Annotated in this window: 126 protein-coding genes, 2 tRNA genes and 1 pseudogene (2 of these 129 only partly in view); 48 read left to right on the top strand and 81 right to left on the bottom strand. The window is 62.9% G+C overall.

Annotation, left to right across the window (positions count from 1 at the left end; all coding sequences use genetic code 11):
* Positions 1-1,010, bottom strand: the 5' portion of a protein-coding gene (locus tag QM712_RS07735) for a carboxyl transferase domain-containing protein (RefSeq protein WP_415022480.1). 595 nt of this gene lie to the left of the window's left edge; 1,010 of the gene's 1,605 nt are visible here — the first part of the coding sequence; it begins with the start codon at positions 1,008-1,010; its stop codon lies beyond the left edge, outside the window.
* 82 nt (positions 1,011-1,092) lie between these two features.
* Positions 1,093-2,265 carry an isovaleryl-CoA dehydrogenase gene (locus tag QM712_RS07730; RefSeq protein ID WP_415022479.1) on the bottom strand — a complete coding sequence of 391 codons (1,173 nt, stop codon included), beginning with the start codon at positions 2,263-2,265 and terminating at the stop codon, positions 1,093-1,095.
* Positions 2,266-2,369: 104 nt separating this feature from the next.
* On the opposite strand from QM712_RS07730, the gene QM712_RS07725 reads away from it, so the two are divergent.
* Complete coding sequence (locus QM712_RS07725; RefSeq protein WP_415022478.1) at positions 2,370-3,398, top strand: AraC family transcriptional regulator; 1,029 nt, start codon at positions 2,370-2,372, stop codon at positions 3,396-3,398.
* 101 nt (positions 3,399-3,499) lie between these two features.
* Here the strand turns inward: QM712_RS07725 and QM712_RS07720 are convergent, their stop codons facing one another.
* Positions 3,500-3,799 (bottom strand): DUF3551 domain-containing protein, encoded by a 300-nt coding sequence (locus QM712_RS07720; protein ID WP_415022477.1) that lies wholly within the window; start codon positions 3,797-3,799, stop codon positions 3,500-3,502.
* A gap of 316 nt (positions 3,800-4,115) precedes the next feature.
* On the opposite strand from QM712_RS07720, the gene QM712_RS07715 reads away from it, so the two are divergent.
* Both QM712_RS07715 and QM712_RS07710 read left to right on the top strand, forming a co-directional pair.
* Positions 4,116-5,858 carry a caspase family protein gene (locus QM712_RS07715; RefSeq protein WP_415022476.1) on the top strand — a complete coding sequence of 581 codons (1,743 nt, stop codon included), beginning with the start codon at positions 4,116-4,118 and terminating at the stop codon, positions 5,856-5,858.
* Between the two features lie 46 nt (positions 5,859-5,904).
* Entirely contained in the window at positions 5,905-6,441 is a 537-nt protein-coding gene (locus tag QM712_RS07710; protein WP_415022475.1) for a hypothetical protein, read from the top strand.
* Between the two features lie 19 nt (positions 6,442-6,460).
* On the opposite strand, the gene QM712_RS07705 is transcribed toward QM712_RS07710, so the two are convergent.
* On the bottom strand, positions 6,461-6,949 hold the full coding sequence (locus tag QM712_RS07705; protein ID WP_415022474.1) for an Lrp/AsnC family transcriptional regulator: 489 nt from the start codon (positions 6,947-6,949) through the stop codon (positions 6,461-6,463).
* 129 nt (positions 6,950-7,078) lie between these two features.
* Positions 7,079-7,384, bottom strand: coding sequence for an ETC complex I subunit (locus QM712_RS07700; protein WP_415022473.1), 306 nt, complete (start codon positions 7,382-7,384; stop codon positions 7,079-7,081).
* A 255-nt stretch (positions 7,385-7,639) separates the two neighbouring features.
* Here QM712_RS07700 and QM712_RS07695 point away from each other — a divergent pair, with 255 nt between their 5' ends.
* On the top strand, positions 7,640-8,809 hold the full coding sequence (locus QM712_RS07695) for an OpgC domain-containing protein (protein WP_415022472.1): 1,170 nt from the start codon (positions 7,640-7,642) through the stop codon (positions 8,807-8,809).
* Positions 8,810-8,844: 35 nt separating this feature from the next.
* Here QM712_RS07695 and QM712_RS07690 read toward each other — a convergent pair whose 3' ends face one another.
* On the bottom strand, positions 8,845-9,036 hold the full coding sequence (locus QM712_RS07690; RefSeq protein ID WP_415022471.1) for a hypothetical protein: 192 nt from the start codon (positions 9,034-9,036) through the stop codon (positions 8,845-8,847).
* Positions 9,037-9,889: 853 nt separating this feature from the next.
* On the opposite strand from QM712_RS07690, the gene QM712_RS07685 reads away from it, so the two are divergent.
* The 4 genes from QM712_RS07685 to QM712_RS07670 all read left to right on the top strand — a co-directional run bounded on the left by QM712_RS07685 (position 9,890) and on the right by QM712_RS07670 (position 12,674).
* Positions 9,890-10,372: a hypothetical protein gene (locus QM712_RS07685; RefSeq protein WP_415022470.1), complete on the top strand. Its 483-nt coding sequence runs from the start codon at positions 9,890-9,892 to the stop codon at positions 10,370-10,372.
* A 110-nt stretch (positions 10,373-10,482) separates the two neighbouring features.
* Positions 10,483-10,644 carry an RNA-binding protein gene (locus QM712_RS07680; RefSeq protein WP_415022469.1) on the top strand — a complete coding sequence of 54 codons (162 nt, stop codon included), beginning with the start codon at positions 10,483-10,485 and terminating at the stop codon, positions 10,642-10,644.
* Positions 10,645-10,909: 265 nt separating this feature from the next.
* Complete coding sequence (locus tag QM712_RS07675) at positions 10,910-11,050, top strand: hypothetical protein (protein ID WP_415022468.1); 141 nt, start codon at positions 10,910-10,912, stop codon at positions 11,048-11,050.
* A 358-nt stretch (positions 11,051-11,408) separates the two neighbouring features.
* Positions 11,409-12,674: a tyrosine-type recombinase/integrase gene (locus QM712_RS07670; RefSeq protein WP_415022467.1), complete on the top strand. Its 1,266-nt coding sequence runs from the start codon at positions 11,409-11,411 to the stop codon at positions 12,672-12,674.
* 552 nt (positions 12,675-13,226) lie between these two features.
* On the opposite strand, the gene QM712_RS07665 is transcribed toward QM712_RS07670, so the two are convergent.
* Entirely contained in the window at positions 13,227-13,472 is a 246-nt protein-coding gene (locus tag QM712_RS07665; RefSeq protein WP_415022466.1) for a hypothetical protein, read from the bottom strand.
* 303 nt (positions 13,473-13,775) lie between these two features.
* Positions 13,776-14,222, bottom strand: coding sequence for a hypothetical protein (locus QM712_RS07660; protein ID WP_415022465.1), 447 nt, complete (start codon positions 14,220-14,222; stop codon positions 13,776-13,778).
* Positions 14,223-14,634: 412 nt separating this feature from the next.
* On the opposite strand from QM712_RS07660, the gene QM712_RS07655 reads away from it, so the two are divergent.
* From QM712_RS07655 to QM712_RS07645, 3 genes are all read left to right on the top strand, one after another.
* A complete protein-coding gene (locus QM712_RS07655; RefSeq protein WP_415022464.1) occupies positions 14,635-15,096 on the top strand; it encodes a helix-turn-helix domain-containing protein in 462 nt (153 codons plus the stop codon).
* 1,291 nt (positions 15,097-16,387) lie between these two features.
* Positions 16,388-18,187, top strand: a complete 1,800-nt coding sequence (locus QM712_RS07650) for a caspase family protein (RefSeq protein WP_415022463.1) — start codon at positions 16,388-16,390, stop codon at positions 18,185-18,187.
* Positions 18,188-18,713: 526 nt separating this feature from the next.
* The gene (locus QM712_RS07645) at positions 18,714-19,052 is read left to right on the top strand and encodes a hypothetical protein (RefSeq protein ID WP_415022462.1); all 339 of its coding nucleotides are present in this window, start codon (positions 18,714-18,716) and stop codon (positions 19,050-19,052) included.
* 277 nt (positions 19,053-19,329) lie between these two features.
* Here the strand turns inward: QM712_RS07645 and QM712_RS07640 are convergent, their stop codons facing one another.
* The 7 genes from QM712_RS07640 to QM712_RS07610 all read right to left on the bottom strand — a co-directional run bounded on the left by QM712_RS07640 (position 19,330) and on the right by QM712_RS07610 (position 23,149).
* Positions 19,330-20,004 carry a hypothetical protein gene (locus QM712_RS07640; RefSeq protein WP_415022461.1) on the bottom strand — a complete coding sequence of 225 codons (675 nt, stop codon included), beginning with the start codon at positions 20,002-20,004 and terminating at the stop codon, positions 19,330-19,332.
* A complete protein-coding gene (locus QM712_RS07635) occupies positions 20,004-20,498 on the bottom strand; it encodes a hypothetical protein (protein ID WP_415022460.1) in 495 nt (164 codons plus the stop codon). Before QM712_RS07635 ends, QM712_RS07640 begins: the two co-directional genes overlap by 1 nt.
* A gap of 449 nt (positions 20,499-20,947) precedes the next feature.
* Entirely contained in the window at positions 20,948-21,154 is a 207-nt protein-coding gene (locus tag QM712_RS07630; RefSeq protein WP_415022459.1) for a hypothetical protein, read from the bottom strand.
* 12 nt (positions 21,155-21,166) lie between these two features.
* Positions 21,167-21,391, bottom strand: a complete 225-nt coding sequence (locus tag QM712_RS07625; protein WP_415022458.1) for a hypothetical protein — start codon at positions 21,389-21,391, stop codon at positions 21,167-21,169.
* Positions 21,388-21,897 (bottom strand): HK97 family phage prohead protease, encoded by a 510-nt coding sequence (locus QM712_RS07620; protein ID WP_415022457.1) that lies wholly within the window; start codon positions 21,895-21,897, stop codon positions 21,388-21,390. The genes QM712_RS07625 and QM712_RS07620 overlap by 4 nt, the downstream gene beginning before the upstream one ends.
* 164 nt (positions 21,898-22,061) lie before the next feature.
* Positions 22,062-22,619: a hypothetical protein gene (locus tag QM712_RS07615; RefSeq protein ID WP_415022456.1), complete on the bottom strand. Its 558-nt coding sequence runs from the start codon at positions 22,617-22,619 to the stop codon at positions 22,062-22,064.
* Positions 22,619-23,149 carry a hypothetical protein gene (locus tag QM712_RS07610; RefSeq protein ID WP_415022455.1) on the bottom strand — a complete coding sequence of 177 codons (531 nt, stop codon included), beginning with the start codon at positions 23,147-23,149 and terminating at the stop codon, positions 22,619-22,621. The genes QM712_RS07615 and QM712_RS07610 overlap by 1 nt, the downstream gene beginning before the upstream one ends.
* Before the next feature lie 334 nt (positions 23,150-23,483).
* On the opposite strand from QM712_RS07610, the gene QM712_RS07605 reads away from it, so the two are divergent.
* Positions 23,484-23,942 (top strand): hypothetical protein, encoded by a 459-nt coding sequence (locus tag QM712_RS07605; protein ID WP_415022454.1) that lies wholly within the window; start codon positions 23,484-23,486, stop codon positions 23,940-23,942.
* A gap of 52 nt (positions 23,943-23,994) precedes the next feature.
* On the opposite strand, the gene QM712_RS07600 is transcribed toward QM712_RS07605, so the two are convergent.
* The 10 genes from QM712_RS07600 to QM712_RS07555 all read right to left on the bottom strand — a co-directional run bounded on the left by QM712_RS07600 (position 23,995) and on the right by QM712_RS07555 (position 30,795).
* Complete coding sequence (locus QM712_RS07600) at positions 23,995-24,780, bottom strand: hypothetical protein (RefSeq protein WP_415022453.1); 786 nt, start codon at positions 24,778-24,780, stop codon at positions 23,995-23,997.
* Positions 24,781-25,053: 273 nt separating this feature from the next.
* Complete coding sequence (locus QM712_RS07595) at positions 25,054-26,538, bottom strand: AAA family ATPase (RefSeq protein WP_415022452.1); 1,485 nt, start codon at positions 26,536-26,538, stop codon at positions 25,054-25,056.
* Positions 26,519-26,764 carry a hypothetical protein gene (locus QM712_RS07590; protein WP_415022451.1) on the bottom strand — a complete coding sequence of 82 codons (246 nt, stop codon included), beginning with the start codon at positions 26,762-26,764 and terminating at the stop codon, positions 26,519-26,521. Before QM712_RS07590 ends, QM712_RS07595 begins: the two co-directional genes overlap by 20 nt.
* 426 nt (positions 26,765-27,190) lie before the next feature.
* A complete protein-coding gene (locus QM712_RS07585) occupies positions 27,191-27,511 on the bottom strand; it encodes a DUF3102 domain-containing protein (RefSeq protein ID WP_415022450.1) in 321 nt (106 codons plus the stop codon).
* Positions 27,512-27,537: 26 nt separating this feature from the next.
* A complete protein-coding gene (locus QM712_RS07580; RefSeq protein ID WP_415022449.1) occupies positions 27,538-27,774 on the bottom strand; it encodes a helix-turn-helix transcriptional regulator in 237 nt (78 codons plus the stop codon).
* A 275-nt stretch (positions 27,775-28,049) separates the two neighbouring features.
* Positions 28,050-28,126: transfer RNA gene (locus QM712_RS07575), tRNA-Pro, on the bottom strand.
* Positions 28,127-28,200: 74 nt separating this feature from the next.
* Positions 28,201-28,686 (bottom strand): DUF192 domain-containing protein, encoded by a 486-nt coding sequence (locus QM712_RS07570; protein ID WP_415022448.1) that lies wholly within the window; start codon positions 28,684-28,686, stop codon positions 28,201-28,203.
* Between the two features lie 144 nt (positions 28,687-28,830).
* Positions 28,831-29,496: a cold-shock protein gene (locus tag QM712_RS07565; RefSeq protein WP_415022447.1), complete on the bottom strand. Its 666-nt coding sequence runs from the start codon at positions 29,494-29,496 to the stop codon at positions 28,831-28,833.
* Positions 29,497-29,695: 199 nt separating this feature from the next.
* Positions 29,696-30,457, bottom strand: coding sequence for an SIR2 family NAD-dependent protein deacylase (locus tag QM712_RS07560; protein ID WP_415022446.1), 762 nt, complete (start codon positions 30,455-30,457; stop codon positions 29,696-29,698).
* A gap of 95 nt (positions 30,458-30,552) precedes the next feature.
* Positions 30,553-30,795, bottom strand: coding sequence for a hypothetical protein (locus tag QM712_RS07555; protein ID WP_415022445.1), 243 nt, complete (start codon positions 30,793-30,795; stop codon positions 30,553-30,555).
* 245 nt (positions 30,796-31,040) lie between these two features.
* On the opposite strand from QM712_RS07555, the gene QM712_RS07550 reads away from it, so the two are divergent.
* Positions 31,041-31,205, top strand: coding sequence for a hypothetical protein (locus QM712_RS07550; protein ID WP_415022444.1), 165 nt, complete (start codon positions 31,041-31,043; stop codon positions 31,203-31,205).
* 70 nt (positions 31,206-31,275) lie between these two features.
* Here the strand turns inward: QM712_RS07550 and QM712_RS07545 are convergent, their stop codons facing one another.
* On the bottom strand, positions 31,276-31,545 hold the full coding sequence (locus QM712_RS07545; RefSeq protein WP_415022443.1) for a hypothetical protein: 270 nt from the start codon (positions 31,543-31,545) through the stop codon (positions 31,276-31,278).
* A gap of 169 nt (positions 31,546-31,714) precedes the next feature.
* Here QM712_RS07545 and QM712_RS07540 point away from each other — a divergent pair, with 169 nt between their 5' ends.
* Positions 31,715-32,047 carry a hypothetical protein gene (locus tag QM712_RS07540; protein WP_415022442.1) on the top strand — a complete coding sequence of 111 codons (333 nt, stop codon included), beginning with the start codon at positions 31,715-31,717 and terminating at the stop codon, positions 32,045-32,047.
* A gap of 93 nt (positions 32,048-32,140) precedes the next feature.
* Complete coding sequence (locus QM712_RS07535) at positions 32,141-32,266, top strand: hypothetical protein (protein ID WP_415022441.1); 126 nt, start codon at positions 32,141-32,143, stop codon at positions 32,264-32,266.
* A 96-nt stretch (positions 32,267-32,362) separates the two neighbouring features.
* Here QM712_RS07535 and QM712_RS07530 read toward each other — a convergent pair whose 3' ends face one another.
* The 3 genes from QM712_RS07530 to QM712_RS07520 form a co-directional block, all read right to left on the bottom strand.
* Positions 32,363-32,560, bottom strand: coding sequence for a hypothetical protein (locus QM712_RS07530; protein ID WP_415022440.1), 198 nt, complete (start codon positions 32,558-32,560; stop codon positions 32,363-32,365).
* A 163-nt stretch (positions 32,561-32,723) separates the two neighbouring features.
* Positions 32,724-33,074, bottom strand: a complete 351-nt coding sequence (locus QM712_RS07525) for a GrlR family regulatory protein (RefSeq protein ID WP_415022439.1) — start codon at positions 33,072-33,074, stop codon at positions 32,724-32,726.
* Positions 33,075-33,272: 198 nt separating this feature from the next.
* Complete coding sequence (locus QM712_RS07520) at positions 33,273-33,407, bottom strand: hypothetical protein (protein ID WP_415022438.1); 135 nt, start codon at positions 33,405-33,407, stop codon at positions 33,273-33,275.
* A gap of 160 nt (positions 33,408-33,567) precedes the next feature.
* Between QM712_RS07520 and QM712_RS07515 the strand changes: the two genes are divergently transcribed.
* Complete coding sequence (locus tag QM712_RS07515; protein WP_415022437.1) at positions 33,568-33,822, top strand: hypothetical protein; 255 nt, start codon at positions 33,568-33,570, stop codon at positions 33,820-33,822.
* Between the two features lie 132 nt (positions 33,823-33,954).
* Here the strand turns inward: QM712_RS07515 and QM712_RS07510 are convergent, their stop codons facing one another.
* Both QM712_RS07510 and QM712_RS07505 read right to left on the bottom strand, forming a co-directional pair.
* Complete coding sequence (locus QM712_RS07510) at positions 33,955-34,092, bottom strand: hypothetical protein (RefSeq protein WP_212483880.1); 138 nt, start codon at positions 34,090-34,092, stop codon at positions 33,955-33,957.
* A 368-nt stretch (positions 34,093-34,460) separates the two neighbouring features.
* Entirely contained in the window at positions 34,461-34,757 is a 297-nt protein-coding gene (locus QM712_RS07505; RefSeq protein WP_007591377.1) for an HU family DNA-binding protein, read from the bottom strand.
* Positions 34,758-35,185: 428 nt separating this feature from the next.
* On the opposite strand from QM712_RS07505, the gene QM712_RS07500 reads away from it, so the two are divergent.
* On the top strand, positions 35,186-35,488 hold the full coding sequence (locus tag QM712_RS07500; protein ID WP_415022436.1) for a hypothetical protein: 303 nt from the start codon (positions 35,186-35,188) through the stop codon (positions 35,486-35,488).
* A 103-nt stretch (positions 35,489-35,591) separates the two neighbouring features.
* Here QM712_RS07500 and QM712_RS07495 read toward each other — a convergent pair whose 3' ends face one another.
* Complete coding sequence (locus tag QM712_RS07495) at positions 35,592-36,017, bottom strand: GFA family protein (RefSeq protein ID WP_415022435.1); 426 nt, start codon at positions 36,015-36,017, stop codon at positions 35,592-35,594.
* A gap of 268 nt (positions 36,018-36,285) precedes the next feature.
* On the opposite strand from QM712_RS07495, the gene QM712_RS07490 reads away from it, so the two are divergent.
* Positions 36,286-37,275, top strand: a complete 990-nt coding sequence (locus tag QM712_RS07490; RefSeq protein WP_415022434.1) for an MBL fold metallo-hydrolase — start codon at positions 36,286-36,288, stop codon at positions 37,273-37,275.
* 83 nt (positions 37,276-37,358) lie between these two features.
* Here the strand turns inward: QM712_RS07490 and QM712_RS07485 are convergent, their stop codons facing one another.
* Positions 37,359-37,694 (bottom strand): GYD domain-containing protein, encoded by a 336-nt coding sequence (locus QM712_RS07485; protein ID WP_415022433.1) that lies wholly within the window; start codon positions 37,692-37,694, stop codon positions 37,359-37,361.
* 402 nt (positions 37,695-38,096) lie between these two features.
* Here QM712_RS07485 and QM712_RS07480 point away from each other — a divergent pair, with 402 nt between their 5' ends.
* Positions 38,097-38,309, top strand: a complete 213-nt coding sequence (locus QM712_RS07480) for a hypothetical protein (RefSeq protein WP_415022432.1) — start codon at positions 38,097-38,099, stop codon at positions 38,307-38,309.
* A gap of 4 nt (positions 38,310-38,313) precedes the next feature.
* Here QM712_RS07480 and QM712_RS07475 read toward each other — a convergent pair whose 3' ends face one another.
* Positions 38,314-38,508, bottom strand: a complete 195-nt coding sequence (locus QM712_RS07475; RefSeq protein ID WP_415022431.1) for a hypothetical protein — start codon at positions 38,506-38,508, stop codon at positions 38,314-38,316.
* Between the two features lie 96 nt (positions 38,509-38,604).
* Here QM712_RS07475 and QM712_RS07470 point away from each other — a divergent pair, with 96 nt between their 5' ends.
* Complete coding sequence (locus QM712_RS07470) at positions 38,605-39,057, top strand: VOC family protein (protein WP_415022430.1); 453 nt, start codon at positions 38,605-38,607, stop codon at positions 39,055-39,057.
* Positions 39,058-39,345: 288 nt separating this feature from the next.
* The gene (locus tag QM712_RS07465; protein ID WP_415022429.1) at positions 39,346-39,990 is read left to right on the top strand and encodes a glutathione S-transferase family protein; all 645 of its coding nucleotides are present in this window, start codon (positions 39,346-39,348) and stop codon (positions 39,988-39,990) included.
* Positions 39,991-40,135: 145 nt separating this feature from the next.
* Here the strand turns inward: QM712_RS07465 and QM712_RS07460 are convergent, their stop codons facing one another.
* The 3 genes from QM712_RS07460 to QM712_RS07450 are packed head-to-tail and all read right to left on the bottom strand — an operon-like array spanning position 40,136 to position 40,866.
* Positions 40,136-40,303, bottom strand: coding sequence for a hypothetical protein (locus QM712_RS07460; protein ID WP_415022428.1), 168 nt, complete (start codon positions 40,301-40,303; stop codon positions 40,136-40,138).
* A gap of 6 nt (positions 40,304-40,309) precedes the next feature.
* On the bottom strand, positions 40,310-40,555 hold the full coding sequence (locus QM712_RS07455; protein WP_415022567.1) for a hypothetical protein: 246 nt from the start codon (positions 40,553-40,555) through the stop codon (positions 40,310-40,312).
* 56 nt (positions 40,556-40,611) lie between these two features.
* Entirely contained in the window at positions 40,612-40,866 is a 255-nt protein-coding gene (locus tag QM712_RS07450; RefSeq protein WP_415022427.1) for a PilZ domain-containing protein, read from the bottom strand.
* 224 nt (positions 40,867-41,090) lie between these two features.
* Between QM712_RS07450 and QM712_RS07445 the strand changes: the two genes are divergently transcribed.
* From QM712_RS07445 to QM712_RS07430, 4 genes are all read left to right on the top strand, one after another.
* Positions 41,091-41,165: transfer RNA gene (locus tag QM712_RS07445), tRNA-Glu, on the top strand.
* Between the two features lie 401 nt (positions 41,166-41,566).
* Positions 41,567-42,316: a hypothetical protein gene (locus QM712_RS07440; RefSeq protein WP_415022426.1), complete on the top strand. Its 750-nt coding sequence runs from the start codon at positions 41,567-41,569 to the stop codon at positions 42,314-42,316.
* On the top strand, positions 42,316-42,924 hold the full coding sequence (locus QM712_RS07435) for a HEAT repeat domain-containing protein (RefSeq protein ID WP_415022425.1): 609 nt from the start codon (positions 42,316-42,318) through the stop codon (positions 42,922-42,924). The genes QM712_RS07440 and QM712_RS07435 overlap by 1 nt, the downstream gene beginning before the upstream one ends.
* Before the next feature lie 2 nt (positions 42,925-42,926).
* The gene (locus tag QM712_RS07430; RefSeq protein ID WP_415022424.1) at positions 42,927-43,487 is read left to right on the top strand and encodes a hypothetical protein; all 561 of its coding nucleotides are present in this window, start codon (positions 42,927-42,929) and stop codon (positions 43,485-43,487) included.
* A gap of 116 nt (positions 43,488-43,603) precedes the next feature.
* On the opposite strand, the gene QM712_RS07425 is transcribed toward QM712_RS07430, so the two are convergent.
* The gene (locus QM712_RS07425; protein ID WP_415022423.1) at positions 43,604-44,047 is read right to left on the bottom strand and encodes a hypothetical protein; all 444 of its coding nucleotides are present in this window, start codon (positions 44,045-44,047) and stop codon (positions 43,604-43,606) included.
* A 174-nt stretch (positions 44,048-44,221) separates the two neighbouring features.
* On the opposite strand from QM712_RS07425, the gene QM712_RS07420 reads away from it, so the two are divergent.
* Positions 44,222-44,635, top strand: coding sequence for a hypothetical protein (locus tag QM712_RS07420; RefSeq protein WP_415022422.1), 414 nt, complete (start codon positions 44,222-44,224; stop codon positions 44,633-44,635).
* A gap of 35 nt (positions 44,636-44,670) precedes the next feature.
* Here the strand turns inward: QM712_RS07420 and QM712_RS07415 are convergent, their stop codons facing one another.
* The 3 genes from QM712_RS07415 to QM712_RS07405 form a co-directional block, all read right to left on the bottom strand.
* Positions 44,671-45,018, bottom strand: a complete 348-nt coding sequence (locus QM712_RS07415) for a hypothetical protein (protein WP_415022566.1) — start codon at positions 45,016-45,018, stop codon at positions 44,671-44,673.
* A gap of 80 nt (positions 45,019-45,098) precedes the next feature.
* Positions 45,099-45,821, bottom strand: a complete 723-nt coding sequence (locus tag QM712_RS07410; protein WP_415022421.1) for a hypothetical protein — start codon at positions 45,819-45,821, stop codon at positions 45,099-45,101.
* A 423-nt stretch (positions 45,822-46,244) separates the two neighbouring features.
* Positions 46,245-46,583, bottom strand: a complete 339-nt coding sequence (locus QM712_RS07405; RefSeq protein WP_415022420.1) for a hypothetical protein — start codon at positions 46,581-46,583, stop codon at positions 46,245-46,247.
* Positions 46,584-47,186: 603 nt separating this feature from the next.
* Here QM712_RS07405 and QM712_RS07400 point away from each other — a divergent pair.
* Positions 47,187-47,552, top strand: a complete 366-nt coding sequence (locus QM712_RS07400; RefSeq protein ID WP_415022419.1) for a hypothetical protein — start codon at positions 47,187-47,189, stop codon at positions 47,550-47,552.
* 73 nt (positions 47,553-47,625) lie between these two features.
* The gene (locus QM712_RS07395; protein WP_415022418.1) at positions 47,626-48,366 is read left to right on the top strand and encodes a hypothetical protein; all 741 of its coding nucleotides are present in this window, start codon (positions 47,626-47,628) and stop codon (positions 48,364-48,366) included.
* Positions 48,367-48,441: 75 nt separating this feature from the next.
* Here the strand turns inward: QM712_RS07395 and QM712_RS07390 are convergent, their stop codons facing one another.
* The 12 genes from QM712_RS07390 to QM712_RS07335 all read right to left on the bottom strand — a co-directional run bounded on the left by QM712_RS07390 (position 48,442) and on the right by QM712_RS07335 (position 60,050).
* Positions 48,442-48,816 carry a hypothetical protein gene (locus tag QM712_RS07390; RefSeq protein WP_415022417.1) on the bottom strand — a complete coding sequence of 125 codons (375 nt, stop codon included), beginning with the start codon at positions 48,814-48,816 and terminating at the stop codon, positions 48,442-48,444.
* Between the two features lie 99 nt (positions 48,817-48,915).
* Complete coding sequence (locus QM712_RS07385; protein ID WP_415022416.1) at positions 48,916-49,233, bottom strand: hypothetical protein; 318 nt, start codon at positions 49,231-49,233, stop codon at positions 48,916-48,918.
* The gene (locus QM712_RS07380; RefSeq protein ID WP_415022415.1) at positions 49,223-52,393 is read right to left on the bottom strand and encodes a phage tail length tape measure family protein; all 3,171 of its coding nucleotides are present in this window, start codon (positions 52,391-52,393) and stop codon (positions 49,223-49,225) included. The genes QM712_RS07385 and QM712_RS07380 overlap by 11 nt, the downstream gene beginning before the upstream one ends.
* A gap of 12 nt (positions 52,394-52,405) precedes the next feature.
* Positions 52,406-53,656, bottom strand: coding sequence for a phage major capsid protein (locus QM712_RS07375; RefSeq protein WP_415022414.1), 1,251 nt, complete (start codon positions 53,654-53,656; stop codon positions 52,406-52,408).
* On the bottom strand, positions 53,653-54,537 hold the full coding sequence (locus QM712_RS07370) for a head maturation protease, ClpP-related (RefSeq protein WP_415022413.1): 885 nt from the start codon (positions 54,535-54,537) through the stop codon (positions 53,653-53,655). Before QM712_RS07370 ends, QM712_RS07375 begins: the two co-directional genes overlap by 4 nt.
* 180 nt (positions 54,538-54,717) lie before the next feature.
* A complete protein-coding gene (locus QM712_RS07365; protein WP_415022412.1) occupies positions 54,718-55,389 on the bottom strand; it encodes a hypothetical protein in 672 nt (223 codons plus the stop codon).
* Positions 55,390-55,449: 60 nt separating this feature from the next.
* A complete protein-coding gene (locus QM712_RS07360; protein WP_415022411.1) occupies positions 55,450-55,980 on the bottom strand; it encodes a hypothetical protein in 531 nt (176 codons plus the stop codon).
* Positions 55,977-56,795 carry a DUF1376 domain-containing protein gene (locus QM712_RS07355; RefSeq protein WP_415022410.1) on the bottom strand — a complete coding sequence of 273 codons (819 nt, stop codon included), beginning with the start codon at positions 56,793-56,795 and terminating at the stop codon, positions 55,977-55,979. Before QM712_RS07355 ends, QM712_RS07360 begins: the two co-directional genes overlap by 4 nt.
* A 6-nt stretch (positions 56,796-56,801) precedes the next feature.
* Positions 56,802-57,038, bottom strand: a complete 237-nt coding sequence (locus QM712_RS07350) for a hypothetical protein (protein WP_415022409.1) — start codon at positions 57,036-57,038, stop codon at positions 56,802-56,804.
* Between the two features lie 81 nt (positions 57,039-57,119).
* Positions 57,120-57,527, bottom strand: coding sequence for a hypothetical protein (locus QM712_RS07345; protein WP_415022408.1), 408 nt, complete (start codon positions 57,525-57,527; stop codon positions 57,120-57,122).
* Positions 57,524-58,795 carry a tyrosine-type recombinase/integrase gene (locus tag QM712_RS07340; RefSeq protein ID WP_415022565.1) on the bottom strand — a complete coding sequence of 424 codons (1,272 nt, stop codon included), beginning with the start codon at positions 58,793-58,795 and terminating at the stop codon, positions 57,524-57,526. The genes QM712_RS07345 and QM712_RS07340 overlap by 4 nt, the downstream gene beginning before the upstream one ends.
* A gap of 226 nt (positions 58,796-59,021) precedes the next feature.
* The gene (locus QM712_RS07335) at positions 59,022-60,050 is read right to left on the bottom strand and encodes an acyltransferase family protein (RefSeq protein WP_415022407.1); all 1,029 of its coding nucleotides are present in this window, start codon (positions 60,048-60,050) and stop codon (positions 59,022-59,024) included.
* Positions 60,051-60,281: 231 nt separating this feature from the next.
* On the opposite strand from QM712_RS07335, the gene QM712_RS07330 reads away from it, so the two are divergent.
* From QM712_RS07330 to QM712_RS07310, 5 genes are all read left to right on the top strand, one after another.
* The gene (locus tag QM712_RS07330) at positions 60,282-60,488 is read left to right on the top strand and encodes a hypothetical protein (protein ID WP_415022406.1); all 207 of its coding nucleotides are present in this window, start codon (positions 60,282-60,284) and stop codon (positions 60,486-60,488) included.
* A 131-nt stretch (positions 60,489-60,619) separates the two neighbouring features.
* Positions 60,620-60,859: a hypothetical protein gene (locus QM712_RS07325; protein ID WP_415022405.1), complete on the top strand. Its 240-nt coding sequence runs from the start codon at positions 60,620-60,622 to the stop codon at positions 60,857-60,859.
* A gap of 580 nt (positions 60,860-61,439) precedes the next feature.
* The gene (locus QM712_RS07320; RefSeq protein WP_415022404.1) at positions 61,440-62,480 is read left to right on the top strand and encodes a PrsW family glutamic-type intramembrane protease; all 1,041 of its coding nucleotides are present in this window, start codon (positions 61,440-61,442) and stop codon (positions 62,478-62,480) included.
* Positions 62,481-62,552: 72 nt separating this feature from the next.
* Positions 62,553-63,131, top strand: a complete 579-nt coding sequence (locus QM712_RS07315; RefSeq protein ID WP_415022403.1) for an HdeD family acid-resistance protein — start codon at positions 62,553-62,555, stop codon at positions 63,129-63,131.
* Positions 63,132-63,366: 235 nt separating this feature from the next.
* A complete protein-coding gene (locus QM712_RS07310; protein ID WP_415022402.1) occupies positions 63,367-64,452 on the top strand; it encodes a 3-deoxy-7-phosphoheptulonate synthase in 1,086 nt (361 codons plus the stop codon).
* A 58-nt stretch (positions 64,453-64,510) separates the two neighbouring features.
* Here the strand turns inward: QM712_RS07310 and QM712_RS07305 are convergent, their stop codons facing one another.
* From QM712_RS07305 to epmA, 3 genes are read right to left on the bottom strand one after another with little or no spacing between them, the layout of a single operon-like run.
* Positions 64,511-64,777 carry a hypothetical protein gene (locus QM712_RS07305; RefSeq protein WP_415022401.1) on the bottom strand — a complete coding sequence of 89 codons (267 nt, stop codon included), beginning with the start codon at positions 64,775-64,777 and terminating at the stop codon, positions 64,511-64,513.
* Positions 64,778-64,828: 51 nt separating this feature from the next.
* The gene (locus QM712_RS07300; protein WP_415022400.1) at positions 64,829-65,923 is read right to left on the bottom strand and encodes a lysine-2,3-aminomutase-like protein; all 1,095 of its coding nucleotides are present in this window, start codon (positions 65,921-65,923) and stop codon (positions 64,829-64,831) included.
* Complete coding sequence (gene epmA / locus QM712_RS07295) at positions 65,920-66,972, bottom strand: EF-P lysine aminoacylase EpmA (protein ID WP_415022399.1); 1,053 nt, start codon at positions 66,970-66,972, stop codon at positions 65,920-65,922. The genes QM712_RS07300 and epmA overlap by 4 nt, the downstream gene beginning before the upstream one ends.
* A gap of 162 nt (positions 66,973-67,134) precedes the next feature.
* Between epmA and efp the strand changes: the two genes are divergently transcribed.
* The 4 genes and pseudogenes from efp to QM712_RS07275 form a co-directional block, all read left to right on the top strand.
* Positions 67,135-67,701 (top strand): elongation factor P, encoded by a 567-nt coding sequence (gene efp / locus QM712_RS07290; protein WP_415022398.1) that lies wholly within the window; start codon positions 67,135-67,137, stop codon positions 67,699-67,701.
* A gap of 17 nt (positions 67,702-67,718) precedes the next feature.
* Positions 67,719-69,335 (top strand): M23 family peptidase, encoded by a 1,617-nt coding sequence (locus tag QM712_RS07285; protein ID WP_415022397.1) that lies wholly within the window; start codon positions 67,719-67,721, stop codon positions 69,333-69,335.
* A 143-nt stretch (positions 69,336-69,478) separates the two neighbouring features.
* Positions 69,479-70,564, top strand: a complete 1,086-nt coding sequence (locus QM712_RS07280) for an alpha/beta hydrolase family protein (protein WP_415022564.1) — start codon at positions 69,479-69,481, stop codon at positions 70,562-70,564.
* Positions 70,537-70,662 (top strand): annotated as a pseudogene (locus QM712_RS07275) (IS5/IS1182 family transposase); the annotation flags it as partial. The gene QM712_RS07280 and the pseudogene QM712_RS07275, both read left to right, overlap by 28 nt.
* On the opposite strand, the gene QM712_RS07270 reads toward QM712_RS07275, so the two are convergent.
* Both QM712_RS07270 and QM712_RS07265 read right to left on the bottom strand, forming a co-directional pair.
* Positions 70,659-71,162, bottom strand: coding sequence for a cupin domain-containing protein (locus QM712_RS07270; RefSeq protein ID WP_415022396.1), 504 nt, complete (start codon positions 71,160-71,162; stop codon positions 70,659-70,661). The pseudogene QM712_RS07275 and the gene QM712_RS07270 overlap by 4 nt on opposite strands.
* A 21-nt stretch (positions 71,163-71,183) precedes the next feature.
* A complete protein-coding gene (locus QM712_RS07265; protein ID WP_415022563.1) occupies positions 71,184-71,663 on the bottom strand; it encodes a carboxymuconolactone decarboxylase family protein in 480 nt (159 codons plus the stop codon).
* A gap of 54 nt (positions 71,664-71,717) precedes the next feature.
* Here QM712_RS07265 and QM712_RS07260 point away from each other — a divergent pair, with 54 nt between their 5' ends.
* A complete protein-coding gene (locus tag QM712_RS07260; protein ID WP_415022395.1) occupies positions 71,718-72,263 on the top strand; it encodes a MarR family winged helix-turn-helix transcriptional regulator in 546 nt (181 codons plus the stop codon).
* A 45-nt stretch (positions 72,264-72,308) separates the two neighbouring features.
* Here QM712_RS07260 and QM712_RS07255 read toward each other — a convergent pair whose 3' ends face one another.
* Together QM712_RS07255 and QM712_RS07250 are read right to left on the bottom strand one after the other, a co-directional pair.
* The gene (locus QM712_RS07255; RefSeq protein WP_415022394.1) at positions 72,309-72,560 is read right to left on the bottom strand and encodes a hypothetical protein; all 252 of its coding nucleotides are present in this window, start codon (positions 72,558-72,560) and stop codon (positions 72,309-72,311) included.
* Between the two features lie 72 nt (positions 72,561-72,632).
* Positions 72,633-72,887 carry a hypothetical protein gene (locus QM712_RS07250; protein WP_415022393.1) on the bottom strand — a complete coding sequence of 85 codons (255 nt, stop codon included), beginning with the start codon at positions 72,885-72,887 and terminating at the stop codon, positions 72,633-72,635.
* A gap of 126 nt (positions 72,888-73,013) precedes the next feature.
* Here QM712_RS07250 and QM712_RS07245 point away from each other — a divergent pair, with 126 nt between their 5' ends.
* Complete coding sequence (locus QM712_RS07245; RefSeq protein WP_415022392.1) at positions 73,014-74,243, top strand: lytic murein transglycosylase; 1,230 nt, start codon at positions 73,014-73,016, stop codon at positions 74,241-74,243.
* Between the two features lie 133 nt (positions 74,244-74,376).
* Here QM712_RS07245 and QM712_RS07240 read toward each other — a convergent pair whose 3' ends face one another.
* The 3 genes from QM712_RS07240 to recJ form a co-directional block, all read right to left on the bottom strand.
* The gene (locus tag QM712_RS07240; protein ID WP_415022391.1) at positions 74,377-75,174 is read right to left on the bottom strand and encodes an aldolase; all 798 of its coding nucleotides are present in this window, start codon (positions 75,172-75,174) and stop codon (positions 74,377-74,379) included.
* Positions 75,175-75,280: 106 nt separating this feature from the next.
* Positions 75,281-76,090 (bottom strand): SDR family NAD(P)-dependent oxidoreductase, encoded by an 810-nt coding sequence (locus QM712_RS07235; protein ID WP_415022390.1) that lies wholly within the window; start codon positions 76,088-76,090, stop codon positions 75,281-75,283.
* Between the two features lie 46 nt (positions 76,091-76,136).
* Complete coding sequence (gene recJ / locus QM712_RS07230; RefSeq protein WP_415022389.1) at positions 76,137-77,978, bottom strand: single-stranded-DNA-specific exonuclease RecJ; 1,842 nt, start codon at positions 77,976-77,978, stop codon at positions 76,137-76,139.
* A gap of 279 nt (positions 77,979-78,257) precedes the next feature.
* Between recJ and QM712_RS07225 the strand changes: the two genes are divergently transcribed.
* On the top strand, positions 78,258-79,334 hold the full coding sequence (locus tag QM712_RS07225; protein ID WP_415022388.1) for a methyl-accepting chemotaxis protein: 1,077 nt from the start codon (positions 78,258-78,260) through the stop codon (positions 79,332-79,334).
* Between the two features lie 9 nt (positions 79,335-79,343).
* Here the strand turns inward: QM712_RS07225 and QM712_RS07220 are convergent, their stop codons facing one another.
* Positions 79,344-80,060 (bottom strand): hypothetical protein, encoded by a 717-nt coding sequence (locus QM712_RS07220; protein WP_415022387.1) that lies wholly within the window; start codon positions 80,058-80,060, stop codon positions 79,344-79,346.
* A 24-nt stretch (positions 80,061-80,084) separates the two neighbouring features.
* Here QM712_RS07220 and QM712_RS07215 point away from each other — a divergent pair, with 24 nt between their 5' ends.
* The 3 genes from QM712_RS07215 to QM712_RS07205 all read left to right on the top strand — a co-directional run bounded on the left by QM712_RS07215 (position 80,085) and on the right by QM712_RS07205 (position 84,058).
* Entirely contained in the window at positions 80,085-81,056 is a 972-nt protein-coding gene (locus tag QM712_RS07215; RefSeq protein WP_415022386.1) for an MBL fold metallo-hydrolase, read from the top strand.
* A 134-nt stretch (positions 81,057-81,190) separates the two neighbouring features.
* Positions 81,191-81,568 carry a DUF2946 family protein gene (locus QM712_RS07210; protein ID WP_415022385.1) on the top strand — a complete coding sequence of 126 codons (378 nt, stop codon included), beginning with the start codon at positions 81,191-81,193 and terminating at the stop codon, positions 81,566-81,568.
* Between the two features lie 189 nt (positions 81,569-81,757).
* The gene (locus QM712_RS07205) at positions 81,758-84,058 is read left to right on the top strand and encodes a TonB-dependent receptor (protein WP_415022384.1); all 2,301 of its coding nucleotides are present in this window, start codon (positions 81,758-81,760) and stop codon (positions 84,056-84,058) included.
* A gap of 53 nt (positions 84,059-84,111) precedes the next feature.
* Here QM712_RS07205 and QM712_RS07200 read toward each other — a convergent pair whose 3' ends face one another.
* Both QM712_RS07200 and QM712_RS07195 read right to left on the bottom strand, forming a co-directional pair.
* Positions 84,112-87,258 carry an efflux RND transporter permease subunit gene (locus tag QM712_RS07200; RefSeq protein WP_415022383.1) on the bottom strand — a complete coding sequence of 1,049 codons (3,147 nt, stop codon included), beginning with the start codon at positions 87,256-87,258 and terminating at the stop codon, positions 84,112-84,114.
* Positions 87,259-87,263: 5 nt separating this feature from the next.
* Entirely contained in the window at positions 87,264-88,472 is a 1,209-nt protein-coding gene (locus tag QM712_RS07195; RefSeq protein WP_415022382.1) for an efflux RND transporter periplasmic adaptor subunit, read from the bottom strand.
* A gap of 187 nt (positions 88,473-88,659) precedes the next feature.
* Here QM712_RS07195 and QM712_RS07190 point away from each other — a divergent pair, with 187 nt between their 5' ends.
* Positions 88,660-89,364: a TetR/AcrR family transcriptional regulator gene (locus QM712_RS07190; RefSeq protein WP_415022381.1), complete on the top strand. Its 705-nt coding sequence runs from the start codon at positions 88,660-88,662 to the stop codon at positions 89,362-89,364.
* Positions 89,365-89,397: 33 nt separating this feature from the next.
* Here QM712_RS07190 and QM712_RS07185 read toward each other — a convergent pair whose 3' ends face one another.
* A complete protein-coding gene (locus tag QM712_RS07185; protein WP_415022380.1) occupies positions 89,398-90,126 on the bottom strand; it encodes a haloacid dehalogenase type II in 729 nt (242 codons plus the stop codon).
* A gap of 199 nt (positions 90,127-90,325) precedes the next feature.
* Here QM712_RS07185 and QM712_RS07180 point away from each other — a divergent pair, with 199 nt between their 5' ends.
* Positions 90,326-91,489, top strand: coding sequence for a hypothetical protein (locus tag QM712_RS07180; protein WP_415022379.1), 1,164 nt, complete (start codon positions 90,326-90,328; stop codon positions 91,487-91,489).
* Between the two features lie 91 nt (positions 91,490-91,580).
* On the opposite strand, the gene glpX is transcribed toward QM712_RS07180, so the two are convergent.
* The 4 genes from glpX to QM712_RS07160 all read right to left on the bottom strand — a co-directional run bounded on the left by glpX (position 91,581) and on the right by QM712_RS07160 (position 95,802).
* Positions 91,581-92,582, bottom strand: a complete 1,002-nt coding sequence (glpX, locus tag QM712_RS07175) for a class II fructose-bisphosphatase (RefSeq protein ID WP_415022378.1) — start codon at positions 92,580-92,582, stop codon at positions 91,581-91,583.
* A 162-nt stretch (positions 92,583-92,744) separates the two neighbouring features.
* Positions 92,745-94,061 (bottom strand): homoserine dehydrogenase, encoded by a 1,317-nt coding sequence (locus QM712_RS07170; protein WP_415022377.1) that lies wholly within the window; start codon positions 94,059-94,061, stop codon positions 92,745-92,747.
* Between the two features lie 28 nt (positions 94,062-94,089).
* Entirely contained in the window at positions 94,090-95,310 is a 1,221-nt protein-coding gene (locus QM712_RS07165; protein WP_415022376.1) for an LL-diaminopimelate aminotransferase, read from the bottom strand.
* Between the two features lie 216 nt (positions 95,311-95,526).
* Entirely contained in the window at positions 95,527-95,802 is a 276-nt protein-coding gene (locus QM712_RS07160) for a hypothetical protein (protein WP_415022375.1), read from the bottom strand.
* A gap of 252 nt (positions 95,803-96,054) precedes the next feature.
* Here QM712_RS07160 and QM712_RS07155 point away from each other — a divergent pair, with 252 nt between their 5' ends.
* Positions 96,055-97,863 carry a PHA/PHB synthase family protein gene (locus QM712_RS07155; RefSeq protein WP_415022374.1) on the top strand — a complete coding sequence of 603 codons (1,809 nt, stop codon included), beginning with the start codon at positions 96,055-96,057 and terminating at the stop codon, positions 97,861-97,863.
* Between the two features lie 65 nt (positions 97,864-97,928).
* Entirely contained in the window at positions 97,929-98,327 is a 399-nt protein-coding gene (locus QM712_RS07150; protein ID WP_415022373.1) for an MAPEG family protein, read from the top strand.
* Between the two features lie 52 nt (positions 98,328-98,379).
* Here QM712_RS07150 and QM712_RS07145 read toward each other — a convergent pair whose 3' ends face one another.
* The 10 genes from QM712_RS07145 to QM712_RS07100 form a co-directional block, all read right to left on the bottom strand.
* The gene (locus tag QM712_RS07145) at positions 98,380-99,018 is read right to left on the bottom strand and encodes a hypothetical protein (RefSeq protein ID WP_415022372.1); all 639 of its coding nucleotides are present in this window, start codon (positions 99,016-99,018) and stop codon (positions 98,380-98,382) included.
* A gap of 69 nt (positions 99,019-99,087) precedes the next feature.
* Positions 99,088-99,411 carry a curli-like amyloid fiber formation chaperone CsgH gene (csgH, locus tag QM712_RS07140; RefSeq protein ID WP_415022371.1) on the bottom strand — a complete coding sequence of 108 codons (324 nt, stop codon included), beginning with the start codon at positions 99,409-99,411 and terminating at the stop codon, positions 99,088-99,090.
* Positions 99,412-99,583: 172 nt separating this feature from the next.
* A complete protein-coding gene (locus QM712_RS07135; protein WP_415022370.1) occupies positions 99,584-101,479 on the bottom strand; it encodes a beta strand repeat-containing protein in 1,896 nt (631 codons plus the stop codon).
* 417 nt (positions 101,480-101,896) lie between these two features.
* Positions 101,897-103,708, bottom strand: a complete 1,812-nt coding sequence (locus tag QM712_RS07130; RefSeq protein ID WP_415022369.1) for a beta strand repeat-containing protein — start codon at positions 103,706-103,708, stop codon at positions 101,897-101,899.
* A gap of 251 nt (positions 103,709-103,959) precedes the next feature.
* Entirely contained in the window at positions 103,960-104,853 is an 894-nt protein-coding gene (locus QM712_RS07125) for a CsgG/HfaB family protein (protein ID WP_415022368.1), read from the bottom strand.
* A 29-nt stretch (positions 104,854-104,882) separates the two neighbouring features.
* Entirely contained in the window at positions 104,883-105,332 is a 450-nt protein-coding gene (locus QM712_RS07120; protein ID WP_415022367.1) for a curli assembly protein CsgF, read from the bottom strand.
* Positions 105,332-105,835, bottom strand: a complete 504-nt coding sequence (locus QM712_RS07115) for a hypothetical protein (protein WP_415022366.1) — start codon at positions 105,833-105,835, stop codon at positions 105,332-105,334. The genes QM712_RS07120 and QM712_RS07115 overlap by 1 nt, the downstream gene beginning before the upstream one ends.
* Positions 105,836-105,969: 134 nt before the next feature.
* Positions 105,970-106,953, bottom strand: coding sequence for an N-acetyl-gamma-glutamyl-phosphate reductase (gene argC / locus QM712_RS07110; protein WP_415022365.1), 984 nt, complete (start codon positions 106,951-106,953; stop codon positions 105,970-105,972).
* On the bottom strand, positions 106,950-107,615 hold the full coding sequence (locus tag QM712_RS07105; protein WP_415022364.1) for an FMN-binding negative transcriptional regulator: 666 nt from the start codon (positions 107,613-107,615) through the stop codon (positions 106,950-106,952). The genes argC and QM712_RS07105 overlap by 4 nt, the downstream gene beginning before the upstream one ends.
* A 227-nt stretch (positions 107,616-107,842) precedes the next feature.
* A complete protein-coding gene (locus QM712_RS07100; protein WP_415022363.1) occupies positions 107,843-108,373 on the bottom strand; it encodes a DedA family protein in 531 nt (176 codons plus the stop codon).
* Between the two features lie 272 nt (positions 108,374-108,645).
* On the opposite strand from QM712_RS07100, the gene parE reads away from it, so the two are divergent.
* On the top strand, positions 108,646-108,709 hold the start of the coding sequence (gene parE, locus QM712_RS07095; RefSeq protein ID WP_415022362.1) for a DNA topoisomerase IV subunit B. Its footprint extends 1,982 nt past the window's final position; 64 of the gene's 2,046 nt are visible here — the first part of the coding sequence; the start codon lies at positions 108,646-108,648; the stop codon falls past the right edge of the window.

Raw genomic sequence — 108,709 nt, 5'->3', positions numbered from 1 at the left:
GGATAGCCCCAGACGTGAGCGAAGCCGCAGACCAGCGTCGTGCCGTAGAGCTTCTTGAACTCGTCGAACTCGGAGCCGTCGACGATGCGCGCGATGATGTCGCGGACATCGAACGGCTTGCGGCCGTCGACCGGCACCACGCCGTAGATTTCCTCGGCCGCGAACAGCGGATCGCGCGGCTGGTGCATGTTGAGGTTCGCGCGCGCCTGCGGCTTCAGCGTGCCGACGATGCGCCGCGCGATGCCGATCGCATGGGCATCGTTCTGCGCGTAGTGATCGGTGACGCCGGACTGGCGCGAATGCACGTCGGCGCCGCCGAGCTCTTCCGCCGTCACGACCTCGCCGGTCGCAGCCTTCACCAGCGGCGGTCCGCCGAGGAAGATCGTGCCCTGGTTCCGCACGATGATGCTCTCGTCCGACATCGCGGGCACATAGGCGCCGCCCGCGGTGCAGGAGCCCATCACGACCGCGATCTGCGGGATGCCCTGGGAGGACATCTGCGCCTGGTTGTAGAAGATGCGGCCGAAATGCCGCTCGTCCGGAAAGATCTCGTCCTGCAGCGGCAGGAAGGCGCCGCCGGAATCGACCATGTAGACGCAAGGGAGGTTGTTCTGCCGTGCGATGTCCTGCGCGCGCAGGTGCTTCTTCACGGTCATCGGATAGTATGTGCCACCCTTGATGGTGGCATCGTTGGCGACGATCACGCATTCGCGTCCCGAGATGCGGCCGACGCCGGTGACGACGCTCGCCGAATGCACGTCACCGCCATAGAGGCCGTAGGCCGCGAGCGGCGACAATTCCAGGAACGAGGTGCCGGGGTCGACCAGCAGGTCGACGCGCTCGCGCGCCAGCATCTTGCCGCGCGCGGTGTGGCGGTTGCGGGACGCCTCGCCGCCGCCACCGGCGACCTGGCTGAGCTTTTCGCGGAGATCGGCGACGAGCCCGCGCATGGCCTCGGAATTGCGCGCGAAATCCTGGGAGGATGGATCGATGCTGGAATGGAGCGGCATGGGGTCCCGCGTTTCTCGTGACGTGATGGGAGGCCGCGGACAGGGTGAACCGGTTTCGCGGCGATTGCGATTGCGTGAGGGCTCAGGCCGTCTCGGCCATCAGTTCGCGGCCGATCAGCATGCGGCGCACCTCCGAGGTACCCGCGCCGATCTCGTAGAGCTTGGCGTCGCGCCAGAGCCGTCCGGTCGGGAATTCGCTGGTATAGCCGACGCCGCCGAGCGCCTGGATCGCCTCGCCCGCCATCCATGTCGCCTTCTCGGCGGAGTACAGGATCGCGGCCGCCGCATCCTTGCGCAGCGCACGCGCGTGATTGGCGCGGTCGCAGGCGCGTCCCACGGCGTAGACATAGGCCCGCGTCGCCTGCCAGGTCGAATACATGTCGGCGAGCTTGCCCTGCATCAGCTGGAAGTCGCCGATCGGCTGCCCGAACTGCTTGCGCTCGTGCATATAGGGGACGACCGCGTCCATGCAGGCCGCCATGATCCCGAGCGGCCCGCCCGAGAGGACCGCGCGCTCGTAGTCGAGGCCGGACATCAGCACCTTGACGCCCTCGCCCGCCTTGCCGAGTACGTTCTCCTCCGGCACCTCGCACTCGTCGAAGAACAGCGGATAGGTGTTGGAGCCGCGCATGCCGAGCTTGTCGAGATGCTGGCCGTGGGTGAAGCCCTTGAAGCCCTTCTCGATCAGGAAGGCGGTCATGCCGCGCGGGCCGGCGTCCGGATCGGTCTTGGCATAGACGACGAGCACGTCGGCGTCGCCGCCGTTGGTGATCCACATCTTGGAGCCGTTGAGCACGTAGCGGTCGCCGCGCTTGTCGGCGCGCAGCTTCATCGAGACCACGTCGGAGCCGGCGCCGGGCTCGGACATCGCGAGCGCGCCGACATAGTCGCCGGAGATCAGCTTCGGCAGATAGCGCTGCCGCTGCGTGTCGTTGCCGTTGCGCCGGATCTGGTTGACGCAGAGATTGGAATGGGCGCCGTAGGACAGCCCCACGGCCGCCGAGCCGCGCGAGATCTCCTCCATGGCGACGATATGGGCGAGATAGCCCATGTTGGAGCCGCCATATTGCTCCGGCGCGGTCATGCCGAGCAGGCCGAGGTCACCGAAACGCTTCCAGAGGTCGGCCGGGAACAGATTGGCCTTCTCGACCTCAGCCGCGCGCGGGGCCACCTCCGCCTCCACGAACGCGCGCACGGTGTCGCGCAGCATGGTGATGTCTTCGCCCAGATCGAAGTCGATGCTCGGGATGTTCAAGGCGAATCCTCCATATTCTTATGGTGCGCCCGAACCTACCTCCGCCCGGGCGCCGCAGCGGTCGAAAAGGTTGCATTTTCCGCCAAGTTTGGCGAGGATTTTTCATGCCTTTCCAAGCCGCGACAGCGACGCCCCGCCGCGCCATGACCCCCGCCGCCTTCGTCCGCGGCGTGGTCGCCGCCTACGCCCGCTACGGGCGGAATCCGGGCGAGGCTCTCGCCAGGGGGCAGGTCACCGACGACCTCGTCCGGTCGCCGGACGGACGCGTGACTGCGACCCAGTTCGAAGCGCTGGCCGGCCACGCCATGCGCGAGCTCGACGACGAAGCGCTCGGCTGGTTCTCGCGGCGGCTGCCCTGGGGCACCTACGGCATGCTGTGCCGTGCCTCGATCACCGCGCCGACGCTGGAAGTCGCGCTCAAGCGCTGGTGCCGGCACCACCGCCTGCTGACCGAGGACGTGCTGTTCGAGCTTTCGGTCGGCGAGGAGACCGCGAGCATCTCCATTCGCGAGCAGCGCGACCTCGGACCTCTGCGCGAATTCTGCCTCGTCACCCTGCTCCGCTACGTGCTCGGCTTTTCCTGCTGGGCCATCGATTCCACGATCGCGCTGCGCGCGGCGGAGTTTCCGTATGGCGAGCCCGGTCACGTCTCGGTCTATCCGACCATCTTCTGCAGGACCCTGAGCTTCGATGCGGACGGCGCCCGCATCGTCTTCGACAAGCACTATCTTTCGCTGCCGCTCGTGCGCGGCGCCGCCGATCTCGACAACATGCTCAAGCGCGCGCTGCGGCTGACAGTGTTGCCCTATCGGCGAGACCGGCTGCTGGTCGAACGCGTGCGGCGCGTGCTCCGCAAGGCGCGCGGACGCATTCTCGGCGCGGCAGATGTGGCGAGCGAGCTGGCGCTCTCCACCCGCACCATGCACCGCCGCCTGCGCGAGGAAGCGACCTCGCTGCGGGATCTCAAGGAAGAAGCGAAATTCGAGCTCGCCAAGCAGGAATTGATGCGCGGCCGCACACCGATCAAGCGCATCGCGGAGATCGCCGGCTTCCGCAACGAGAAGAGTTTTTCGCGGGCGTTCCGTACCTGGACCGGCGCGAGCCCGCGCGAATTCCGCGGCCGCTACCGCTGAAGCGCCCGTCATCGCATCGTCGCGTGATTGTCATGAATTGACGGCCTCCGGGATCGCTCCCGGAGGCCGTATCGTCGCGAAACCGCTCTCGCGTTTCGGCGTTAGTTCGAGTTGGTCTGGCCGCCCGAACGAAGCCTGGTGTGCGACTTCGTCTGCTTCGGCTGGAACGCCAGGGCATCGTTGGTGCTCTTCGCGCCGCCGCTCTGCGAGCACATGCCGCCGATGCCACCGGCTGCCTGACGACAGGCTTCCATCGTCGGATAGCCGCAGCCGTGCGCGGCCTGGGCACCGTTGATGATGCAGAAATCGTCCGCCTTGGCGGCCGGCGCCGTCATCATCAGAAACGCAGAGGCGAACAGCGTCGCAGCGGAGGCGACGAACGTCTTCGAGGTCGAGGTCATGATGTCTTTTCCTAAGCTCAGTGTCCCACAAAAAAATCCTCGGCATGCGACGCACGCTAAGGTTCACACCTCGCATCTAGTCGCCGCCTCTGAGCCGACAATCGCGGATCCGCGCAATGCTGGGGTTATCAATTCACATGTCATAAATAGGTAATCTACTCACGTATTCGTTAGATGGCTGATGCCCGGTTCCTCCGGGGTTTCGCCGCGCCGCAAAACGACAGGAGATACAGGGGGATCCCGGAGATCGATGACTTGGTGAAATGCCGGGTCCGCGCTATGGTCGCGCAGTCATTTTCAGAATCCCTTTTGGCCGATGTCCGGCAGAATCCTGCTTCTCGCGATAACTCTCCTCACCTGCCTTCTTGGACCGGCGCACGCGGCGACGCGCGTCGCGCTCGTGATCGGCATGTCGAAATACCAGGAGGTCCCCAAGCTCACCAATCCGGCCAACGACGCGGACGCGATGGCGGCTTTGTTCCGGCGGGCGGGTTTTGATCTCGTCGAGGGCGAGCACGACCTTGGTATCTCCGGCCTGCGGCGCGCCGTCCGCGACTTCGCCGAGAAGGCGCGCGATGCCGAGATCGCGGTCGTCTATTACGCCGGCCATGGCATCGAGATGGACGGCAACAACTACCTGATTCCGACCGACGCGAAGCTCCTGAGCGATTTCGACGTCCAGGACGAGGCGATGTCGCTCGACCGTGTGCTCAAGGCGATCGAGCCCGCCAAGCGCCTGAAGCTCGTCATCCTCGACGCCTGCCGCGACAATCCTTTCGCCAAAACGATGAAGCGCACGATTGCCTCTCGCGCCATAGGACGAGGTCTCGCCGAAGTCGAGCCCAACAACTCCGACATGCTGATCGCTTTCGCGGCGAAGGCCGGCGCCGTCGCGAGCGATGGCGACGGCAAGAACAGCCCGTTCGCCTCTGCACTGGTCAAGCACCTGACCGAGCCCGGCCTGGACCTTCGCATCGCGTTCGGGCGCGTGCGCGACGAAGTGCTGAAGAGCACGGGAAACAGGCAGGAGCCGTTCGTCTACGGCTCGCTCGGCGGCGACACGCTGGCCCTCGTCCCCAAGACGGTGGATCCCGACGCCCAGGCCAAGGTCGAATACGAGCTTGCCGCGCAGATCGGAACGAAAGAGGCTTGGGACTCCTTTCTGGATCGTCATGCCAGCGGATATTTCGCCGACCTGGCGCGGGCCCAGAACAAGAAGATCGGCGCAGCTCAGGACAACCGCACCAAGGCCGACGATGCCAAACGCGAAGCCGAGGCCCAGGCCACGCAGAAGGCAACCGAATATCGCAAGCAGCTCGAGGAGCAGAGCGCCCGCGAAACCGAGCAAGCCAGGCAGAAGCTGTCCGAGCAATCCAAGAAGGAGCTCGAGGAACAGCGCCGTCAACTCGCCGAGCAGGCACGGCAGGAGCTTCAGCAGGCCAAACAGCAGCTCGAGCAGGCGCAGCGCCAGGCGGAAGCCGCCCGCGAGCAGCTCGAGGAAGCCAAGCGCCAAGGTGCCGCCGACGCGAAGACCCAGGTCGAGACCAAGCCGGCGGTCGAAAATCCCGGTGGGAAGGTTGCGGCTCTCACGCCCGATCAGCCGGCCGCGGCGGCGCAGAGCGCGCCCGCGTCGCCGTCGATGGATCCGTCCGATATCGCCCGTCTCCTGCAGGCCCATCTCAAGCGCGTCGGATGCAATGGCGGTTCGCTCGATGGCAATTGGGACGAAGGCTCCAGGAAGGCGCTCGACCTGTTCAATCGCAACGCCGGCACCAAATTCGACGTCAAGGTCGCAAGCCTCGACGCGCTCGATTTCGTCCGCGGCAGAACGGACCGGGTCTGCCCGCTCGTTTGCGCGAAAGGGCAGAAGCAGGATGGCGATCGCTGCATCCAGATCGCCTGCCGCGCAGGCTACGTGCTGAACGCGAGCGGTGAATGCGAAAAGAAGGCTGAGCCGGCCCCCTCGCCGCGTGTCTCATCCGGCCGCACGTCCCCGCCTCCTTCCGCGCGCGGTGGCGGCAAGTGCTTTTCCTTCGGCGGCAAGACCTACTGCGAATAAGACCTGCTGCGAATGATACTTGGATTGATATTGCAAGGAGACCGACGTGAGACTTTCCAGCGCTGCCCTGTTCATCGTTGCGATCGCGTGTTCATCGGGAGCGCAGGCCGCGCCTCAGAGCTTCTACGGCAAGACCCTGCGCGTCGCCTGGAATGAAGCTCGCAGCCAGCGCGTGCAGGGCGACGCGGCGTTCAAATCCGTCTCGATCCCCCTGTCGTTCACCGTCTATGTCAGCACCAAGGGCCAGCTCTTCAAGCGCCTGACCTCGACGACCGCGTCGGGACGCGTCTCGGGTTCAAAGGATCGCGTCGGCGAGAACAGCGCCGGCGCGGACGGCGCGGGCTCCGTCTCGTTCCAGGGAAATACCCTGATCTCGACGGCCAACAATCACGGGCTCGGCCGCAGAATTCGCATCACCTTCGATGGTGGATCGTCCTGCAGCGCCGAAGTTCTGACCGGCAAGTCGGGCGGCGGCGTCACGAACGTCCGCAGCAATGCGACCGGCAAGATGCTGGAGCTCGAGTCGGTATCGGCCGGAGCGGCCTCCTGCAGCGTTCAGGACGGCAACGCGTTTGCCAATTGAGCGAGACGCGGCGGGCCGCCTAGAGCGAAGCCGCCGCGACCTCCTGCAACGGCAAGGGGACGTCCTTCGCCACACCCAGCACCGGAAAGCTGCGCACGTTCTTCACGTTCGACATCGCCGCGAAATGCAGGAGCTGCTGGCGCATGCTCTCGACGTTCGGCGCGACGCATTTGAGGAGATAGTCGGTGTCGCCCGAAATGCGCCAGCACTGCTGGATGCGCGGGATCGCGGCGATCGAGCTCTCGAACGCCTCCAGTACCGGTTGAGCCTGGCTGCCGAGCTGGATCGAGACGAACGAGACCACCTCGTAGCCGAGCAGCCGCTCGTCGATCACGGCGCGGACGGCCCGGATGACCCCCCGGGTGAACAGGGACTTGAGCCGCCTGAGGCAGTTAGGGGCTGAAACGCCGACGCGCAGCGCCAGCTCGTTGTTGCGGACCCGCCCGTCCTGCTGCAGCTCGGACAGGATCCTCAAATCGACATTGTCGAGCTGGTCACGCCCGGCCATACCCACCTCGTGCTGGTCCAATACCCTGCACCAGCGAAGCATGCGGCGGAATCTCTGCCAAGAGGCGTGCGAACGCAGCCCGCGTCATGGCGGGCCGCTTTTCGAATGGCAGGGCTTGGAAAGCCGAACTCAGTGCGTCCAGGGCTCGCCGCGGCGGAAGGAGAAATTGTCGGAATAGGCCACCGGCCGGCGGAGCGACTCCTGGGGCTCGATCACCTGGTAAGCGATGCCCTTGCGCTCGCAATAGGCGACCGCCTCTTCCTTGGTGGGAAAGCGCAGCGTGATCTGCTGCTTCATGTCGCCGGACGAGGTCCAGCCCATCAGCGGTTCGACGGCGCGGGGCTGCTCCGGCTCGTAGTCGAGCTGCCATTCCCGGGTCTTGGACCGGCCGGATTGCATCGCGTTTTTGGCGGGCTTAAAAATGCGTGCGGTCATTGGTCGTCCGGACCTCTTGCGTCTTTTGTCGATTTCGATGCTTCACGGTAGCAATTGCTGGGAACCGCGGGGATAGTATAGAGACACCTTTCGGGAACTGAACGGTGATTCCGGCCCCCCGATAACCTCGGCCACGGGTATAGTCATTATGCTGCGCCGTGACAATTGCGTACCCGCCTTCCGCGCCGGGATACTCCCCGGCGGCACTGCCCCGCCGACGATCTTGAAGTTTCCCCTTTCGAAAGCTCCCGTCGCATGGCCTTCCTGAACATCAGTGCAACGCTTCCCGAAAAAGGCCGCGACCTGCGGTTGGACCTGTTTCGCGGCATCGCCAACTGGGCGATCTTCCTCGACCATATCCCCGACAACGTCGTCAACTGGATCACGACGCGCAACTACGGCTTTTCCGATGCCGCCGACCTGTTCGTCTTCATCTCCGGCTACACGGCCTCCTTCGTCTATGCCCGAATGATGCTGGAGCGCGGCTTCATCGTCGGCGCCACCCGGCTCACCAAGCGGGTCTGGCAGCTCTACGTCGCCCACATCATCCTCTTCGTGATCTACATCGCCTCGATCAGCTATCTGGCGCTGCGTTTCGGCGATTCCGAGATGATCAACGAGTTCAACGTCGCCGGCCTCGTCGACAACGCGACGGAAACGCTGCGTCAGGGCCTGTTCCTGCGTTTCAAGCCGCTCAATCTCGACGTGTTGCCGCTCTACATCGTGCTGATGGGGCTGTTTCCGCCGGTGCTCTGGTTCATGCTGCGCAAGCCCGACCTCACAATGGGCGTGTCCATCGTGCTGTGGCTGGCTGCGCGTCACTTCGGCTGGAATCTGACGGCCTATCCGGCCGGCCAGTGGTACTTCAATCCGTACTGCTGGCAGGTGCTGTTCGTGTTCGGCGCCTGGTGCGCGATGGGCGGTGCGCGGCGCTCGATGACGCTGATCAACTCACCGATCACGCTGTGGTTCTGTCTCGGCTATCTTCTGTTCGCGCTGGTCATGACCATGGCCGGCCGCTTCCCCGCCCTCGGCGGCATGTTCCCGGAATGGCTGTTCTCGGCGTTCAACCCGAACGACAAGACCAACCTCGCGCCCTACCGCTTCATCCACTTCGTCGTGATCGTGATCCTGGTGATCCGGTTCGTGCCGAAGGACTGGTCGGGTCTGGAGTGGAAGGTGTTCGACCCGGTCATTGTCTGCGGTCAGCAATCGCTCGCGGTGTTCTGCGTCGGCGTATTTCTGTCCTTCGTGGGCCATTTCGAACTGTCGATGAGTTCGGGCTCCGTGTTGGCGCAGATCTTCGTGAGCATCGCCGGTATCGCGATCATGACGACGGTCGCCTACTACATTTCCTGGTCGAAGCGTCAGGACAAGCCGCTGAAGCCTCCGGCACCCAAGCCCGCGGCGGCCAAGGCCACCTGACGAGACCAGCTAGGCCGGACAGCGGCGATGCGGCCTCACGCGGCCTCGTCGTCGTACTCGGTAAATCGCTTGTAGATCCAGTCGCGGCCGTCATGGCGGCGCCAGACCTTGCCGTACACGAGCTGCCCGTTGATCGAGCGCCGCGGGACAATCACCGTCCAGAGGTGCCAGATTCCGGTCCACTGCGGCTGCTGGTCGACGATTCGAAGGTGGCGATCGAAAGACATGGTCAAAAACTCGCAATATACGAAGCGCCACGACGAAATATGAGTTGGGTGAAGCAGATCGCTTGTGGAGGCCGTAGCGCCTGGATCGATCTGATCACAGTGACCGAACGTCCGGCAACAACGGCCGTTTCTTAACCTAACCAGTCAACCCTACTCGCGCGAACGTGCGAGTGCGCCGGTTGAAAGGCCGTACCGATTTTTCTAGAATGGTTGCGCAATTTGAGAATGAGCGCGGCGATTCCGGGACGCGTGACGATTTCGAACCGAAATTGAATTTTTCAGAGATTTGCCGACTGGGGCGACGATGATGAAACTTCAGTGTTCATGTCTGCGCTTGGCGGTGCGTTCGGCGCCGCCTGCTCCGGCCACTCCATCAGCAGTGCAAAATCCGCCACAGGCCGCCAACGACAACCAACTGGTCTGGCCGTTCGTGCCGTTCCCGTACGGCTGGTGCGCGCTGAACTGATCCTGACAGCGCAACGCCGCGCAAGCGGAGTATCATCGCTTGGCGGCGTTCGTTTAGTCATTGGGCGCTGAAATCCCCAACACCCTTATGTCTGCGGCGACGCTCAAAGGTTCGATGCAGCCCAGCATTTTCGAGCCGATTAACCTTTTCTATTCACTCGAAAAATCACCCAGAAGTCGCAGCGTGCGGCAAGCCACGTCCTGAGGTTTCAAGCGCGCCGCCCATCCGATCGCCGGCCGCCGCGATCAGATGCCCGCTGTCGCGTCGGCCGCGTTCTTCGTGCTGCTGCCGAGCGTGCCTTGTGCGTTGTACGTCTGTCCTGCCTGGCTGCCCTGACTGCCTTGGGCGCTCGCCGACGTCTCGACCTCGGTCGTACCGTCGGAATAGGTGATCGTCGTGGTGGTGATCCCGTTGATGGTGGTGGAGACTTCGCTGACGACGGTTTTTGCCGAACTGCCGCCGCCTCCCGCCCCTGAACTGCCCCCCGCGGAGGATGAAGCCGACGATGTGGATGACGTCGACGACGTTGCCGACGTCGATGACGTGGCCGAAGTGGTCGATGTCGACGACGTCGAGCTGGACGACGTGGAAGCGGTTGTCGGGGACGTCGTCACCGCCGCGACGGATGAACCAATTGCACTGATCGACATGAAAGCCTCGCGCCTGAAGGAAATCCCGGGCGCTGTGCCGATTGCACCTTTTGCCCTCGGTTCTTCAACGCAGGCCATGTCGAAATCAGGCGCGTCAGGATTGCGATGGCTCAACCTGGCTGCCGGGCACGTCACCGGGTCCCTGCGTCACGTGCTCGCTCAGATATCGCGGCCCCTGAAGGGGGCTGCGGTCAGGTCGACATCTGGCGTGGTTAAATAATACCTCTCTCACCATGGCCGATCGCTTCACGTCCCCGTGAAATGGCGCACGGCAGGTGAATTATCACGATCGGGCAGCGACTAATGAGAAGCACGCCGCTGGGGAACGCTTTGAACCAGATCGATACGACGGAAGAAGTCTCCGCTGCACCAGAGCCGAAAACCTCGCTTGTCGGGTTCTGCTGGCTCGGAGGCACGGCGATCGCCATGGTTGGCTGGATTTCCGCCCTCGCCTGGGTCGCCTGGCACTTCGTCGATTGGCTGTTCGCCTGAGGCCGAAGTCTCGACGGCTTCATCGCAGAGTTGCGGCCGTTCTCGGGATCGCCCGCCGGAATCCCTCCTCGCCGAAGCGCTGAACAATCAGCATCAGGCAGGCGAAGCATCGCCGGCCCGCACACCGTTAGGGTTTCGCGGTGAGGTTAATTCGACAAGCGCATTGCGCCGCATCCGCTCCCGGATTTCAATTGCATGACGCAGGCCGCCGGAATTTCGAGGCAAAGCCGGCAGCCAATTTCATCCGGGCAAGCACGCGATGATGATGGCCAAGCCAAGCATTGGAATTGGACGCTCCGCCGGGCATCTCTCGAACTGGTGCCTCAGCATTCTCTGGATGGCCGCGCTGTGCTGGATCTGCCTGAAGATCTGCACCTCGCAGCGCAGCCGGCAGCATCACGATTGAGCTTGCGCGTCGTTCGGGAATTTCGAAGCAACGAAGCGCCATATTGGCGAACATCGGAAGACGATCGCAACGATTGCCGAGGTGACAACGCGGATCGCGCGCGGCCGGCAACGATGATGCGCTGAAGATTCAACGTCGGGACTGGTCGGGGCAGCTGGATTCGAACCAACGACCTGCAGTACCCAAAACTTAGCAGGTTGTTTTCCGGTGAGTTCCAGAAGATGCCGCTAATTTCCATTCCATGTCTAATTGATTGATTATATTGGTATATTTCAGGTACGCGATTTCCGTTGCTTTCCTGCCGTTTCCGCTCAATACCTAAACCGGTGGCTACTCGGTGGCGACTCTGGGGGAAGCGATGCCAATACTGAAGTTGGGCCGTCGTGCCGTTACCGGCCTGCCCGCCGTGACCAAAACGACCATCTTTTACGATTCCGATCTGACGGGGTTTGGCGTCAAAGCCACGCCCAACGGCGCCCTGTCGTGGGTGGTTGAGTATCGGCCAGGTGAAGGCGGCAGGCGCGTCAGCAAGCGCCGCATGGTCATCGGCACGCCTGCGACGCTGTCCCCCGAGAAGGCCAGAGAAGCCGCGGAGACGCTACTAGCCAAGGTGAAACTTGGCGCGGATCCCGCGGCCGAGCGCGGAGCTGCGCGGAAGGCAGAAACCGTTGACGAATTGATCGACAGCTTTGTCAGAGATCACCTCAAACCCAAGTGTAAGGCGGGCACAATCCGTCTGAATAGCGGATACATCAAAAATCACATTCGCCCCGCCCTGGGCAAAAAGAAGGCCACCGCCGTTACGCGACCGGACGTCAATCGCCTTCACCTCAAGATCAAAGAGGCCGGACACGAGGTCGCGGCAAACCGCGTAGTATCGCTGATCGGAACAATCTACGAGTTCGGCGTCAGTGAGGGAATCCTGCCAAGGCGCACCGAGAATCCAGCCGCCGGCATCACGCCATTCGTCGAACCGCAACGGCAGCGTTACCTCACCGCCGAAGAACTGCAACGCTTAGGCGACGCAATTCGAGAGGCCGAAACAGTCGGCATTCCGTGGACGCCCGATCCCACTAAGAAAACGAAGCACGCGCCCAAGGCTGAGAACAGACCGACCAAGATTGATCAGCATGCAGCAGCGGCGATCCGTCTATTGCTCTTCACTGGCTGCCGCCTGCGGGAGATTCTTGGGCTGCGCTGGAGGGAGTACGACGCAAGTCGCGGGCTACTTTTCCTGTCCGACTCCAAGACAGGTCAGAAAACCGTTGTGCTCTCTGCACCAGCTATAGAGATATTGGACGCCCTACCCCGCATCGGCGTTTATGTGATCGCGGGCGAGAGTGCTGGAGCGAAAGACGAAACTCCGCGCGCGGACCTCAATCGGCCATGGCGCGCGGTGCGCAAGCGTGCCGGCATCGAGGATGTGAGGATCCATGACTTGCGGCACAGCTTCGCTAGCGTCGGCGCAGGCTCGGATCTCGGGTTGCCCATCATCGGTCGCCTGCTCGGCCATTCGCAGCCAAGCACGACACAACGTTACGCGCATGTGGCTGTTGATCCAGCTAAGCGCGCTGCGGACCTCATCGCCGGCAAGATCGCCGATGCAATGAACGGCCAGAAATAGAAAGCCACCTTAAACAGGAACCCTCTTGCGGTCCCCGGCTTAATATCGGTTCCTAAACGGGAAACCTCACGAGGGAACTCATGGGATCAATAAGACACCGCTTCAAACAAGCTCGCCCCCTTGAGGAGCGCCTCGCTGAAGAGGCCCAGCGTCTGCGCGAGGCAGCCAAGGACATTGCGCCTGGTATAGATCGGGAGCACTTGCTGCGGCGGGCGCGCCAGTGCGAAACCGGCTCGCACATCAGCGAGTGGCTGCGCTCGCCGGGATTGAAACCCCCGAGCTGATGCTCAGCGATGGTATGCAACACCGTGGGCGAGTCGTTTGGCAGCAAATTCACCGTAGTCGGAGTGACCGGGGATGGCACCAAAACCCAAGTGTGGGTCGCGTTGGCCAAGCCCAATCAGGCACTAACGTTGGTCCTTGCCGCAGCGCCCAGGGGCTGTATCGCCGAGGTATTGAACGTTGCCCTAACGCCGCGGCAGCAGCGTCTTTTCGAAGAGCTCGATCTCGAGCCGGGCGAGGCTCGCAGGGTCGACAGGTAAGTCGTTAGGTCTAGGACTTGCGCCGCTCACGTTCAGCGTCGTTTGCAGCATGAAGCCGTTCCGCGACGTAGTCGGAGATATCGCCGATTTCAGCGCGCAGGTCGGCCTCCGAGATGCCCTGCCCTTTGGCACCATCGATCAGACGACGGGTAAGTTCGGCCACATCCTGCGATGCGCCCACGGTCCGATATTGCTCTGCAGGATGGATACTATTCTCGACCCAGAAATCGATAAACTCTCGTGCCTTGCTGGTCACCGCCGTCCCCCGAAAGAAGCGGTGGAGGGTAGCGCTAGTCAGCAAACAGAGCAAGAAAAGCGCCCCCACTCTCGCAAGTGAGGCGCCTCGATGACGCAGCGAAGGCTGGGGCGCCAATTTACGCCACCGAACATCAACGCAAACTTCGGCCCCGCGTTCCTCAGCAAACCGCGCCCCACGTAGCGAAAGCGCCCCGCCCTTTCGGACGAGGCGCTTGCGGCGGCGAAGCGAACTCGGAGAAAACCCCACCGCCGGTGTATGCAGCCTAGCGCAATTCGGCAGCGTCGACCACTATTGCCCTGTCTAGTCGATTGAGACTATCTCAGTGCAAGGAAACAGCCGGTCACCGAATTCGCGGCTCCCAAAATGATCAAGCCTCCATTCGCTCCGATCCATCCCATGCACGCTTTCGATCCATGCGGCCAGGCCGGCAGCGCGCTGTTGGATGCGATGGGCGGCATCTTTGCGGACGTGGTCCAACGATCCGTTTAACAGGGCATCCATGTCGTTGTTGATGAAGATGGCCGCTGCCAGGGCCTCAACAGCGCTCTGCGCAGGTATAGCAGCCAGCGCGTCGGCGAAGCAGCACGCCATGACACCTGCTTGGGTCGAGCGCTCGCCGTGCCCATTGTTGTCGAGAAAATTGAGCGCATTGATCGCGCCGCGAATGTGCTCCACGAGCGCAAGGCCGATGGGCGACGTCGGGGCAAGGTTGTTGGTCCAATCGGTGGTACGAGTCGGGGCGTTCATGATGTGATGCTCTGTCAGAACGGGCTTTTCTACGGCCCTACGCAACGGGACAGCCGCTGCAGCCGGGGGGTAGAAAACGTGCCAGAGCGACACGCCGAGCGCTTTTAGGGGTCGCCCCCACTGGACAGAACGCCCGCCCCCGGCCAATATGGCAGGGTTCGGAGCCGCACCGCCAAGTGCGTCCGTTCATTCAGCCGCTATCGCTCGTCGCCAAACGAGTGATTCCTTGACCAAGGGAATGCGGCCTAGCTCTGGTCCGGGTTTTCTACGCCCACGGACACCTTCCCATGATTCGGCTTAAAGTCTACCCCTCCTAAGGGGGCGTGGTTGCGCCCTCCACAGGAACGCTGGTCGGCGAGCATTATCCCGACACGAATCGGCCTGACGCTGAGCAGTGCAGCGAGGGCGAACAATGGCCAAGCGTGTCCCCAAGATTTCTGCCGATGGGCCCATCACAATCGAAGTGCTCGAAGCCTGCCTCGACCGGCTTGCCGACATCATGGCCGAGGCGCCCCAAGGCGGCGAAGTCTATCTGCCGATTTGGGAGCGGCTTGAGCGCGAGATCGAGGCGAAGAAGGCGAGCGAGTCCACGATGGCTCGCGCACGCGTTCTAGCCGAGAGGTCGGTCGATCAAACTGCAACCGCTGAAGACGACGCCAAACCGCCGAAGAACCACGTCCCGTTGAAGGACCGCCTCGCGTTGTCGCCCGAAGAGGCCAGCGCGCTAAGCGGAATTGGGGTGACGTCCATCAAGCAGGCTACCTATAGGGGTGCGCTGGTTGCCAGGAAACACGGCAGAAACACCGTGATCCTTCCTGAGGATCTGAAGGCGTTCCTCATAGCGCTTCCGCTGATTGACAAGAGTACGGCATAGCCGAGGGCATAGTACCTCTTGGCACGACCAATTTAGGATTCGAGTATGACCGAAACGATTAGGATCACCTTCGCAATAGGCATCACGGTCTGCGTGGTCGCCGGAGCGTTTTTTGCGATTCGTTTTGTGGCTGGGTTCTAAGATCGGCACTACGCGTTGACGGGAACCCATTCTTGGGCTGGTTGCGCGTCTCCCCAGTCCTTAGTATAGCGCCACCCTCGCCTTGAGAGTTGAAACACATGATCTCGGAAGCAATCTCGATCGTTGCTGGCTCATCATGGGCTGACGAAGGCTACGATCAATCGGCACGACGGGAGCCGTATCTATCTAGCCCGGGAGATGCTGCCCACCACTATGAAGGGCGCGCTCGACAGCGTTGCTTGGGGGATGAACCAACACTGAAGCACGTCGATACTATGCTCAGGATCGCACACCGCCGTGGGGGTGACGTGACATCGTTCGTTTCCCACTGGCCTATTGTTCTCGCCAGCCGCCCTTGGTAAACGGTCGAGCGCGCCCTCTCTACGGCTTCTCTTTGCAATGCTCGATTTCGACATGTTCTCAAAGCGAGAACTGATCCTCCTAGCGATCCTCGTGTTGTTAGCGACCGCGTGCACCGTTTTCGGAACTTATTGGGCAATAGAATACTTTCTGTACGTTGGCCCGGTCTCACATCAGTAGGCTACCGTTGTGAGTTGGCCGCCTACCCTCCTATCGGCCCTGAAAGCGTTTGCAGGCCAGCCTCAATAGCCGCGATATCCTGCTCGAGCTGCACAATGGACGACCGGCAATCGAATCCCGCCCTCGCCTTCAGGTCGACGGCCAACCGCCTCCGATGCATCTTCAGATCTTCGAGCGATCGGCGGTCACCGAGTTTCGCATAGCCGTCGACAATCAGCTCAATGGCACTCGACATAACGCCCCTCAAAATAGCAATTCGGATTTCCCAATAGCTGGCAACACAGCTGAAGTAAATCCATAGGAACCTCGCGCAAGTACACTATCAAGCCGGTCCCGCAGCCGTTTGCTGCGTTGAAAGCGCATAGGAATGAAATTTCGGGACCCTCTGTGGCTTATTGTCTCGGGCTTGACTCCACGGTGGACCAAGCAAGTGGACGATGATCATGGAAGGCCCGGCAGTGATCCTGCTGTTGAGATAGTTTAGATCGCCCCCCCTTTCACAACTCTCCACGCGGCCACCTAGCGCCTCCTTGACGTGATGAACATCACATAATCGACGCTTGCCTTTTGGTAGACTCTTCGTACGCTGCGCACATATTTCGGGGCTACAATGGGCGCTCTTCGCTGGGTTACTTTATTCTTTTCTATATGGCTGATGTGCGGTTCGGCACACGCTGAACGCCGTGTCGCGCTGGTGATCGGAAATTCCGCCTATAAGAACGTGGCTAAGCTTACCAACCCCGCAAACGATGCCGCCTTAGTTGGTGGTATGTTAAAGAATGCCGGCTTCGATTGGGTCGACATCAAGACCGATCTCAAGGCTTCCGAGATGCGCAAGGCCTTGCGCGATTTCGGCGGACGAGCGCGGGAGGCGGATGTTGCTGTCATCTACTACGCTGGTCATGGCATTGAGCTGGACGGAACCAACTATCTGATTCCTACGGATGCAACTCTGGAGACCGACAGCGATGTTCTCGATGAGACCGTAGCACTTGATCGGGCGCTCTTCGCCGTCGAGCCGGCCAAGCAGTTGCGCCTGATCATCCTCGATGCGTGCCGCGACAACCCCTTCTCCAGAACGATGAGGCGCACCATGGCTTCGCGCGCGATCGGGCGCGGTCTCGCCAAGGTCGAGCCGACCAGTCCCAACACCATGATTGCCTTCGCGGCGAAGGCTGGGTCGACTGCTTCGGACGGAGACTTCAAGAACAGTCCGTTTGCGTCCTCGCTCGTTGAGCGACTGCCGACGCCTGGCCTCGACTTGCGCAAAGCCTTTGGCTTCGTCCGCGACGATGTTCTCAAGAACACAGGCTACAAGCAGGAGCCTTATGTCTACGGTTCGCTCGGCGGCGACGATGTGCCTCTCGTCGCCGGGAAGCCGGTCGTGACTGGGCCGCAGGCCAACCCGCAGGAGGCCGTACGTAGGGACTACGAGCTCGCGCTCCAGCTTGCGACGCGCGACGCCTGGGAGGCGTTCTTGACGCAATACCCCGACGGCTTCTACGCCAACCTCGCCAGGGGACAGTTGAACAAGATCGGCGCCGAAGAGGCGCGCGCTACGGCCGAGCAAAAGGCTAAAGCCGCCGAGCAGGAAAAGACAAGACTGATTGCCGAGCGTGCCCAAAAGGCCGAGCAGGAAAAGGCGACGGCAGCAGCCAGGGCCGCCGAAGAGGCGCGGATCGCGGCCGAAAAGAAAAGGGACATCGAGCAAGCAAGGGCTGAAGCGGCCGAGCAACAGCGCAAGGTGGCTGAGGCAGCAGCCGCGAAAGCGCTGGCCGAGAAGCAGGCGCAGCAGGTCACCAAGCCGACGACTGATCGGCAGATGTCGGAGGCCGAGCAAAAAGTTGCCGCTCTCTCGTCCGCGCCGGCGTCCACATTCTCGGCAGTGGATCTGACAAAGTCCGTGCAGAGCGAATTGCGCCGCGTCGGCTGCCTAGCTGCCGCCGCGGATGGTGACTGGAACGCTGGTTCGCAGCGCTCGCTGTTGCTGTTCAATAAATACGCCGGCACCCAGTTCGACGTGAAACTCGCCAGCGTCGATGCGCTCGATGCGTTGAAAGCGAAGCCGGGACGGGTCTGTCCACTCGTGTGCACTTTTGGCTTCAAGGTTGACGGCGATCAATGCGTGAAAGTCACCTGTCGCGCCGGTTACCGTGTCGGTGACGACAACGAGTGCGAGAAGATCCAGGAGAAGAAACCGGTCGCGACGCGCGAAGATTCGAGGAGGCGCGATTCGGAGCGAAAGCAATCGGACGCCGCGCCGCCCAAGCAGGAGGCCCCGGGGCAGATCTATTGCAGTTCGGCGGGGTGTCGCCCGGTGCAAAAAGGATGCCGGCTGGTGAGCGGGGCAATCCCCGGCCGGATCAGTCCAAATGTAGCAACCGGCGGCAATTACGAGGTCTGTAACTAAATACTAAGCGCCACGCCTGAAGCGGCGCTTGGCGGGGGTGGTCGCGGTCAGAAAAAGGTCTGCCAAAACGGCGACCCCTCCAAAGCAGATCGCTTCAATGAATACTTTACTCATTCATTGTTACCAGGCATGGCCGCAGCCGTCATGTCCTCCCCCCTCACACCACCCTCTTCCGAGCCCTCCTCTCCGCGATCTGGCGTCTAAGCCATGAGCCGCCCGTCTCTCGCTCCCGCCGCCAGGCCGTCCAATCCCATGACCGGCTCAGGCCGGATGGCAGCCCCGGCACGGTCGTCATACCGATGCACGACACGCTGCGTAATCCCCTTCGCGTCGATAGAGGTGAGCGGAATCTTGATCGGCAGGCAGCGGTCCGACCAACGCCAACGCGGCGTCCTGACGATTCGAGGTGATCGCAATTCGCGGAGGAACGATTCGCGTTGCATCAAGTTGCACACGCTCCCAACCTGCGCTCTAGCGCGATGACGGCCGTTCGATCCTACCGCGCGGCTTTCAGTTCGGAGCCAAAATGAACGGTCGTTTATTACTCACCGCGCTCGCAACCATCGTGGTTTGTCCCTGCATCGGACCTGCATTGGCGCAGACTCCAAATCCTGAGTTGGAAGCGTGCCGAACAACCGGACTGTTGGCCCTTCGGGAACGCAACTCGGCAATCAAAGACATAACACTCGATGTGGACGGGATGACGGTTGCGAAGGCAAACACGAAGGTCGAAGACACTCCGATCAAGACAATCATCATCGGTGACGCATATCTTGAAAAAGGGAAGAAGGACACGCGCAGAACGTTTCTGTGTCTCATCGGCGAGAAGGGGAAAGTGCTGCTGACGTTCTTCACCGACAAGTAGGCCAATGGCAACCGACAAGATAGGAACGATCGTTTCTTCGTCGGAATTATCTCTCGCCGGCTCTCTGCCGGAGATGCGGCCCCGGCGATCCCTCCCTCAGTCAGTCCTGCTGTCGCATTTAATTTTATCTAGGTGTGACGTCGGCGACATTGCGACTGGGCGCAGTCGGAATAGGCTCGCTGTCGCCGGGGCTGGATCCATAGTTCACCCATACATTTTTAACCCGGCACCGGGCCCGCAGTGGTCTGCCGATGCGGGCCTTTTTGTTGCCCGCCCTTCACGCCGCCAGCCTCGTCCCGACGACGTCACCCGGCCAACGGTGAATAATTCGCGTTGAAATGCCGGTTGCGCTGATCGTGGTCAATTGCCCATAGCCGCCTACCCAGCACGGCTGCTTGCCCGCCGCGAAGTCTCGTCGAGCGATCTCTCGCTGCTTCTGCAGCGCCGCGATAGCGTGTCCTTCTAGACTTGCCGGGGCGTTGGTCAATGCAACTCGGATTTCCTCCTCATCTGCCTCGCTGTTGCACGGGCACGGATTGAACCCACGCGGCACGTCGACCACTTGCCAGGGTCTTAGGTGCTCGCCACCGGCCTGCAACGTCGTAATCCGAAATCCAGACGGCCCATGCTGCTCCGAAATACCCGCGACAGACACCTCGAACGGACTCGCCGCTCCCATGAGGGCCAGCCGATCGTTCAACTCCTCGAGCGTCTGGCCGATGGTAGTCTTAAACTCATCAAAGCTGTTGGCCGGCATCGTCGACAGAGCGAGCCCTACCGCTTGAAACACTACGAATTGCTCAGCGCGGATCGTGGCCGCAGCGTTTAACTGCGGCAACAAGATTGCCTTGTTGCAAATCGCGGTAATAGTTTGATCCGCGGTGCTCCAGACCAAGAAATCTGAAACAATGTGCGCACCATCGGCGGCGACGATGATATTTGCTGCTGACATTAATAGGTATCCTCGAAATGAAAATTGACAAAACGCACAGCGCTAACTTGGAGTGCGCCGCCGATTGCGAGGCCCGCGCCGATTGCTGTGCCGGCCGCTCCGGGAAGCGATAACGCGCTGGCGACAGCGCCGCCTACCGGACCGGCGAACGCCGTCACCGCGACAAGCGCGACCAATCCCACGACTTGTTTCGCGGTCGAACCGCCGCCGCCACCCAGCGGATACGAGACAAACCGCACGTTATCGTTGGCCGCGATCCGGCGGCGCCAATCCCGGCGCAATACGGCCTCGCCGTTGATCTCGAGGATCGTCGGAAGTCCCTTCTTGAACTGCCAACCGTATTTCTTATCGCGGCTTGCCCATCCTACCCTCCTTAGAAAAGCCGTCACAGTCTCCCGCGGACGCGACTCAGCGCGCGCGACCTCAACACCTGGCATGACAAGGTGCACGACAGGCTGACGTTGGCGGGTGCGACGTTCAATCGAGGATGTCATCTGGCTCCTCTTCCGGCGCCCAACTAACCTTGCTTGCATCGGCAGGTGTCGCACCCATGCTGGACAGGCAAAGCCTCAGCAGACTGAGCGATTTGGTGCCCATCTCGGCACCGCTTTGGAGGCGAGCGCGCAATACTGAGGCCATGGAGACAAGACAGCGGTGCGATGCATTGAGCCATGGCAACTCTGCTGCGAAGTGGCGCCAGGCAGCGGCCTGTTGTTCAGTTAGCCACTTAGGAGGGGCGCCGATTAGATCGGAAGTCGGATCGTTGCGTTTAAAGCGGCCAGCATTGATGAGATGCCGGCCTTCAACCCGCGCCTTAGCGCTTGGTCTTCGTGGTCGAGGCATTTTTACCCTGGGGGTCTGAATTGCAGATGCGTGTGTTGTTGGGGGGCCGCCGGTCGTTGAAGGCGAAGGCAGAAGAGATGTGACCCAGCCCCCACCGGGGTCAGCCCGCGCTCACCGTCAACGCGCCGCCGTTGGAATACAACTGCCCAACCACGTGAGGATCCGCAGTCGGCAGGCCGGTGATGACTAGCTTGCCGGCCGCGTTCACCGTGAACGCCACACCGCTGAAGTTCACCGTGCCGCCGGGATCGATCGTTAGGCTATCACCACCGAGGTCGCGGTGGACCTTCGTTGCGTAATCGCTCATTTGAGAATTCCCTCACCAAACTCGCAGCACGTCCACGACACGGCCGCCATCACCGAGAACGAATTCAGCCCGGTCGCCGCTGAACATCTGAAACGGGCCGCGCCACTCCGGCCGACGTCGCGCCGCGCCGAGATCACGCGCATGGATTTGCATGGTCTTGCCGTCGTCGAGCACGACGATGCCGCGATGCCGGTGCCGATCCCACGAATGCACCATGCCGGTGCTTGTTGTTGTCATTTCAAAATTCCTCGCTTGCGTTGCGCTGCTTCAATTCGACGGCGCGCGGCTTGGTTGTTAGTGAATGCTCGACTGATTTGAGCCGACGTGTCGTTGCCGTAAGCGCCCCACAGAACAAGACTGATCTCGTAGAGCTTCGCCTCGGTGATCAGCCGCTTCGGAATGTCGCCGCTGTCGTCCCACTCCTCAACCACAGGCGTGAAGCTCACGCTCACCTCGTTGACAGTACCGTTGCCGACTGTCGCCAAGGCTTCTTGTCCCAGCGGTGCATCTGGATTCGGCGTCAATGAGTAGTACAGGCCGGCATCAGTCGAACGCAAAGTCAGTGTGCCATTGCTGATGCGCCCCAGCGGCCTTGACGGATCATGTGCCCAGAGCGCGGCAACGTCGGGATTCTGCGCAAGGTGCTTATCGAACGCTCCGCGCGCAAAGCGTTCCTCGAACAGGCCTGCAATCAACGCGGGCCGGTTCCAAGAAATGGCAAAACCAGAGATGGTGTCAGCCATTGCGTCGCATCACCCGCAATCCCTTCTGGCGTTTCGCTTGCATGATCTTGCGTGCGATCACCGCAGGCGAGTCCGAAGATTCAGTGTGGCGCTTTTCGCCAGGCAGTTTGACGCTGCGTCGGACGGGCTTTCTGTCCGCGGTATCAGACGTGCGCTCTGCACCCTTAGACATCGAACCCAGCCTCGCTGACTTCCTTCAGGAAAAAGGAGACCCGTTCGGTGAAGTGCGCCCGGACCGGCCGCAGGAACGCCAAATTGATGTCTTCGCGCTCGAGATCGTCCAACAGCGCGTCGTGATCGTTGCGAGCCGCCTCCAGTGCGCGAGCTGCATCACACACAACTGACAGCCTGCGCTGATACTCTCCACGAACCGCGTCGCACGCAGCCTTGCTGGCAACGTCGCGAGCCGCGGCGATCCGCCTTGCGAGCACTTGAAGAGCGGTCTCGGCGTCAGCGATCTCGCCCGAAACTTCGCGGCGACGCTTGCGCAGGTGCGGAGCCGAATCCTCAGGATCGCCCAACAATCGAGAAACGCCAGCGCTGTGTGGAGCCTTCGGAGCGGCGGCGATCTGGGTGTCGAGATCAGCGGCTTCCTTGTTTAGGGAAGACAGCAGTTCACTCACCTCCTGCCGCTTCGCGACCAAGCCGGCGTACTCTTGACTGGACGTCTCGAGAGTGGGAACGACGAATTCGTCGGTGGGCTTTTTCTTTAGCAATACCATCAGGCAACCTTTCCAAACAACTTATCCAAAATATCTGCGATCAACCTCACCGGCACTGTCGTCGCGGTGCGGTGTCCTGGCCGTTCCCAGCGTCCCGCGTCAGCACCGGCGATCCGAAAACGACTTACGCCGCTCTGCCGATCAATGACAATTTCCGGCCAGCCACGGACGAATTCGATGGTCGAGCGCCGCGCCTCGGAATCGCCGCCGCGAGCCCTCTCGACGAGAAGCTCAACCGCGTCGAACGCGTTTCGCGGAACTGAATCAGGCGCATCGTCGGGAATGTCGGTGCCGGCGGGCACAAGTCCGGCATATTGCGCGAGATCGTGGTCAGCCAGGCGCAACTTGGTGGTAGTTGCGACAGCTATGATCAATCGTAGCGTATCGGTGTCGGTCAATTCCGGTGGCCTAGCCGGACCGCCAGCCGGGATGGCGCCGGCCTCAGAGAGGCGGCGCCCGATATGTTTAACCCTCGCGGGATCGAAGCCGAGCGCGTCGATCGCTGCGAGCACGTCGGCAAGTTTTGCCAAAGTCGTTGCTCCTTATTCGTAAATGTCGATTGAGGGGTTAAATAAAAGCCGACGCCGGTACTTCCGCGGCAATCGGAAAAGAGCACCGGCCGAAACCGGCGCTGAAGGTGCGTCACGTCACGTAGGTGCTAATGCCCCCATGGGAGATAAAGCGGAATGAGTGGCAGATTGGGGATTGTGCCGGGTTAACGGGCTCGCCGCGCCCACGTGCCGCTTCAATCAGCGCCGAGCGGTGAGCATTCAGATCATTAAGATTGACAAAAGCATAATACACATCTATTATCCTAATATCGCTTGCTTATGTCGGAAAATTCAGAATTTAAGGGGTGCATAAATGAATAATGTGCTTGCAAACGATGTTGTTAAGGCAATTAGACAGCTATACGATCATAATCCGATCGCGCAGAAGCTTTTCGACCTCAACGCGGAACGAGAACGAGATGCATCCTCAAGCAGTCTGGATGTTATTTCCCGCAAATTGGATATCAGCCGCGGCGATGCAGTTGCCCTCGCAAGAGCATTGGAGGAAGCAGGATGTGGCGAATTTAAAGTTGGTCGCCGCGGCGCTCCATCACGCTTCGAATGGTCCTACAGCTGCATCGGATTGGGAAAGGCCGCGGCCGGTGAACCTATTGCGCTTGAGCAGGCCGAAGATCCTCAGGATGAAGACTACGACGAAGACGAAGCGCCCACCGCAGGCTCGATTACACTGACAATTCCTCAAGCCAAGGCCGCACTGGCTCGCAGCTTAGGTATCTCAGTTGACCAAATCGAAATTAAGATAAGCGCCTGAGTCAGCAACAAGAGGCCGCCATTGGAGGCGGCCTCTTTCATCTCAATCCCACTCAAGCCGCCTCTCGTTCCGCGGCATCGCGCCGAGCATATTCCGCCATCAACTTAATGATCGCGCCGTCTACCAGCTTCACGGCCATGCGCTCGCCGGTCTTGGACGACAATCCAAGCTCTTCGCCGATCTCCTCGCTTGTCAGGGTGCCCAGCGCCAACTCCAGGACGCGACAGACCTCCCGACCGAGGCGGCGTTTCATGGCGGTATGATCCATGCGCCTCGCGGCCTCAACCTGAACATCGGGCAAATCGTCAGGCATGCCATGGCCGGCGTCCATCGCCACGCGGAACGTTTCGCTGTCCTGTGCGGGGCCGCGTGGCGTGCTAAACGTCTCCTCGAGGGATCTATACTTTCCACGGACCTTGACGGCGATGATCCTACCGTGGTCGCCGTAGAGGAACCGAGTGGCTTTCTCCGGGTGCCCTTCGCGACGGTCCTTTTTATCGGCTTCCCAAGCTGCCATGATCTCGTCCGCGTCTGGGCATTCCTCGCCGATCCGGGAATCTATGCGGCTGATTTCCGGCACGTTGAATTTGCCTTGAGGCTGGTTGTCGTTGGCAGCGTTCAGGTTGCCTTCAGGCAGCGCCCCCCCCTCATCCTCGGCATACCGCTCCAGCGCCTGGATCTCACGCCAAGCGTCTGCTCGTTTTAGTCGGCCGAACGTCGGCCAGTGCTGATTTCTGAAACGGACTTCGCGGGTGTCGTCCTGCTGAGCGCGCTGCTGAGCCAGGATCGCGCGGTGCTGCTCTGGCGTGCGCGCGCAATTGTCGTTTGCGGGTGTCATTGCTGATGATCTCTCGTGACGTTTGGCCGTCTTGGTGCGGCTCTCTATGCTACTTTTTCAAAACTTGCGGCGTCGTGTGCGAGATTTGGCCGCTGGTGGTTGCCGTCGATCGCGGGAGAGTGCGAGTTACCCCCCGACCATAAAGTTCTGCCATTTTGCACGCGGACGTGCGCCCCTGGGGCGACCGGTCCCAATGGCGATGGCGGGAGGGATCGAGGCGGCCCCTACCCGTCGGCATCGTTCAGTGCACCCCGATCAGACCGATACAAGTGATCAGAGTCGGACTATCTGTTCTTCATTCTGATCACCCTTATCTAGATATTGTGTCGAGGGACTCTGATCGGTCTGATCACTCTGACCGGGGGATACAGAGTAAGTACCATATCCGTCCTTCGTGACCTCGCCGGCCTTCACCATCTTGGGCAAGAGGCTGCTCACGTTGTTCACCCTCATGCCTGTGACTTCAGCGATTTCCTTCGGCGACTGTCTGGAGCCATAGTTCCCAAGAGCCTCAATGATCTTTCGACGCTCGTCGGAGCGCTTTACATCATCTGCGTTGCCTAGAACGGACCACTTTCCGCCGTCGAACCTCAGTGCCTTCTCGATTTCCTCCACGTCACGGCCTCGTCCATATAGCTTGGGTCCGTCTGTAGTCCGGTCCAGCACCATGATTGAATCGGCGGCGCCGGTCAGGCCGTTTGTGCCCGAAATCATCTCAAGAGGGTCGCTGGCCTCCATCTTGCGAACGTGCGTCACGACCACGACGGCAAGCCGGTGCGCGCTAGCATACTGTTGCAGTGGTGATAGGGCGGCGTAGTCCGCCGCATAGGAGTCCTGATTGCGCCCCTTGGGCGGCCGTACCATGGCCAGCGTGTCCACCACGATAAGGCGCGGATCATCAGCGCGGGTGCGCCAGGCATCCAGCGCCTCAATCAACCCCTCGCCGATTTTCGGTGCCTCGGTCAGAAGCGACAGGCGGGAGAGGTCGGGCCGTTGTGATTTCAGCCTTGGCAGCACCACGCGAAGGCGATCCTGCAGGCGGCGCTGGTTGTCCTCGAGCGCGAGATAAAATGCGTCGCCCGGTTCACACCTAACACCGAGCGATAGCCCACCGCTCGCCACGGCAACTACCCAATCCAACGCCAGCCACGACTTGCCGAGCTTCGGCCGACCTCCGAGAATGGTCAGACCTTCCGCTACGTAACCAGGAATGACGTATTTGATCGGTTCGAATTCCAGACCAAGCAAGGTCTGCGCGTCGATAAATGCGGACTGCCGATTGTCGTTGGCCGCGGCCGGTTTGGATAACAGCCGCGCGCGCAGGAGCCCCGTAGCTCGCTCCAGCGTGGGCGACCCGTGCTCCGGCGGCGCAGCTCCGATATCACGAGCAATAATCGACTCGACAACGGCGCGGTCGGACTCCGGGCCCTGTATCTGGATCAGTTCAGGCTTGCCGTCGTTGAGCCGGATCAGGAACGCTGCATCTGGATCGCAGCCGTCGACGCTACTCACAATGACACAGGCAGCGCGGGCGGAAGGCTCGTCCTCCGGCCATTCGTCGGCGGGTAGCTTCCGAACGTTGGTCGGGCTGGCATTCTCCCAATCGGGCTCGCCATCTTCGCCGACCGGCGCAAGCACCACGTCTGCGGAGCAGTGCTGATGGTCAGTTAGAGTGTCATAGATGCCGAAAGTAAGATCGCGGGTCTCGTCTGCCGAAAGCAGGTTGGCGCTAGCAGATTCAGCTTGCGAGGCGTTCATGCTGCGACAGTCCTGCGACGGTGAGGGTAGCAATCTTGTTGGCGATGTCGTGGTTAAACGCACAGGTGCGGCCACGCTCATTGTCAGGACCGAACGCGCGGTACGAACCGTCCGCGGCCCGCGAAACCCGCACACCGTAAATCTTGATGCCTTCGGCCGTCTCGATATCGACGTGCGCAATGGCTCCCGCCCCCGTTCGCGCGGGGCGTAGTCCAATAATTCTCATCTCAATCCCTTTTAGAAAATGACCGGCACCATGAACGGTGCACCCAGAACCGGATGCGGCTCGAACCTGACGTCCCATTGGGGCGTTGGCTTTGGATCCTGCTGCGGCTTGCTCTTTGTGGTCGAGGCCCGATCCCGCATCGCTTCACCTCCGTTCCAATAACTACTAGTGTGGCTTTCTCGGCCCGGTACTAAATTGATGTCTGCTAAATATGGTGGTCGGTGCGGGGAAACGTAAACTGCCGCCGCACAATGCCGGGATCATCAACTTCGGCATCGCGGATTTACTGAAGCAATCTCGGCTGCGAATTGCTTGTTGCCCCGCCCTGTTTTGGGCTTCGGTAAAGTGCGAGAATTTCTCGCACTTTCTTCCTCAGCTTGCACCTGCTCCCAAATCTCCTTGCGCCGCTTGATATGCAGCGCCTCTTCAGCCGGCGACAACTCGGCGCGCTGAAGATTCTGCCGCAGCGACCCTCTCGCCGCGTGAGGATCGTTCGATAACCTCTTCGCGCACAACTTCAGGCGTTGACGGAGCGGCAAGAGCGTAGAGAGCCGTGGCGCCCAAATTGCTAATACTTGGCAATTTGTCCCCAAACCGAGTGGCCACGTTTTTGAAGTTGTCAGCAGTTTGCCGAGACATACTGAATTCTGCTTCGATCCAGGCCAGGTAATTGCCGTGACCCAAGGACGTCTGCTGCTCGATCAATTCACGTCCGACTCCGATAATCGACTCTGCCGCAAGTTGCATGCTACCACGGATGCGCTGCGCTGCGGCTAGCGCGGACGCCGCCTCAAGCCGCCTCCCCCTATGCTGGTCGCGTTAGCGTTGGCGATCCATGTTGACGTCCGGCGCCGGGAGGCAATCCAAGCGTCGAGGTCAGCTCGGTCGTACTTCACGGCCCTGCCGAGTTTAAAGAAGGCCGGTCCAGTTCCGTCGCAGCGACGTTTGGCAAGCGTTGACCGCGACAAGCCGGTCAGAGTCGAAACATCATCGATTGAAAGGAAGGTCACTGAAGACTCCCGATCGGGAGAAGTGCCAGCGCCCCGGCTAAGGCCAGTCGGCGTGTAACAATACAGTGCGCCCGGTGCCGCAAAATACTAAACCGGCCCCATCGACTTCGGCCCGCGTCTCCGAATTCCGATACGTACTAAATATGGTGGGTGAGGCTGGAAAGTCGGGCCGATTGCCGAAAATATTTCTTGGTGCACGGTCGCCGCGGTGGCTACCCGGTGGCGATTCGTTAGAAACTCGAAACTTTGGCTTGTTGCTAAGTATTTGATTTTATTGGTCGGGGCAGCTGGATTCGAACCAACGACCTGCAGTACCCAAAACTGCCGCGCTACCAGGCTGCGCTATACCCCGAATGTCCGGCGAGCCCCGTCGATACACGCTTCGGAGGACGCCAGCAAGACGGCAATACCCCCGGCCCGCGGGGCCTATTTGCTGCCGAACAGCGGATGGGCGACGCGGTCGCCGGGCCGGATGCCGTATTTCTGGGCGGTCCCCGCCGGCACTTCCAGAACGCCTCTGGCCGGGCCCTGGGACGAGATGATCTTGGTCGACAGCGGCTCGGTGTTTTCAGCGATCCGAAGGATGCGGCCGTCGGCGCGGATGAAGATCATGTCGAGCGAGATGTAGGTGTTCTTCATCCACATCGACACTTCCTGCTCGGGATCGAAGTCGAACAGCATGCCTTTGCCGTCCGCGAGCTCCTTGCGGTACATCAGGCCGGTCTGCTTCTCCTGATCGGTTGTCGCCATCTCGACAGAAAACACCTGCACGCCGTTCTTCGTGACGATCTCGAGCGGCTGGAAGCTGGCGGCGCCGGCCGGCGCGCCCGCGAGCGCAAAGGCGGCGAACACGAGGATGGCTGCGAGCCAGCTCCTGGAGAGGAACCGGACGGCCTTTCGATCAAAACTCATGGGAGGGCGTACTCATGGCCAGACAACGGCGTGGGACTGGAACCATCCTTACGCGGCGATCGTGACAAAAGCCAGATGGCGCGCGCAGCCCGGGCCGCGCGCCTCTGCTCACGATTGCGGGAGTTTCCTGACGCCTTCCGGCGATCAGTGCGACGACAGGCCCGGCGATCCGGCCTCGGGATGAATCTCGGCCGCCATCATGCCCTTGGAGCCCGGCCCATAGCGGACGAGCACATATTGTCCGGGCCGCAGCTCGGTCATGCCGAAGCGGCGCAGCGTCTCCATGTGCACGAAGATGTCCGGTGATCCCTCGCCGCAGGTGAGGAAGCCGAAGCCGCGCAGCCGGTTGAACCACTTCACCTGCGCCCGCTCCAGCCCGCTGGTCGGCGTCACCGTGACATGGGTGCGCGGCGGCAGCATCTGCGCCGGATGGATCGCGGTCGACTCGTCCATCGAGACGACGCGGAAGGCCTGATAGCCCTTCACCCGCTGGATGCATTCGACGACGATGCGCGCGCCCTCATAGGCGGTCTGGAAACCGTCCCGCCTGAGCACGGTGACATGCAGCAGCACATCCGGCCAGCCGTTGTCGGGAACGATGAAGCCGTAGCCCTTGGAGGCGTCGAACCATTTGATGACGCCCGTCACCTCGACGAGGTTGGCACCGGCTTCACCAAGCCCGCTGAAGGGGCTGAGTGCGCTGTCGTGCCCGGCGCCGCCGAGCTCGCCTGACCCCATCCGCGCCGGCGACGCACCGCCTGGCGCGGGAACTCCGATCTTCTTGGACTCAAATCCGTCCGACGACCCCATAACCCCGGACCCCACACATGCCATGCAACCCGCCTCAGCGGCGGCGTCGAATCACGCGTCTTTCGAGAACCTTCTCAGCAGGACGCGACGCGAATCTTTCGAATCAAAAGATAACACTCCCGGTTGCGAGGCATAGACAAAAAAGAGATTCGCCGGAACCTATGAACAGCTTGCACAGGCGCGAATCAAAATCGACGGATCAGTTGCCGACGAAAGGTCCGAGCGTCTCGCAGATGTCGTCACGGATCACGAGATCGGCGATGTCGTCCTGATCCGTGGGCTCGCGATTGATGATCACGAGTCGTGCGCCGCAGTTCTTCGCCATCATCGGAAAGCCCGCGGCCGGCCAGACCACGAGCGAGGAACCGATCGCGATGAAGAGATCGCAATGCTGCGACAATTCGGTCGCGCGCCGCATCTCGTCCTCCGGCATCGCCTGGCCGAAGGAGATCGTGGCGGTCTTGACCGGTTCGGCGCACACCGTGCAGTCGGGCGCGGCGCCCTCCGCGTCGAAGCGCTGCTTCACCCAGTCGAGCGCATAGGACTGCCCGCAGCCGACGCAGCGCGCATAAGTGGTATTCCCATGAAGCTCAACCACGTGGTCGGACGCGAAACCCGAGGCCTGGTGCAGATTGTCGATGTTCTGGGTGATGACGGCGGGAACCTTGCCGGCGCGGTGGAGCGCGGCCAGCGCGCGATGACCGCGGCCCGGCTTTGCGGCCGCGAAGGTCGGCTCCATCGCGAAGCGCCGCCGCCAGGACTCGTCGCGCGCCTCCTGGCTGGCGATGAATTCGTCGAACGGGATCGGGCGATTGCGGCTCCACAGGCCACCCGGCGAGCGGAAGTCCGGAATGCCGCATTCGGTCGAGATGCCGGCGCCGGTGAACGGCACGATGGTCTTCGCCGCGGCGATCATGTCGCCGAGCCGTTCGATGCCGCTGCGTAGATCTGATGCAATCATGGGCAAGCCATCCCCGTTACCGGCATCGCTCTATAGCATGCCCGGATCGGACGTCGCCCCTGACTGGGATGCCGTTTCGGCGGAGCTGCCGCGCGTCAGGCCGCGCGCGCGACCTCATCCTTGGCCGCATCGGCGATGTCGTCGCTCTTGCGCGCTCTGGGCGCGGCAGCGACCGGTGCCGCCTTCTTCGCCGGCTTGCCGTACTGGGAGAGCTTTTCGAGCTCGGCTTCGAGCTCGGCCTGCCGCGCGGCGACCTTCTCCAGAAGCTTCGCGCTCGCGCGCTCGCGCAGTTCGGCCAGCTCTTCGATGCTCAGTGAGTCCAGATCGATCTTCGCCATCACAGCCTCCCGATTTGTTTTTGGCTAGCTGCAACATGCGCAAGCGACAAGATTGCTGACTCTCTTATCCACTGTGAAGCGAGATGCGTTCGGCGCTCTCGCGCACCGCCCTTCGCTAATCACAATCCTGCAATGCCTCGTCCCCATTGACGCCCCAATCAAGGTCGCCAATGCATGTCTCGAACGCGACTCACGTGCAATGCGGCGGCAGTGCTGAGTTCTGAAGTACACAAACGGGGATGGTCATGACCGAAGACGAACAACGCAAGGAACGGGAACGCGAAGAGATCGCCGCACGTGTCGCCGCCTTCCGTGCAACCCAGGAAAAGTTCAAGCGCGAACGCGAGGAGTACTTCGTGTCGACGCTTCAGAACGCGCGCAAGTCGGAACGGCCCTCGCTCTGGCCCTGAATATCTCGCGTCATCGTCACGCGAGAAAAAAGCCCGGAGCGATGCTCCGGGCTTTTCGTTTGTTCGGGCCTTACCAGTGACGGTAATAGCGGTGGCGGTAGTAGCCGGGACCGCCGTAATAAGCGTAGGGGCCAGGCCCGTAATAGGCCGGCGCGCCGTAATAGCCGTAGCCGGGGCCATAGCCGTACGGATGGGACGCGGCGATCGCGCCCGCGGTGATCGCGCCTGCGGCGAGACCGAACGCAAGGCCCGGGCCGATGCCGCGAGCCTGCGCAGGCGCCGAGGCTGCGGTGATACCGACGGCTGCAACGGTGGCTAGGACTGCCAGAGTCTTCTTCATGACGCTTCTCCTCCTTCGCATCTGGCGAGATAACGCGGAGGGCCCGCGATGGTTGCGGGTTTTCGCGGAACCGCGGACACCAGAAAAAATTCAAAATCGATGGAACGAAATCCGTTCTCGTGTTGTTGGCCGTCGACATGCGGAGCCTCCGCCATCCGGACGAGGCAGCATGAAGACCCCGTCCGCATCCTTCGCGCTGCGGGCGGGGTTTTTCGGTCGGGCAACCGGCCACGACCAGGCTGCCGCCGGGCGGGCGTTCGAGGAGAAGACGTTGCCGATATCCGCATTGCTGGCCCGTATTCGCGGGCTCGTTCCCAGGACCAGCGATCGGCACTATGACGAGATCGTCCGCAATTTCGAGGTCGGCACCTTGCGAGCGCCGCCGACGCCGATGAGCGACCGCGAACTCGCCCGGGCCATCTCAGACTTCCTCAAAGAGGCACCGTCCACAAAGTCGGTCATGAGCCTCGGGCGCCGGCTCGATCCCTCCTCTCCGCTCTGAGCGGCGCTTGCCGTCCGCCGTCTCATCCGGCAGCGGGAACAAGCGCGCGGCAGGCACGTTGAAGCCGTCTTCGCGCAAAGGAAGAGGCCCGACATGCCTGCGTGGCTCGAAGTTCTGCTCAATCTCTCCGGCTACGCCGGCTTCGTTGCGCTCGCAACGCGCGGCAATGCTGGCCAAGACACCTCCGCCGATCATCGCATCTGCGACGACGAAGGCTAGGATGACGAAGGCCAGGATGCTGTCCAGCGAGACAGATGCGTCGGTTCACAGCGCGGCGCTCGCGCGTCCGTGCCGATGCCGCGAACCGCAGAAGCGCTAATTGGTGTAAGGCGTCTGACCGGCCGTTCGCACCAGCCTGTCGGCCTTCAAGAGCACATGCGTCTCCTCGACCTGCGGCCGCAGCGAGAAACTGATCACCACGAAAGCGAGGCAGAACAGCGTGCCGACGATGGCGACGCGCCGGTAGGTGTGCCGGTCGCCCTGATAAAAGGATGGTTCTGAAAAAGGTGTCATGACGCGGCTCTTGGCAAAGGCCCTTGGCAAGTCTTTCTGCTTGCGTGCCGACACACCTAGCCGAACCCGCTGCAACTGCAACGCGATTGGGCTTTTAACCTAACCGATTAGCGTTAGCGTTTTTTCCGAAAGCTTTCGTTAGGAACTCGCATACGCCTGCATCTCAGGTCGCGGCCAGCCATTTCAGCGTCGCGCGAAAGCTGAGGCTGCGATGGCCCGCGACCAGAACGGTGCCGAACACTTCGGCCCCCTCCTCACTGAACGTCCCGGAAAAGCCGCTCGTGACTTCCTCCCCGCCGAACAGCGGCCGGACGAACGGATCGGCGAAAGGCGAATGCTGGTTGGTGGAGAGTTCGCCCTTCCAGGTGCCCTCGCCGACCGTGTACGACCCCTGCGACCAGAAATACGGGCCGCCGCCGAGCAGCACCCCATCCCGCAGCACCAGCACGCCGCTGTCGCGGCCCTTCACGCCGTCGAGCATGTGGATGTGGATGGAATAGAGGCCGTTCTTCATGATCTGCCCGCCGTCCCTCGGCAACGATAGCGCCGGGCACGGAGAGCGTCGAGACGCAGACCTGCAGGTTCCGAGGATTTGATCGATCGCTTTTGTTCCGGCTCCGACTGCTTTTCGTTCCGGAAGAACGAATCGGAATCGCAGAAATCGATGCCGATCGATTCTTAACAACCGGTGTCGCGGAGGAGTATTCGACAATCAGTGCTGAGATTTCGCCGGCGGAGGCGGCACTTGCGGCACCGACGTCCTGCGCTTGCGCGGCCGCGGATGTCGGTCGAACCAGAACACTCTCGCGATCTCGACGACCATCTCGAGAAACCAGCACGCATCCATGTCGCTCTCCCGTCGCGCATGTCCTACTCCGGACGTCACGACAGGACTGTGCGAGGCATCACGCAGTCGCATTCGAGCGGCACGCGATCGCATCGGAGCCGGCAGGCCCCAATTGTTCTGCATCCGACTCCATTTCGTTCTCGAAGAACGAATCGAACGCGTGCAAATCAGCGCGGAGCGTTTCCTAACGATCGATGAAGAGGTGCGCCGCTACTTTCTCGCCGGCAGGAATTTCGAGACGACCGCGAACACGAGAATGATCTCGCGGCAGGGTTCGCAGCGGAAGGAGCTGGTTGAATTCGCCGTCATCGGCTTGGCGCATTGCGGACATGTCATGCTGCGCGAACGTCAACGAGCGAGGTTTGTTCCTAAGAGAGCGGCGGCGACGCGCAAGAGCACCGCGACGGCGGACTGACGGCGTGCCAACAATTCGCGCGCACCTCCTCGATCAGCTCGATCGGGTACGCGCCGTCGCGACGACACCGGCTTGACGACATGGCGCTCGACGACATCGCGCCTGCAACTCGCCGCACGTCGTCGATGCGTGTCACGCCGCCCGCTTTGCGTTGCCCTTCTCCGAGAAGCATTCGAGGATCTGGATTCGAAGTTCTTCCGCGGCGGGCCCCTCAACCTTCCTGAGTTGATTCCAGAGCCTGATCACTTCACGTTGTTTCTCGATGGTCATGAGGCACCTCCAAAAGATGACTCATAAGAACAAAATGAGAACAAAAAGTCCAGAGCTTCTCCGCACAATTTTGCGTGGCTCGACATTGAACCTGCCGGGAGTTGCCAGGACCCATGAAAATCGAGGATTCAGCGTGCGGTCATGCGGCCGCGCCGGCTGACGAACATCCTCGTCACCGCGGCGCGGTTGCCTTTTGGATTTTCAACCTTAAGTTAGAGACACGGCTGACGGCCAGGCGCTGAAATCCCATTGCCGTCGGCAAGAGAGCCCCGTGCGAGAGCGCGGGGTTTTTCTTGTGTCGTCTGGTGCCGCGTCCCGCGGCCGCCGGTGCGGCACGCGGGACATGACTGCGGTGACGGCGCGCGTCCTCAGACGGAATCCTTGGCGACCTTCAGCGGCGACGCCTTGACCGACTTGCTCGCCGGCTTTGCCGCAAACTGCATCGGCTCCTTCGTGAAGGGATTCACGCCCATCCGGGCTTCGGTCGCAGGCTTGTTCACAACCGACATCTTCACAAAACCGGGAATGACGAACTCGCCGGACTCGTTGAGCTCCTTGTAGCCGACGGTCGCCATGTACTCGATGACCGACTTCACGTCGTTCTTCGAGAGCTGCGTGCCTTCTGCAATTGCATCGATCAATTGAGTCTTCGTCATCTTCGCCATGTCTGGATTCCTTCTATGCGCGCGACAAACGCTGGTGGGGACGCGGCCGAACCCGCGCAACGCGCTTGTGATTCATGCCAACGGTCATGAGGTGACCGGGCTTAGAACGTATCGACGGCCGAAATGCAAGCCGGGAGGGCCAGGGTTCCGGATTTCCCTCATGGGGCCCCACAGCCCGCCATGGCGCCATCCTGGTTGAACCAATCTTCGGCCGGCGCGACTAACTCCTTGAAGTCCCCAAGCTTCACCCCATCAGCGAGCCCCGCTTTCCCCAGGCGGGGCTTTCTCTTTGTCCTGCAGACTAATCCTGTCCCCATTTGAAGCGTGATCTCATCGCGAAACTTGTGGCTCGGCGCATGTTGTTGACACTTCAGTAACCCAACGCCGCCAAGCTCCTTTCAGTATCGTTGCGTTGGAGTAACCCCACAGTGTTGGATTTTCACGAGCTGCGTGAACTCGCGGCAGACGTTCGCGTGTTCGTCGACATCGCCGAAGACAAGGCCGAAGCGCTGCGTGCCGTCATCGCGGCTTATGACGTGGTGCTGGCGATCTTCCCCTCGCACGAGGGCATGGGCCTCCACGTCATCAAGGGCGGCGAGATCCTCGAACGGATCGCAAAATCGCGGACCCATGCGGTCTACAGCCACACCGCCATCGCCGTTCCCGACCTCGAGCACGCCGAAGTGCTCAAATATCTGACGGCTCCCGCCGAGCAGAGGATCGCGGCCTAGCTGCAGGCCCGAGCTCGCCCGCTTCCCAACCGGGGGTGCTCAGCGCCCTCGCCCTTTCCGCAGCCGCGCTCGACGCGAACGCATCGTCGGCCGGCTGCGGTCGCTACTCGGCCGGGACGAAACGGAGCGTGCCGGCTCGACGCGTCGGCTTGCCGGTATCGTTGGTGTGATTGATGCCGTCCATCACGGGCACCTCGGTGAAATCGAATGGGCTGACGCCGTCGAGGCAGGCCACGTTCACCGCATAGAGAGTCTGGTCGGAGCGCCGCTGGTGATGTGTGTAGATACCGCAGCGCGAGCAGAAGAAGTGCTGCGCTGAACCGGTGTGGAAGCGATAGCTCGTCAGCGCATCCTCGCCCTGCAGGATATTGATCCCGCCCATCTCCGCCATCACGACGACGGCACCTCGCATCCGACAGTAGGAGCAGGTGCAGCGGCGGATCGAATTGAAGCCGTCGCTGAGCGTCGCCTCGAAGCGCACCGCGCCGCAATGGCACTGGCCGGACCGAATGTTCGTGTTGCCTGCCATGCTGCCCTTGCCTCCTGGTCAGATCTCGTCGACATCGGCGCGTGATGTGCCGATGGTGAGTAAGCCCGTACGGAAATATCTCCAAAAGCCGAACCGGACAACTCACAGGAACTCGGGACCGCAAGTCGGACGCGCGGCTTGGGCACCGCCATTGATGACGAGGCCGTGAAGGGTCGAGGGAGGCCGGTTGCAAGCCGAACGGGCTCATCTACACTTCTCCCCCGGTCTCGCCGGACGATGCGCAGCCCCGTGAATGCAGGGAGACGTCATGACCTTCGTATCTCGTCGTGAAATGCTGGCCGGCGGTGCGGCACTGGCCGCAGCATCGGGTCTGCCATGTGTCGCGCCCTCCCGCGCCGCAGCCCCGCTGGCGGGCAAGCAGGCCCCGGGTTTCTATCGCTACAAGGTCGGGGATTTCGAAGTCAGCGTCATCTCCGATGGCGCGGTCCAGTTTCCGATCGAAGGCTTCGTCACCAACGCAAGTCCCGATCAGGTCAAGGCTGCGCTGACCTCGGCGTTTCGCAGCACGGACGGCCTCACCGTTCCGTTCACGCCGATCGTCGTCAACACCGGATCGAAGCTGATCCTGATCGATACCGGGCTCGGGGATGCCGCGGTCGAGCGCACCAAGGGCAGCGCGGGCCAGTTCACGGCCAACCTGACGGCGGCGGGTCTCGATCGCAAGGACATCGATGCCGTCGTGATATCGCATTTCCACGTCGACCACGTGGACGGTCTGCTCACGGCTGACGACAAGCCGGCGTTTCCGAACGCCGAGATATTGGTGCCGGCCGCCGAACTGACATACTGGATGGACGACGGCGAAATGAGCCGGGCTCCGAAGGGGCGCATTGAAGGGCTCTTCAGGAACACGCGGCGGATCATCGGCGCGCTCGGCGGACGGGTGACACCGTTCGAGGCGGGCAAGGAGGTCGCGCCCGGCCTCACCGCCGTTGCGACGCCGGGGCATTCCGTCGGGCATACCTCCTTCGTCCTGTCGTCGGGCGCCAGAAGCGTGTTCGTCCAGGGCGACGTCGCCCATATCCCCGTGTTGTTCGTCGAAAATCCGGGTTGGCACGCCGCGATCGATCAGGACCCGGTGATGGCCGAAGCCACCCGCCGCAGGATCTACGACATGCTGGTAGCGGACAAGCTGCCGGTTCAGGGCTTCCACTATCCCTTCCCCGCGCTGGCCCACATCGAGCGGGCCACCAACGGCTATCGTGAAATTCTGGTGCCGTGGAGCACCAGCATCTAGCGCACGATCCCGAGCGAGCGCGCGAGACCGCCACCACATGCGATGAGCGGCGGCCTCGCATGTTGCCCCCTGCGCTTCGCGGATCAGTTGCCCGGCGAATTGTAGGACGAGCGCAGCCTGGCCGCGTTCTGCCGCACCTGCTTGATCTCGTCCTGCGTGAACAGGCGCGTCAGCTTCACGTTCTGCAGCGTTCCCGCCGTGACGGTGAGGCCTGAAATGGCCGGCGCCGCGCTCGGATCGGGAACGTCGAAGATCACGAGAACACCGGGGCCGTCGGCGGCGACGCTGTACATCGAGACCGGCTTTCCACCGGCCGCCTCGATGAGCTTCGTTGCCGCTTCCTGGCGATTGGTCGTGGGATTTTCCAGAATGGCGGTGAGAGCGCGTGGCGTGTATTGCCCTGTGAGACAGAAATGCATGGCGAACTCCCTTCTGAAGTCGTGAACACGCTCGCCGTGACGAAATGATCGTCACGACGGTGGGACCTGAAAAATGATGGAGTGCACAGCCCGCCGTAGGCATCAACGCCGCCAGTCATTGACGAGGCTTCGGCACGTCTCGTTGGCGGCTCGGTTCAAGGATACATCAGCGGGTGATCGGCGCAACGACCAGGTTTGCTTCGACATGTCCGGGTCCATGCCGCACTCGCCCCGCAACGTGCCGGGCATGATGCAGGCAATCACATGTGATCGGGAAGAAACGGCAGAAAGCGCTGACGATGTCGCCACCATCCAAATAGTTGCGTCGTCGCAAAACAACTATTTCTAGTGTTATCCGATCCGGCTATCCTCCGCCGGCAATTTTGGCATGGGAGGTTTTCTTTGAAGACACTTTTGATGATGTTGGCGATGTCGATTGCGGCCGCGACAGCAGCGCAGGCGAAGGACGCACTTCAAGCCACCCGCGACTGCATGGTGGCCCACGGCGCAGTTCGCAAGCCGGATGGTTCAGTCTATCTCGGCAGCGTCCCCCGCGCGCAGGCGCTGGCAATACGCGACCAGTGCCGCCGCCAATCCGGCTACAAGGGAAATTGAGAACTCAAGCCGGGACCAAAATCCCGGCTTCGATCTTGCGGGCGTTTGAGAAACTCGGGCCATTGCGGGGATCGCCTTCCTTCATCGCGTGTACACAAAACGCATAGGCCTGAAGGCACGGGGCGGCGATGAGACCGGAATCATGGGCAAATTCCATGTTACCCAAGCCGAGAACAAAGAAGAGTGAGCCTGCACGCATCGGGTGTCACTCAACGCATTATGCTGCTAAATTTGGCGCGCCCCAGTGCCTTCCGCGCACGTGAAAACCAGAAACGCTCTCAAGGAGTTCTGCAAAATGAGATACCTCCACACCATGCTGCGCGTGCGCAATCTCGACGTCGCGCTGAAGTTCTACCAGGATGCGCTGGGGCTGAAGGAAGTGCGGCGGATCGAGAACGACAAGGGACGCTTCACGCTCGTTTTCCTGTGCTCGGCCGATGATCTCGATGCTCTGAAGAAGCAGCCGCAGACGCGCGGCGCACCGCTCGTCGAACTCACCTGGAATTGGGACGAGGAGAAGTATGGCGAGGACCGCTTCTTCGGCCATCTCGCCTATGAGGTCGACGACATCTACGCGACCTGCGAGAAGCTGATGAAGGCCGGCGTCACCATCAACCGGCCGCCGCGCGACGGCAACATGGCCTTCGTCCGCTCGCCGGACCTGCACTCGATCGAGCTGTTGCAGAAGGGCGATCCGAAGGCACCGCAGGAGCCCTGGCTTTCCATGCCCAATACCGGCCATTGGTGAGGCCACGGCCGCAGGAACAAGCCCTCTGTCACGGCGTTCTCTCTCTGACGATGCGATTGGAGGAGGACGCAATGGGACGAGGAATATTGCTGTGGCTGCTCGGCGTGCCGATTCCGGTGATCATTCTGCTATGGCTGTTTTTCGGCCACTGAGGATCCGGTTATTGCTGCAGTGAAAGCTCCGCCTCCGGCGGAGCTTTTGCATGAGGGGCTTCCTGCAATCGCCCTCGCCCGGCACGCGTAATTCCGCTATCACCCGCGCAAAGCCGTACGCTGCGGGAGGAGCAACATGCCGGACACAACGCCGCGACTGACCATCTGGGGCCGCGCCAACTCGGTCAATGTGCAGAAGGTCCTGTGGTGCCTCACCGAACTCGCCCTGCCTCACGAGCGCATCGACGCGGGCATGCAGTACGGCAAGACCCGCGAGGCCGACTATCTCGCGATGAACCCCAACGCGCGCATCCCGACTCTGGTCGATGGCGATTTCGTGCTGTGGGAATCCAATTCGATCATGCGCTATCTCTGCCTCGCGCACGGGCGCGGCTCGCCGATCTATCCGGAGGCGCCGAAGAGCCGCGTCGGCGTCGACCGTTGGCTCGACTGGACGCTGTCGATGGTGCAGCCGGTCGATCGCCCGGTGTTCTGGGGCATCGTCCGCACGCCGCCGGCCGAGCGCGACATGGTCAAGATCCAGAAGGAGGCCGATGCGGCCGCCGAGGTCTGGGCAATCGCCGACCGCCTGCTCTCTTCGCGCCGGTTCATGGAAGGCGATCAATTCACCCTCGCCGACATCGCGATCGGTGCCTATGCGCGGCGCTGGCTCGGTGTCGAGGGCATCACCCGGCCCGCGCAGCCGCACCTGGCGCGCTGGCTCGCTGAACTCGGCCGACGGCCCGGATTCGCCCAGCACGTCGCCCCGCCGATGTCGTGAGCCGCTGGTGTCGCCTAACGCGCGGCGGCATCGCGATGAATCGTCGTTTCCGCGCGAGCATCGCGTCTTGCGGGCCCGCTTGACGGCTACTGTGCATGGGGTTGTTTTCGCGGTTTTTGCCTGAGCGCGCGAAGAGCGCCTTCCCCTAGCGCCAGCCGCGTTCGACCAGCACGACGCAAATGATGAGCGCGAACGTCACGGCTGCGGTGGCCAGGCGCGCAGTCCAGCTCAGGCTGCGGCCGACCCACCACAGCAGCGCGCAATACATCAGCACGGGGACGACGATGTCGGGCCGCAGCAGGTCCGGCGGCATGCGGCCTCAGCGGCGAATGGTGGTGTCGACGCTGATCGAGCCGCCGACCTTCACACAGGTGCCGGTGCTCTCGACCATGTAGAAGCCGCGGCCGTAGGAGGCGCAGGAATTGGCCTTCGCGGCGCCTGCGGTGCCCTTCAGCGGCAAGGTCTTGCCCGCCTGCGGCTGCTCGGGGGCCGGAAGGCGCAAGCCCTCGGCCGCCGCCACGGTTGTCGCTGCGAAGCAGATGGCGATGACGAGGAGCGTGCGCATGCGCACCTTGTAGCCCGGACGGGCCTCGTGCGCCATCCGTCCGGCGCCGGCTGAGGTCAGAGGAACCTGATGCCGGCGGATTTGCCTCGGCGCCAGACCACCTGGCAGCTTCGCCCGGTGCGCGCATCGCGCGAGAAGGCGACCCGGATCACGCCCGGAAGCTGGCTCGCGTCCTCGTCGAGCGTGATCTTCGCGCCGGAGTCCGAGATATCCTGGACGAGACAGTGCCGCGCCGCGAATCCGCCCTCGAGCGTGATCCAGGCGTGCTTCGACAGCAGTTTACGGGCCGCACGCTTCTTCGGCTGTGGCATGGTGACGATCTCCAGTTCCAGCGCTATCTCAGGGAACCCTAAGAAAGGGTTGAAATCGCCGGCCGATGGCCGCCGGAATGGCGCCTATCCACCGGTCGAAAAGACCGTTCCCGAACGGCTTGCCCACGGGCGCAAAGGCCACTATACGTTCGCCCGCCGCAGCCGTCGGGCACGACTCGTACGGCCGACGGCCTTGTCGCCAGAAGCGGCGGGGCCTCGCGTTTGCTCCCTTCGTCTATCGGTTAGGACGCCACCCTTTCACGGTGGAGAGAGCGGTTCGATTCCGCTAGGGAGCGCCAGCATTATCAATAACTTACAGCCCTGCCCCGCCGCCGTGTCCAATACGTGGCCAATAAATGCGTGTGGACGGCGCTGGCGTTTGCGCTGCTGGTGGTTGGATTGTGTGCGGCGACCTCGCTCAGCCCTGCCGGATCTGGAGGCGATATCGCTATCGGCAACGCGTTGACCTGTGGCGGGATGTGACAAAGCGACGACCACCCGCGCGAGCGCGACGGGCTGTTCAATTGGAGCCGCGCTGCCGCGCCACGATCACATACGAGAGGGATTGCATTCCGTCCGATCGGAAACATCTCCCAGCTTGACTGATTTCTGCATTTATTGTCACGGTGTCGTAGGCAGGTTCCTTTAGAAAATGATGCATAAGTCCCACAATTCGCCGAACTTACCGACTGAGGGAGTTATGTCGCAGGATCCGCTTGATGGCTGGCTAGCAGAAAGCTTTCGGCTTTCTTTTCTGGGCGTTCCTGGATGGAATCAGCGCGCGATCTTCAAGGACATCGCCGGCACAGACCCGACTTCAACTTCGATCCAACAAATGTCGCAGCTCCACCAAGAGGCCGCTGACATTGGTGATGTTCATCTTAACGTGGTGCAGCAGCAAAATCGCGTCGACATTCTGTTGGGGGACAAACCGTCCCAAAATACGGTCAACCCACTCATGCCCGGTTACAAGCCCTTCTTTTCGATGGGTCCATTCCGGGAAAGCTTGGAGACGTTCGACGGCCTGACAGAGAAGGCCCTTGGTCTATTCTCCAATGCAATGCGCGTCGCATACGCGATCATTCTTATTCGACCAACGTCGACCCCTCAGGAATCGATCCGCGCTTTGCACAAGCTACTACCTAAGGTACCAATAGACCCCAACAACGACTCTGAATTGGTGTTTCAAATCAATCGGCCCGTTCGTGATAGCAACGGCCTCCTGATTAACCGAATTGCAAAGTGGGAAGCTCTTCAAGTCACGGCCGTTCGCCTGAATGCTTTTGGAGGTCTTATTCCTACGCTGCCGACCCCCCCTGCTTCGGCAGCTCAAATTCAAATTGATGTAAATACAGATGCTGCAAATATAGTCCCTTTGAACAACCTATCAGAGATTGTCCGCGAGTTGCGGCAAAATGCCGTGAATCTTGCAGGAGCCGGAGAAGCGTAATGAACAATCTTGCCGGGGCGACCTATCCGCTTTCGAATTTTAGGTTGCAGACGCAGGCTGAGAACGGCACCGTCACGATCGTGCCGATCAACTCCTCGACCGCGACCGTGATTACTAATCAGGTTTTCAACCAGGCGATTTCTTCTCCATCTTACACGTTCACTACCTCCTTCGTGCAGTATCAGCAGATCTTCTCCGGCCAGTGCGACCGTGTGCATTCTTTCATCCACGGTCAGCTCGACAACGTCGACCAGTCGGATGACGACCAGAACGAGGAAGTCGTCGACTGTATAGCGCACATCATTGATCTAATAGGCGAGCCAGCTTCATGCACTGCGGTATTCGAAGCGGGTTTGCTGAAGGAAAACATGTCAGCCTTCGAGCCTCTGCTGCTGGCAATTGGATCTTCTCGCCACAGAGAAACTGAGTATCTGCGTGCTGAGGCCTTGCACGGCTACGCCAAGGACGTCGACTTCCGCGTTCGCAAAGCCGCCGTGCGAGCTCTAGGGCGCATGAAGGCCCTTCCGGCGAAGCAAGCTCTGGAACAGATCAGCCAGCAGAAGGACGCGGGTGAGACTGCGCTTCTTGCTGCGGCGATGCTGCGCTAACTGTGGCTCCGCTATTTATCCGAAAAAGTCGACGAGGCGATTGGGACGCGATCAAAGAAGATACGCCCGCTGATCTGACGTTTCCCGCTAACGTTTTGTCAGACATTCTCGACAGCGAGAATGAAATTTCGGTCTGGGAGGTCAGTGATCCTCCCAAACCGGAAGAGCTGGATAGGATCGTTGCTGCCCTACATGCACGCAATGTCAACAATCTCACAGATGTTACCTTCAGACTTATAAGCGGCTGGAGAGTTAAAACCAAACTTGGTTTAAAAATGAAGACGACCGTGGGCCTTTCGCTCGACAGTCAGCTGAACAATGCTGGTAAGCATCAAGTGATCGAGATCAATTCGGTGGGTGATGCCATCGAGCTTGCAAAGGCTTTTAAAGGGAAAGATCCGATATTCTACAGTCGAGACCAAGTCATGTATGCCATGGCCGCGGCCCTAGCATACGGACGCATTCAATCAGATGCAATTGGCCCGGGCTTGGTGAAGAAGCTATTCGATGGGCGCCACATTCAATTGTCGCTTCCGCAGTCGCAGGCAGCGACGACAACGTGAATTACGCCAAATGATATTCCTGCGCTGAACCGAACGCGGTCGCGCCAAGCCTGTCCAGACCCACGAGGCGCAGTAGCTGGCGCGTTCATCAGGGAGCTGCCGCCCTAAGCGCGGTTTCATGATTGGCGTGGCGCTCGAAGGAATATTTGGCCGAGTCGAATTACCTCGATGTTGGAGCGCACGAAGGAAGTCCCGCGCCCCTCTTTGGTGATGCACACGGCCCCGTCGTTGTCTTTTGAGATTTCAAACCCGCGCGCTCGTAGCTCGATGAGAACAGCCAGCGCCTCCTTGCTCACCTGCTCACCACTGGGAAACGGGGATAGGGCCCTCACCCATTGCGCGGCCTCGGCTCGCTCGGCCTCCAAAGCTTCATAGCTTGCTACGAAGGCCGCCTCTTCCATCAAGCTCGCAACGATGTTGGGAAGATACTTGCGATCTTCGTTCAACGCGAAGAAGGCTTCCCCCATCTTGTCCACCCAAATGGGGCCGTAAAGTATGAGCTTGGCCGCAGCCTCGCGGATTTCATCGTCGAATCTGACCAGAGCTTCCCAGCGTGTCATGCCGACCTCTTTGCCGGGACAATAGCGACCCAGAAGTGCCTTTGGGAAGGCCGGCAGTGTGAACCGTGGTCACATATGTTGTCCACACCCACGACGCACAGTGGCTCACGAGCGTTCCAGGGCCCCACCGGTTGAGTATTTGCCAGTCCGACTGATGCCCGCCATTGATGAGGAATGGGCACTAAGTCTCGCGAATACCTGTTCGGCGCAACGGTTCGCATTCTCGCGGAGCGCGCCAAGGAGGCGCGCAAGGATGCGGACAGCTTGGCCTGCCAGGCGTGGAACGCCCGAATGCTCGCCTTCCAGGGGCCCGCTCAGCCATCCCCTGCCCTCGGCGACGCCCTCAACGCCGGCTATCGCTATCTCGAGGTGAATTGCCTTGGATGCGACACGCATCAGACGGTCGCGCTCGATATTGTCAGGCGGCCGAAGACGACACCGATCCACGAGCTGGAGCGATATATGCGTTGTCGACAGTGCTCGGAGCGCAGTGGGCGCCCGTACAAGCGAAGCCATCTTGTCGCTCTGCGCTCGAACAAGATCTCGGCCTTAAACCCGCCGTCAGTTTGGTGGCCTGGCGATCGATGAGGGGGCTGCCCAGAAGCCGGAACCGTCAGCCAGATTCAGTGGCGGCCGAGATGACGTGTCATGTTGATGACGAAGCCGACCGGGGCGCCAAGCAAAACTCCAATCAGGCCATAAAAGGCCGCACCGACAATCGTCATGATCGAGCCTGACGCGGTCAATCCTCCGAAGGCTGCACCCAGTAATCCGCAACCAACCACCGACACGATCAGCGTACGATCATTGCGCGCTTCACCCCGCAGGCGCCTGAGCTCGCGCTCGCTGTGCGCATAGGGCCCGGCAGGTTCGCGGGATCCACAATTCGGGCAGCTCGCCGCAGAAAACGACACCGCCTGCCCGCAGTCATGGCATTCGATCAGCTCCGGGGCTCTTGCTCGCGCACGCATCGTCACGTTCTACCCGACCCAGGATCGCGATCAAGAGAGCAGCTGGCCCGCCAGCGTGAACCGGCGGGCCTCCGATAGCATCAGGCCGCGATCCGGTCTTGGGTCAGCGCGCGGATCATCATGTTGAGCAATTCATCCTCAAGCGACTCGCTAGGCCGCCTCTCGATGTCGCCTTGCCATTCTGCATAGAGCAGCCCTATCGCCAGCGCCTGAAGCCCGCGGACCGATTGCGGTTTCAGTTCGAGCATCTGCTCGGTGATCTCGTCGCGCTCGATCAGAAGCTCCTCAAGAGCATGCTCAAGAGGCGTGCAGCCGCTCTGCTCGATCGCGATCGCGTTGGCGGCACGATACCGGTCGAGACTTTCGATAAGTTCGGCGGCGCGGCGGCACTTGCGTCCGTCCGGTTCGGAAACGAAAAGGTGCTCATGACCAGCAACCGGCAAAACGCTCAGCCCCAGATAACTCGGATTGAGCTGTTCAAGCTCCGCCTCGGTGCCGGTGAACTGCCACGTCGCGAATTCCTTGCCTCGCAATGCGTCGATTGACTCATCGGTGCAGTAAGACGTGTTGCTATACCGATGCACGAAGTCGGCATCGAACGGTCGCCACTTCAGCGTCTGCGGCTTTTCGGGTTTGAGTGCCTCGTACCGCTCGCCGGCTTCCTTGAGCGCCTGACTTGCTGCCGCGATCTTCGGATGCAGGCTTTTGATGCGCTCGGCAAGCGCCACGAACTCGGCATCGGGGTCAACCGGCGCCGCAGCAACCGGAATACCAACAAGTGGAAGGCTAACGATAGTGTTCATGATGACCGTCCTTCTGGATAGCGTTTGCGCAGGCTTGGCGGGCTCGCCAGGCCGTTCATGGTCGGACGGTGAGCTGAGTCGAGGAAGCATGGTGGTTCGCTTTCATTTCGGCTTATCAAGGCCGCTCGCCGGCATCGGGCCGGCAGCCGGGAGTTGATAACCTGCGAAAGCGACAGGCGACGGCGCCTTTAAGGGTTGCCCCTCTGGACATAGCGCGGCCCTCCCGGCCATAATGGCCAAGTTGGAGCGCACGCCAATGCGCTGCCGTCATTCGACCGCTGCCCCCTCGCTGCCAGGCGAACGGGCGATTCCTGCTGGGGAATGCGGCCTATAGCTTTCGTCCGGGTTATCAAGCCCACGGACGAATCTGCACCTGATTTGCCCAAAAATCCACCCCCAACGGGGGCGCTAGCGTGGGCCGCCTCAGTCCTTGGGACGGCGGTTCTGGCGGTCTAGGCGCTTTTGGCGCATCGAGGCCGCGAAGCGCTCGCCTAAAGATCCTGGTACCGGCGTTACTGGCGGCGGTGCAGGCGGTTGCTCCGTCACCGGCGCATGCCGCTTCGCTCTCCAGCGGTCGATTTCCTCGAGATCGAACATCCCCGTATCGGGGTCTGCCTTTGGGAAGCCACGGGCCAAAAGTTTTGGCAAGAGTTCGTTAAACTGGGCCAGCGTGAGGTGCAGCCGGCGCGCTGCCTTTTCCGCTGGAACGTCACCGGGGTCGACGCGGAAGCGGACGTCGGACGGTTTCGGACCCTTGGTCATTCTTCCTATTGATCTCCCGCGCAAGTTGCGGAAGGCTCCGGTTCGGGGGTCTTGAGATGCGGGTGTACGCGTTTTTGGCGATCGCTATTGGACTGCTGGCGTTCGTCGCCAGTCGGCCCGCCGCGCCGCCGCAAGCGCCTGCCAAGTTCGCACAACTTCCAGCCTCCCTCCAAGTGCTCCCTAGTCCAGAACCGCGGCCGCAGCCCTCCAGGACGCCCGTGGCGAAGGCGCCGGCGCCAATGGACAACAGGCCCCAGGCGCAGCAGCCGCCGCCGCGCCAAGCCGCACCAACGCTGCCGGCACCATCGCCGACGCCAAACCAATCCAAAGCCAAGGACGCCGCAGTCGTCTTAACCGCCGCCGCGATCGCCGCACTGATCGTAGCGGAGAGCCGACGGGCCTACCACGCCCGCGGGAAACCATGTGCTTGCCCGGATGACAGCATGCGCAACGGGCGCGCCTGCGGTGGCCGAAGCGCTTACAGCCGCCCCGGTGGCGCCGCTCCGCTTTGTTATCCAACCGACGTGACGGAGGCGATGATCAAAGCTTACCGCGCGCGACAGGTGGCCGAACGATGAGAAGTCTGCCAACACGGAATTTTTCATGAGCAAGGTTTGCCCCGAGTGTCAGCACGTTTTCCAGGGTAACGGCTGGGACGGCATCGACGCGCACTGGCGCGCGAAGCACGATCACATCATGCCGTACGAAGAGGCGTGGCCTCTCATCAGAGCGGAAACCTATGCCGGTCGATCGGCTTCAAATGGCAGGTGGTATCTGGAACTCTTTGATAAGGGGGCGTCAAAAGCCAAGAGGGTTTGGACCGAGCCGACCTGGTCTGCGGTTATCCCGCACGTCAGGAGCATCAAGCAGTCAACGACTGAAAAATTGCGGATCATGGCACCGGCGGCTGCGACGGATCAGGAGCTATTTGAACTCGAGCAGTTCGGGGTAGAGCGACGGTTTCCGTGACAGGATGCCGGCGCCCGGCGGGAGGGGGCCTACAGTCCTCGGCAGACTGGTATTTCCCTGAGGAGTGTGGCGAATGATTTGGGTGCTTCTCGGAGCTATCTTCTTCGCCTTGATCGGATTGATCGTTTCTGACGCCCGACGTCTAGGGCAGCGAGATGAGAAGAATTCAGAAGCAGCGCGCGCGAACAAGATAGCCCCGATTGCGCTAGCTGTTTCAATGGTCTCGCCCATCGTCGCAGCGGGCGGCATCTATTTCGCTACCTTTTATAAACCTGTGGACATTTCGGTATTGGCAACTGTTCTGCGACGCGCCGACGTCGGGACAAATACCCTCCAGATATCTTTGGTGTTCTCAAACGCAGGAAAGCGGCCAGCTGTTATCGAGCGCGTCGTGATGGCCATGCTAAGCGGTCAATCTGCAAGCATTGACGATGCGGCCGACAGAAATCTTGCAACCGCGATATTTTCCGACGAATTCTCGCCCTTACCCGGACCAATCAAATCGAAATGGCGCAATGACGCTCTGCTTGAGGTCTACGATCCAACAGCAACCTTGCTCAACAACCAGCCTGCGGCGACAACGGCAACCATCTTGCCCGAAAGCAGCACATCCCTTTCGGTCTTGCGCTTTGCGCCTGACCCTCGAGATCGAAAGGGGGGACCGATAGTCGTGATGGTCGGCGTGCAGATCTATGACGGGATCGGCGTGCGCAAGCGCGTCATCGTCCCAATCGGTACGTCCGACGATCCAATGAAGGACGGAGGGCACCGCTATAACCCTGCTCTGGGAAGCCTTGCCAAGCTGCTGCCTTGAGCGAAGTTGAACAGTCAAATCTAGGGCAGCTCCGCCACCACGCACTCCGCGATGGGCGGCGGGGGCCGCAGCTTGTCACCCCATGATCTCGGTCAGATACATCATACCTTTAGCCGTGGTCGGGGCCGTGTACGGCCAGACGCAATTTCCCGATGCGCTGTTCGACTGCCGCTGACCCGCATAGGTCACTGCGCTCGCGGTATTCGGAAGATCGGTCACTTCGAAGGGGAACGCCGAGGATGCACCGCTGCCGACGGTCTGCGCAGCACCAATTAAGCCGGAATTGTTCGTCGTCCCTCGGCTGATCGCCGCAGTGCAGGTATAGGTTAGTGTCGAGTTGACCGACCCCTGCATCTTGACGATGACCGGGTTCGCGGCAGACGTCGGTGTGATCGATACCAGCATAGCAGCGATCGCGAGCGCGATAATCGAGAGGATGAAGAGTTTCATCTTTGCTTCAAACGCTTGTCAGTTGCCGGCCTGAACGCCGGTCCAGTTCGTAAGACTGACCGAAACGCGCCGGCGTTCGGTGGAGATAGATGGTTTGCCTCATGATGAGCACCTCGGTCTGAAGCCGGCGATTGGACCAACGACGTTGTGAAATCGGCTGAGCTCGTATGAGAGCGAGATATTCAGGCTGCCGACATAGACCGACAGTTCGTTTTCCGTGGCACCAAGCCGCCGCAAGTTGTCGAGACGTTTTGGGACGATCTCGCTATGATGCACGTCGAGCCAGATCCGCGGATCAATGCGCTTGGCCGGACTAGCCTCGATGCAGAGTTCGGCGAAGAGTCCGGCGCACTTCCTGGCGTCCAGCACGCCTTGCTCCCGGAAATCGTCAATGGTCGCTATGCGATCAGGTTCCATTGTTCAGGTATCCGCGCTGGCGCGTGTGGTAGAGGATCCGCTCGTCGACGACCTGGGTCATGGACTCCTTAACGGTGCGCGCGATCGTCGAAGCGTCGGTCGCCGACGTTCCATCCGGCACCTGGATGTGGATGTCGCCGAACGAGACCGCGGTGCCGCCGTAGGAGAAGCCTGACGCGCTTCCACCTTTGCCGCCGACCATGCTGACGCCGAGCCGACCGTCGGCCCCCCGACGCAGCGGCATCACTGCCTCGGGGCCAGCCTCACCCATCAAGCCGGTGCCGCCATTTGCCATCGGGAAGAGCGAGGGCCGGCTTACGACACCCCCGCGAGCGAACGGGATGATGTTGCCGCCGCCAAACACGTTGCCGCGCGCGCTCGGTGCCAACGGCCCGAAGAGGCTGCTGCTGGCTTCGCCGGGCAGGCCGCCGTACTGAAGGGTCGTGCCCAGGGACGATCCGCCGAAGAGACTGAAGCCGCTCTGAAGCGAGCGCATCAGCGGACCGATGATGTAAAGCTTGATGATCATCTCCTCGAGGGCGCGGATCACGGCCTTGCCGGTGTCGGCCATGGCGGTCCCGAATGCCTTCGTTCCATCGATCGCATCCGCGATGCCCGTCGTTAGGCTGCTCGATATCGTCGATGAGGCCTGGCTAAGCGCGGCGTTGGCGCGCAGCCCCGCCGCCTCGACGCTGTTGAGCGCCGTCGCGACGTCCGGGTAGATGCCCTTCAATTGCTGAGCGATCTGGACGTCATCGGGGGACAGCAGCGCGGTCTGGCTGCCGAACTTGATGTCCTGCCGGATCTGGGCCCGTGCCGCGAGGTCAGTGCGCCGGCCGAGCTCGGCATTGATCTTCTGGAGCCGTGCGTACTCGGCTTCATCGAATTCCGTACGATATTGGGAGGCTTGCTGCTGAAGTTGCTGTCTAGCCTGCAGGTTGGCCCGCATTTCAGCTTGCTGGCCGATCGATTTTCCGACGAGATCGATCTCGAGCTGAGCTGACTGGACAGCTTGGTTCGCGCTTAGTGCGCGCGCTCGAGCGGCCTCCTGGAGAGCCGTGACGGTCTGATGAATTGACAGGTTGTAAGCGTCTTGGCCGATCCGGGCCTTCTCGCTCGGATCCAAGCCGCCGGCGGTGCGGTACTGCTCGATGGCCTGGCGCTGCGCAATCGCGGCTTTCGCTGACGGCGAGAACGCCGTGACTGCGTCGTAGGAGATTGCGGAGTTGGCCTTGATCTCCTGGAAGGTGGTCCGGAAGTCATCCCGCAATTGGTTCAGGATGGCCTTGGCGCGGTCGACCTGCTGCTGGGTGAGGCCGAGCGCCTTCATCAGGATCGGATCCTCGGCCGCGGCGCCGCCGATCGAGGCAGCATCCTGGAGCGCCTGCCGAGCACCAATCTCCGGCAGTTGGGTCATGATGGTCTGCGAGACCCGTAGAGAGGCCTGCGCCGCGGCAACATTCTGCGTCGCTTGGGCTCGTTTCTCGATGAGTGCATTGATGTCGCTGAGCTGGCGCTTCAGCGTCTCGAGATCGGATCCGCCGCCGATGCTGCCGGGACTGAACGGGTTGTTATAATCCGCGATCAGCCGTTTCAGGTTGTCGCGTTGCTGTTCAAGGCTGGCATTGAGTCCCCCGGCATTTGCCAGCTTCTCGCCGACGTAATCGTAGAATCCCGAGGCCGCGTTCTTGGCTGCCGTCCACGCCTGCGACCACACTGATGTGACCTCGCTCGTCTTGGCCAAGGATCCTCGGACACCGTCCAGGAGCACCCGCTGGGCGTCGTAGAGGCGGTTCTGAGCCGTTAGGCTGGCGATCTGCCGCTGCATGCCGGCATCGAGGAAGCCGAGTCGATCGTTCAATTGGTCGGCACCGCGCACGGGATCGGCAAAGGCGCCGGCAAGCTGGCGGACAGCATCGGCGTCGGAGATGCCGAACGTTGTCGCGAAGTCCTTTCCGATCTGGACGATTGGCAGCAAGTTGTCATTTGCGATCTTGCCAGTACTCGCCAACGCGGTTGCGAGCTCTCGCGCGCCGGAAATTGATAGACCGAATGTTGATGCGCCGCTTTCAGCGATGGAATTGATTCCGCTGACCGAAGCGCCGCTGGCACGGCCGGCGCCGGAAAGACCAATTTTCACAGCATCCTGCTTGTTGAGATAAGATTGCAGCGCGGCTGTCAGCACGCCGACGGACGCCGCTACACCGAGAAACGCCGCGTTGCCGACGGTGGCGAACCCGGTGAAGAACGATGCCGCCTCCTGAAATGCGCCCTTGAGCCCGCCTGGCCCAGTCGCGGCATATGAGAGATGGTTGATCTGCTGCAGAAGCACTTGGCTCGGCGGAACGCCCATGGCGATTTGCTCCACCATGCTGCGCACGGCGTGCTGGGCCGCCATGGCCTGCGTCGATAGCGCGGCGTGAGCGTCGGCCGTTTTGCCGGCGGCAGACTGGATATCGGTGTACCGCTGGTTCAGCGTGTCGATGGCCGTAGCTTGTTCGATGCTACTGATCGCGCCAACCTTCGCGGCAGCGTTGATGCCCTCGAGCTCGGTTTCATATTTGCGGCTGAGATCGAATAGCGGGTTGTATTTCGCGCGGAGATCGTCGAGCGCTTGGCCGTACGCTGCGACGTCGGCACCCCGCGCCGCGCTGGTATCAGGTCCACCGATGCCGAATTGCGCGTTAATGCCCTGCTGGAAGTTCTGAGCTCGAATCTGGCCCTGCAGGCGCTGCGCGTTCTCCGCTGCGGCCGCCATCCGGGCGTTTACGGCGTCGACCGCCGGCGCGATGCTTACGAAACCGCGTTCTGCGAGCGCCGCGGCATCGGCGACAAGGCCGAACTTCCGATACGTGGCGTCGAGAAGGACCTCGGCACGATCGAGACCGAGTCCGCGGTCGACGGCATTGCCGATTTTGCGGATCTGGGCTTCGAACGTGGCGCCGGCGCCGTAGCCGTCGAGTAGACTGCGGCTCAACTGTGCAACGCCCGGTATTGCCTTGCCGAGAGCGGCGTCGGCCTGCGCCAATGCTGCCGCTCGGGCGCGATCGCCGGCAATCATCTTAACGTCGGCGTCGACCTTCGCGGCGGCCATCCGGGAATAGCCGCCGGCATCACCGTCGACGGTGACGCGGAGCGATGATAGTGCGACGCCTGCCACGGTTCGCTTCCGTTATGCAAACTTCAGGAGCTTAATTGCTTCGCTGTTGGCTAGGCCACCGCCGACGCGGCGATAGGCGTAGTAGAGGACCAACGGTTTTGCGGTGAACGGATCGACCAGGAGCTTAATGCCGAGCCGATCCACGATGACGTAACCGAGCTGGAAATTGCCGAACGCCACAGAGATAGAATTCGCGGCGGGATCAGGCATCGCGACGTCATCCACCGCGACAGGATAGCCGAGAAGCATATCCGGCATCCCAGCGGTGAGACCCGGCCGGAGGAGGTAGTTGCCCTGACCATCCTTCATCTTGTCGATCAGCGACAATGTGTTGCTGTTCATTAGCCACGAAGCGCCGGCGCGATATGGCGCCCTGAGCGACCAAAGGAGGTTCTTGAGTGGATCAGCGGGGTTGCTGGTTGGAAATGCACCAGCCTGGCCGGTAGCCACGGTCTGCAGCGTACCCCATGGCCGGGTGGCGTCGCTTGCCGTGCTCTGCGGGTATGATAGCAGCCCCATGGGCTTGTTAACGCCATCGCCGCCGATGAACGCGATGCCCTCGTCACGACCGAACTTGTCGTTGATCTTGCCGATGAGCCAGTTACCGAGGTCGAATTGCGACGAGTCGAGCAGCGACTGCGTGATCGGCGGCTGTGCGTACGCTTCGTTCAACGGGATTTTCAGCATCCCTATCTTTGGCGTGCTTGTTGCTGCACGTGGATCGGTTTCACCCACCCAGCCCGAACCGACCTGGTCCGGATCAATGGGCTCTTCCCACTGAACGCCTCCGGTCACGGTCTCGACTCGGCAGATCCGGCGCATCGCCGAGACGTCCCAGAGCTTCTTGGTCATCGACTTCGAGATTTCGGGCAGAACCAGATAGCCGCCGTCCGGATCCGAGCCGACAGACATCGCGCCCTGGATGTTGGCGAGTGCAGTAACCGCCCCGGTGTGGATGTTCAGCAATTCGTCCTGCTGGCGCCCCTTGGACCGGAAGAACTTCGCGACCGCATTGAGCTCCGTGCGGAGGTTGGATTCGCCCGAGGGTCTGCTTCCGGTGCCGAGCGCGGTTAGACCCGCCATGCGCTCAGTGACGCGCTCGAGTTCGGCCTCGATTGTACAGAACCGCTGCGTAACAGCCTCGTGGTGCGCACCGAACTGGGCCATCAAGGCCTCGACGCCGTTCTCGCCGGCCATTGCGAAAGCCGGAATCCGGCGGCTCGGCAACTCGATTGCGGTACGCTGGCGCGTGACGAAGTTCATGAACGTCTTCCTTTGCTGAGGTCAGCTGTCGCTCTGGCGACGGTTGCGATGAATTTTTCGATGACGGCGGCCTGGGATGAGGGGGCCGTTGACTCCGGCGCACCTGAAAGTCCGCTGTAACCGCTGTGGGTGAAAGCCTTCGCTTGGCTCCTGGACATGCCGTGTGAACGGAGCCATTGCTCGGTCTCGGTCCTTGACCCGATGTTCAGCCCCTGACGCGGAGCTTGCTTCAGACGATCAGGTACATGGGCATAGATGGAGAGATCAAAGGCCGCCTTTGGTTCGTCTCGATCTGCAATCTGTTCGTCGGCGAAACCGGCATCGATCGCCTCGCTCGCTCCGAACCAGGTTTCTTCGGCCATCCAGGTGGTAATCTGCTGAAGATCATGGCCCGTACGCTGCTGGTATGTTGCGGCAAGCGCGCCATCGATCTGAGACAGTAACCTCGCCGTATCTGTGTGGTCTTCAGTGTTTCCGATCGTGAAACTCCAAGCCCTGTGGATCATGACGAAGGCGTTGGATGCGATCGCGATCTCGTCGCCAGCCATCGCGACAATCGAAGCCGCTGAGGCGGCCAATCCGGTTACCTCGATGCGAACGTTGCCTCGATGCGCAATGAGATCGTTGTGCATCGCGATTCCGTCGAAGACATCGCCTCCGGGGCTATTGATCTTGAGGACGATGTCACCGGTGATCGAGGCGAGTTTGGCTTTGAACGCGGCCGCGCTCACGCCCCACTGGCCGATTTCATCGTACAAAACGACCTCCGTCGCGCCGCCGGCGGCATGCACGTCGAAGCCAGCACCCGCAGCACGCGCGAAGAGGCGTTGGCGCTGAGCCGAAGGTCGTTTGTCTGTCGGGAGTTTGATGCTATTGCGCATTTCGCGCGTCGTCCTTGTCGGCAAGCGATAACAGGCCTCGTGAGAGGCGGGTTTTCGGCTTGTTGCGGCGGCATCGCGCAGCGGCAGACAAGGATCTCGTCGGCGCCGGCCAGCATCGCGCGGGGCGGTAACGACGAATCACCAATACACCATTCACGATTCCGCCGGCAAGCGGATTGTCTATCTCTGCTCGATCGGTGTCGTATCGAGTTTGTCGAGCGCCAAGACCTGCGCGTCGAGCAATGTGCGCGCGTCGGTGGCTCTGGCGGCATCGATCAAGCCGATCGCCTCAACCATGCGAGCCTGCAGAGTGCCTGCCAAGTCGAGCAGATAGTTCACGGACTTGGCGTTGGCGGCTGACCTCTGCTCGATCGCGGGCCGCGTAGCTTCTGCGAGCCTAACCGCTAGCGCCAGGAAAAGCCGCGCATCATCAATGCTGGTGTCTGCCTCGTATGCTGCCCAGTTCACGATGTCGAGTACCTCGCAGATCGCGTTTAGCTTCGCGGGATCTGCCTCCTTGACGAGTTTCGCCATGGCTTCCCAATCGTGACGTAAAGCTGCCGGCAGCGGCCGCTCGGCAATCGGCGCAAACAGCATATCTGCCGGTGAGACGGGGCGGAAACGAGGAGAGTTCGGTTCAGTCATCGGCTTTTGTCCTTTCGGTTCTTCGAGAACTGGCTGTGGCACAGCTACTTTTGCGATTTTCGGCGTCATTTTCCGAAATCCAGTTTTTCGGTAATAATTCGGCGACGCCGATCTAAGCCATTGATCGGAATCGTCTTTCCCAACGAGGCGTCGTGGAATTTTTTCGGTCGTTTCGACGATTTCGGCTGGAAATTTCTGGCGTGGCAAAAAAAAATCCGCGCGTGAGATCCCACGCGGTAGGCGGCCCTAAAGGGATTTCGAACTTTTTCACCCCCTTTCGCCCGCGATACGATCCGCGACTGCGCGACGGAGCCGAGCCAGTCGCTGCGGCTCTACGAACAGATGCGCGTCTTCGATGCTTTGACGTGCGGCCGCCAAGGCCTGCAGCACCTCGGCCACGGAGGGCAAGAATTGCGAAGTATCGATCAACCGGCGGGTAGCCCAATCGAGTTGCCCAAACGATGGCGTATGAGCGGCGACCCGCTCGATCAGCACGCGGCTGAAGCCATCGCCGGCTGCCTTTGCCGTTGGGAAGGCGATGCGCAGCACGCTGAGATGATCGGCTAGTTCCTTTTTGGTTGCCGGTCGCAGGATGGCAGCCAGTTGCGTTGACAGTCCGGCGGCATCCTGAAGTGCTCGATCGACGTCGACGGCCAGCCGGCGCAACGCCGGCAACGAGTTCTCGGTGTAGAAGCGCCCGAACAGATCTTTGATGGCGTTAGCCCGTAGTTCGATGCGTTCGAGTTCGGATGGTGCCGGCAACGCTGCCTGGCTGAGATGGGTGATTTCGGCGCTCATGAGTTCGCTGCCCAGTTCTGAAAGGTGTCAACGGATTGGCGGGTATCTTCCGACTGACTAGCGGACCCGCTCGATTTAGGTCCCTGTACAAAGCGATCGTTCCAACGTTGATCTCGCAACCAATTCACGAGTCGAGGGCAGAAGGTCAGGTCCGCAGCACCAGCCCATGCGCGCTGCATCCGGTCGACGCCTTCTAGAATTTGCTCCTCAGTCGCAATCTTCTTTCGGATTGTGGCGTCGTAGATCTTCTTGGCGCCGACCTCTGAATCCTGCCGGGGGTAGCGTTCAATCACCGCCTTGAAGCCTCCTCCAATCGTTGCAGGCAACAATCCCGGCAGCGAGCCGTTAGTCTCTCCCTTCTTTTTTCTTTTTGATTTTGGTTTTGTCTCTGACTTTGATTGTGACTCTAAGATACTTGAGCTTCGCTCCGCGTTTGCCACAGCATTTGTTTCAGCATTTGCTGCACCTCGATCTAGAGATTTCAGAGACTTAGCGGCTCCGCCCTTCGCACCAGCCGCGCGTCGTTTCTCAACAATCTCGCTCTGCTTTTCGTACTCGGCACCGAGCCTTTCTTGGGTAAGACGGTCACCGGCACAGTTGAAGAGCTCCAGGATGTCCGGAGAAATCTGCTCCCAACGTCTCAGCGAAACCCCGCAGATACGAGCGAGCTTGACTGGGTCGTTCGGGAGACTGCCGCCGGCGTTCCACATTGTCGCCAACAGCACGGTGTAACCGCCGCGCTGCTCAAGCGTGAGGTGAGTGGTCGAGGATAGGAAATCCCCTACCCACAACGGCATGAATGGGAGACGCGGCATTTGATCTTACGCCGCCGTATTGCCCTTATTGGACCCAGCACCGGTGCCACTCTCGGCTTCGCGTTCGCAGCGCCAATCCGCAGCAGCTTCATTCGAAATGATCTTGCGGGATCCCACCGACATCAGTCGAGGACCCTTGCCTTGAGCGCAGAGTTTGTAAAACATCGCTCGGCTGATGCCGTGCGCGGCGCAGAACTCGTCGACCGAAAATGCGCTTTTGGTGATGGGCTTAGTGTTTTCCATGTGCGTCCCCTGAAAATGGCGATGCACACCGGTAGATTCGAAAATTCTTCAGAAAAACGGGAAAAATATCCGCAGAAACTCCTATCTGGACATTTCCAGCGCTATCCCCTCCATCTCGCTTCGATATTCAGTGTCGGCACCGATGATCTTGTCGGCCTGGTAATACATCCGCTCCACCGAGCTCTGCGCACCCGAGAACAACCCTTGGCGCTTAGCAACCAAAGCGCAGGCGCGGTTTACAGGGATCTTCTTGCCAACCCTTTCAGAGCGAATTTGCTCTGCACGAACACGCGCCCACAACATTGTCAGCACGAACGGATCCCTCTCCGTGGGGCGGCCGACTCTTTTACCAGGCGTCGCTGCAATCTGCTGAAGGGCTGCTTCGACGGATTGGAGTCCATAGTTCTTCACCAGGCGTCGCAACTTGTTGAAGTCCTCGCCTTGGATCCGCTCTCCAAGTCGGTCTCTTCTCTTCGGCGGCGCTTTCATCGTAGCGATCTGACGCTTGCATCTGCGTCACCAAACCGCGGCGCGCCGGCCCTGATCGCATCTGCGACGTAAGACGGCGCCAGATGGCCATAGTGCTTCTCGACCATGCGCGTGTCGCTGTGCCCGAGGTTCTTGGCGGCGACCAGCAGCGGCACACCGTTCATCACAGCATGGCTCGCCCAGGTGTGACGCAGTCCATGGAATCCCATCGGCGGATCGATCTTTGCCCTCTCGCAGGCATCGCGCATGGGATCTTTCTGGTGGTCCTTCTTCCACGGCTCGCCATTCTCCTTGACGAACAGGAAGGCCGTGCCTGCTCGGCCGGCGGTGATCGAGCGGAAGAACGCAACGCCATCCTCAGTGAGGTGGATATGCCGCGCTTTGCTCGACTTGGATTTCCGGATGGAAACCGTGCCGCTGTTGTGGCTGAAGTCGACGACCCTGAGCCGCGTCAGCTCGCCATACCGCGCGCCGGTCTCCACCGCGCCGCGTGCCAACTGGCGGAAGTCCAGATCGGAAGCGTTGAGCAACCGGGTCACCTCGGCGAGTTCGAGGTACCGCACGCGCGCCGCATCCACGCCCTTGAAGGGCTCGATGGCGCGCCAGGCTGCGTCGCTCGACACCTTCTCTTCCCGCCAAGCCTTGTTCAGCGCTGCCTTCAGGACGGTCAGGATGCGGTTTGCGGTGGATCGCCGGCGCCGCTGGTGCTCCTCTGGATCGTCAACCTCCTTGAAGCGCTGCTGGTCGCCCTTCCTCACCCGGATGCGCGCGCCGGCCTTCGCAAGCCCGTGGTGCCAGGTCTCGATTTGGTCCTTTGTCAGGACCTTGACCTCGATGCCGCCGAGTTCAGGAAGGATGAATGCGTCCGCCGCGTACCGGCTAAACTTCGCCGACTTCCGCTTGGCCTCCAGGAATTCGATGTAGGTGTCGACGGCAGCCTTCACGGTGAGCGGGCCGGACTTCCCTGCCGCCTTATGCGCGCGGTCGACCATCAGATCTCGCGCCCTCGCCTGAGCCTGGGAGAAGCTCAGGATCTTCACGCCGTCGGCGTCGGACAAATCGTCTGCCGGACCGATCGTCTCGACCTCGTATTTCTGGTCGCCGACGTAATGCCGCACCACCCAGTTGCCCGCGCCGGTCTTGAGCCGCCTGTAACCGAGGTGAATCCCCTCCTCCATGACCCGGTAATAGGGCTTGCCCCGCGCGAGAAGTCGTCGCCGGGCTTCTCTCTTCTCCAGGTTCGCGTCGCGCACTGTGCGGGCCATCATCGCCACCTTGGCAAGGTTGAAAACGCGTCGTGTCCAACACTTGTCCAATATACGTGGCTGGACGTCAATGGATCAACATGGGTACAAGTAGGCGATATTGTTGATATATTTTTCGATTTTAGACACGCGTGGACGCCGATAGACCTGTTCTCATCTCTTTCACGGTGGAGAGAGCGGTTCGATTCCGCTAGGGAGCGCCACCGGCCCACGGTGACCAGCAACCTCCTCATCGTCCAGCAATGACCTCGCCCGCGATCGACCGCGCCAGGCGATGGCGCCTGCCGATCGCGATGAAGGGCTTTTCGATGAACCGCCACGACACCCACGCCATCGGCGCGGTCAGCAGCACGCAGAGGATGGTGGTCAGCACGATCGATGCGATCGGCCAGCCGGCGATGGTGCCGATCCGGGCCGCAAGGCTCAGGCCGATCATGTGGAGGAGATAGAAGCTGTAGGAGATCCGGCCGAAGAACGCGATCGCCGGCCGATCCAGGAGGCGGAAGCCTCGCTGCGCCGGACTGAAGGCGATCAGCGCGATCAGCAGGCCCGAGGAACACGCTTCGAGCAGGATGACGGGCGCCGTCTGTTTCTGCAGCCCGCAATACAGCAGCAGCACGCAGGCCCCGGCAGCCGTCACGACGTGCCAGCGGCCGATCGTATCGACCAGCTGACGTCCCGCGACGTGGATCAGCACACCGAGCACGAAGGCATGAAGCGGCGCGAGGTTCGAATAGCCGCCGAGCAAATGCGCGTAAGGGCCGATGAACGAAAGTCCGAACAGGACCGCGATCGCGGCGATCAGCAATCCCGGACCAAAGCGCCGCGCGCCGAAGAACGCCAGGATGATCACCGGTGTCGCAAACCACTCCACCATCATCGACCACATCGGTCCGTTGATGTCGTGCCGGATCATCAACGCGTTGAGCAGGACGTTGAACGGAGAGAAGTCCGGTTCGAAGCCGAGATAGAATCCGAATGCGGCATGGAGCGCGGTCAGCAACAGCACCACCGCGATCGCCGCGGGAAACAGCCTGAAGATCCGCTGGCACAGGAATTCGACGATGTCGTCGCGTCTCGCGAGCGAGCGCGCCAACACGAAGCCGCTCAGCACGAAGAACAGCACGACCGGAGCCATTCCCGTGACGTATGTGTCGGTCAGCCGCGCCGACGCGTGATAGGCGACCACCGAAACAGCGGCGAGCCCACGCAATGCCTCGAGCCTCGGCAGGAATTCGAGTTTCTGAACCACAATCATCCCGGCGTTCGAAGGATGGATAGACGCTCCGGTCCACGATGTAAATTTCGCGCTGCTGTCGCTCGAGTCCGATGTCAGACTCGCCAACTGGCTTGCGGCCCCTCGCGCGGGGGCGATGCTGGGCGGCAGGTCCCGGCCACCAAGTGTCAGGTCTCCGTAAGCTGCTGCGGATAATTTTAAGACACGAGATTCGCGAACTCCGCTCCGGACGACGCTGCCACGCGGTGAGACATGAGCCTCTTGGAACCGCAAAAGCTGCGACAGATCGCGATCGTGTCGCGTGCGCTGGCACGGCAGGACGGCGTCGACTACCGGCAATCCTCGAGGCGCGAGCGGCGTCAATACCGGCGCGAAGCCGTCATAACCCTGCTCGGCAACTGGACCCTCGATGACATCCGCCGTGCCGACGGCATCATCGACAGGTACCGGGACGACTAGCCTTGCGAACGGCAGGTTCGGCCGCCTTCCGTCCGCATCGCCGCCACGCCGTCGCCCCATTCCGGGATCAGCCTTTGATCGTCCGTGCCGCGTGCCGGCCTTCATTTGCAGATTTGCGATCGGGGGACCGAATGGCTGTCAACAAGATCACCTGGGACAGGGTTGGCCGGGTCACCGAACCCGGACGCTACATGTACACGTTCGGCTGGCTCACCATCACGGCCGGCGATCTGGAAATCTGGAAGCAATATCCGCAAGCGGCATTCACGCTGCTCGCGCACGCGCTGCCGACCGAGGCCGTCGGGGACGAGTTTCATCTCGGGGCCTTCGACATCGCCCCCGACACGCGGCCGCCGTACACGACACACTAGACGCGGGACGCAATCCCAGCGCCCGCAACCGGGCCTTCGCGGCAGCAGCGCTGGCGCAGGCCGTATGTCGGCGCGATCCCATCGCGACCCCATGGCATGGTCATTGCCTTGCCCGCGTCATGACGTGTCACCGACGCCGACCAGACCTTCCTGTCGCCGCAGATCGCTTCCCGTCCCACCGCGCGCCTGCCGGGTGTTGGCGCGGCTACGGCCCTGCCACGCGCCCTCACCGGGCCGCCGGCAGACCATGGAGCATGACCGGACAGGGCCGCCCCGCGCGCGCTGTCCGGGCGCAAGCCGGATCGGCCTCTTCCAGCCAGGTGCTTCGCGAATCGAGCAAACCTGTGCATTGCCTTGATCCAGCACATCAATTGCGCTTCGGGGACGGCGGGGCAACCGTTGCTTCAGACGGCGAACATGTTCCGTCATGCAATTGATTATGCTCGCATTCTACAATTGCGCGCCGCATGGATGAACGGGAGCTGTCGCGCCCGTTCAACCAGCCGACAGCCGGTGCATGGCACATGGTCGCAGCGGTGGAAGTGGATAAGCCCGTCAAAGGAACCTATTTTCGACGCCGATGTACCTGATTGAAGCATTGCCCACCGTCATCGGAACTGCGGCCATCGCACCGGCGCTGCTGATGCTGTGGCTTGTGATCGCCGCCGAGGAGCGCCCGGGGCCGCCCGCCCAGGTCTGGACCGCGTTCCTGCTCGGCGCCGCCAGCATCTCGCTCCTGGGCCTTGCCCGGGCCCCCTTCGCCAAGATGGTCGCCGCTCCTGACAATCCGTGGGCGGCATTGGCCATGCATTCGATCTTCGGCGTCGCGCTGCCCGAGGAGGCCGTCAAGGTCATCGCCATCGTACTGGTCTCCTCGACCAAACGGCGGACCTTCGCCAATCCGATGGACACCGTGGTCTACGGCGCCGCCGTCGGGCTCGGCTTCGCGGCCTACGAAAACCTCGCCTATCTCGTGCAGCATGCCGAGATGTGGCGTTCGCTGGCGGCCTTGCGCAGCGTTCTGACCGTGCCGTTCCACGGGGCCCTCGGCATCATCGCCGGCGCCTATCTCACCATCGCCCGCGCCGGCACGGCGCTCGGCGCGAACCGCCATCACCGCGACTGGGCCCGTCTCTCCAGCCGCCTCCTGATGCTGGCGGGCCCGCTCGCCCTGCATTCGGCCTTCGACTTCCCGCTGCTCACCCTCCAGCAGATGCCGGATCTCGATCCCACGTGGCGAATGTGGCTCGGCGCGGCGAGCCTCCTGATCGGCTTCAGTTCGATCGCCTTCGCCATGCGCCTGGTCCGGCGCGTGGCGCGCCATCATGCCCCGCGAACCGACATCGCGCGGGAGCGCCTCAGTCAACTGCGCCGGATGTGGGCGCTGCTGCTCGCCGGTGGCGGCGTCGGCTTCCTGGGCCTCGCCTTCGTGCTGACCTCGATCCACCACTGGCTGATCGATCCCGAACGCAATTTGACGCTGGCCCTGATCCCGATCGGCTTCACGTCCATCCTGCTCGGCATCGCCCTATTGATCGTCACAACGGCGATCTACATTCTCGGCCGCAACCGCATCCGCACCAGCGCGGAAGGATTTTCCTCGGCATCCGGCGGCGGGTGAGCCGCGGGATGACAGGCACGGCGCGCACATACTAGATTTGAACGCACCTGCCCTCGCGAATTAGAGGTCGTCATGACATTGCCAGAAGACTTTTCACGGCTGCGATCCGCCATGAGCGAGGCAGTCAAGGCGCATTGGAAGGCCTTCCTGTTCGAAGGCATTCTGCTTGCCGTTCTCGGCATTGCCGCGCTGATCGTGCCGCCGCTCGCAAGCCTTGCCATCGCGATCTTCCTCGGCTGGATGTTCCTGATCAGCGGCATCGGCGGCCTCATCGTGACCTACTGGGCGCGCAGCACACCCGGCTTCTGGTGGTCGCTGATCTCGGCGGCTCTGGCCGTGCTGGCCGGCATGATCCTGCTGGCAAAACCGATGCAGGCCGTACTGACGCTGACGATCGTGCTCGGCGCCTACTTCCTCGCCGAAGGCGTCACCACCATCATGTACGCGCTGGAGCACCGCCGCGAACTCAGCGGCCGCTGGTCGTGGCTGTTGATCTCCGGCCTCGTCGACATCGCCATTTCGTTCATGGTCATCACGGGACTGCCGAGCTCGGCGGAATGGGCGATCGGGATCCTCGTCGGCATCAACCTGCTGTTCGGCGGCGCCACCCTGATCGGCCTCGCCCTGGCGGCACGCAACAGCAACACCTGAGCCGCCTCGTCGCATCCCGCGACCGATTTGGGGGTGACAACCCCCGGAGGCCGGGCTATAGAGCTGCCCATGATCACCCTCGTCACCAGCTATTTTTGGTACTTTAGCTACGACAGCTCGCTGGCGGCAGGAGGATCGCGCTCAATCTGAAACATTGCAGCAAACGTCCGAACAGCCGCCAGACCTGGCGGCTTTTTTATTGCCGGCAGGTTCTCACAACGACAAGGAGCCCGCCGTGCTGAGCACGACCGACGATCTTCGTATCCGCGAACTGAAAGAGCTGAGCACGCCGGAAGAGGTGATGCGGGAAGTCCCGCGCACGCTCACCGCAACCCGCGTGGTGATGGCGTCGCGCAACGCGATCCATACCATCCTCAACGGCCAGGACGACCGGCTTCTGGTCGTGGTCGGCCCCTGCTCGGTGCACGATCCCAAGGCCGCGCTCGAATACGCCGAGCGGCTTGCAGCCTTGCGCGAGGACCTCGCCGACCAACTCGAGATCGTGATGCGGGTCTATTTCGAGAAGCCGCGCACCACGGTCGGCTGGAAGGGCCTGATCAACGATCCCGGTCTCGACGGCAGCTTCGACATCAACAAGGGCCTGCGGCTTGCGCGCAACGTGCTGTCGGCGATCAACAATCTGGGCCTGCCGGCCGGCACCGAGTTCCTCGACATGACGACGCCGCAATACATCGCGGACCTGGTGTCGTGGGCCGCGATCGGCGCGCGTACGACCGAGAGCCAGATCCATCGTGAACTTGCGTCAGGGCTGTCCTGCCCGGTCGGCTTCAAGAACGGCACCGACGGCAATGTGCGGATCGCGGCGGACGCGGTGAAGTCCGCCTCGCATCCGCATCACTTCATGGCGGTGACGAAGCTCGGCCGCTCGGCGATCGCCTCGACCGCCGGCAACGAGGACTGCCACATCATCCTGCGCGGCGGCAGCAAGCCGAACTATGACGCGGCCAGCGTGGCGGCCGCCTGCAACGAGTTGACCAAGTCCGGCGTCGCACCGCTCGTGATGGTGGACGCGAGCCATGCCAATTCGAGCAAGAAGCCGGAGAACCAGCCGCTGGTGACGGCCGACATCGCCGGTCAGATTTCCGGCGGCGAGAACCGCATCATGGGGGTGATGATCGAGAGCAATCTCGTGGCCGGCCGTCAGGACGTGGTGCCGGGCCAGCCGCTCGTCTATGGCCAGAGCATTACCGATGGCTGCATCGACTGGGCGACCACGGCGACCGTGCTGGAGCAACTCGCAGACGCGGTCGAGATCCGGCGCAACACAAGGCGCGCGGGGCTGCACGAGCGCTCGGCCTAGGCAGGTCGCCGCGGGCGGGGCGAGCTGTCGCGCCCTGCCCGCCACTGCTGCCTACCGATCAGCAGCCGCGGCAGATGCTCTTGATCTTCTTGTCGAGCGCCGCGTCTTCCTTGTTCACGGGACTATTCGGATCGCTCAGGTTCTTCTCGTTGGGGACGTCGTCCGCGCGCGGCTGACGATGACCAATGGGCGCGGGCAGCACGGAGCCCGACGCGCTCCCGCCTGATCCGGACCCCGATCCCGCCCCCTTGGTGCCGCCAGTCTGCGCGACCGCGGTGCCGCCGAGCAAGACCAGCAGCGACATTGCCACGACGATCTTTCTCATTTTGCTCCTCCATGACTTCTTGAACCGGCGTCTCCTCGCATCGAAGCCAGTTCAGGCCTCGGGCGGATAGAGATGAACCTCGCCGCAATAGTCGACAATACGATAGCGCGTTTCCGTGTCCGCTTCACGCGCATCCGCTGCGGTATTTTGTGCCGCCAACACATAATTCGGGCCCACCGGCGACTTCCCGGCACCGCCGGGGATGTCGATGACGAAGTCAGGCTGGCAGAGACCCGACACCCGTCCGCGCAACTGGCGCATCAGGTCCTGTCCTTCCGCAAGCGTGGTCCGCAGATGGGCGGTACCCGGCGCCAGATCGCCATGGTGAAGGTAATAGGGCTTGATCCGGCATTCGACGAAAACTCGCATCAAATCCGACAGGGCCGCGATGGTGTCATTGACCCCGCGCAAGAGCACGGACTGGCTCACCAGCGGAATGCCGGCGTCGACGAGCCGCGCACATGCAGCACGTGCCGGACCGGTCAGTTCACGCGCATGGTTCGCATGCACCGCAACCCAGGTTGTCGCGCCCTCGACCTTCAGCGCCGCGACCATCTCGTCACTGACCCGCGCCGGATCAGCCACCGGAACGCGAGTGTGAAGGCGGATGACCTTGACGTGATCGATCGCGGCGAGATCGGCCATGATCTCGCTCATCCGCCGCGGCGACAGCATCAGGGGATCGCCTCCGGTCAGGATCACTTCCCAGATCTCGCCGTGGGCGCGGATATAGTCGATCGCAGTGCGATATGCGGACTCCGAGAGCGCGCTCTCCTTGCCGGGACCGACCATCTCGCGGCGGAAGCAGAAGCGGCAATAGACGGCGCAGACGTGAACGAGCTTGAACAGCACGCGGTCGGGATAGCGATGCACGATGCCCGGAACCGGAGAGTGGGTGTGATCGCCGATCGGATCGGCATTCTCGCCCGGTTGCACGTCGAGCTCCGCGGCGCTCGGAACGAACTGGCGTGCGATGGGATCACCGGGATCGGACGTATCGATCAGTTCGACCAGCGCCGGCGTGATCGCGACGGCATAGCGCGCGGCCACGCGCTCGAGCGCCGGCAGCGCCGCAGCGGGCGCAAGATGCTCGGCCACGAGTTCGCCCGGCTCACGCAAGGTGCGTGCAAGATTGGTCTTCGTCATGTCTCACCCGCAGGCGGCGTCCACACCACCTGATCAATCCGTAACGCGCCGCTCGCCAGCATGACCAGCCGGTCGAAGCCGAGCGCGACGCCGCTCGCCTCCGGCATCTCGGCGACCGCCGCCAGGAAATCCTCATCCAGCGGATAGGCCTCGCCGTAACGGCGCTGTTTTTCCGCCATCGCCGCCGTGAAGCGGCGGCGCTGTTCGTCGGCGTCGGTCAGTTCGCCGAAGCCATTGGCGAGCTCGACACCGCAGGCATAGACCTCGAAGCGTTCGGCCACCCGCGGATCGTCCGCCTTGGCCCGCGCCAGCGCCGCCTCTGGAGATGGGTATTCGAACAGGATGGTCAAACGCCCCTGCCCCAGCTGCGGCTCGACATGCTCGACCAGGACCTTGCTGAAAATGTCCGACCAGGTGTCGTCGTCCGCGACACGGACCTTGCCGGCGGCTGCCGTCGCCAGTGCAGTGCGATCGCCCACATCGCCCGAAATGGTCGCCAGCAGGTCGATCCCGGCGAAGCGCTCGAACGCTCCGGCCACCGTCACAAGTTCGGGCTCAGCGAAGGGGTCGGCCGTCCGGCCACGGAACGAGAACTCCCCGATCCCGGTCGCCTGGGCCGCCCTGGCGATGACCACGACGCAGTCGGCCATGATGGCGTCATAGGGCGCCTCCGCCCGGTACCACTCCAGCATGGTGAATTCCGGCAAATGCAGGTCGCCGCGCTCCCGGTCCCGGAACACCCGGGCGAACTCGAAAATCCGGGGCTCGCCGGCCGCCAGCAGCTTCTTGCAGGCGAATTCCGGGGATGTCCGCAGATAACGGACGGCCCGCGAGCCGTCAGGCCGGATGATGTCCGTGCGCGGCGCGTGCAGATGGGTCTCGTTGCCGGGGGAGACCTGCAGAATGGCGGTTTCGACCTCGATGAAGCCCTGTTCGGCGAAAAAGCCCCGTAGAGACCCGGTAATGGCCCCCCTTGCCCGGAGGAACGGCTGCCGGTCGAGGTGGCGTCCAGGCGACCAGAACGGCGAAATCGGCTTGTCCCCAGCCATTAACCGACTGCTCCAGCCCTGAGCAAAATGCTGGCATCGAACCGCAAAATCAGTATGTTGCGCCCCGAAACGGGCGCCGAGGTCCGATTTGCGACCCCAAGTCCCCCATCGATTTGATCACGTCCTGGCCGGTGCCGGGGCAAGCAAGCAGGAAATATAGCTTTGAGAGTCATCGCCAGTTCTATTCGCAAAGGCAACGTGATCGAGCAAGACGGCAAGCTCTATGTCGTCGTGAGCGCCGAGAACATCCATCCCGGCAAGGGCACGCCGGTCAGCCAGATCGAAATGCGCCGAATCTCGGACGGGGTAAAGATCTCCGAGCGGTACAAGACCACCGACCAGGTCGAGAAGGCCACCATCGAAGAGCGCAATTACACGTTCCTCTATGAAGACGGCGACGGCTTCCACTTCATGAACCCGGAAACCTACGACCAGGTCCAGGTCTCCAAGGACGTCGTCGGCGACGCCTCCGCCTATCTCCAGGAGAGCATGACGGTCAAGCTGTCCATGCACGACACCAACCCGGTGTCGATCGCGCTGCCGCAGCGCGTGACCTTGGAAGTGGTCGAGACCGAGCCGGTCACCAAGGGCCAGACCGCCTCCTCCTCCTACAAGCCCGCAGTGCTTTCCAACGGCGTGCGCACCACCGTGCCGCCGCACATCGCGGTCGGCACCCGCATCGTCGTGATGACGGAAGACGGCTCCTACTCCGAACGCGCCAAGGACTGATCGAGCGAGCTGAACAGGTGCCGCCGGGGGGCGAGACAGTGGATAGGAAGGCTTTCCGCTTCGTCTCGCAGCTCCTGGCGTCGCTTACGCTCCTCGCAGCGGGTCCGCTTGCCGCGGACGAATTCCGCAGCCCCTCGATCACGGCCCTGCGCGCCGACTGGCGTGCAGGACTGGACCAACTCCGCACCGAGATCAACAGCCACTCCCAGATCGCGGGCGACTTCATCTTCGTCCCGCGCCGGTCGGTGCCGCGTTACGATCCGCGAGCGATGCCGGCGCTGGTGCAGCTCAACGCGGTTTCCTCACCCTTCTTTACCGGCATTGCCCGCAGCTCGTTGCCGGTCCTGCTGCCCTTCGACGCCGGTGCCTATCTCGAGGCTCAGCGCGGCAATGCGCCCGGCCCGCTCTCGCGCTACCAGGCTGATTTCAATCCCGTCGACATGTTCGACGCTGGCCCCGCCGGCTACAGCGCGACGTTCTCGCTGGAGCCCGGCGCCGGCGAAGGCATGCCGACGCGGGTGTTCGCAAAGCCGGTCGAGGTCCAGATCACGGGCTCGGCGCTCGTCTACGACATCGCCGATCCCGCCGGCGGCAAGGGTGAGCCGGTCAAGGCGCTCGCCTCCCTCTATCCGGACCTGCGCAAGTTCATCCGGGAAGGCTTCGTGCGCTACGCCTTCAGCCGCTTCGGGGTCGCCTATGTCGTATCGATCCAGTGCCTCGACAGCGTGCCCAAACCGCGACGGCTCGCCTGCAGGGAGGCCTATCCGGTCGCCGAGCGCTTCCTGAAGGCCCTGCGCATCGCCGGCGGTCAGCGTATGCGGCCACTGATGGACGTCGCCTCCGACATCGTCGACCGGCCGACCGCGCGCTCCGTCGATTTCAGCTACCGGCCGAGCGGCGATATCATCCCGAACACCGGCTATCGCAAGCAGGGCGGCCATCCCGATCCGATCGCCTATGCGCAGGTTCGCTTTCCGCTGCAGAAGGCGCCCGCCTTCGTACGCTCGCAATCCTACGGCAAGCGCGACAAGTCGGACGGCCCGACCTCCTACCCCTGGCGCGACAATTTCTGCGAATCCCGCAGCTTCGAGGTCTGGCAATGCGGCGGCGGCTACGGCCATCAGGGCGAGGACATCCGCGCGGCCGAATGCCTGGCGGCGGTCGAGGACGGCGAGCGCTGCGATCCGAAGCAAAGGGCCGTGGTCGCGGTCCGCGATGCCATGGTGATCCGCGCAGCCAAGGACCAGGCCGCCACGCTTCAGGTCAACAGCCGCACCGAGCACATCCGCTTCCGCTACATGCACATGAACCCGCAGGCGTTGAACGCCGACGGCATTCTCAACGGCCGCATCGTCACCGAGGGCGAGAAGATCGGCGTGGTCTCGAATTATCTCGACCATCCCGCCGGCACCTCGATGCATCTGCATTTCGACGTGCAGGTGTTCACGCGCGACGGCTGGATCTGGGTCAGCCCTTACGTCACGCTGGTCTCGGCCTATGAACGCCTGATCCGTGCCCGCGGCCGCGAGGTCGGTCCGGAGATGGCCGGCGCGGCGCAACCGATGGGGCCCGTGCTGCCGGAGGACGCAGCCAAGCCCGACCAGCGCGAAGGCTCCAGCAGCGAAGAGAACTGAGGCACGCGCCGGCACATGCCGGCAGTGACGCGATGGTCTACGGAAGCTGAAGGGCCTCGCGGTATCAAGCGCTGGCGGCTTCGCAATGAAGGCGTCATCGCGTTGTCGGCTGACATGTCTTGCGCGTCCAGGTGGGACATCTGATGAGGTTTTTGGCCCTGTTGCTGACCCTTCTCGCGGCACCAAGCGGTGCTTGCGCAGAAGACGTGGTCTTTAGGGTCGGCCTCACCACGCGCGATTTTATTCCTGCTGAACCCTACGATTGGCGCGGCGCCAAGACACATGCGCTCCGCGCGACGATCTGGTATCCGGCCGCAGCAGACGCGCACGAGCGCCCTCAATGGGTCGGGCCGCGCATCATCCCGTTCTTCAGTGCCGGCAGCGCCGCGCCCGATGCGGAGCCGGCACCAGGCCCCCGGCGCTCGCTCATCGTCCTGTCCCATGGCAACGGCGGCGCAGCGTTCCAGATCGCCTGGCTCGGGACGGCACTCGCGCGGGCCGGCTTCATCGTCGTCGCAGTCAATCATCCCGGCAATAACGCGCTCGAGGACTACACCGTCGAGGGTATGTCATTGTGGTGGCTGCGAGCTGTGGACGTCAGCGCCGTCATCGATGCGATGCTCGTCGACAAGACCTTCAGCAGCCTGATCGATCCCGCGCGCATCGGTGTGGCCGGTCATTCGCTTGGTGGCTACACCGCCCTCGCGGCCGTTGGCGGCATCAGCAATCCGGAACTGCTGGAAGCGTTCTGCCGCTCGCCCGCGGCCGACGCGTCGTGCAAACCGCCGCCGCCCGCTGCCGTCATGCGCCAGGAGACCCAAGCGCGTCTAAGCGTCGACATCGATTTCCGGCAACGCTACGGCCAGGCCGGCAAGTCCTATCGTGACGAACGCATCCGCGCGGCCTTCGCCATGGCGCCCGGGCCGGGCCCGATCTTCGCGCCGGACAGTCTCGAGAAAATCTCGCTACCCGTTGCGATCGTTGCCGGAAGCGCCGACGAAATCATCCCGACAGCAGCCGCTGCCGAGGCGTTCGCTCGGTTGATTCCGCATGCGACCCTGAAGATATTTCCGAAGGCCGGCCATTTCGTCTTTCTGGGCACATGCACTCTGGTCGGAACCGTATTCTTTCGAAGCTCGTGCCGCGATCCCGATGGCACCGACCGCGAGGCAGTCCATGCCGAGACGATCAAACTCGCCGTCGATTTCTTCACCGGAAATCTACGCTGAGCGCGTTCGCGACGCGCTACGACAGGCTTGCCGCCAACGACCCAGCCTTCGTTCAACTCGCATCAATCAGGCTGCGTCTTCACGAGTCCGCGTCCTAGTCGAGATAGGTCGTCAGCTGCGCGCCTTCATCGGCGACGAAAACGGCAATCAGTTCCGCCGGCTCCGTCGTGCTCGCATTGGCCGAGACCAGATGCGTCGCGCCCGGCGGTTCAAAAAAGGATTGGCCGACTCCGAATGTTTCGACCGGACCGCCGCCGAGCTGGGAGCGGATTTCGCCCTTGGTGATGTAGGCCGTCACCGACCCTGCATGGCGATGCGGCCGCGAGAACCCGCCGGGACCGTAGAACACACGCACGATGGTGACGCGCTTGCCCGGCACGTTGGGCAACGCGTAGGAGCCGATCGGCTCGACCTTGTCGAGCGGCGAGCTTTCGGCAGCCGACGCACAAAGTGGCGCCAATGCGCTGGAAACGCTATCCATCGCGACCGGCAATACCCGGCCGATCGCAAGCGCACAGGCGAGCCCGCCGGCAACGGCGATCGTCATCGCATGCGGGGATCGTTGCCACGCCGCGGCTGTCAATCTCATGGCGGTCATGTCGAGCTCCCTTCGTTGAGATCAGGATGCGGCGGCATTCGCGGCAACCGGCCGCTTCGCCGGCGACCAGCGATAAGCCGCGCCGAACCGATTCCAGACGTTGATCGAGGCGATCGCCGATGTCAGGTACATCAGCTCGGTCTCGGAGAATTCCCGGCTGGCTTCGGCATAAACCTCATCGCTGACGCCATCGGGCAGGAAGGTCAGCGCTTCGGCCCACGCCAGAGCCGCGCGCTCGCGGGGGGAGAAGATCGGCGCCTCGCGCCAGACCGCGACGAGCGTGAGCTTGTCCACGGGCACCCCGATACGCTCGGAGAGCAGGACATGGTGCTGCACGCAGAAGGCGCAGCCGTTGATCTGCGAGGCGCGCAGCTTGACCAGTTCGAGGAGCTGCTTGTCGAGGCCGGCTTTGGCCGCAACCTGCCCCAGCGCCAGCACCAGATCGTAGGCATCGGGCGCGATCCTCTTGAAATCCTCATATTCGCTGCGCGCTTGCGACATCGTCATTCACCTCGTATCTATATAAGAGCACTTACACAGTATAAGAGTTCTTATATGCCACGCAATGCGGCCCGCATCAAGAAACCGCAACCGAACACGAAAGCCGCCGGGCGGCGGCAGGCCGGCGTGACCTCCGACGGCTCAGTGCGCCTGCCTGCCCCCGGCGAAGGCAAGCGCGGCGAGCAGGGTTATCTCGGCTATCTCCTGCGCCAAGCGAACGCCGCGGTCCGGCTGACGATGGAACGGACCCTTGCCGATCTCGGCGTGACCTCGCCGCAATTCGCCGTGCTGACGATGCTCAATGCCTATCCGGGCCTCTCGGGCGCCGATGTCGCACGCCTCACCTTCCTCACGCCGCAGACCGTGGGGGTGATCACTCGCAATCTGGAACGGGATGGTGCGATCGAAAAGACGCCGCATCCCGTCCACGGCCGCATCCAGCAATGGACGCTGACGGCGCGCGGGACGTCGTTGCTCAGGGCATGCAGGGAGCGCGTGATCGCGCTGGAGAAGCGCCTCGCGAGCGGTCTGGACGCGAGCGCGGACTCCACGGTCCGGCGCTGGCTCGCCGGCATCGCGGCCGATCTCCAAGAAAGCTAGGCCGAGCGACGCGGCAGCGAACCCCGGCCCGCGCGGCAGCGAATTTCAGCCGTCCTTCAAAACCTTCTTCACTTCGCCGGCGGGCCAGGCCTCGCCGGCAGCAATGACGCGCACGCGGCTCTGATCGGCCGCGTTGATCAGCACGTGCGTGCAGACCCGATCGATGCTGCGCTCCAGGCGCAGATCGGTCTCGGGTTTCCAGCCGAGCGTTGCAGCGAGATCGCCGGGAAAGATCTGCCACTGCGATCCGTCGTCCAGTTCGACGACATGGCTCTCCGCATGCGCGCGTATCTTCATTCCACCCCGATCTTCCACTCAACCGGTTGCGCGCAGAACCGGCCCCGGCAACCAGGCCGGGGCCCTGTTCCGTCAGTCATTGTCGTGATGGATCACGGTCTTGGTGCGATTGCCGTACTCGTCTTCCTTCTTGATGACGGTGGTGCGGTCGGCAGGCGCGCGCTCCCGGATGACAGTGGTGCGGTCACGGTCGCGATCGCGGTATTCGTGGGACTCGCCCACCGTCACGCCGGCACCGACCGGGCCGACATGCACACCGACTTCGTCGGCAAACGCGGGAGCTGCAACAGCAGTGACCATGGCAGCGGCGAACAGATATTTCCTCATTGTCTTCCTCCTCCAATGTGGTGCGGATGGAATGCAGGAGTGCGACACTTTGTTCCGACGCGCGCCAGGTTCCTCACATTCGCGGAACCGGCTCACACGAGCCATGTTTCCCGCTAGACTGCGCCCATGAAACAAGCTGATTCCTTGGCCGATCCCGCGCGCCGCAGCCTGCTCCAATCAGCGCTCGGTGCCGCCGCCCTGCTGGCATCGACGACACGCGTTCTCGCCGCGCCGCCGGGCTTCGACGAATGGCGCGAGGGCTTTCGCGCGCGGGCGATGGCCAAGGGGATCTCGGCGGCGACATGGCAGCGCGCGATGGCGCGCGTCGAGCCTGACATGAGCGTGTTCAAACAGATCCGCAACCAGCCCGAATTCAACGAGCAGGTCTGGCAATACATCAACCGCCGCGTCTCCGACTGGCGGATCATCAACGGCAAGATCGCGCTGAAGAAGAACGAAGCGCTGTTCGCACGTATCGAACGCGATTTCGGCGTCGAGCGCGGCACGCTGCTGGCGCTGTGGGGCGTCGAGTCCGCCTATGGCGATCCGCTGGTGCAGCAGAACCACATGACGCCGGTGTTTCCCTCGCTTGCCGCACTCGCGTGGAACGAACCGCGACGCAAGGCCTATTGGGAGGCCGAGCTGATCAATGCGCTGCGCATCGTCGACAAAGGCTGGAGCACGCCCGAGGAGATGCGCGGCTCCTGGGCCGGCGCGATGGGCCATTCGCAATGGATGCCGGAGGTCTGGCTCAACGTCGGCATCGACTATGACGGCGACGGCAAGGTCTCGCCCTTCGGCAGGCCCGACGACGCGCTCGGCTCGACGGCCAAATATCTCGTCAATCGCGGCAAGTGGCGCCGCGGCGAGCATTGGGGCTATGAGGTGCGCGCGGCGGGCAATGCCAGCGGCAGCCGCAGCTATGCGGCGTGGCAGGCGGCCGGCGTGACCCGCGCCGACGGCGAGCCATTCCCGCAACCGAACGCATCGGCGCAGATGTGGACGCCGGTTGCGGGCGGCCCGACCTTCCTGCTGGGCCCGAACTTCTATTCGGTGAAGAGCTACAATCCCTCGATGAACTACGCGCTGGCGATCTGCCATCTCGGCGACCGCTGCCTGGGAGCGCCGCCTTTCATCCAGCCCTTCCCCGGCTCCGAGCGCGCGCTGACGCTGGCGGAGGTGCAGGAGATGCAGACGCGCCTGACCAAGGCGGGCTTCGACACCGGCGGCACCGACGGCCGCGTCGGCAACGACACGATGAAGGCGATCAAGGATTTCCAGCAGCGGGCGGGGATTTCACCCGCGGACGGCTATGGCGGATTGAAGGTGCTGGCGAAGCTGCGGCAGGGGGCGTAGGCGCGCGTTTCACATCCCTGCTCCCGGGGTGCGCCGCTTGGCGACGACTCCGATGCCATTTCACGTCATCGCGCTCGTTGAGCCCGATTCCGCGCTCGCGCTTCGCGCGCCCCGGAATGACGACGCAAAGAGTTCAATGCCGGTACTGCGGCTCCTCCGCATCGAGCTGACGACGGATGGCGGCGAGATGCAGACGCGCGGATTCGGAATCGCCATCGCGCATCTGCTTGTAGGTGGCCGCCGCGATCGCGGGGTCGACCGGCAGCACCTTCCGTCCCGTCGACATCGCCAGCACCTGCACCTCGGCGGCGCGTTCGAGATAATAGAGGTCGTCCCAGGCTTCCGCGATGGTCGGGGCCAGCACCATCACGCCGTGATGCTTCATGAAGACGATGTCGGCATCGCCGACGGCGGCGGCGATGCGCGCGCCTTCCCGGTTGTCGAGGGCGAGGCCGTTGTAGTCGCGGTCGACTGCGGTGCGGCCGTAGAATTTCAGCGCGGTCTGGCCAGCCCAGATCAGGGGATCGCCCTCGGTCATCGACAACGCCGTCGCATAGGGCATGTGGGTGTGGAAGGCGACCTTGGCGCGCGGCAGCAGCCTGTGCATCTCGGCGTGGATGTAGAACGCGGTCGCCTCGGGCACGCCCTCGCCGTCGAGCACGTTGCCGTGGAAGTCGCAGATCAGCAGCTTCGAGGCGGTCATCTCGCGGAAGGCGTAGCCGTAGGGATTGACCAGGAAGAGATCGTCATGGCCGGGCACCACGGCCGAGAAGTGGTTGCAGATGCCCTCCTCGAAGCCGTTGCGCGCCGCCATGCGGAAGCAGGCGGCAAGATCCTCGCGCGCGCTGCGGATCGCGTCGGTCGCAAGGTCCGGCCGGTTCGAGCGGAACGGCGCCGGCGAGGATGACGAAGAGTGAAGGCTGTGCGCCATGGCGAGGGAAACCTTTGTCGATCGGATTTCTTCGCCTTGTACCGGGACGGCGCCTGCGCGTCAGCCCCTGCGGGCGCCACCCTGCCCTTCGCGTCTCGCGCGGCGCCTATTGCCGCCGCGGCACGCCGCCGGCGTTCATGCCGCCGTCAATCACGAGCTCGCTGCCGGTGACGTAGCGCGAGGCATCGGAGGCCAGATACAGCACGCCGGAGGCGATTTCCGCGGCATGGCCGGCGCGACCGAGCGGCGTGGCGACCTTGGCGCGCTCTTCCGGATCGATCGGCGCGTTGCCCTGGTTGCCGGTCGCCCCGGTCGGGATCTTGCCCCAGATCGGAGTGTCGATGATCCCGGGATGAACGGAGTTGACGCGGATGCCGTCGCCGGCCGCCGCGCATTCCATCGCGATCGATTTCGCGAACAGGCGCACACCGCCCTTGGTCGCCGAATAGGCCGACAGACCCGGCGAACCGCGCAGGCCCGCGAGCGAGGACATCATGACGATGGAGCCGCCGCCGGTCTTGCGCATCAGGGGCAGGCAATGCTTGACCGAGAGAAACACGCCGTCGAGATTGATCGCGTTCTGCTTGCGCCAGTCGCCGAGCGTCATGTTGACGATCGATGGCACGGAGATGCCGATGCCGGCATTGGAGACCATGATGTCGAGCCGGCTGTAGCGCTTGGCGACGTCGGCGACGATCTCGATCCAGCGCTCCTCGCTGGTGACGTCCTGCTCCAGGAAGATCGCCTTGCCGCCGGCCTTGGTGATGCGCTTGGCAAGTTCGGGGCCGCGCAGCTCGTCGATATCGGTGATCACGACGGTGGCGCCCTCACGCGCAAACAGCTCGACGATCGCCTCGCCGATGCCGGAGGCTCCGCCCGTCACCAGCGCGACCTTGCCGTCCACCTGCCCTGCCATGTTCACTCCCTTTTTTGTTGTTTGAGCGGTCTATTCATTGAGGGCGCTATCTAATCACGGATGGTCCCTGATCCGGTAGTGCGATGTCGATCACGCGGAACTGTACGCGTTCGACGCCCTGGTAGCGATCGACCGACAGCGAGCCTGCGACATGCAATTGCTGGCCGCGATTGGCGACCAGCGCATTGCCGAGCTTCTGGCCGATGGAGCGGAAGGCGATGCCGTTGACGATGGCGCCGTCACCGGACTTGAAGCGCAGGCGCAGATGCGCCTGCCCGACTTCATCGGCATAAACCAGCTGGTGCGCCGGCAGCGCCAGCACCGGCTCGGGATTGCCGCTGCCGAAGGGCCCTGCGCGGTTGAGGGTCGCCGCAAGCTCGGTCGTCACCGCGCGCGCGGAGACCGCGCCGTCGATCGAGAGTTCGTTGACGTGGCGCGCCTCCGCTACGGCGCCCGCGAGCGCATTCTCCAGATACGCGCGGAATTCGGCGAGCTTCTCCTTCCGCAGCGTCACGCCCGCGGCCATGGCGTGGCCGCCGCCTTTCAGCAGGATGCCGTCGGTGACGGCCTGCCGCACCGCCTTGCCGAGGTCGACGCCCGCGATCGAACGGCCGGATCCGGTGCCAATGCCGCCAGGCTCGAGCGCGATGGCGAACGCCGGTCGCGAAAACTTCTCCTTCAGTCGGGAGGCGACGAGGCCGACCACGCCGGGATGCCAGCCTTCGGAGGCCGTTACGATCACGCCGAGCTTGTCTTCGAGCCCGATGGAGGCGAGCGCCTCGGCTTCGGCCTGCGCCTCCGCCGCCTGCTCTATGAAACGGCGTTCGGTGTTGAGGCGATCAAGTTCGGCGGCGATCCGCGCGGCCTCGACGCTGTCACCTTCGAGCAGCAGCCGCACGCCGAGATCGGCGCGGCCAATGCGGCCGCCGGCATTGACGCGCGGCCCCAGCATGAAACCGAGATGCCAGGCTTCCGGCGGCCCATTGAGCCGCGCGACATCCATCAGCGCGGTATGACCGACATGATCGCGCCGCCGCATCGCGATCAGCCCCTTGGCGACGAAGGCGCGGTTGAGGCCGATCAGCGGCGCGACATCCGCGACCGTCCCGAGCGCGACGTGATGCAGCATGCCGAGCAGATCCGGCTCCGGCATTTCGGAGGTCCAGAAGCCACGCTGGCGCAACTCGCGATTCACGGCCACCAGCGTCACCAGCACGAGACCGACCGCGGCGAGATGACCGAGGCCCGAGAGATCGTCGAGCCGGTTCGGATTGACCAGTGCGTCGACCTCGGGCAGTTCCGTGCCGGCCTGGTGGTGGTCGATCACGACCACGGACATGCCGAGCCGCCTGGCTTCCGCGAGCGGCTCGATGCTGGTGGTGCCGCAGTCGACCGTGACGAGCAGCGTGGCGCCCTTTGCCGCAAGTCCCCGCACCGCCTCCGTGTTCGGGCCATAGCCTTCGAAAATGCGGTCGGGAATGTGGATCAGCGGATCGAGCCCGCAATGGCGCAAATGCCAGGCAAGCAGCGCGGACGATGTGGCGCCGTCGACATCATAATCGCCGAAAATTGCGACCTTCTCACCCTTTTGTGCAGCGTCGGCGATCCGCTTCGCGGCGGCTTCCATCTCCGTCACGGTGAACGGATCCGGCAGGAGCTTGCGGATGGTCGGATCGAGGAAGTCGGCGACGGCATCGATGTCGACGCCTCGGCCGGCCAGCACGCGCGCCAGGAGTTCGGGCAATTGATGCTGTTGCACGATGGCGAGCGCCTTCGCCGCCCCGCGCGCATCGAGCCGGTCACGCCACAGCTTGTCTGTGAGCGAGCGGCTGACTCCCAGGAACGCCTGGGGCGCTTCGACGGGCAAGGCGATGGCGGGCGGCGGCATTGAGTCAGATGGTTCGAGGAACTTGAGAGCCGGGTGCAAGCGCTGCATCGCCGGCCGATGAGACGATTGACCGGGAATCCACGGAGATTTGCAACGGCCCCGCCGCACAAAGCGGTGGATTGCCACTGCAGCGGCCGGGTGACTACCATTTAGGCATTCCGCCGAACAGCAAATTAAGCAGGCGTTAGGCCGAATCCCGGCAGAACGATGCGCCTTCGATCTGCCAATCGTTGGTCCGGATTCACTGCAAATCAGGCCTCTTTGCCAGGGAAATGCCCGATGTCTGCTGCGCTGGGTCGGTCGACCAGGACGATCGCCGACGAACCCGCCAAAGATGATTCCGACATCTCCGCCCTGATCAACCGCCTCACCGCGGAGGTGAACCAGATCGCCGTCGACAAGACCAAGTCGATCCAGCAGATCACCAACCAGATGAAGATGCTGGCGCTGAACGCGCTGATCGAGAGTTCGCGCGCCGGCGCGCAGGGCGCGGGCTTCGCGGTGGTGGCGCAGGAGGTGCGCGGCGTCGGCCAGCAGGTCGAGACCATCGCGCGCGAGCTCGAGAGCCAACTGACGAAACGGACCGGCGAACTCGTCTCCTCGATCGAGCGCATGAGCCAGCGCTCCCTTGGCGAGCGCATGGTCGACCTGTCGCTGAACGCGATCGAGCTGATCGACCGCAATCTGTATGAGCGCACCTGCGACGTGCGCTGGTGGGCGACCGATTCCGCCGTGGTCGACTGCGCGGCCTCACCGGATGCCGGCACGATCACCCATGCCTCGCAGCGGCTCGGCGTGATCCTTGGTGCCTACACGGTCTATCTCGACCTCTGGCTCTGCGATCTCGAAGGTAACGTCATCGCCAGCGGCCGCGCCGACCGCTTTCGCGTCGCCGGCCAGAACGTCGCCCACACGCGTTGGTTTCGCGAGGCCTGCTCACTGAGGTCCGGTGACGACTATGTCGCCGGTGACATCGACAGTCAGCCGCTGCTCGGCAACGCCCAGGTCGCAACCTATTGTGCGAGCGTCCGCGCCGGCGGACAGGCCAGCGGCGAGCCGATCGGCGTGCTGGCGATCCATTTCGACTGGGAGCCGCAGGCTCGCGCCATCGTCACGGGCGTGCGTGTCGGCGACAACGACCGGGCCCGCGTGCTGCTGGTGGACTCCGGCTTTCGCGTCATCGCCGCTTCCGATGGCCACGGCATCCTGAGCGAACGCCTCCCGCTGTCGCTGAACGACCAGCGCTCCGGCTTCTACCGCGATCGCTCGGGAACGCTGATCGCGTTCCATGCCACGCCCGGCTACGAGACCTATCGCGGGCTCGGCTGGTATGGCGTGATCGTCTGCGGCGCGTGAGGTCACCACTTACGTCGGATAGCAGCCGAGACAGGCCCCAAGCAGCTTCAATGCGGTGACGGCGAGCAATCCGCCGCAGGTGCGCGAGGCCCACCCGCGCGTAGCCCTTTGCATCACGAGGTCTTGCGGTGTTCCGCGTCCCGGCGCTTGAAAAACAGATGGGGCAGTACGGAGGGCAATCCGAAGGTCAATCCGAGGAATGCCAGAAATAGCTCGAGGTAACTGGGGTGCATCGTCGTCGTTCCGTTCTTGCCGGGGCATACCCGGTACAATTTGCTGTTTGACCGGAATATGATCCAACACAATACTCGGTACAATAATAACATTGCTCTCAGTGCAATATTGATCCGCAGGTATCTGGTTAATGGTTCTCGCCCCCACCGGACAGCAATGCGCCGGGGGGGAAGACCGAGCATCCCGCGCTTCGAAGATTCCGACCGCATTCCCCGAAGCTGCCTCCAGCCGGCGCAGCAGATGATCGCGCGAGCATGCGGCGGAGCAACCGGTCAGTGACGCTGATGCATTCGCGTCCGACGACAATTCATCAGCCACGCGGATGAAGGCCGCGGCTTGCCGCCGCGCGATGATACTTCCGGCGGAAACAGACGAGATGTCCGGATCATCGCCAAACCAATTCCACTTGCCAGCCCACCGCAACCGGCGCAGCATGCCGGGCGCCGACCTAAGGTTGAATAACCAGGCCGCGACGCGCAATTCGTCGCGCAAGCCAAAGGCAGTTGGAGGAAACCCATGACACTGAATGTCTCACGTCGATCCCTGCTCTCGCTCGGCGCAGGCCTCGGAGCCAGCGCCATGCTCGGCGGCAACGCGGTTGCGCGTGCTCCCAAACTCGGAACCCAGACGCCCTATTGGCACCGCTTCGTTCTCGGCGATGCTGAAATCACCGTCGTATCCGACGGCCCGCTTCCGCTCGGCGATCCCTCGGGCACTTTCACCGGCGTTCCCAAGGAGGAAGTCAAGAAGATGCTCGCGGACAATTTCCTGTCGCCGGACAACGTCGTGCTCGAACAGAACTCTCCGATCGTGAATACAGGCGACAGGCTCATCCTGTTCGATACCGGCATGGGGACGTCGCAGGCGTTCGGCCCGACGACGGGCCGTCAGCAGAAGAGCATGGCCGAAGCCGGCATCAAGCCGGAAGACATCGATGCCGTGGTTTGCTCGCATGCCCATATCGACCACATCGGCGGCATCGTCGATGCCAACAACAAGCCGCTGTTTCCGAACGCCCAGATCTATATCGCCCAGAGCGACTTCGACTTCTGGACCGACGAAGGCAAGCTGGGCACCCCCATGAAGGACTTCGTCATCCACGCCCGCAAGAACCTGATGCCGGTCCGCGACCGGATCGTGTTTTTCCAGGACGGCCAGGAATTCCTGCCCGGTGTGCAGGCGATCGCCGCGCCCGGTCACACCGTCGGCCACAACATCTTCATGATCTCGTCCGCCGGAAAATCCTTCGCCTTCCTCGGCGACCTCTCCCACCATGCGGTGCTGCTGCTCGAGCGACCCCGAATGGAGTTCTCTTACGATACCAATCCGAGCCAGGCGGCGGAATCGCGCGTCAAGCTGCTCACGATGCTTGCGGCGAACAAGACGCCGGTGATGTCCTATCACTTCGCCTGGCCGGGCTACGGCCATGTCGCCAAGGCGGGCGACGGTTTCCGCTATTTCGCGGAGCCGATGCAGATGACGTTGTAGTCGCTCGAAGGCCGGGCGGCGCGCGCGCCGTCCGGCACCTCTCGGCAGGCAATGGGCTCGCCGCGCTCGCGCGCGATGAATGGCGCATTTGACTCGCGGCTGCCTTGTGATACCCCTGCTTCGGGGATCTTGGAATGACGAGCTTTGGATCAAGGCGGCGGGTCGGCGTCGGGACTGCATTCATTGCGGCCTACGCGCTCGTTCTCAACGTCATCCTGTCCAGCATCCTGATCGCGAGCTTCTCATCGATCAGCCCCGCTGCCGCTCACGAAATCTGCATGAGCGGAGTGGATACCGATCCGACCGACGCGGACAAGAGCGGTCACAAGACCACGATTCACTGCCCGCTGTGCATCGGGCATCACGTCACCGGCGGCCTTCCGCCTCCTGACACCGTTCTAGCCGAGCGCGTCGCGCTTCGCGCGGAAGCGATCTGCTTCGTGCGAGACCGTCTCGTCGCGCACATCCGGTCGTCCGCGCATCTGTCGCGTGGGCCTCCCGCGTTGACCTGAACTGCGCCGTCCGGGCGCACAAACAGCACAAGACTAGGCTCGAGATTCCACCTTCCGCTCCGTGTTCGGATGCGCGCAACGGTTCGCTTGGCCGCGTCTCATCTCCCGCATCATCGGCAAGAGCCGCTTCCGCGCGCCCCGCTTCCGTCACGGCCCGCAGCATCCTGCGGCCTCGAAAGAACGCCACCCATGTCCTGCACCTCGATCACCCTGCGTCGGTCCATTCTCGCCGCCTCGACGATGCTCGCTTCACCCGCATTGCTGGGCACGGCATCGCTGCTTCCACCTTTCGCAACATCGGCTCTCGCCCAATCGCGAGCGCAGGAGCAGTTGCCGCCGGTCACGGTCAATTCACCTCAACAGCGCAAGCGCAAACCGCGCGGAACCGCCGCGGCCGCTCCGGCGGCCCCCGCGACGCCGGGGAAACCTGTCGCTGCAGCGATCGACAACCGGACTTCGGTCCCGGCCTCCACCACGTTGCCGCCGACGGCGGGTTTCGACCGCGGCCTGTCGTCGAGCGACTCCGCCTCGCTCGTCACCGATCTGCCGGGAGGCGCCGCATGGGGCGCCGGTGGCATTTCGAGCCTGCCGGCAATCAACGGGTTCGGGGCAGACCGGCTTCAGGTCGCAATCAACTCGATGCTGATCAGCCCGGCCTGCCCGAACGAAATGAATCCCCCCTTGTCATTCGTCAATCCAGCGATGATTGCGAAGATGAAGGCCTATGTCGGCGTGGGTCCCGTCTCGGTCGGCGGCGACTACATCGGCAGCCGCATCGACGTGACGACCGCGCCGCCGGCCTTCGTGCCGGAACAGGCGGGCTGGGTGACCAGCACCCAACTGTCGAGCTACTTCCGTAGCAACGGCAACGCCTACGGCGTCGACGCCACCGCGACCATGGCCAACCACGACACCAGCATCACCTACACGGGCGGCTGGGTGCGTGCCGGCGACTACAAGGCCGGCGACGGAAGCACCGTCAAGTCGACGCTCTACGAGACGCAGAACCACGCCATCAGCATCTCGAAGCAGACCTTCGGCAATCTCTTCACGTTCCAGGTCGGCGGACAGTTCATTCCCTATCAGGGCTACGTGAACCAGTACATGGACATGGTCTACAACCGCGGCTTGTACGCGAACGGCCGTTACGAGGGCGTGTTCGACTGGGGCAAGTTCGAAGCCACCGCCTTCGTGCACCAGATCCGGCACACCATGGGATTCATCGCGCCGGACAAGGTCAGCGACATGCCCATGGACACCAAGGGATTCGATGCCGGTTATTCGGTGAAGGCGACGGTCGCGCTCTCCGGTCATGACCTGCTGCGCATCGGCAACGAATTGGCGCTCAACCGGCTCAACGATTGGTGGAGCCCGGTGGCGGGATCGATGATGATGGCTCCCAATACGTTCATCAACATCAACGGCGGAACGCGTGACCGCCTCGGGACGTTCGTCGAATGGGAGCGCCACTGGGATCGGCAATGGACCTCGATCATCGGCCTGCGCAACGACGTGGTCTGGATGAACACCGGGAACGTCCAGGGCTACAACGACATGGACTACGGCGCCGACGCAGCGGCTTTCAACGCCGTCAATCACGCGCGGACCGATGTTCATTTCGACGGCTCCGCCCTCATCCGCTACGAACCCGACGACATGAGCCAGTATGAGCTCGGGTTTGCCCGCAAGACCCGCTCACCCAATCTCTACGAACGCTACGCCTGGTCGACCAACGCGATGGCGATGCAGATGATCGGCTGGTTCGGCGACGGCAACGGCTATGTCGGAAATCTCGACCTCAAGCCCGAGAAGGCCCACACCGTCAGCTTCACCGCTGGGTGGCATGATCCGGCGCAGCGGATATGGGACGTCAAGGTGACGCCCTATGCCAGCTACGTGCAGGACTATATCGACGTCGACCGCTGCGCCAGCGCGAGCTGTCTCGCGAGCAATCCCGCCAACCTGACCGCGAACACCGGCTTCGTCTATCTCCAGTTCGCCAATCACGATGCGACGCTGTACGGCATCAACGTCGAAGGACGGCTGACCGTCTGGGACAACCCGGTCTACGGCCAGGGACAATTTCGTGGCCTAATCGGCTACGTTCGCGGCCAGCGAAGCGACGGCGTCGACCTCTATCACATGATGCCGATCAACGCGAAACTCGCGCTCGACCATCGCCTCGGCGGCTGGACCAATAGCGTCGAACTGCAACTGGTCGGATCGAAGGATCAGGTCAACCAGGTCCACAACGAATTGACGACGCCGGCCTACGCGCTGGTCAATCTGCGCACGGGCTACCAGTGGCAGCATGTGCGACTGGACCTCGGCATCGACAATCTGCTTAACCAGAACTACTACCTGCCGCTCGGTGGCGCCGATCTGGTCGACTACAAGGTGGTCTCGATGATGGGGACATCACCGGCCTATGGCTACAACGTCAGGGGACCGGGCCGGTCGTTCAACGCGAGGCTCGGGGTAAGCTTCTGAGGGCGCCGTCAGGGCCGGACGCACACATGCCCCGGCCCTGATAACGGTGTCGGCTACTCCGCGGGTTCGGCGACAGCGACGGATTTCGACCCATCCGTCGCAGCCTGCCTGCCGGGAAATATGCGCCGGACCAGCACAAACAGCGCGGGCACGAAGAAGATGCCGAGCACGGTTGCCGCGATCATGCCGCCGGCGACGCCGATGCCGACCGCGTTCTGGCTGGCGGAGCCCGCGCCCGTCGCCACCGCCAGCGGCAGCACGCCCAGGATGAAGGCCAGCGACGTCATCAGGATCGGACGCAGCCGCTGGCGCGCTGCGTGCAGCGTCGCTTCGACGAGGCTGCGACCCGTCGCGATCTGCTCCAGTGCGAACTCGACGATCAGGATGGCATTCTTCGAGGCGAGACCGATCGTGGTGAGCAGGCCGACCTGGAAATAGACGTCATTGGCCTGGCCGAACAGCGTTGCCGCCAGCAATGCGCCGAGCACGCCGATCGGCACCGTCAGCATCACCGCGAACGGGACCGACCAGCTCTCGTAGAGCGCCGCAAGGCTCAGGAAGACGATCAGGATCGAGATCGAATAGAGATACAGCGTCTGGCTGCCGGTCAACCGCTCCTGGAACGACAATCCCGTCCATTCGTGACTGTAGCCCTTGGGGAGCTTGGCCATCTGCTCGTCGACCGCCTGCATGGCGACGCCCGAGCTGACGCCCGATGCCGCCTGCCCCTGGAGCTCGACGGCCGCGACGCCGTTGTATCGCTCCAGCCGCGGCGAACCGAAACTCCAGCGATGCGAAGCCAGCGCCGAGAACGGCACCATCGAGCCGGAGGCGTTGCGGACGTACCAGCGGCCGATGTCGCTCGTGTCCATGCGGAACGGCGCGTCGCTTTGCACGTACACCTGCTTGACGCGGCCGCGGTCGATGAAGTCGTTCACATAGGCGCCGCCCCAGGCCGCCGACAGCGTGGTGTTGAGATCGCTCAGATTGACCCCGAGCGCGGTGGCCTTGGCCTGGTCGATGTCGAGGTTGAACTGCGGGGTGTCGTCCTGCCCGTTCGGGCGGGATTGCGCGACCCGCTGGTCCGCCGCCAGCAGGCCGAGCAACTTGTTGCGCGCTTCGATCAGCGCCTCATGCCCCTGCCCGCCCGTATCCTGCAGATAGACATCGAAGCCGCCGGCATCGCCGAAACCGGGGATCGAGGGCGGCAGCACCGCGAACACCATGGCGTCGCGGATCTTCGCGAATGCCCCCATGGCCCGGCCGACGACGGCCTGCGCCGAGGCCGAAGCATCCTTGCGATCGTCGAACGGCTTCAGGTTGACGAAGGCAAGCCCGACATTCTGCCCCTGGCCCGTAAAGCTGAAGCCGCTGACCGCGAACACGCCTTCGACGGCGTCCTTCTCGTTGTCGAGGTATTGATGCTCGACCTGCTTGATGACGTCGAGCGTACGCACCGAGGTCGCCCCGACCGGGAGCTGGATCAGGGTGATGATCGTTCCCTGGTCCTCTTCGGGCAGGAACGAGCTCGGCAGCCGCTGGAACAGGAAGACCATGCTGGCGACGACCGCCGCGAAGCCGATCAAGACGGTCACGACCCGCTTGATCGCTCCGCCCGCGGCGCGCTGATATCCGTCCGCCATGCGGTCGAAGCCACGGTTGAACAGCCCGAAGACGCCGCGCTGCGTGCCGTGATGCTTCGGCGGCCGCAGGATCGTCGCGCATAGCGCCGGCGTCAGCACCAGCGCCACGAGCACGGAGAGCAGCATCGCCGAAACAATGGTGAGCGCGAACTGCCGGTAGATGATGCCGACCGAGCCGCTGAAGAACGCCATGGGAATGAACACGGCCGAAAGCACGACGCCGATCCCGACCAGCGCGCCGGTGATCTCGCGCATGGATTTCTCGGTCGCCTCGCGCGGGCCGAGCTTCTCCTCCGCCATCACGCGCTCGACGTTCTCGACCACCACGATGGCGTCGTCGACCAGAAGGCCGATCGCCAGCACCATCGCGAACATCGTCAGCGTATTGATCGAATAGCCCGCGGCCGAGAGCACGCCGAACGTCCCGAGCAGCACCACGGGCACCGCGATGGTCGGGATGATGGTGGCGCGCCAGTTCTGCAGGAACACGAACATCACGACGAAGACGAGAACGATCGCCTCGAACAGCGTGTGCACCACCTTCTCGATCGACAGCTTGACGAACGGCGTGGTGTCGTAGGGATAGATGACGCGCAGCCCCTCCGGCATGGTGGCGCTGAGCTGGGCAATGCGCGCCTTGACGGCCTCGGAAGTCGCAACCGCATTGGCGCCGGTCGCAAGGCTGATGCCCATGCCGGAAGCCGGCTTGCCGTTGTAGCGGGCCGTCGCGTCGTAGGATTTCGAGCCGAGCTCGACCCGCGCGACGTCGCCGACGCGAACCGTCTGGCCGGACGACGCCGTGCGCAGAATGATGTCTTTGAACTGCTCGACCGTCTGCAGGCGGCTCTGCGAGGTGATCGTCGCGTTGAGCTGCTGGCCGCCGACGGCGGGAAGCCCGCCGAGCTGGCCGGCCGTGACCTGCGTGTTCTGGGTCTGGATCGCCGCGGTGACGTCGCCGGGCATCAGGTTGAACTTGGCGAGCTTGTCGGGATCGAGCCAGATCCGCATCGCGTATTCCGCGCCGAACAGCTGCACCTGTCCGACGCCGGCGACGCGGCTGATCGGGTCGTTGATCGAGGACGCCACGTAATCGGCGATGTCGCTGGCGCTGAGCTTGCCGTCCTCCGAGACGAAGCCGAGCACCATCAGGAAGCTCGACGATGATTTCACGACCTTGATGCCCTGCTGCTGCACCACCTGCGGCAGCAGCGGGGTCGCGAGCTGCAGCTTGTTCTGCACCTGGACCTGGGCGATGTCGGCGTCGGCATCGTTGGTGAACGTCAGCGAGATCTGCACGACGCCAGTCGAGGTGCTCGACGACGACATGTACTGCAGATAGTCGAGGCCGGTCATGTTCTGCTCGATGACCTTGGTCACCGAGTTCTCCGCGGTCTCGGCGTTGGCGCCGGGATAGGTCGCCGTGATCGTGACCACGGTCGGCGCGATCTGAGGATATTGCGCGATCGGCAGGCGCATGATCGCGAGCACGCCGCCCAGCATGATCAGGATGGCGATGACCCAGGCGAAGATCGGCCGCTTGATGAAGAAATGCGACATGGCGCTCAGTCCTCGCGCGTCGCGGCCGCCGGCCGCGCCTCGGCCTGTCGCGACGGGTTCACGGTGAGACCGGTGGCCGGATCGACCTCGACCTCGACGGTCTTCACGGCCGCTCCCGCACGCGCCTTCTGCGTTCCCTCGACGACGAGGCGATCGCCTGCCTTGGCGCCGGAGCGCACCAGCCAGTTGCCGTCGATCTCCTCGCCCGTCTCCAGCGTGCGCTGCTCGATCTTGCCGTCCTTGTCGACGAACATGGCAACGGCCTGCCCGAGCGGATTGCGCGACACCGCGCGCTGCGGCACGAGGATGGCGGCAGAGTCGATGCCGGCCACGATGCGCGCGCGCACATACATGCCCGGCAGGAGCGCGCGGTCCGGGTTCGCAAAGATCGCGCGCGAACTGACCGAGCCTGTGTTCTCGTTGACGCTCGTGTCGGTGAATCCGTATTTGCCCTTCTGGGCGTAGGCCTTGCCGTTCTCCATCAGCAGTTCGACCTCAACGCCGCCGGCCGGCCGCTTGAGCTGGCCGCCGGCGACCTGGCTGCGCAGGCGCTCCATCTCGGAGGTGGACTGGTCGAGATCGACGTAGACGGGGTCGAGCTGCTGGATCGTGGTCATCGCGGTCGCCTGGCTCGCGGTAACGAGCGCACCGGGCGTGATCGTCGACTTGCCGATCCGCCCGGAGATGGATGCGGTGACCTTGGTGCGATCGAGCGAGATCGCCGCGGTGTCGCGGTTGGCCTTCGCCGCGTTCAGATCGGCCTCGCCCTGCTTGTAGGCGGCAACCGCGTCATCGACGTCCTGCTGGCTGGCGGCATTGGTCTGCAGCAGCTGGGTCTTGCGCGCGGCCTTCAATTTCACGCTGACGAGGGTGGCTTCCGCCCTCTGCACCGCGGCCTCGGCGCTGGCCAGCGCGGCCTTGTACTGCACCGGATCGATCTCATAGAGCAGATCGCCCTCCTTGACCTCGGCGCCTTCCACGAAATCGCGCTTGAGCAGAATGCCGGTGACCTGCGGCCGCACTTCCGAGACCTGGTAGGCGACGACGCGACCGGGCAGCACGGTCGAGATCTTCGCCTCCCGCGGCTTCAGCGTCACGACGCCGACCTCGGGCGTCGGCTGCTGGGCGGCCGGCTTCTGGCTCTCGTCGCCGCAGGCGGCGAGCGACAGCAGGGCGATCAGTGGAACTGCGCGGAGGATCGTGAGACGGGTCATGACAACCTGGGAGATGGCTCTTGCAGGCCCCCTCAACGGGAGCCATTTACATTTCAACAATTGGAAACTATGCAGTTTCCATCAGGAAACTTGGGAGTTTCCAAGAGCCAAGTCAAGTGCTACGCTCCCTTTGCAGTTCCGTTCAAGCAGTCGTGAAGCGGCCTCCCTTTTCGGTGACAGGTTTGGCATGACGAGAACAATCGACGGTCACAAACGCAGCCGCGACAATTCGTCCGCGCAGCGACACCCCGCTCCTCCGCCTCCGGACGCGCGGTTGGTGCAATTGCTCGCGGCGGCGAAGGACACGTTCACCAGCAAGGGCTTCGCCGCAACGACGATGGACGACATCGCCGGCGCCGCGGGAATGTCGAAGAAGACGCTCTACAAGCTGTTCGAGAGCAAGACCGAATTGTTCCGCGCCATGCTGCTGCGCAGCCTGCCGGAGGCTCACTTTGCCAACCCTCCGCTGGAGGGATCGCCGACGACCCGGCTTCGAATCTCGCTGAAGAGGATCGCGGACGTGGCGCTGGCGCCGGGCGAGATCGCGCTGCATCGCCTGATCATCGGCGAACGCCAGGCCTCGCCGGGCCTCGGCCGGATGTTCGCCGAGGTCATCATGGAGACCGGCAGCGACGATCTCGCCGACCTGCTCCGGACGGTACGCCTCGATACTCGCCTCGAAGGCGTGCCGCTGCGTCTCGTCGCCGAAATGCTGCTAGGAGCGGTGTTCAGCCACGATCATTTCAGGCTGCTGACCGACGACAGGTTTCGGCTCAATCGCCGCATGCTGGAGCGGCGGATCGACCTCGCGATCACGATGTTCTGCGCACCTGACGACGGCAGCGAAGAATTGCGGGCTCCTGCCGGCGACCTCGCGGCACGCTCCCGTTAATCGAGACGAGCCACGACGCCTGCCGGCGCAACGTCAGCAGCCGAGCGTGTCGGCGATCCCGCCAAAATCCTTGGCCACGATGTCCCACTTGCCGGTGGCCTCGAAATCGACCTTCTGAAGCGGGCCGTACTCGGTCGGCCTCGCCACGAACGCCGTCTTCAGCCCGTTCTTCTGCGCTGCGGCGAGATCGCCGTTGTGGGCGGCGACCATCATCACCTGCTCCGGCTTGAGGCCGAGCAGACGCGCGGCGCCGAGATAGGTCTCCGGATCCGGCTTGTAGTGCTCGAACAGTTCGGCCGACATCACGAGATCCCACGGCAGGCCCGCGAACTTCGCCATGTTGGTGAGCAGCGCGACATTGCCGTTCGACAGCGGCGAGATGACGAACTTCCTCTTCAGCCGCGTCAGGCCGGCGACGCTGTCGGGCCAGGGGTGCAGCCGGTGCCAGCCCCGGGTGAGGTGATCGAGATCGGCCTCCGTCAGCCCCTTGATCGCGAATTTCTCGACCAGTTTCTCCAGCGAACGGCGATGGAGGTCGTCAAGCATGACATAGCCGCGCTCGGGATGCTTGCGCACGTCGTCCATGGACGCGACGTACATGCCGCGCCAGCCGTCGACCAGCGCGGTCCAGTCGGCGCTGATGCCGCGCCCCCTGCTCCACCACATGAAATCGGTGATCAGGCTGGTGCGCCAGTCGACGACCGTGCCGAACACGTCGAACACCAGGGCTTTGACATTGGAGAGATCGGATGTCGTGGTCATGATATTTGCTCCAGCCATGTCTCCGGGGCTCACCCTGCTCCAGCCAAGATCTGGACTTTAAAGCACGGCCGTTTGCATGCAACAATAGCGCTAGTCCTGCGCATCAAACACGCCCAAGACGATCCAAGACGATCGAGATGCGCCGGCTCAATCCGCGAGGTGTCGTGAACACGCCATGGACAGACCTGTTGCATTCGTCTTGCTTGAAAATGCCGCCCTGCCGAAATCGAACGCCCTGATCGAGGCATTGCGACGTCGCCATCCCGGCCTGAGATGGGAGAGCGGCCCGGCCCCCGCGGATCCGAGGGCCGACGATCCGATCCTGGTCCGCGCCGGCGACCATCTCGTGGCCGTCCTCCTGATGCCTGCGCCTATGCCTCCCGATCAGCATCTGTGGCAGAGCGCTTCCCCGGTTTGGCCGGACGCTCCCCGTGCGGTTGGACGCCACCGGGCTCATCTGGTCGTCTCCACGATAGGCTCCGCCGTCGAGGGAGCAGCCGAACTGTCTCCGATCGAAGGCACGCGTCTGGTGACTGCCGTCGTCGGCGGCGTGATCGAAGCGCATCGGGGTTGCATTGCCGTCGTCTGGTGCGGAAAGGTCGGCCGCTCGGCGCCGATGTGGCTGGAAGAGTCCCGCCGATCGTTCGAGCCGTTTCCGGATCATCCGTTCGGGATGTGGATGGAGATCATCCACTTCCGTTGTGGCCCGACCGTCGGCGCTTACACCGTCGGGCTGTCCGCGTTCATCGGGCGGGAAATCGAATTCGAGGTCGACGGGCTCGACAGGGAGGGCGTCACCGATCGTGTTGCGAACGCGTCGTCGTACCTGATCGCAAATGGTATCGACGAGAACGTCGCAAACGGCATGGAGTACTCCGACGACGACGAAACCGTCGGCCGCATCAGGATGCTCCACGGCAACTCGCGCTTCAACCACCGTCCGGTGATCTCGTTTTCAGCGGTTCAGGACCGGTTTGGGAGGCTCAAGAGCTACGAGATCATTCCTACATCGATCGCCCGAAATCACCCTCTCACGATCATGTTGAGCAAGGCGGGGCTGTTCGATCCGGCACAAATCGAAAATAAAGTCAGACTGCGACCGGACCATTACGTCTCGGAAGTTCGCCTGGAGATGTTCGATGACGCTCTGTCGCGTGCGCTGTCCGACATGCTCGCAACCGACGACTATGCGAACGCGGATGAGAAGGCGCGTCTTGCTCTCGCGAGCAACGATATCTCGGCCGCAAGATCCATTCTTCAGCCTTGGGCCGACGAAGTCGGCACACTTCAGTTGGCGGTCAAAATAGGCTTGACCGTGTGCGATGTGTTCATGTTCAAGCCGGCGGCACCCCGCAGCCCTTAGCGGACACGCGACGGGGCGTGGCGAACATGATCGATCCGCCGCGAACGTCCGGCCTCATCGGCCGAACGATCGCGCGCGGATGATTGCAGCCTCAGTCCAGATGGAACTTCGCGAGTTCGCGGTGCTCGGCCTTGATGTAGCGGACCGTGCCGGTGACGGAGCGCATCACGACCGTCTCGGTCTCGATCACGCCGTCCTTGCGGAACTTGACGCCCGAGAGCAGCGAACCCGTGGTCACGCCGGTCGCGGCGAACAGGCAGTCGCCGCGCGCCATGTCCTCGATGCCGTAGATCATCTTGGGATCGTTGACGCCCATTTTGGCGGCGCGCTCGCGCTTCTCGTCGGAATCGAGGATCAGGCGGCACTGCATCTGGCCGCCGATGCAACGCAGCGCCACGGCCGCGAGCACGCCTTCCGGCGCACCGCCGGTGCCGAGATACATGTCAACGCCGGTGTTGTCAGGGTCGGCGCAGTGGATCACGCCCGCGACATCGCCGTCGGTGATGAGACGCACGGCCGCGCCGGTCGAACGCACGCTCGTGATGATGTCGGCGTGACGCGGGCGGTCGAGGACGAGAACGGTGATGCCGTCCGGCTTGACACCCTTGGCCTTGGCCAGACGATGAACGTTGTCAGCCGGCGAGGCATCGAGATCGACGACGCCCTTGTCGTAGCCCGGTCCGATCGCGAGCTTCTGCATGTAGACGTCAGGGGCGTGCAGCAGCGTGCCGCCGTCGGCCATCGCCATGGTCGCGATCGCGCCCGGCATGTTCTTGGCGCACAGCGTGGTTCCTTCGAGCGGGTCGACGGCGATATCGACCTTGGGTCCGGCCTTGATGCCGACCTGCTCGCCGATATAGAGCATCGGCGCCTCGTCGCGCTCGCCTTCGCCGATCACGATCGTACCTTCGATCGGCAGCTTGTTGAGCTCGCGCCGCATCGCGTCGACGGCGGCCTGGTCGGCGGCCTTCTCCTGGCCATGGCCGCGCAGCCGCGCCGCCGACACCGCCGCCCGCTCCGTCACCCGCACGAGCTCCAGCGTGAGAATGCGCTCGAGCAGCATCTGCGGCGGAACTGAAATATGGGTCGACATCGGCTCACTCCTTCAAAACGGTTCGGAACGGAAAACTCCGTCCTGATCAATTCCCAACGCCCGCGGTTCGTTCGAACCGCCTTCTTCTCGAGCGCGGTCTCCCCGCAGACGCGTTCCGCGCCTGTCGAAGGGAAACCGCTGCATAACGTCCCGGACCATGCCCTAGTTCTTCTCGATCCGGATGACCTGCGGCCGCCCGCTGATCACCTTGTCGCGCTGCACGGCGGCGAGCGCACGGCGCACCGCGTCCTCATGCGTCGCATAGGTGATCAGGATGACCGGTACGGGGACCGCCTTGCCGTCGGCAGGCGCAGCGCCGCCATTGGGATGACGCTGCACGATCGACTCGATCGATATCTTCTGCTCGGCGAGCCTGGTGGCGATCGCGGCGGCGGTGCCGGGGAAATCGCGGGCCAGAAGACGGATGTAATAGCCGCCCTCATGGCGCTCCATCGGCGCCTTCTTGGTCTCATGCAGTTGCGCGATCGGCCGGCCGAACGGATTGGCGCGGATGCCACGCGCGACGTCGGCGATATCGGCGACGACGGCGGAGGCGGTCGCAGCGCCGCCCGCGCCGGGGCCGACGAGCGTGATCGGGGGAATGCCCTCACCATCGATCGTAACGGCATTGGTGACGCCCATCACCTGCGCGATCGAGGAGGATTTCGGAACCATGGTCGGATGCACGCGCTGCTCGATGCCCTTGGCGGTGCGGACCGCAACGCCAAGCAGCTTGACGCGGTAACCGAGATCGGCGGCGGCGCGCAGATCTTCGGGCGCGATGGAGGAGATGCCTTCGACATACACCGCGCTTTGAGCAACTTTCGTGCCGAAGGCGAGGCTGGCGAGAATGGCGAGCTTCTGCGCGGTGTCATGGCCGTCGACGTCGAAGGACGGATCGGCCTCGGCGTAGCCGAGCCGCTGCGCGTCCTTCAGGCATTCGGCGAACGACAGGCCTTCCTGCTCCATCCGCGTCAGGATGTAGTTGCAGGTCCCGTTGAGGATGCCGTAGACGCGGCTGATGCCGGTTCCCGCGAGGCCCTCGCGCAACGTCTTGATGACGGGGATCGCGGCGCCGACGGCAGCCTCGAAGTTCAGCGCACCGCCATGCTTTTCGGCTGATTTGGCGAGCTTGATGCCGTGCTTGGCCAGCAGCGCCTTGTTGGCGGTGACGACCGACTTGCCGGCGTTCAGCGCCGCCTCGACGGCCGAAAGCGCGGGATCGCCGGCGCCGCCCATCAGTTCGACGAAGCAGTCGACCTCGGGATGCGTGGCGAGCGTCATCGGATCCTTCACCCATTCGACGCCGCGCAGGTCGATCCCGCGCTTTTTCGCCTTCGAACGCGCGGTGACCGCGACGACGCGGATGCCCCGGCCGCTGCGGCCCGCGAGCACGCGGGCCTGGGTTTCGATCAGACGGACAACTTCGGCGCCCACGGTGCCGAGCCCCGCTATGCCCACTTTGAGGGGTGCGACCATGATATTCTAGAAAACCTGCCGAAGGGAATTAACGCCGGTTGGCGAGCGGAACGACGTTGTGCAACGTTTCGATGCCGCTTTCAAGGAAGCGGCGTACGCCGCGTGCGGCTTGTCTGATCCGTTGCTCGTTTTCCACCATCGCGATGCGGACATACCCCTCGCCATGCTCGCCGAAGCCGACGCCGGGCGACACCGCGACGCCGGATTTCTCGACCATCAGGGTGGCGAACTGCATGCTGCCGACGCTGCGGAACGCCTCCGGCAGCGGCACCCATGCGAACATCGAGGCCTCCGGCGGCGGGATCTCCCAGCCGGCGCGGCCGAAGGATTCGACCAGCGCGTCGCGGCGCTTGCGGTAGGTGTCGCGCATCTCCTTGATGCAATCGTCCGGGCCGTTCAACGCGGCGGTCGCGGCAACCTGCACCGGCGTGAAGGCGCCGTAGTCGAGGTAGGATTTGACGCGGGCCAGCGCTGCGATCACGCGCTCGTTGCCGACCGCAAAGCCCATGCGCCAGCCGGCCATCGAATAGGTCTTCGACATCGAGGTGAACTCGACGGTGACGTCCATCGCGCCCGGCACCTGCAGCACCGACGGCGGCGGGTTCGCCTCGTCGAAATAGACTTCCGCGTAGGCGAGATCCGACAGGATCAGGATCTCGTGCTTCTTCGCGAACGCCACCAGGTCCTTGTAGAAGTCGAGGCTCGCGACATAGGCGGTCGGGTTCGAGGGATAGCAGACCACCAGCGCCAGCGGCTTCGGGATCGAATGGACGATCGCCCGCTCGACCGCTTCGAAGAACTGCGGCGTCGGCTCAGAGGGGACGGAGCGGATCACGCCGCCCGCCATCAAAAAGCCGAAGGCATGAATCGGATAGCTCGGGTTCGGACAGAGGATGACGTCGCCGGGCGCGGTGATCGCCTGCGCCACGTTGGCAAAGCCCTCTTTCGAGCCGAGCGTCGCCACCACCTGGGTGTCGGGATTGAGCTTCACGCCGAAACGGCGGGCGTAATAGCCGGCCTGGGCCCGGCGCAGCCCGGGGATGCCACGCGAGGCCGAGTAGCGGTCGGTGCGCGGCTTGCCGAGCGTCTCCTTGAGCTTCTCAAGCACATGCGGAGGCGCCGGCAGATCCGGATTGCCCATGCCGAGGTCGATGATGTCGGCGCCGGCATTCCGCGCGGCCGCCTTGGCCCGATTGACCTGCTCGAAGACATAAGGCGGAAGGCGGCGGATGCGGTAAAAATCGTCCATGGCTCTCTGGGCTCCGGGCAACCGGTCAGGATAGAATCGAGGGATCGTGACGGCCCCTCGCAAAAGGACCCGCCTCCCACGCGAAACTCGCTCCAAATCAGATACTTAGAGCAACTTTCGACAACGGGGGCTGAACTTCTTCGCCCTGACTCTCGGCTGAATTGAGGTCTTTTTAGCACGGAGTGGCGGGGGCGCCAGCGATTACCTTGCGCAGCCTTACTTCGCGTCCTTGGCGGCGACGGCCTGGCGATCGCGGGCGGCGGCGAGCTCCGCCTCGATCTTGGCGCGCTGCTCCGGCGTAATGACGGCTTCATCGCGGTCCGGCGGAAGATCGTGTACCGGCAGGTAGCCGGCCGGCTCCTTGGGGTGTGCCTGCGCGTCAGTGGGTGTGAAGTCCGCGAGCTGGCTGGAGCAGCCGCCTAGCGCGAACACCGTGATGAGCAGCGCGCAGCATGCAAGCCGCGTCTTTTGCCGGTCCCTCAACGCCAACACTTGGGCTATCCCCTACTCGTCCCAACGCACGGCCGCGGGGAGACTAACCCGACAACCTGCCCAAGCTCAAACCATTGCTGCCCACAAGGTACGAGCGAGAAAACATCCAAAGCCCACGGTGCGAGGCGTGCACCCTGATTGTGACGAAACGAAGAAGCCGTATCGCAGTGCAGCACATCTTGGAGCGTGTTTAACGCCAAACATGCGAGCTTCGCGGTGACGAATATGGAATGAATCGCTACTGTTCTGGGCATGAGTACCGCCACGACCGACACGCCCAAGCCCGAGACGAAGTTCGATGCGGAAGCCTTCGCGATGAATGTCGCACGGGCCATGGAAAGCGGCGGCAAGGCACTCGCCGCCTACCTCAAGCCGCGCGAGACCGGCGAAGTCCACGATCGCCCGCCGGCCGAGCTCGCCGAGGTCGTCAAGACCTTCACGTCGGTCGCCGAGTACTGGCTGTCGGACACATCGCGCACGTCCGATCTGCAGACCAAGCTCGCCAAGGACTATCTCGACCTCTGGGGTTCGGCGGCCCGCCGCATGGCCGGCGAAGCCGTGGCTCCCGCGATCTCTCCCTCGCCGCGCGACAAGCGCTTCGCCGACCCCGAATGGAAGTCGAACCAGTTCTTCGACTTCGTCATGCAGCTCTATCTGCTCACCAGCAAATGGGCGCAGGAACTCGTGCGCGATGCCGAAGGACTGGATCCGCATACGCGCCGCAAGGCGGAGTTCTACATCCAGCAGGTGACCAACGCGCTCTCGCCGTCGAATTTCGTGCTGACCAACCCGGAAGTGCTGCGCGCAACCGTCGCAAGCAACGGCGACAACCTCGCGCGGGGCCTGCAGATGCTGGCGGAAGACATCGCGGCCGGCAAGGGCATGCTGAAGATCCGCCAGTCCAATCCGGACAACCTGGTGGTCGGCGTCAACATGGCGACGACGCCGGGCAAGGTGATCTACCAGAACGAGATGATGCAGCTCATCCAGTACTCTCCGACGACGGAGAAGGTGCTGCGCACGCCGCTCCTGATCATCCCGCCCTGGATCAACAAGTTCTACATCCTCGATCTCAAGCCGGAGAAGTCCTACATCAAGTGGTGCGTCGACCAGGGCGTCACCGTGTTCGTGATCTCATGGGTCAATCCCGACAAGCGGCTCGGCAGCAAGAGCTGGGAAGACTACATGAAGGAAGGCCCGCTCGCGGCGATGGACGTGATCGAGAAGATCACCGGCGAGATGAAGGTCCACACCGCCGGCTATTGCGTCGGCGGCACGATGCTCGCGACCACGCTGGCGTGGCTCGCCGAGAAGCGCCGGCAGCGCGTGACCTCGGCGACGTTCTTTGCGGCGCAGGTCGACTTCACCCATGCCGGCGATCTCCTCGTCTTCGTCGACGAGGAGCAGATTTCCGCGCTCGAGCAGGACATGAAGGCCGCCGGTGTGCTCGAAGGCTCCAAGATGGCGATGGCCTTCAACATGCTGCGTTCCAACGACCTGATCTGGTCCTACGTCGTCAGCAACTATCTGAAGGGCCAGCAGCCGAGCGCGTTCGACCTGCTGCACTGGAATTCCGACGCAACCCGCATGACCGCGTCGAACCACTCCTACTACCTGCGCAACTGCTACCTGGAGAACCGGCTGTCGACGGGCACGATGGTGCTCGACAACACGCTGCTCGACCTCTCCAAGGTCAAGGTGCCCGTCTACAACCTCGCCACCCGCGAGGACCACATCGCGCCGGCGGACTCGGTGCTCTACGGCTCGCAATTCTTCGGCGGGCCGGTGAAGTATGTGCTGTCCGGCTCCGGCCACATCGCCGGTGTCGTCAATCCGCCAGCCTCGAACAAGTACCAGTACTGGACGAATGACAACGTCAAGGACGTCAACGTCGCCGAGTGGATGAAGGACGCGGTGGAGCACAAGGGCTCGTGGTGGCCGGACTGGCGCGAATGGCTGGGCGGCCTTGATCCCGAGGAGGTCCCGGCACGCACGGTCGGCACCGACACCCTGCCCCCGATCGAGGACGCGCCCGGCAGTTATGTCAGGGTTCGCGCATAGCGGAATCGCCCACGCTTTCGTATAAGCTTGCTGTCGAGCACAGCGGCGACAGAGGGGATTGGACTATGACGCGCGAATTGTTCTGGCTGACCTTGACGGTGATCCTGACCGGCATTCTCTGGGTCCCCTACATCATCAACCGGTGCCAGGTTCGCGGCCTCGGCGGCGCCATGGCCAATCCATCGCGCGGCGACAAACCGCAAGCCGATTGGGCGAACCGGCTGATGTTCGCGCATGACAACGCGGTCGAGAACCTCGTGATCTTCGCGCCGCTGGTGCTGATCCTGAACGCGATCGACTATTCCTCGAAATGGACGGTGCTCGCCTGCGCCGTCTATTTCTGGTCCCGCGTCGCGCATCTCATCGTCTATGCGCTGGGCATCCCGGTGTTCCGGACCCTCGCCTTCACGGTCGGCTTCATCGCACAGGCCGTGCTGGCGCTGGCGATCTTCAAGGTGCTCTAAGCCCTCCCGCCGCGGCGTCGGCCGGCAGCTCTCCGCGGCCGGCCCTTTTCGGCTATTGCCGCGGATTGGGCGGCTGCTGCTGGATTTCTACGCGGCTCGGCTCCCAGACGCGCGGCTTCTTGCGGGGGGCCTGCTGGATCTGCGCGGGCTGCGCAGCCGCCTGCTGGATGGCCTGTGCGAGCGCCCGCGATGACAGGTTCGGCGGGCTTGCCGCGGCCGCGTCGGTGTTGTTGGGAGCCGTGGTCGAAACCGGCGGCTGGTCCAACTGGCCGGCGCGGACATTCACGGCGACCACCGCGCGCGCTTCCACGTCATAGGCGCATTCGTAGCTCAGGCGGACCCAGGCCTTCTGCGAGTTGACGAAACGCACCGCATCACCGCGGTAACGAACCACAGCGTCCGCCGGCGACGACGGATCCGCGTTCTGGAAGATGCCTTGCGTCGGCCGTGAATTCCAATCGAAGTCCGCCGGCGATTGCGCCGCGATCTGCGGCACGCAAGACTGCGTGGCGAGCAGGGCATTGGAGCGCACACAATTGGCGTCGCATCGCGGCGGCGCGGCCGCACCGACGGAAGCCGCGGCGGCCACGCCGCCTGGTGTCGCGACGGGCGGCGAAGCCTGCTGGGCAAGGGCCGCGCCCGCACTGAACAGGATGATCGCGGATGTCTGGATCGTCTTGAAGAGGGTCATGGGAAATTGATCAACTGCCGGGCACATGGGACGCGGGAAGTCACTCGCATATTCCTGCGCAAGGTCAACTCAGAATTCGAAAGTCGCGGTCGCGCGACACGTCACGCCGTCTTTCGAGGTCGCGACGAACTCCAGCATCGCGCGATCCTGCTGTCCGAGGTTGATCGTCACATGACTGACATGATCTTCCGCCCCGGCGGCGAGATCGAACGCATTGCCCTGGCTGACGTTCGAGTTCCCGGATGGTCCGGATTTCGTCAGAACAAAACGCACCTGCCCCGACAAGGCGACCGAGCTGGAGACGACGCCGGTCAATTGCACCGCGTCTCCGATAGAGGCCTTGCGGATTTCACATGCGAGCGGCCCGGACGACGCGCGTGCGATGACACTCATGTCCTGATCCCCGGCGAAGGCAGCGGACTGAAACGCCAGAAGCGCGCCCGACGCAGCGATCGCCGCCGAGGCACACCATATCGAAACCCTGCAGATCATGCGATCCAGCATCGAACCGTCGCCTTCAAAGAGCAAGGAAGGGGGCAGAGCCCCCTTCCCGATCGTCATCGGCCTAGTGCGCGATGCCCTGCGTGATGCGGACGGTGTTACCCGAACCGGTCTGGTAGTACGTGGCGCTGTTGCCGTTGCCGTACTGCCCGACGACGGCGGTGTTGCTGCCGCCGGTCTGGGTGCCGAACACGAGGTTGTTGTCGCCCGACTGCGTGATGGTCGCGCTGGCCAGCATGTAGCCGTTCTGGGTGTTCGAGATGTAGTTGTTGTTGCCGGTCTGGACGGCGGTCAACGAGGCGTTGGCGACGGACTGATTGTTGATCAGGACGTTGCCGTTGCCGGTCTGCGAGAAGTACAGGCTGTCGTTGAGGGCATACTGGTTGTTGGTGACGATGTTGAGCGTGCCGCTCTGGATCGCGGCGCTTCCGCCCGCCACCCCGGCCACGGTGTTGGACACGCCGTTCTGGTTGTTGGTGAAGGAGTTCGTGGAACCGCTCTGGGAGATGTTGGCCTTGTCGCTGGCCGCGTTCTGAACCGAGGTGATGCCCTGGTTCAGGCCGGTTTGCAGAATCGTCAGGCTGTCGCCGTCCCCGAACTGGTTGCTGCGGACGGTGCTGCCGGCCGACGTCACCTGGCTCGTGCCCTGAGTGATGCTGACGGTCTCGTTGGAGCCGAACTGATTGCTCCAGAGCACCGCATTGCTGATGCCGTTCTGCGCGAACGTGGCGCCATCGTTGTTGGCGTTCTGCAGCGAGGTGATCGCGTTGCCGGTACCGGTCTGGCCGTTGAGGAAGACGGTCCCGTTGTTGCCGCTCTGGGTGTTGGTGATCGTGTTGTTGTTGCCGACCTGCGCGCCGGCGTAGTTGGTGGCCCACAGCGTGTTGGACGAACCGGTCTGGGTGTTGGTGAGCGTGTTGTTGTCACCGACCTGACCGAACGAGTTCAGGTTGTGGCCTTCGCCGACCTGCGTCGAGGTGATTGCGTTGTTGGCACCGTTCTGGCTGACGTAAGCCGACGAGGCGCCGACCTGGGTCAGGGTGATGCGGTCGTTGGTTCCGGCCTGCGAGAACGAGGCCATGTTGTACTGGAAGCCCGGATAGGCCTCAGCGGTGTTGTTCTGCGAGATGTTCACCGAGCTGTTCGAGGCGGTCTGCGTGCTGGGCGTGATCGTGTTCGAGGTGCCGGACTGGCTCAGCGTCACCGTGCTGTTGTCACCCGACTGCGTGGTCGTCGACCAGTTGGATGCGCCGGTCTGGGTCAGGACCGTCGTCGACCCAGTGCCACCCTGCTGCGAGGCCTTCGCGAGGTTGCCGCGCCCATTGCTCTGGTTCTGGGTGATCGAGATGGTATCGGTCACCGTGTTGCCGTCCTGCGAGGCATGCACTTCGTTGGCGTTGCCGGTCTGCGTGACGGTCAGCGCATTCTGCGAGCCATCCTGGCTGATGCCGAAGAGGTTGTTGTTGCCGGTCTGCGTCAGGGTCACCCTGCCGTTGGTGGCGCCCTGGTTGATCTGGTTGGACGGGCTATCCGGCGTGAATTGCGGACCGTTGGCCTGATCGAACACGCCGTTGCCGGTGCCGGTCTGCGACAGCGTCACGGTGCTGCCGTTGCCGGACTGCGTGACGTTGGCGACGTTGCTCGAGCCGGACTGGACCAGCGAGCCCGGCGTGGGGTTGTTCGGGGTCGCGCCAGTGAACGTGTTGTTGTTGCCCGACTGCGTGACGCTGAGCGTTTCGTTCGAACCATCCTGAACCAGCGAATTGCTGATCGTCGGCGCTGTGCTGGAGCTCGTCCCGGAAACCCCCGCAACGTTGCCGTTGCCGCTCTGGTCGATGGTCACCGATCCATTGGCGCCCTTCTGGTTGATGTTCGCCTGGTTGTTGTCGCCGGCATACGCGGCCGACGCCAGCACGATCGCGGCGACACTCGCCGACACGAACAGAAACTGCTTTTTCATTGGAAGACTCCGTTACAGGAGAGGCCCCGCCCCGCCCACGCACGTTCCGATCGTCGGGCGAACCCCGGACCAATCACTAACGTTCGGTTAACGGCTAAATCATCCTTCGATAAAAGTTTTAATACACCAGAAACAATTTCGGCGATTTCGTTTTGACGAACGCGTTATCGTGATCGCACGCGCATTCGCACTCTCACAAGCACGCGAATCTTCGCCATCCGCCGTGACGCGACACGCATCTTCTTTTCTCATTGCAATGGTGTCGGACCGGGCCGAAGCGCCCGATGCGGATCAACGAAATGATCTCGCATGACGACGCGCGCCGAAGCGCGGTCATGTGCGTTCACGAGGAACGTCGTCTCTTTCTGCGGAATGGAAGGGGCGCGCGGAGCGCCCCTTCCCCGTCCGTTCGTCAGCTCAGTGCTTCACGCCCTGCGAGATCGTCACGGTGTTGCCGTTGCCGTTCTGGAAGTACGTCGCGCTGTTGCCGTTGCCGGACTGCGTGACGGTGGCGACGCTGTTGGCACCGAACTGGGAGCCGAACGCCAGGTTGCCGGTGCCGGTCTGCGTAATGGTCGCGCTGGCGACCTGATAGCCGTACTGATGATTGTAGATGTAGTTGTTGTCGCCGGTCTGCGTGGCCAGCAGCATCTCGCTGTTGTTCACCTGATAGTTGTTCACGGTGTTGCCGTTGCCGGTCTGGGTCACGCTGGCGGTGTCGTTGTTGCCGTACTGGCCGTACGAACCGGAGTTGCCCACGGTGTTGTTGTTGCCGACTTGGTTGACCGTGAGGCTGTCGGTGTTGCCGGACTGGATGCTGGCGACGGTGTTGGCGTTGCCGTTCTGGTAGACGCCGACCGCGTCGTGGTTCGTGCCGCCGTACTGGTTCGACGACACGTTGTTGGTCGAGCCGATCTGCGACACGTTGAGGGAGCTGTAGTCTCCGCCCTGGCCGTAGGTCACGCTGTTGCCCGACGAGGCGGCGCCGTAATAGTAGCCTTGGCTGATGGTGACGTTGCCGTAGGTACCGAACTGGTTGCCCGAGACGGTGCCGTTCTGGGCATTCGTCCACTGCGTGAACTGGGCGTTGTTGTTGGAACCGGTCTGGTACGCCGTGACGGTGTTCTGGGTGCCGTCCTGGTAACCGTTCAGGTAGTTATGACCGCCGCTGCCCTGATTGGAGCTGAACGAGTTGTTCGTGCCGTACTGGTTGGCCGAGGTGTTGTTGTAGACGCCGGTCTGGTTGACGGTGATGTTCCCGCCGGTGCCTTCCTGAAGCAGGCTGATCCCGTGGTTGTTGCCGTTCTGCGTGAAGTTGATCGTGTTGTGGTCAGCGGAGAAGTACGACACGCCCTGCGTCATGTTCGCGATGTTGTCGTTGCCGATGCTGCTGCCGATCACGGCATTGCCGGTACCGAATTGGTTCACGCTGATGCTGTTGTCGATGTAACCGACGGTGCTGCTGCCGGACTGCGTGGTCACGGCAGTGTTCAGCTTGCCCTGCTGGTTGATCTTGGTCTGGCTCGAGTCACCGGAGGACTGCGTGGCGCTAGCGTAGTTGCCGTGGTCGTAGGTCGCCGCCGGCGTCGTGGTGTTGCCCTGGGTGATCGTGATCGTGCTCTTCGAAACGGCGGCAGCCTGGGTCGCCGCGGCTTCGTTGCCGTCGCTGGCCTGGGTCACGCTGACGGTGTTCTTCGAGCCGTTCTGGTTGATGCCGAAGATGTTGTTGTTGCCGGTCTGCGTCAGGGTCACGGCGCTGTTGTCGGCGCCCTGATTGATGACGTTGGAATCGCCCGTCGCGGCTGCGCCCTGCGCCGAGTTCGCGGCATTGAAGACGCCGTTGCCGGTGCCGACCTGCGACAGCGTTACGGTGCTGCCGTTGCCAGACTGGGTCACGTTGGCGGTGTTGTTCGAGCCGGACTGGACCTGCGAGCCGGGATGAGTGGAGTCGCCGGCGACACCCTGGAAGGTGTTGTTGTTGCCCGACTGGGTGACGCTGAGCGTCTCGTTCGCGCCGTCCTGAACCAGCGAATTGCTGATGCTCGGCGCCACGCTCGAGTTGGTGGCGGACGCGCCGGCGACGTTGCCGCTGCCGCTCTGGTCGATGGTCACCGACCCGTTGGTGCCCTTCTGGTTGATGTTGGCCTGGTTGTTATCGCCTGCATATGCGGCCGAGCCCAATACGATGGCGACGAAGCTCACCGACGTCAGCAAGAATTGCCTTTTCATTTTGTGTCTCCGTGTTGGGGCGATGCAATTCCACCTGCCCGCGAGCGCTACCGGTCAGGCCAGCCCCGACACGTCGTTAACGCTCGGTTAACGCTAAAACACACGGAAGTATTGATTACAATGTATCAAAGCCGAAACGCCGTTCTTATCTTGAAATATAATAGAAATGACGGAATAACTAAATAAAACCGATATTCTATATTCAAGAAACCGCAAGTAATACTGTCATACTCGCCGAGGTTGATCGTCCGTCAGCTCTCGGCCTTCTTCCGCGACAGCGCATCGAGCGGAATCGGCGTGACTGCGTCGTGCGCGAGATAGTCGTCGAGAAGCGAACGCCCTTCCGGGCCGGCGAACGACCACAGGCGCTTCTGGGCACCCTGCATCACGGTGGCGTAGACGGCGAGATCGATCGCCTGACGAACGGCCAGCTGCGTCGGCTCCGTCTTGGTGATGCCGGCTTCCGCCTGCAGCAACTTGTTGACCGAGACGAACTGATAGACGTTCGCCTGGACCCCCACGGAGTAGACGGTCTTGGTCGTCGTGACGCTGGTGAGGATTTCGCCGGTCTGGACCGAGACGACGCGCATCGCCACCGTCACGGTGTCGCGCCGATAGTTCACATTGCCGCCGATGTTGAGGTAGTTGGCGCCGATGCCGCCGGTCATCACGTTGCCGTCGAACGCGATGATCCCGCCTTCGACCAGCAGGCCTGCAAACCGGATCGGCGGCAACGGGCGGGCATTCTCTCCTTCGAAATCGCTGCGCGTCGCCTTCACGAGCTGACGCTCCTGCAGCAGATCGTTCAGGCTGCCGCGCTCGTCCACCGTGAACCAGCGGCCCTGGCCCGCGCGCTGAAGCGCATCCACCACGAAGTGCGCTCCGCCCTGCGTCACGGCGCGCGAGAACACCGCGACGTTGTCGTTGGGCTCGTTCTTTCCGGTGAGATCCGGGAACTGATACACCGCGATGTCGAGCTTGCGCTTCGGGCGCGGCAGATTCTCGAGGTCGAGCGCGATCGGAGAAGCGGGCGTCAGGGTCGGTGGCTGTTCCAGGATGTCCCGTCCGCCCGGCTGCGGGATGCAGCCCGCCAGCATCGCGGCGACGGAGGACAACAACAGCAAACGCACGATACTGCTCGACATCATAATTCCCTGCCCGGCACGCCGATGCTTCAGTGGCTGATGGCGTTGGCCGGCAACGTAATGGTGGTCGTGGTCGTCCCATCGTTGATGGTCAGATGCACGTTGGTGCCATCGTTGGTGTAGCTGATGGTGGTGCCCGCGAAGGAGAACGTGCCGCTCGGCGCGGCATTCGAACCGAAGATCGCCTGCGTGATGCTGTTGGCCAGCGAAGCGTAGAGCTGGCTCGTCAGCTGCTGCGCGAAGATCTGGCCCTGCGTCAGCGACGTGCTGCTGCTGGTCGTGCTCGACGACGGCTGGTGCTGGTTCTGCACCTGCGCCGAGTTGAGAAGCGTCGATCCGTTCAGCGGATTGCCGCCGAATGTCGGGTTGGTCGGCGTGTAGACCAGGGTCCCCGCGCGAGCCGGCGCCGCCACCATCAATGCGGCGACGGCAGCGAGCGCGACAGATCGCACACGCCCGGAAAGTTCGAACGGCCGCACTACCTTCTCCCGTACTGCTGAATGGACACGGGAGCGTTCGTTCCGACGACCTGGAGCTGATAGGTCAGGCCGGAACCCACCTGGAGATTGCTGATGCTGTTGTTGTTGCCGTTCACGCTGACGTTCGACGTGTTGGAATTTCCGATCTGGGTCGTCGTCAGCGTGTTCTGCGTGCCGTTCGCGGACAGGTTCGACGTGTTCTGCGAACCGAGCTGATACTGGGTGGTGACGTTGCCGCTGCCGGCAAGCGTCGCCGTCGCGCTGTTCATCTGTCCGATCTGCGTCACCGAAGAGGACAAGGTCGGGTTGCCGGCCACGGCCTGTTGCGGCACGCCCTGGTTTCCGGACCAGAGGAACCCGGAGATGTCCGTGTAGGATTTGTCGATCGAATTGTTCTGCTGCGCGAGCGCGGCGCCCGGAGCGAGCGCCAAGAGGAACGCCGAGATAACCAATGGCGCCCTTGCGCCGAATGTCGTCAGCGCATTCAAGCCGGCTTTTCTCAAGACACTTCTCCCCAACCGCGGGGAGTTCGCTAGCATAACCTTTGCTACATTTTCACGACAGCGCGAAACACGGATTGGTGTCCTGCAGCGCAGTCGCCTCGAAGCGACTGCGCTGCGTCGGAGCATGACGCGTCTTACGCGTCCGAGAGACCGAGCATCAGCCGCATGTTCTGCACGGCCGCGCCCGAAGCACCCTTGCCGAGATTGTCGAGCCGGGCCACCAGCACCGCCTGGTGATACTTGTCGCTCGCGAAGACGTAGAGCTCGAGCATGTTGGTCTCGTTGAGCGCTTCCGGTTCGAGCCGGCCGCTCTTGGCCGCCTCGTTCTGCAGCGGCATCACGGAGACGTACTTCGAGCCGGCATAGCGTTTCGCCAGCGCCGCCTGCAGATCGGCGCCGCTCGGCTTGCCCGGCATGGCGTCGAGTTGGAGCGGAACCGAGACGAGCATGCCCTGCCTGTAGTTCCCGACAGAGGGGATGAAGATCGGCCGCCGCGCCAGGTTCGAATAGAGCTGCATCTCCGGCAGATGCTTGTGCTCGAAACCGAGACCGTAGAGCTCGAAGGACGGCGCGCTGCCGTCTTCGAAGCTCGCGATCATCGACTTGCCCCCGCCGGAATAACCGCTCACCGCGTTGACGGTGACGGGATAGTCCCGCGACAGCAGGCCGGCATCGACGATCGGCCGCAACAGCGCGATCGCGCCGGTTGGGTAGCAGCCGGGGTTGGACACCTTCTTCGCGGCCTTGATCTTGCCGGCCTGGTCCGGCGTCAATTCCGGAAAGCCATAGGCCCAGTCCGGCGCGACGCGATAGGCCGTCGATGCATCGAGCACCTTCGGAGCCGAAGCGCCCATGCTGTCGACCAGCGCGACGGTTTCCTTGGCGGCATCGTCCGGCAGGCAGAGGATGACGAGATCCACCTCCTCCATCAGCGCCTTCTTGGCGGCAGGATCCTTGCGCTTGTCGTCGGCGATGGTCTTCACGGTGACGTCGCCCTGCAGCTTGAGCCGCTCGTTGATGCCGAGCCCGGTCGTGCCGGAGCCGCCGTCGACGAAGACGGTGGCGGGCTTCTTCGCCGCGCCGGCGGTGGATTCCTTCGTGGTCTCAGCGAAGCTCATGGCGCGCTCCTTTCGAGCTGGTTCGTGTCGTCTGCAAAAACTTGCGGCCGGGTCTGCCGCATCAGGTGCGAAATCTCCTTGGCGTCGGCATCGCCTCGGCCTAGCGCGTGGGCGATCGCCGCGAAGTCGGCGTCGGACTTGTGCTGGTTGAGCTTGAAGCTGCCTTCGACCTCCTCAACCGTCATGACCAGTCCTACGATCGCCTTCTTCATCGCCTCGAGCCGGCCCGCCGCCATCTTCCCCGACGTCCAGGGCGTCTTCGGCGCCAGCCAGCTCTCGAACTTGTCGCTGAGGATGTCGACCTGCACCGACAGTTCGTCATCCGACAGGAGCCGTACCGGCCCGCCGAGATGGACCGACTGGTAGAGCCACGTCGGAACCTGATCCGGCGAGACGTACCAGTCGGGCGACACATAGGCATCGGGGCCGGCGACCGCGAGCAGCCAGGGCGTCGCGCCGTCGGCCAGCTTTAGCAGGGGATTGTGACGGGCAACGTGAAACGCCGCGTGCGGCGTGCCGTCATCGGCATAGGTCAAATAGAACGGCAGCGCGGAAGCGATCGGCCTGACGCCGTCGAAGGCGCACATAGTGCCGAACCCGCGCTCGTCGGCGAATTTCAGGCTCGCTGAGCGGTCCTGCTTGAAAAATGGCGGCGTGTACATCGTGGTCTCCTGCTAGGCCTCCTTTGGGAAGCCGCCGGATCAGATCGCGCTGACAGGAGAGAGAATGCCGCGGATCGGGTCCAGCGGCAAAGACGATGATCTCAAACGCGATCGACCGCCCAATCCGCTAAAGCGCGGCGGCGGCGACGGGCGAACAGAATGGTCGCGGCGTTGATCATGGCGCGCGGCTATAAGGCCAGCGGCGGTTTCCGTCAAGGTTCAAGACGTCAGAACAGGCGCCAGACCCATTCCATGATCCGCGCGATGACATCGCCGAACAGGAGCAATGCGGCAGACCAGACCAGGGCCGACACGAAATTGGCGGCCTGGAAACTCCAATAGGGCATCTCGAAGATCCCGGCCGCCAGCGGCACCGAGGCGCGCAGCGGGCCGAAGAAGCGGCCGATGAAGATGCTGGGCACGCCCCAGGTCCGGACGAATGCCTCACCCTTGGGGAGGATTTCCGGATAGCGCGAGAGCGGCCACATCTGGGCGACCTGTTCCTTGTAGCGATAGCCGAACCAGTACGAGACCCAGTCTCCCAGCGCCGCCCCGATGCCGCCCGCAATCCAGACGGGATAGAAGCTGATGCCGCTCACCCCGATCAGGGCGCCGATCGCCACCAGCGCACCCCAGGCCGGAATGAGGAGCGAGATGAAGGCCAGCGACTCCCCGAAGGCCAGCAGGAACACGATCGGGGCGGCCCAGGCCTGATGAGCACGCACGAAATCGGCCAGTGCGTGCGCGTACTGCTCCATTCCAGATAACCTTCCCGCCCCATGACCGGTCCCGCCCGGTGGAAAAGACTGGTAAGCCAAGGGCTTGCGTGACATCAAGTCACAAAACCGGACAGGCGACGCAGTGGCGCGTCAAATTCCCGGGAATTCGCGCGTCCAAGGCGCAAAATCGCCGGGTTTGCCTCCCAACCACGCCGGTCGACCAGCCCTGCGGTGACCTTTCCAGGCCAGCCGTGGCATAGTCAGCCCAACCGATTCGCCGCCTGCGCGGCCCTCAAAACGCATCAAGATATATGTCCAAGCAATTGAAAACCAAAGCTAAAGACGACCTGTTTGACGCCGATGCGCCGAAGTCCC

The organism is Bradyrhizobium sp. (genome assembly GCF_047605465.1).
Taxonomy (GTDB): Bacteria; Pseudomonadota; Alphaproteobacteria; order Rhizobiales; family Xanthobacteraceae; genus Bradyrhizobium.
Note: the sequence above shows the minus strand (reverse complement) of the source record. Positions and strands in the feature narration are given on the sequence as shown.

Bases quoted from the DNA above. Each gene is read 5' to 3' on its own strand.
- QM712_RS07640 (WP_415022461.1), bottom strand. From the start codon at position 20,004: ATGTCAGCAGCAAATATCATCGTCGCCGCCGATGGTGCGCACATTGTT.
- QM712_RS07260 (WP_415022395.1), top strand. From the start codon at position 71,718: ATGCCACGCAATGCGGCCCGCATCAAGAAACCGCAACCGAACACGAAA.
- QM712_RS07420 (WP_415022422.1), top strand. From the start codon at position 44,222: ATGGGCACTAAGTCTCGCGAATACCTGTTCGGCGCAACGGTTCGCATT.
- QM712_RS07625 (WP_415022458.1), bottom strand. From the start codon at position 21,391: ATGACAACAACAAGCACCGGCATGGTGCATTCGTGGGATCGGCACCGG.
- QM712_RS07675 (WP_415022468.1), top strand. From the start codon at position 10,910: ATGGCCAAGCCAAGCATTGGAATTGGACGCTCCGCCGGGCATCTCTCG.
- QM712_RS07130 (WP_415022369.1), bottom strand. From the start codon at position 103,708: ATGAAAAGGCAATTCTTGCTGACGTCGGTGAGCTTCGTCGCCATCGTA.
- QM712_RS07405 (WP_415022420.1), bottom strand. From the start codon at position 46,583: ATGACCAAGGGTCCGAAACCGTCCGACGTCCGCTTCCGCGTCGACCCC.
- QM712_RS07475 (WP_415022431.1), bottom strand. From the start codon at position 38,508: ATGCGTGCAGGCTCACTCTTCTTTGTTCTCGGCTTGGGTAACATGGAA.
- QM712_RS07450 (WP_415022427.1), bottom strand. From the start codon at position 40,866: ATGCCACAGCCGAAGAAGCGTGCGGCCCGTAAACTGCTGTCGAAGCAC.
- QM712_RS07185 (WP_415022380.1), bottom strand. From the start codon at position 90,126: ATGACCACGACATCCGATCTCTCCAATGTCAAAGCCCTGGTGTTCGAC.
- QM712_RS07145 (WP_415022372.1), bottom strand. From the start codon at position 99,018: ATGACCCTCTTCAAGACGATCCAGACATCCGCGATCATCCTGTTCAGT.
- QM712_RS07150 (WP_415022373.1), top strand. From the start codon at position 97,929: ATGACGCGCGAATTGTTCTGGCTGACCTTGACGGTGATCCTGACCGGC.
- QM712_RS07700 (WP_415022473.1), bottom strand. From the start codon at position 7,384: ATGACCGCACGCATTTTTAAGCCCGCCAAAAACGCGATGCAATCCGGC.
- QM712_RS07265 (WP_415022563.1), bottom strand. From the start codon at position 71,663: ATGTCGCAAGCGCGCAGCGAATATGAGGATTTCAAGAGGATCGCGCCC.
- QM712_RS07470 (WP_415022430.1), top strand. From the start codon at position 38,605: ATGAGATACCTCCACACCATGCTGCGCGTGCGCAATCTCGACGTCGCG.
- QM712_RS07315 (WP_415022403.1), top strand. From the start codon at position 62,553: ATGACATTGCCAGAAGACTTTTCACGGCTGCGATCCGCCATGAGCGAG.
- QM712_RS07635 (WP_415022460.1), bottom strand. From the start codon at position 20,498: ATGACATCCTCGATTGAACGTCGCACCCGCCAACGTCAGCCTGTCGTG.
- glpX (WP_415022378.1), bottom strand. From the start codon at position 92,582: ATGTCGACCCATATTTCAGTTCCGCCGCAGATGCTGCTCGAGCGCATT.
- QM712_RS07615 (WP_415022456.1), bottom strand. From the start codon at position 22,619: ATGGTATTGCTAAAGAAAAAGCCCACCGACGAATTCGTCGTTCCCACT.
- QM712_RS07205 (WP_415022384.1), top strand. From the start codon at position 81,758: ATGTCCTGCACCTCGATCACCCTGCGTCGGTCCATTCTCGCCGCCTCG.
- QM712_RS07155 (WP_415022374.1), top strand. From the start codon at position 96,055: ATGAGTACCGCCACGACCGACACGCCCAAGCCCGAGACGAAGTTCGAT.
- QM712_RS07510 (WP_212483880.1), bottom strand. From the start codon at position 34,092: ATGACCATCGAGAAACAACGTGAAGTGATCAGGCTCTGGAATCAACTC.
- QM712_RS07715 (WP_415022476.1), top strand. From the start codon at position 4,116: ATGTCCGGCAGAATCCTGCTTCTCGCGATAACTCTCCTCACCTGCCTT.
- QM712_RS07105 (WP_415022364.1), bottom strand. From the start codon at position 107,615: ATGTACACGCCGCCATTTTTCAAGCAGGACCGCTCAGCGAGCCTGAAA.
- QM712_RS07485 (WP_415022433.1), bottom strand. From the start codon at position 37,694: ATGCATTTCTGTCTCACAGGGCAATACACGCCACGCGCTCTCACCGCC.
- QM712_RS07595 (WP_415022452.1), bottom strand. From the start codon at position 26,538: ATGAACGCCTCGCAAGCTGAATCTGCTAGCGCCAACCTGCTTTCGGCA.
- QM712_RS07690 (WP_415022471.1), bottom strand. From the start codon at position 9,036: ATGTCTTTCGATCGCCACCTTCGAATCGTCGACCAGCAGCCGCAGTGG.
- QM712_RS07440 (WP_415022426.1), top strand. From the start codon at position 41,567: ATGTCGCAGGATCCGCTTGATGGCTGGCTAGCAGAAAGCTTTCGGCTT.
- QM712_RS07455 (WP_415022567.1), bottom strand. From the start codon at position 40,555: ATGCGCACGCTCCTCGTCATCGCCATCTGCTTCGCAGCGACAACCGTG.
- QM712_RS07125 (WP_415022368.1), bottom strand. From the start codon at position 104,853: ATGTCGAGCAGTATCGTGCGTTTGCTGTTGTTGTCCTCCGTCGCCGCG.
- QM712_RS07340 (WP_415022565.1), bottom strand. From the start codon at position 58,795: ATGATGGCCCGCACAGTGCGCGACGCGAACCTGGAGAAGAGAGAAGCC.
- QM712_RS07245 (WP_415022392.1), top strand. From the start codon at position 73,014: ATGAAACAAGCTGATTCCTTGGCCGATCCCGCGCGCCGCAGCCTGCTC.
- QM712_RS07135 (WP_415022370.1), bottom strand. From the start codon at position 101,479: ATGAAAAAGCAGTTTCTGTTCGTGTCGGCGAGTGTCGCCGCGATCGTG.
- QM712_RS07100 (WP_415022363.1), bottom strand. From the start codon at position 108,373: ATGGAGCAGTACGCGCACGCACTGGCCGATTTCGTGCGTGCTCATCAG.
- QM712_RS07410 (WP_415022421.1), bottom strand. From the start codon at position 45,821: ATGAACACTATCGTTAGCCTTCCACTTGTTGGTATTCCGGTTGCTGCG.
- QM712_RS07305 (WP_415022401.1), bottom strand. From the start codon at position 64,777: ATGAGAAAGATCGTCGTGGCAATGTCGCTGCTGGTCTTGCTCGGCGGC.
- QM712_RS07720 (WP_415022477.1), bottom strand. From the start codon at position 3,799: ATGACCTCGACCTCGAAGACGTTCGTCGCCTCCGCTGCGACGCTGTTC.
- QM712_RS07415 (WP_415022566.1), bottom strand. From the start codon at position 45,018: ATGCGTGCGCGAGCAAGAGCCCCGGAGCTGATCGAATGCCATGACTGC.
- QM712_RS07565 (WP_415022447.1), bottom strand. From the start codon at position 29,496: ATGGGGTCGTCGGACGGATTTGAGTCCAAGAAGATCGGAGTTCCCGCG.
- QM712_RS07395 (WP_415022418.1), top strand. From the start codon at position 47,626: ATGATTTGGGTGCTTCTCGGAGCTATCTTCTTCGCCTTGATCGGATTG.
- QM712_RS07165 (WP_415022376.1), bottom strand. From the start codon at position 95,310: ATGGACGATTTTTACCGCATCCGCCGCCTTCCGCCTTATGTCTTCGAG.
- QM712_RS07650 (WP_415022463.1), top strand. From the start codon at position 16,388: ATGGGCGCTCTTCGCTGGGTTACTTTATTCTTTTCTATATGGCTGATG.
- QM712_RS07300 (WP_415022400.1), bottom strand. From the start codon at position 65,923: ATGACGAAGACCAATCTTGCACGCACCTTGCGTGAGCCGGGCGAACTC.
- QM712_RS07725 (WP_415022478.1), top strand. From the start codon at position 2,370: ATGCCTTTCCAAGCCGCGACAGCGACGCCCCGCCGCGCCATGACCCCC.
- QM712_RS07670 (WP_415022467.1), top strand. From the start codon at position 11,409: ATGCCAATACTGAAGTTGGGCCGTCGTGCCGTTACCGGCCTGCCCGCC.
- QM712_RS07630 (WP_415022459.1), bottom strand. From the start codon at position 21,154: ATGAGCGATTACGCAACGAAGGTCCACCGCGACCTCGGTGGTGATAGC.
- QM712_RS07400 (WP_415022419.1), top strand. From the start codon at position 47,187: ATGAGCAAGGTTTGCCCCGAGTGTCAGCACGTTTTCCAGGGTAACGGC.
- QM712_RS07540 (WP_415022442.1), top strand. From the start codon at position 31,715: ATGAAGACCCCGTCCGCATCCTTCGCGCTGCGGGCGGGGTTTTTCGGT.
- QM712_RS07600 (WP_415022453.1), bottom strand. From the start codon at position 24,780: ATGACACCCGCAAACGACAATTGCGCGCGCACGCCAGAGCAGCACCGC.
- QM712_RS07560 (WP_415022446.1), bottom strand. From the start codon at position 30,457: ATGATTGCATCAGATCTACGCAGCGGCATCGAACGGCTCGGCGACATG.
- QM712_RS07490 (WP_415022434.1), top strand. From the start codon at position 36,286: ATGACCTTCGTATCTCGTCGTGAAATGCTGGCCGGCGGTGCGGCACTG.
- QM712_RS07215 (WP_415022386.1), top strand. From the start codon at position 80,085: ATGACACTGAATGTCTCACGTCGATCCCTGCTCTCGCTCGGCGCAGGC.
- QM712_RS07605 (WP_415022454.1), top strand. From the start codon at position 23,484: ATGAATAATGTGCTTGCAAACGATGTTGTTAAGGCAATTAGACAGCTA.
- QM712_RS07695 (WP_415022472.1), top strand. From the start codon at position 7,640: ATGGCCTTCCTGAACATCAGTGCAACGCTTCCCGAAAAAGGCCGCGAC.
- QM712_RS07435 (WP_415022425.1), top strand. From the start codon at position 42,316: ATGAACAATCTTGCCGGGGCGACCTATCCGCTTTCGAATTTTAGGTTG.
- QM712_RS07360 (WP_415022411.1), bottom strand. From the start codon at position 55,980: ATGAGCGCCGAAATCACCCATCTCAGCCAGGCAGCGTTGCCGGCACCA.
- QM712_RS07655 (WP_415022464.1), top strand. From the start codon at position 14,635: ATGGCCAAGCGTGTCCCCAAGATTTCTGCCGATGGGCCCATCACAATC.
- recJ (WP_415022389.1), bottom strand. From the start codon at position 77,978: ATGCCGCCGCCCGCCATCGCCTTGCCCGTCGAAGCGCCCCAGGCGTTC.
- csgH (WP_415022371.1), bottom strand. From the start codon at position 99,411: ATGAGTGTCATCGCACGCGCGTCGTCCGGGCCGCTCGCATGTGAAATC.
- QM712_RS07705 (WP_415022474.1), bottom strand. From the start codon at position 6,949: ATGGCCGGGCGTGACCAGCTCGACAATGTCGATTTGAGGATCCTGTCC.
- QM712_RS07390 (WP_415022417.1), bottom strand. From the start codon at position 48,816: ATGAAACTCTTCATCCTCTCGATTATCGCGCTCGCGATCGCTGCTATG.
- QM712_RS07320 (WP_415022404.1), top strand. From the start codon at position 61,440: ATGTACCTGATTGAAGCATTGCCCACCGTCATCGGAACTGCGGCCATC.
- QM712_RS07660 (WP_415022465.1), bottom strand. From the start codon at position 14,222: ATGAACGCCCCGACTCGTACCACCGATTGGACCAACAACCTTGCCCCG.
- QM712_RS07460 (WP_415022428.1), bottom strand. From the start codon at position 40,303: ATGCCGCCGGACCTGCTGCGGCCCGACATCGTCGTCCCCGTGCTGATG.
- QM712_RS07370 (WP_415022413.1), bottom strand. From the start codon at position 54,537: ATGCGCAATAGCATCAAACTCCCGACAGACAAACGACCTTCGGCTCAG.
- QM712_RS07530 (WP_415022440.1), bottom strand. From the start codon at position 32,560: ATGACACCTTTTTCAGAACCATCCTTTTATCAGGGCGACCGGCACACC.
- QM712_RS07240 (WP_415022391.1), bottom strand. From the start codon at position 75,174: ATGGCGCACAGCCTTCACTCTTCGTCATCCTCGCCGGCGCCGTTCCGC.
- QM712_RS07585 (WP_415022450.1), bottom strand. From the start codon at position 27,511: ATGCAACTTGCGGCAGAGTCGATTATCGGAGTCGGACGTGAATTGATC.
- QM712_RS07375 (WP_415022414.1), bottom strand. From the start codon at position 53,656: ATGAACTTCGTCACGCGCCAGCGTACCGCAATCGAGTTGCCGAGCCGC.
- QM712_RS07170 (WP_415022377.1), bottom strand. From the start codon at position 94,061: ATGGTCGCACCCCTCAAAGTGGGCATAGCGGGGCTCGGCACCGTGGGC.
- QM712_RS07345 (WP_415022408.1), bottom strand. From the start codon at position 57,527: ATGAAAGCGCCGCCGAAGAGAAGAGACCGACTTGGAGAGCGGATCCAA.
- QM712_RS07555 (WP_415022445.1), bottom strand. From the start codon at position 30,795: ATGGCGAAGATCGATCTGGACTCACTGAGCATCGAAGAGCTGGCCGAA.
- QM712_RS07190 (WP_415022381.1), top strand. From the start codon at position 88,660: ATGACGAGAACAATCGACGGTCACAAACGCAGCCGCGACAATTCGTCC.
- QM712_RS07335 (WP_415022407.1), bottom strand. From the start codon at position 60,050: ATGATTGTGGTTCAGAAACTCGAATTCCTGCCGAGGCTCGAGGCATTG.
- QM712_RS07465 (WP_415022429.1), top strand. From the start codon at position 39,346: ATGCCGGACACAACGCCGCGACTGACCATCTGGGGCCGCGCCAACTCG.
- QM712_RS07520 (WP_415022438.1), bottom strand. From the start codon at position 33,407: ATGGATGCGTGCTGGTTTCTCGAGATGGTCGTCGAGATCGCGAGAGTG.
- QM712_RS07645 (WP_415022462.1), top strand. From the start codon at position 18,714: ATGAACGGTCGTTTATTACTCACCGCGCTCGCAACCATCGTGGTTTGT.
- QM712_RS07195 (WP_415022382.1), bottom strand. From the start codon at position 88,472: ATGACCCGTCTCACGATCCTCCGCGCAGTTCCACTGATCGCCCTGCTG.
- QM712_RS07535 (WP_415022441.1), top strand. From the start codon at position 32,141: ATGCCTGCGTGGCTCGAAGTTCTGCTCAATCTCTCCGGCTACGCCGGC.
- QM712_RS07225 (WP_415022388.1), top strand. From the start codon at position 78,258: ATGTCTGCTGCGCTGGGTCGGTCGACCAGGACGATCGCCGACGAACCC.
- QM712_RS07330 (WP_415022406.1), top strand. From the start codon at position 60,282: ATGAGCCTCTTGGAACCGCAAAAGCTGCGACAGATCGCGATCGTGTCG.
- QM712_RS07350 (WP_415022409.1), bottom strand. From the start codon at position 57,038: ATGGAAAACACTAAGCCCATCACCAAAAGCGCATTTTCGGTCGACGAG.
- argC (WP_415022365.1), bottom strand. From the start codon at position 106,953: ATGAGCTTCGCTGAGACCACGAAGGAATCCACCGCCGGCGCGGCGAAG.
- QM712_RS07505 (WP_007591377.1), bottom strand. From the start codon at position 34,757: ATGGCGAAGATGACGAAGACTCAATTGATCGATGCAATTGCAGAAGGC.
- QM712_RS07620 (WP_415022457.1), bottom strand. From the start codon at position 21,897: ATGGCTGACACCATCTCTGGTTTTGCCATTTCTTGGAACCGGCCCGCG.
- QM712_RS07385 (WP_415022416.1), bottom strand. From the start codon at position 49,233: ATGGAACCTGATCGCATAGCGACCATTGACGATTTCCGGGAGCAAGGC.
- QM712_RS07210 (WP_415022385.1), top strand. From the start codon at position 81,191: ATGACGAGCTTTGGATCAAGGCGGCGGGTCGGCGTCGGGACTGCATTC.
- QM712_RS07495 (WP_415022435.1), bottom strand. From the start codon at position 36,017: ATGGCAGGCAACACGAACATTCGGTCCGGCCAGTGCCATTGCGGCGCG.
- QM712_RS07590 (WP_415022451.1), bottom strand. From the start codon at position 26,764: ATGAGAATTATTGGACTACGCCCCGCGCGAACGGGGGCGGGAGCCATT.
- QM712_RS07545 (WP_415022443.1), bottom strand. From the start codon at position 31,545: ATGAAGAAGACTCTGGCAGTCCTAGCCACCGTTGCAGCCGTCGGTATC.
- QM712_RS07270 (WP_415022396.1), bottom strand. From the start codon at position 71,162: ATGACCGCCATGAGATTGACAGCCGCGGCGTGGCAACGATCCCCGCAT.
- QM712_RS07200 (WP_415022383.1), bottom strand. From the start codon at position 87,258: ATGTCGCATTTCTTCATCAAGCGGCCGATCTTCGCCTGGGTCATCGCC.
- QM712_RS07570 (WP_415022448.1), bottom strand. From the start codon at position 28,686: ATGAGTTTTGATCGAAAGGCCGTCCGGTTCCTCTCCAGGAGCTGGCTC.
- QM712_RS07425 (WP_415022423.1), bottom strand. From the start codon at position 44,047: ATGACACGCTGGGAAGCTCTGGTCAGATTCGACGATGAAATCCGCGAG.
- QM712_RS07525 (WP_415022439.1), bottom strand. From the start codon at position 33,074: ATGAAGAACGGCCTCTATTCCATCCACATCCACATGCTCGACGGCGTG.
- QM712_RS07280 (WP_415022564.1), top strand. From the start codon at position 69,479: ATGAGGTTTTTGGCCCTGTTGCTGACCCTTCTCGCGGCACCAAGCGGT.
- QM712_RS07250 (WP_415022393.1), bottom strand. From the start codon at position 72,887: ATGAGGAAATATCTGTTCGCCGCTGCCATGGTCACTGCTGTTGCAGCT.
- QM712_RS07255 (WP_415022394.1), bottom strand. From the start codon at position 72,560: ATGAAGATACGCGCGCATGCGGAGAGCCATGTCGTCGAACTGGACGAC.
- QM712_RS07325 (WP_415022405.1), top strand. From the start codon at position 60,620: ATGGCTGTCAACAAGATCACCTGGGACAGGGTTGGCCGGGTCACCGAA.
- QM712_RS07235 (WP_415022390.1), bottom strand. From the start codon at position 76,090: ATGGCAGGGCAGGTGGACGGCAAGGTCGCGCTGGTGACGGGCGGAGCC.
- QM712_RS07550 (WP_415022444.1), top strand. From the start codon at position 31,041: ATGACCGAAGACGAACAACGCAAGGAACGGGAACGCGAAGAGATCGCC.
- QM712_RS07355 (WP_415022410.1), bottom strand. From the start codon at position 56,795: ATGCCGCGTCTCCCATTCATGCCGTTGTGGGTAGGGGATTTCCTATCC.
- epmA (WP_415022399.1), bottom strand. From the start codon at position 66,972: ATGGCTGGGGACAAGCCGATTTCGCCGTTCTGGTCGCCTGGACGCCAC.